We start from the raw sequence: 115343 nt of genomic DNA on the forward strand, positions 1-115343 counted from the left end.
AACTCTCGGTCAGTATGTGCCAGATATCACTCAAAATGTCACGCAACAGGTGGGTATAGGCGCTGCTGGTCAACTGGCAGGTTTACAACTGCTAATTCCCCGAATTTTAGGCTCTGTAGCCGGACACATGGCTTATAGTGGCTACCTTGGTTACTTTATTGGGTTAGCTGTCCTCAAACCTAGTAGGAGTTGGCAAATTCTTTCTATTGGTTATCTGAGTGCCTCTGCGCTCCACGCTCTGTGGAATGCGACAGGATCAATCAATGCCTTGCTGTTAGTAGTTGTTGGGGTGTTATCTTACGCCTTTTTGATGGCGGCAATTCTCAAAGCACGAGCGCTGTCACCAACGCGATCGCAAAATTTTGCTACCCGATTTCTAGGCCCAAAATAGCAGTAGGGGGAAATGAGGGGGTTAACAATTCAAAATTCAAAATTCAAAATGAGGCTCTCTACAAGACGCTAAAAGCGAACGAAGACTCGCTCTAAGCGTTCGCGCAGCGTCTCTAAGAGTTGCCGTTGGCGGAGCCTCTCGTCGAGAAGGCTTTACGCTGCGCTAACAAAATTAAAGACATTTCAGACGAGGATTAAAATCCCGACTGAAATGGGTGCTACATCTAGATTACAGGTTCTTAAACCCTTTAATTTATCATAAAGAATAACTACTAACCAATGCCCAATGCCCAATACTTCAATATTTACCTCTTGGGATAGATGGCCTAGTTTAAAAATTAGCCTAGAGTTAATTTATTATCGGGTAAGTGTAAATACAAAAATCAAAACCATTAGAATCTATTATAAAAATTCTAATTTTTGGCTTTTTTTTAGCACTTTTGCATAAGTAAACCAACATCTTTTCAAAAGATGCCTCTAAATAGAGAGAATGCAAAGTGCGGGTTACGCGAACACAACCCATAATGAAAAGTTTTCCCTACTCCCTAATCCCCATTCCTCATTCATACCTCAGACTGAGAGTTGTTGAGTTGTGTGAAAGCATAAGAAGCGATCGCTAAACTAACCTTTGCTTTATCTACTTCTGATAAAGCTGTCCACTCGCTATTTTGAAGATTACTGAGTGCCGATGCCGCATTTTGCGATTCGCTACTTCGCATAGCATAAGCAAAAGGACGAGCCAAAACTAAAAGATCCTCTGTTTCCCAAGCTGGTAGTACTGTCTGAACGCACTCAACTAGTTGCTCACTGATTAATTGACGAGCCGCAAATATTTCAGCAGCTTTGGTGGCGATGGTGTTGAGCAATGTTTGGGGAACACAGGCAGCAAAATTAGTAAGTAATATTTGTTGAAGATTAAGCACTACTACCTGTTGCCGGGTGTCATTATACTCTGGCGTCGTAATACCAGCCCAAAGTGTGTCTAGATGTCCATAAAAATCTTGCGATCGCCTTGTTAGTTCAACACCCTGCAAATCATCCATCCCGAACTGTTGTTCTAGTTCTTGAAAATAAGCTTCTGATTCATCATCACCTGGATTCCAAGGATAGGTAGCATCTTCTGGTTCCAACAACGCTTCTAATAACTCTAAGTCTATTTGAGATGGCAAAGAAGAGTAAGTGTCTGAACCGTTAATTTTGTTAGCCATATTTTCTTACCTGATGATTATTTGGTGGTATTGACAACTACAAATTTTAAGAGGAGATTTCCGCAAAAAAAGTTGAATTTTTCTCCAAAAAAACAGATTTTAAAAGCTGATGCTTAATATACAAATCCATTTGTGCAATAGCTCCGCTAGGAGTCTTCAATCACAAACTCCCAGGTTTCACCTCTAGCACTTCCAAACTTTACCTGCATTCCCGATTTCAATGGGACTTCCTCTCGGAGGATTTGTTGCCAACCATTAGGCCCTAAAAACCAGGTTGTCCCGTAGGTAGAAAAATCTTGCAAGTAGTAAGTTCGCACCAACGTAGCATCCGTAAGAGTATTGCGGCAAAAGATTTCGGCGTGGCGTTTGGATACAGATGGTTCGGGGATGACGATATCATTGTCTTTCGTGCGGCCGATGCGGGTAACTCCATAACGCAGTAACCAGGTTTTACCTTTGGGAGTGAGCGATCGCAAACAAGCAATTGGAAGTGAGGAACCAACATCAGGAATGGCTGTATCTGGAAGTTCGGTAATACCTTCATCCAGATTCTTAATGAGTTCGCCATTAAAATCTGGATGCAGGTAGAGAACAGGCAAAGTCCAAGCAGGTTGATTAAATTTATACAATGTTAACAACTCTTGTCTAGCCTGTGCTACGGCTTCATCAATTGGCTTGTGCGATCGCAAAGCTTCGGTAAAAGCTTGAATAAAACTGTGGCTTTCGTGGTCAGCGATTTTATCGCGCATCCCCAAAACCGCAGGCACACCATGACGAATCAGGACTTCTGCTAAACTACTGGCAGGGATAGCTTGATGGTTGATTGCGGCTGGCTGTGCGCCCCAACAGGCGTTAAAAACCGCTAGTTTTACACCTGTACGCGTTAATACTTGCGCCAATTCTATGCCATTTAGAGGCATCTCTGCTCGCAAAAACAGTAACCCTCCATCTGGGTCTGGCAAACCATGTCCAGCGTAAAAGAAAACATTGTATGCTTTGGTTTCTAATTCATCAATCAACTGCTGTGGAGTTGGTTGAATGAGTTGATTGACTACACAAGGCGCGTATCTTTGGGAATTACCAGGGGTATCTGCAAGAATTTGCTGTAATATGGCGGCTTCTTGTTCTAGTTGCAGTTTTTCATCATGACCTAAAACTAGCAAAATACTTAAAGCCTGGTCAGTTTTCAAATAGGGTAAAGCATCAACTTCAGTGCTGGTACGACTAAATAGCAAATCTTGCGAGAGAGACATCGCCGATTGACCAGGCTCACGCTGCATAATTTCCCAAGGGAAAGCGATAAGATCCGGGTCGCGAATTTCTAGTCGAAAGCGCAAACGTGTATGCTGACCCATAGCCATACCGCGACTGCGTTCTAGGCTCCCAAGAATTTGTCCGTCAAATACCCAGCGCCATAAATTCATTCCCAAGTATTGCATCAGACGACTGCTATAGGGGCCAGTAGTCTGACCTGAAGGGGTTGAAATCAAATCTATGGGGAATGGGTTGCTCTTTTGAGATGTTGAGTTAGGGGAAATATCAAGGCGACCATGACCAGCAAACATCTGCTGCCATTCTTGCCAGACTTGGGTCAGTTCAACAGGCCATACACAGTCACGTAAAACGTAGCCACTGGGATAGGGAGCCTTGACCACCCAAATGGCGAAGTTGTCAGTGCCAGTGTTTAGGAGACGGGCGATCGCCAAATTCAGGGATGGCATGGATTCATTAAACCAAAAGCTAAAAACAATTGTTATAAGGCAGAGGGCAGGAGGGGTAAATCAGTTATAGGATTCGACCTTTCCTGATTTGGAGCTACTTAACTCTCGTAGCCTGTGGAAAGCTGACGCAACAGTGGGGGTCTTAGACCCTTTCCTCTAGTAAGAACTGCCCTTGGCCTCTTGACTTTCTTGATAATTTCAAATAAAAATCCTCCAAGGTGAAAATTTCTACTTTTTTACCTTGTAAATTTTTTACTTTGGTTGTTACCTGTTATTATTCCAGGTTTTTACAAGTTTATCGAGTATTTGACTAAGTTGGACTTGTGTCAGCTGGTTCGGTAACTGGCGGTTGGGTGACAGTTGTACATGGACTTGGTGCATCTGATTGTAAAACAGAGACGCCAAAACGGTTGAGTTGGGATAAGTCTAGCAATATTGTTGCTGGCAAAGGTTTGGAATTTGGTGGAACTGAGGTAGTTACGGCTGGGGTATTAGTATTAGCTGGAGTTTGTGTACTTTTATTGGCACAGACTCGCATAGACACCGAAAAATTCCCAGAAGCCGGTTTGGGATTTGATTTTTTCTCAATAACTTCTAAAAAAGTCCCGCGAGGAAGTGATTGGTTGCTCCCCAAGGAGATATCATTGTTGGTTTTAATTACCCAACCAAGAGAAAGATTAGCCAGCGATCGCGGTACGGGTGTTGCTGCAATGGTAGGGTTGGCAGTTGGGGTGGGATTGGCTAAAGTTGGAAATGTCCAAGATTGCGATCGCAGTTGCTTCACGAACAATCCTAAAGCACCTGCGGCTACTACAAATAGTAATGGAACAATCCACTGTAGCGGTATGCGCGTCTTGACTGGCTCCTTTTCAGTAATTACCTGAGTTTTGTGGTTTGGGCTACCTAAAACTGTCGGAGCTGTCGCCCTGGATGCCAAATCAACGGTTTTGGCAGAATAACTCTCTGAAATCACTGCCTTGATGGTGATTTCTGGTTCCCAATATTGGACTTGATAATGAACTAAAGCGACGGTGACATTATCGTGTCCATTTTTAGTATTAGCAAGTTCGACTAATCTATTGGCAACAGTTGCTATATCTGCTTCCCCAAGTAGAATCGGCAAGATTTCAGTTTCCCAATACTCCTCCACCCGATCGAAATCACTCAAACCATCGGATGTGAGCAGAAAAACAGCATCTTCGTCGAGCATAAACCGTCCCGATGTGGGATGCAATGAAGTGCTGGGCCCCATCCCCAAAGCCTGGACGAGAGAGCCAGCAGCACTTTGTTGTACAGCCTCGCGGTAAATGGCATAACCTAGCCGCACTTCGCGGGAGGCAACATCATCATCAAGGGTAACTTGATAACAGCCGTGGCGTGTAATCCAGTAGGCACGACTATCGCCCACGTGGGTAATGTACATTTCATGAGCAACAGGCAATGCCATGACTAAAGTCGTGCCCATGCGTTGACGCCCTTGGCGATTTTCACCGTCATTGCGCTGACTAATTTTGTCATTGGCCATTGCCACTGCCTTATCTAAGTCATTTAGCAGCAGTGAAGGGTCTATGTGGTCGTAGGGAACTTTTGTTAGTTGCTGTACCTGCTGCTGGATTGTTTCAATGGCTAAATTTGAGGCGACATTGCCGCCTTCGTGTCCACCGATGCCATCACAGACAATTGCTAAGGCTGTTGGCTGGGGTGGTTTGCTTACTAGAGTTCCACTGGGGGGGCTACAGGCATCTTCGTTACGCTGGCGACTGGGCCCGGTGTCGGTTTTGGTGATAATTTGGATTGTGGGTGTTTGCGATCGCCCTAACCCAGCCAGTCCTTGATCTAAAACTCCGATTAATTGATCGGTGGAATTAATCTGTCCCTGAATTAAAGCAAGGCTAACGCGATCAACAAATTCAGTTATGGCTGGTTTGGCATCACCGATCAACTGCTGCCAAAATTTACCTAATTGGGGTAATTCTGGTGTGGCGCCATCAAAACGCAATTCCAACAAACGTACTAACGATCCCTCTACCCGTAATACATAAGAGTCAAGTAAGCTAGAGGCGACACCTTCACTTGCAAGAGGTTGCCACAGATGTGCTATTTGCCATAACCAATTGAGTTGGCGCATCGATGTTGCATCACGCCAAACACTGGTTAACTCACTGCCTAAACTCACTTTTTGGATAGTGTCGTCTACTAATAGTGGCGGTTTTTCTAAGAGTAATATCTCTCGCTCGGAAGAGCCGTCAGAAATAAACAGCACTCCATACACCTGCGGCACATGTAAGCGGTAGGGAATGAGCCTCAGGTAAGCTTTTAGGGGCTGAAGATTATCTAACTCAGGCGTTAGGGCTAATAAACCAGGCTTCGTATCTAAAAGAACAAATTTATCAAGGATTAAATAGCGATCGGCTAATATTTCTCCAGGGCTACCCACGTTTGGGCCATCTACCACAGCCCAGAGATAATTTTTGGTTAGGGGCGTGGAACATCGCTGGCAAAACTTGTGAGTCAGGGGGTTGGCAGCCTGACAATTTTCGTTTGGACAGTAGAGCGTTGCCGCGTCATTTTCCATAGTTTTCGCACCGATCAGCGATTGGCAATTTCTTTAATAGCATTAGTAGGGACAATCTAGACCGCTCATCTTTCTTAAACTTGACATACCCAGACTTTAGATGATGATTTTAGCTGGCGGATATCAGCAGGTGCTAATACAAAACTTATCCAAAAAATACGCTCCTAAGTCAACCCTACAGCCTAATCATAGCTTCTATTGCCCTGTGACTCTCCATCGCCAAAGCAACTAACCCAACCCTGTCACCAAAGCATAACCCAAGCATAACTGCACGATTTGCTTTTGCTAAATTATCCATCATCAAGAGGCGGATAATGTTGGTATTTATTTAGTTTATAAGTAGGATAGCAAGAATTAACTTTAATTAAGAATTAAGAATAGCAAATATTAATTTTGGCAAAAGTACCGGATAAATGCAGTGGCTCTAAAAATCTCTTCAGATTGCTGTTAGCGGATAGCTAGGGTTGAGCCAGTGCTGAGTTAAGAAGTAGACTTGTAATCATTCCTCTCTCTACCTAAGGGAACTCCAAGAAATAAAAAACTCCACGCAACTTGCGGGATGGAGTTTTAGGGTATGCGGAATGGGGGGAGCAGGGGAGCAGGGGAGCAGGGGAGCAGGGGAGCAGTAGTAAGTCTTTCCCCTCTGCCCCTCCGCCCCCCGCACCCTGCCCCTCTGCCTCTTTTCAATGCCCAATGCCCAACCTTATTGTTTGTCGTCAATGGCAACTTGAGGGACTCCCATGCTGTAATTGGTAACACGGGCAGAAAGATTGTAGCTGACTTCGCCGAGTTGTAGGAGCGATCGCAGATAATGCTCTAAATCTGACCCCACACGGCGTAAGTTATAATCTGTCAGGTCTTCGCCACTAGATGCTTCTACTAATTCATCAAATTTCCGATAAATTTTTTGCAGCGCATCTTCATTCCAATTAAATTCGTTATCTGGGTCAACATCTAACGTTAAGACTTGTTGACTAGGAACTAGATCGCCATCCCGGTCAATTTCACCTGCGAAAATGCGGATATGCCGGGTTGTGGACTTGAGCAGCATCGGGTTATTCATAAAAAGGTGTAAGATTTGCGTGGATTACACTGAAATTATTGTAAACGCTATCTCTGAGCTTAGATGCTCTCAATTTACAAGCTTTGAATGCAGTTTTCAAAGGGTATATTGAATGGGCATAGGTAAAAATATCACCTTTACTGATTAGTTTGTTACTTCTGTTATGAGTTAAAGACATAATTAGCTGCTAGTACTGACAGTAGTCGAATTATTTTTATGTAAAAATTAATGGAGAGAGTATTTTAATTTAGTGTATTAATCTGACTTCCTGCTAAATTTTTTGTACTCAATCAAGCTCAAAAGACCGTAGGATAAGGCACTCAGCAGCAATAATTTGATCTGTGTACATTTTTTTTGGAGAACAAAAGTTTTGACATTAATAATTATGCTCATCAATTTATCCTGAATTTTATATTGCAAAAAACGTACATCAAGTAATTACACTGAATAGCGCTACATCGACTGCTGGCTTTAAGAAAATCTAAAAACTTAAGCAGTTTTACTTACGTATAAACACCAAAATTAGAGTAACAAGTCAAACTGTTGTTGACGTTAACATAAAGTTGATGTAAAAACCTTTAAAAAGGTTGAGCAACTTCTTACAGAAACTTTATTGTGTAGAATCTTAAAAACTGAATAATAGTTATGGCTTACCATAAGCTACATCAGGTACAGAAACGTCAAAATCTAGACACTGAAAATCTAGCTTGAAAATACACCGTAGGAGAGTGAAATGGAATACAAAGGTGATTGATGAAGAAAAATTCTTAATTCAAGCACTTTGGATTCAAAAGAGATATAAAGAATTTTTGCTAGACATCTACCTCCTTGCCCTCATGACAACCAAGTAAAGGAATCTCAATAGCTATGAACTCCAAAGCATTACCACGCCAGATAAATAATCTCGAAGTAGGTGTTTATGAGTGCGAAATCCATCTTAAATTCCGGTTGATTGAGGAAAAGAGTTTATTGAGCGATCGCGAGCAGCTTTTACAGGTGCTACTTGATGCTTTAACCGAAGGATCTGATGACTTTCTAGAGACGCTGCAAGCGTCTGTTAAAGCGCAGGAAGTATCTGAGTTTAAAGCCTCTCCTCAAATGCGACGACAGCTAATGCGCTTGCGTAATGTTGCTGAAAATCCTCAGTCATAAAGGTGTAATTTAATTAATGAAAAACGTGAATTGGGTATCAAATCAAATGTTGATCCCCTACCCCCGTCGCCATAAAAACTAAGCAGCAAGTAGAATTCATAAAAATATTGTGATTTCTGCTTTGTGAAGGTCTTATTTAGCAGCACAAAGTCCCAGAAACAGTTTCCGCTATTAAAAACTTTGTAGCAAAGGGTACTGGTAGAATCTAAGAGCAAATTCAGCCGGGTGCATTTTACCAAGTTTTTATCAAAACATTGCTGGAAGAACAAAACCCTGTGTCATTACAGATGGGGAATTGGACAATAGGCGCGAATCATAATGAAAACCTAAAAGACCAAAGTAAAAATAAATAACCTTTCTTTTAGCTTTTTGCTGAAGCTAAGTGCCTGATTTGCTGAAATACTTATGTTTTATCTATTGCTGGTAATAGGTAATGGTTTGGCAGCCAGTTACCTATTGCCCAGAAGTGGGCATTGAATGAAAAAAGGCAAGGGCGCAGGGAGCAAGGGAGAAGAGTTTTCCCCTCCGCACCCCGCCCCTCTGCCTCTTTTCAATCCCCAATCCCTATTTAGCAAGTCCGTGTTCTAGAGCAAAACGAACTAACTCTGTACGGCTATTGGTGCCGGTTTTACTAAACAAACGGCTGACGTATTTTTCTACATTACGGACGCTGGTTTCTAAGCGGCGGGCGATTTCTTTGTTCATCAACCCTTCAGCAACCAAATTTAAAACACTTTGCTCTCTCGGTGTCAAATCTATTTTAAAAGGGGCTGGCGACTGGGAAATAGCATTTCTTTGAGTTAACAATGCCTTAATTTGGGCAATCTGATTAGCTAGTTCAGCAAGATCCGGGGTTTCAGAGTCATCTCCGGTACTTGCAGCCTTAGCGGCGCGGCGGGCTAGCAAATTTTCGACTATGGCAACTAACTCGTCTGGATCGAAGGGTTTGGGTAGATAGGCATCAACACCAGCATGATAGCCTTGGATGCGATCGCCTGTCATACCTTTAGCAGTTAAAAATACTACCGGGAGTGTTTGGAAGCGGGGGTCTTCTCGCAGTTGCTTTAAGAACTGATAGCCATCCACTTGAGGCATCATCACATCGGAAATCACTAAGTCGGGTGTATTCAGCTGCATCCATTCCCAACCTTCAAGGGCGTTACTGGCGACTTGAACGTTGAAACCGCTCTCTTGCAAATAGTCTTTCACGGCTTCCCGTATGCCTGGTTCATCATCCACCAGTAACAATTGTGCTGACATTTAAGATTTCCTTGAGTTTTCCTTTTTCCAATTTAGCGAAAGTTGACAATCATTGATCAGGAGTTAGGAGTTAGAAGTTAGAAGTTAGGAGTAATTATTCTTCCCCTGCTCCCTCATCCCCTATGTCTCCAGTTATTGATCATCAAGATGGGAGAAGCTATGACTGCTATTATCCTGAACCTAGAACCATTAATCAATCTCACTTCTGAGCAGTTTTATCAGCTATGTCAAGTCAACCCTGATGCTAAACTAGAACGCACCACATCAGGAGAATTAGTAGTTATGGCGCCCACTGGTGGAGAAACTGGTAGTCGAAATCGCAGATTAACTCAACGCTTGGGAACTTGGACAGATGAAGACAGGATGGGAGAAGCTTTTGACTCTTCAACGATGTTTCAACTTCCCAACGGAGCTTTACGTTCACCTGATGCAGCTTGGATTCCTTTAGCGCGATGGGAAGCACTGGCTGCTGAAGAAAGAAGGACTTTTCCTCCCATTTGTCCAGACTTCGTAGTAGAACTGCGGTTTGATTCCGATACCCTCAAGTCTCTTCAAGACAAAATGCAAGAGTATATAAAGAATGGTGCGCGGTTAGGGTGGCTAATTGACCCTAACGGTAAGCAAGTGGAAATTTATCGCCAGGGAAAAGACAAGGAAGTGCTACTATCACCAAATCAGTTATCGGGAGAAGATGTACTACCAGGTTTTACCTTGAATTTACAAGGAATTCTCTAATAACTTCATTTTGGAATCAACTTCCACTGCGCCTAGCATTCTTAACGAAGCTTTTTGTGCCTCAGTTAACCCTCTGACTCCGGCTATGTTCATTCCTTCATAAGGCCGTGGGGCTTGAAGCGTTTTATAGCATTCGCCAGTTCTGACATTCCACAGTTTAATTGTTTCGTCGTGACTCGCACTTGCAAGTATTTCACCATCGGGGCTAAACTTCACTGACCACACCCGATTGCTATGTCCTGTTAAGATTTTGAGACATTCTCCAGTATTTACATCCCATATCCGCACTGTTTGGTCATCACTAGCTGTAGCAAGCTGCGAACCATCGGGGCTAAATACTACAAAATAAACACCACTGGTATGCCCTTCTAAGGTTCTGATACATACATCAGATGGTAAGCGATCGCTATTATCTATCCTTAAATCCCACAATTTTGTAGTGTGATCATCGCTGGCGGTAGCTGCAATTTTACCATCAGGACTAAAAGCGATCGACCATACACCATTGCGATGCCCTTTAAGAGTGATTAAGCATACACCTGTATTTATATCCCAGATTTTCGCCGTATAATCTCCGCTGGCGCTTGCCAAAGTTTGACCATTAGGACTAAAAACAGTACACCAAACCCAATCAGTATGACCTTGTAATGTTTTTAAACACTCACCCGTTTGCACATTCCACAACTTTAAAGTTCGATCAGCGCTACCAGTCAATAAAGTTTTGCCATCAGGACTAAAATTTACCGACCAAACCCAATTACTATGTCCGTGCAAAGTCAAGAGACATTCACCTGTGCTTGAGTCCCATAACTTCACTACGGTACTGCCACTTGCTAAAGTCTTACCATTGGGACTAAAAGCAACCGATACAACTAAACTGGTATGTCCTGATAAAGTTTTAAGACATATACCTGTCTGAATATCCCACAATCGCACCTGACAGTCACCGCTACCGCTGACCAGGGTTTTGCCGTTGGGGCTAAAAGCAATTAATCTAAAGGCATTAGTGTATCCTTTGAAAGTTCTGATACATTCCCCAGTCGCAGTATTCCATAGCTTAACAGTGTGGTCTTGACTGCTGCTAACAATTATTTTCCCATCAGGATTAAAAGCAATTGCCCAAACTTGGCTAGTGTGTCCTTGCAAAATTTTCTTACAGATACCCGCAGCCACATCCCACAACTTGATGGTTTTGTCATGACTAGCAGTGGCCAGGGTTTTCCCATCAGGGTTAAAGGCGATTGATTGTACAAAAGAAACGTGTCCCTGTATGAAAGTATTGAGTAGTTCGCCCGTTCTCACACTCCATAACTGGATAATATAGTCATCGCCCACACTTGCAATAGTTGTTCCATCAGGACTAAAAGCAACAGCCTGTATAAAATTGCTTTGTCCTGGGAAAGTTTTGAGTAACTCACCTGTAGGTACACTCCATAACCTGATAATGCTGTCATTCGCGCTACTAACTAGCATTTGACCATCAGGACTAAAGGCGATGGAGTGAGGTTGAGTGCTGTGTCCTGTAAAAGTTCTTAATAGTTTACCTTGACGAACATCCCATAAATTAATTGTGTGTTGATCGCCGATGCTAGCAAGTGTTTGGCTATCTGGACTATTCGCGCAGCGTTGGGGAGCGAATGCTACATCAAATACCCAACTCGTATGTCCTTGAAAGGTTTCTAAGCAAATCCCTGTGTTAGCATCCCATACTTTTACACTTTGATCGTCGCTACCAGTCGCTAGTATTTGACCATTGAGACTAAAAGCTAGTGAAATAATCCAAGAGGAATGTGCTTTCCATCTCAAAAGTGGTTTTCCGTCAGCTACTTGCCATAATTGCACCTCACCCGCTACGCCACCAACCGCTAAAATTTTTCCATCGGGACTAAATGCTACTGCCAAAATACTGTCAAAGGTTTCGGTAAAAACCGACTTTGATAAATCAGCATTTTGGAAGTTAATATGATTTAAATTCATATTTTTCAGATATGCCTGCCAAACAGTGATGTTTGAAAAATCGGCATTTTTTAAATTTGCTGAGATATGGCAGAGTATATTTAAAATGTTTCCTCCCGCATATCCAGTTTGAATTGGAGGACGATTTTGTAAGTTCGTAATAACTTGATAAAGATATTTTTCTAGTCTATTTTTATTTTCAAAGTGTGCAAATAGTTTATCAATTAATGGTTTTAATAACAAACATACTTGTGAGTCCCTAATATAATCTTTAGTAGTCGCTTTAATTAGGGCATAAGAGTTAAGAGTCGCAATGCTATTTGTAGTAATTTCATTCAATACAGCAGTAACTATTTTTTCTGTTGTGTATTCCATAACAACAGGTTGTTGAGTAAAAGCTACGCTATGATTAGCAATATGATGACTTGTTTCAATTAATGACCTTCCTTTTAAAGACTCCAGTGATTCAATGAGTTCTCGTGTCGATATATGTGGTATAATATCCTTTTGCAATTCAGCTAAAGAAACGGCTTCTCGATTAATTGCTAACCAGCACATCACCTGCCGTTCTAAAGGAGATAAACGTTGACACTGTTGGTCTAAAAGTTCCCAGACATCTCCAAAAACAGAGGTGTCACAGTCTAAGAATTGGAACACGTTTCCAGCAAATAATTCTTGGGTTGTATTTGCAACTATCTTTAGAGCTAATGGATTACCGCTATAAACTTCTGTTAATAACTGCTCATGTTCTGGCGAAGCAGAAAAACCTTTGTCTATAAAAATTTCGTGTATCTCTAATTCGCTTAACCCTGTAACTTGTAAAGAACGAATTGGTAAATTTTCTCCTTCATTCAATGCTAACCATTTCAGTTTTTCACGGCTAGTTAGTAACAAGCAACTTTGATGAAATGCTTGAGCAATATACCGAAATAGCTGTCCGTAACTTTCATACCCTTCTCGATAGTTGCCGGCATTTACACCACTAGCGAGAATTGTTTCAACGTTATCTAAGATCAACAAACACCGTGATGAACTTAAATATTTCATTAGCAACGCTAGTTGGGCTTCGTCGGTGTCGGGTAAATTTACTTCTTGCTGATTAGATAAAAATTTAATTAGGTCTAACAAGATATTTTGTATCGGCGGTGCATTACGTAGAGAACGCCAAAAAACATATTCAAAGGCATCTTGGTTATTTTCTGCAACCTTAACTGCAAGGGTGGTTTTACCAATACCACCCATCCCTAGTAAAGTTATCAGACGAGTGCGATCGCCAACAATCCATTGGCTCAAGGTTTCTAATTCAGTGGTACGTCCATAAAAACGGGAAACGTCGATCGCTTCTCCCCAATCGGTGCAATCGCTCAAGGGTTGGAGGTTTAATTTTGGGGAAATGTTTACACCATTCTGCTGCTGTATAGCTCCCTTCAGGACTCTATGCAGATTATTCTTGGTAACTTTTTCATTTAAAGCTTGAGAGAGCGATCGCCATAGTTGCGAGCCAACATCTTTGATGTGACCGTAGTCATATTTGACTTCTCGCGCTATTTCTAGGTAAGTTTTCCCTTCCCAGGCGTAGCGAAATACAATCTCTTGCGTTCTCGTTAAGCGTCCTCGTTTCAATAATTGCTCAACAAGTGCGATCGCTTCTTCAACCGTCATTTATTTCCGTAGTAATACAGCTTAACTACAATATTCCCACGATCAACTTGATTTTTTCGCAAAAGTTTACGTAAATCTACCAAAAAGACCCAACTTTTTCCCGACTTTTTCTTGACCGTTCTATACTGTAGAAGATACCAATTTGCTAACGCATCATAAATTAAGCCCAATTGCGTACTACAACAATTTTGAACTGACGTTCTTGGGGCAAAATATAATCAAGTGAACCATAGTGTTGCAAAGCCCACTCCCGCAAGTCTTGAACAGCACGAGTAAATATCTCATCAGGAATCGTCCAAGCTGCACTTTGGATTTTGTTTTCTTGGTTTTCTAGCAATTTGCCCACAGTATCTTCAACTCGCCATTGGGCAGCAATTTCGGTGGATAAAGTAGCACCTTGTACTTGCAACTCTGTCAACACCTCTTCTTCCGTCGCACCGTAATGCGGTAAAGGATGACCGTAGCCATCTAATATAGCTTTCCAACGCTCAGTAAATTCCCATCTCTGCGAATTGACATCTTCATCAGCCTTAACAGAGGCAGCCTGACCGTGAGTGTAGAGCAAAATACCACCAGGTTTGAGAACGCGGCGGATTTCTGCTAAAGCTTGCTTCCAAGCAGCAATCAGGTGAAACACATGAACTGTTAAAGCTACATCAAAAGAATTATCATCAAATGGTAAAGCCGTAGCATCTCCTTTGATTGCTGTTAATCGGTGAGATACACCCTCTAATTTTTGGTGCAGTTCAGCCAACATATTTTCGGAAACATCTACACCAGTGTATGAATAACCTCTTTTAGCAATTGGAACAGCAATTCTGCCAGTACCGATGCCCGTTTCATAGAATTTAGTCTCTGCTGTTGGTGAAACTAAATTGAGAATAAAGTCGGTAGCTTGCTCAGAAATCCCTGGTGGAAATCCCCTAGTTGCATCATAAATATCAGACACTCGGTCAAAAGAAATTGTATTAGTCATATCGAGCCTTAATGTGTGGAAAAATTATTCGTATTAGTACAACTAAGCAAGAGAAGCTACGCAATGATAATTATTAAAAAATCAAGGGTTTTTCCTAACTAAATTTCTGAAGAACTGGCTTGATTAAGAAGGTTAATTGCATCTTTATCAAGGTTAAGATTGACAGCTTTAATGATATCGTTGAGTTGCTCAATTTTTGTTGCACTAACAATAGGAGCGGTAATGGTCGGATTAGCAATCAACCACGCTAAAGAAACTTGGGTGGGAGTGGAATTATAAGTCTTTGCCACTCGATCAATTGCCTCTAGAATTCGTAACCCGCGAGGATTTAAATATCTTTTTACGGAATTACCACGGAGACTAATAGACAAATCTTTTTCTGAGCGATATTTACCGGAGAGAAAGCCACTGCACAGAGAGGAATAGTTAATCACACCAATTTCCTGTTCTTGGGAAATTTTTTGTAAATCTTGTTCATAATCATCTCGGTCATACAAGTTATAACGAGGCTGAAGACTTTCGTAGCGAGGATAGCTATGCTGACGGCTGATTTCTAACGCTTGTAAGAAACGTTCTGCACTATAATTTGAAGCACCAATTGCACGTACTTTTCCTTGAAGAATCAATTCTCCGTAGGTTTCAAGAGTTTCTTCAAGTGGAGTGGTTTCATCGTCAATATGTGATTGATATAGATCGATATAATCAGTTTGTAACCTTTGTAATGAGTCTTCAACAGCTTGTTGGATGTGTTTACGAGAAAGTCCTTTGCCTTTAACACCCATATCGTTGCCAACCTTAGTAGCAATCACCACTCGATCGCGATTACCACGCTGCTTGAGCCATTTTCCTAAAATTGCCTCAGACTCTCCACCTTGATTTCCTGGAACCCACTTGGAATAGACATCGGCTGTGTCAATAAAATTACCTCCAGCCGCTATAAAGTGATCTAAAATATCAAATGAAGTATTTTCATCAATTGTCCAACCAAACACGTTGCCACCAAAAGATAGCGGTGATACTTCTAATCCTGAACGTCCAAGTTTACGTCTTTGTGTAATGACCATAAGTTTTTTCTCAAGAAAGTTTTAGAAATTACTTGTGCCAACTGTGGCTAATTCAAATGAAAAATACAGTCCGCTATTAAAACTACGATAAGTCTATCGACAAATAGTAGTTAAGGAGATAAATAGCAGGGTATCATGGAAAATAATCCAAAATCAAGTCTTCTTAGGAATAAGAATTAAATAACATACAATTTATGTCCCTGGTTTACCTCACCCTCAATCCCTCTCCTTTATAAGGAGAGGGAAGCTAAAGACAGGACGAAGTTTTGCATCTTAATTTAATCGACGTTCCTTATCTCTCCAATACTACTTTCGCTTTTTACAAGCAGGGTATTTTGGTTATGTCAGAAAAATTAGCTGGAATCCCAACGCGTGATTCCCGCCACCATGCGAGGTGATGACGGGAGGAACAAAGAATTATTCTGAAAAAAATTAATGAGGATTAGCTTAACCTACATCATCATGAGCAAAGCGGTTAAAGAGGAAGTCTAAGGCATAGTTACGCAGTTGGTAATATTGTGGATCTTCCATGATGCGGCTGCGATCGCGCGGACGAGAAAAAGGAATTTCCATGACTTCGCCTATTTTCGCGTGGGGGCCATTGGTCATCATTACCAATTTGTCTGCTAAAAATAGTGCCTCGTCGATGTCGTGGGTAATCATCAGCACTGTACAACGGTTATCGCCCCAAATTTTCAGCAATTCTTCTTGTAACTCTTCTTTGGTAATGGCATCCAGCGCCCCAAAAGGTTCATCTAAAATTAAAACTTTGGGACGAATTGCCAAAGCACGGGCGATAGAAACCCGTTGTCTCATCCCGCCGGACATTTGCATCGGTTTCTTTTCCATCGCATCAGCCAGTCCCACCATTGCCAAATGATCGCGCACGATCGCTCTTTTTTCAGCTTGTGGTTTGTTGGGATAAACGGCGTTGACAGCTAAGTAAATATTTTCAAAAGCAGTTCGCCAAGGTAGCAAGGCATAGTTTTGGAAGACAACCATCCTGTCTGGGCCTGGTTGGGTAATGGGTTCTCCTTCGAGTAACACTTGCCCGGAGGTGGGGAAGTTAAAACCGGATACCATATTTAACAGCGTCGATTTGCCACAGCCAGAGTGGCCGATGATGCAAATAAACTCGCCCTGTTCGACGTTGAGATTAACGCCGTCGAGTACGGTGAAGGGGCCTTTCTTTGTAGGATAGACTTTGGTAACGTCTTTAATTTCTAGGAAAGGTCTGCGGCCGGTGGTTGCAGTGGTTAATGGTTTTCCTAGTGTGGTTGTAGAGTTGCGGTTTTGCATGGTATTTGGTATTTGGGGATTAAAAAGCTTAATGTAGGCGATGTGCAACTGAATATTCTGACCTTTCTTCTTCTAAGGGCTACTGTGTATACACAAGTCTGAAATAGCTGATTAACCAAGGTTTTACCCCACCCTAACCCTCCCCTTGGAAAGGGGAGGGAACTAGATTTCTTTTTCCCCCTTTCCAAGAGGGGATTAAGGGAGGTAATTCGATTTGTGTGTAGAAGGGAGACGTTAACGGAGATAAAAGCTGGATTCATCCAGTTCAAATACTCGTTAACGGAGATAAAAGGTGGATTCATCTAGTTCAAACACTCGTTAACGGAGATAAAAGGTGGATTCATCCGGTTCAAACACTCGTTGACGGAGATAAAAGGTGGATTCATCCAGTTCAAACACTCGTTAACGGAGATAAAAGGTGGATTCATCCAGTTCAAACACTCGTTGACGGAGATAAAAGGTGGATTCATCCAGTTCAAACACTCGTTAACGGAGATAAAAGGTGGATTCATCCAGTTCAAACACTCGTTGACGGAGATAAAAGGTGGATTCATCCAGTTCAAACACTCGTTAACGGAGATAAAAGGTTCGCGCGTAATGTCCTACTCCTTCCACTCCCTCTTTCTCTCACGATTTTTTTATGATGCGAGTTTTCTTCTTGGTGCATCAAGAACAACTTCCGCGACTGAAAAATCACGTTTAATTTTCAAGCTGTTGAGATAGGCGATCGGATCGTCGGCGTTAAAGGGAGTACCATCGAAGAGTTTGATCGGTTGGCGAATATAGCTAATATCTAAACCTAATTCTCGTGCGGCGGTGCTGAAAACTCGCACTCGACACACCCGTTCTACAACTTCTACCCAATTTCTGGGGAAGGGAGTATCACCCCAACGCGCCAATTGACTCATAATCCAAATTTGTTCGGTGCGACTAGGGCGGTTAATGGCAGACTCAGAATAAAACTGGTGATGGGCATAGTCTTGCAACGGATGGTCTAAGTCACAAGTGAGACTATCTGGATCTTCAAGTTGAATGTATTCTAAATCAGTGCTGACGTAATCTCGCCCTGCTAAAATTTGCCGAATCTCTTGGGTATTTTCGGGATTTGCACAATACTGGCAAGCTTCTAGCAAAGCTTTGGTCAAAGCAATATGCGTATTGGGATAATTTTCTGCCCAATCTTCCCGCACACCAAGAACTTTACCGGGGTGTCCCAGCCAAACTTCTAAATCGGTAGCGATGGTAAAGCCGACATTTTCCACAGCAGCGCGGTAGTTCCAAGGTTCACCGACGCAGTAACCGTCAATACTTCCGGCTTTTAAGTCGGCTACCATTTGCGCTGGGGGAATGGTCTTCATATCCACATCAGTATCGGGGTCAATTCCTCCAGCTGCTAACCAGTAACGCAGTAATAAGTTGTGCATAGATGCGGGATGCACTACTCCCATTGTGTGCGGTTGTTCGCGGGTGAGAATCAAGTAATTTCTGAAGTCTGATAAGGTTTGCACACCTTGGTCGTAAAAGCGTTTTGCTAAGGTTATGGCGTTACCGTTGCGAGTCATGGTGAGGGCGGTGACAACGGGCAGAGGTTGGTTATTATGTCCTCCCAAAATTAGCCACATCGGCATCCCTGAAGGCATTTGAGCCGCATCCAAATAGCCGCCAGTCATGCCATCGACGATACCCCGCCAGTTGCTTTCCCGCACGAGGTTAACTTCATCTAAACCATGCTTGACAAAAAAGCCTTTTTCTTTGGCAACTGCTAAGGGGGCGCAAGCTGTCAGAGGTAAAAAGCCAATTTCTAGGTTAACTTTTTCCAACCCATGACGGGCAACGTCGGCAGTTTTTCGCGCCCGAATTTTCTTGATCCGTTTCTGCTGATTGAGGAAGTAAATCATCTCACTCCGCAAGCTGTAGTAGCTGGGATGTTCTACAACTTCCATGCGCTTGCGGGGTCTGGGAATATCCACTTCTAGAATGTCACCGATTTTAGATTCGGGGCCGTTGGTTAGCATCACGATTCTGTCAGATAACAGCACCGCTTCATCGACATCATGTGTCACCATCACGGCGGTAACTTGATTTTCTTCGCAGATTTGCATGAGTTGTTCTTGCAAATTGCCGCGTGTGAGTGCATCCAATGCACCAAAGGGTTCATCTAGCAAGAGTAATTTGGGACGAATTGCTAAGGCGCGGGCGATCGCAACTCGCTGCTTTTGTCCACCTGATAACATTCCCGGTTGTTTGTCAGCATGGGGACGCAAACCTACCATATTTATATGTTTTTCGATAATGGCGTTGCGTTCATCTGCGGGTAAACCTTTCATTACCGAGTCTACGGCGAGGGCAATATTTTCTCTGACTGTCCGCCAAGGTAATAGCGAATAATTTTGGAACACCACCATCCTGTCTGGGCCGGGTTTGGTGATTTTTTGTCCTTCGAGAGTGACAATACCTTCAGTTGGCAAATCTAAACCCGCAATCATATTTAATAGAGTGGATTTACCGCAACCGGAGTGACCAATCAAAGAAATGAATTCTCCTTTCTTAATTTGGAGGTTGATTCCTTTGAGGGCAATATATTTGCCACCACCAGTTAATTCAAAAACTTTTTCAATTTGATCGACAGCTACAAACATACTTATTTATCCTTTGTCATTTGTCCTTTGTCCTTGGTATCTAGTCATTAGGTCGTGTTTTCAAACTTCTCTTTAAGCACCCTAGTCTTTAAAGATCCCCCCAACCCCCCTTAAAAGAGGGGCTTTTAGAGTTTCTTTCCCCCCCTTTTTAAGGGGGGTTAGGGGGGATCTTCGAGTTTTAAAACAGTCCCTAGTCCTTAGTTTTTTATAAATGACTAATGACTAATAATTAATGACTACTTTTGCTCTGCTGGTAAAATTTTGTTTTGTAGCCAACTCATCGCTTTATCTAGCACCAAGCCGACAATGCCGATGTAAATTAGAGCTAAAATTACTTCGCTGACGTTGTTATTTTGATAAGCGTCCCAGATAAAAAAGCCAATGCCGACAATACCAGACATGACGATTTCGGCGGCGATAATCGCTAACCATGCTAAACCGATCGCAATTCTTAAGCCGGTAAAGATGTAGGGTAATGCCGCCGGAATCAAAATATTGGTGAAATATTCTTTGCGGCTAAGTTGCAGAACTTTGGCGACGTTGTTGTAATCTTGGGGAATTTGGGTAACGCCGACAGCAGTGTTAATTAAGATGGGCCAAATTGCAGTGATGAAAATTACGAATAAGGCGGCTGGTTCGTTTTGTCGTAAGGCTGCTAAAGAAATTGGAACCCAGGCTAGAGGTGGTACAGTCCGCAGTAGTTGAAAGATGGGGTCTAATGCTTTGGACATGGTTTTATTCACCCCAATTAAAATGCCCAAACCAATACCAACGATCGCAGCTAGGGTATAACTGATAGCAACTCGTTGCAAACTAGCAAGAATCTGCCAGAATAAACCTTTATCAATGCCACCTCGGTCATAAAATGGCCAGAAAATCAGCACCCAAGTGTCTTGAATAACTTGTATCGGCCCTGGTAATGTGGCTCCCGGAGTCCAAGCGAAGAGTTGCCAGATAATGAGGAAGATGGCGATCGCGATCGTTGGTGGTATGAGGTCAGGAAATTGCTTTTGCAGGCTGGCTATAAAGCTATTACTAAATCTAGGACTTGCAGGGCGTTTTTGGGCGAGTGTCATAATGCTGTATTCTCCTGAAATTTTATTTGTTATTTGTCCGTTGTCATTTGTCAGTCAATACGGTTCGGTTAGTATATTTGGCTCTCGGAGATCCCCCCCAACCCCCCTTTTTTAAGGGGGGCTTTTCCTCCTATTTACCCCCTTTTTAAGGGGGTCGCCGTAGGCGGGGGGATCTTATGCAAACCGTATTGCTTTGTCAGTTACCAATGACTAAATACTGACCTTCTTAATTTTCAAACTCTTCAAATATTGTTCTGGCTTTTTGGGGTCAAATTTTATGCCATCAAAAAATTCTTCTACACCACGGGATGTATTTGTAGGAATATCAGCAACGGCAATCCCAGCTTCTTTGGCAGCTTCTTTCCAAATATCTTCGCGGTTGACTTTGTTGATAAGTTCCTTAGCTTTAGCAGCATTATTGTCTACGTAATCTTTTGGTAAGAATCCCCAACGAACGTTTTCAGTGATGAACCATAGATCGTGACTCTTATATGGATAAGAAACATTACCTTTTTCATCTTTCCAGTAGTAAGCAGCCATTGATTTATCATTAATTTTGCGACCATCACCCATGTCATATTTACCTTGGTATGGATCGGCTAGAATTTCCGGTGAAGAAAGATTGAAATAATTTCGTCCAGCCAGAATTCCAGCCGCTTCTTTGCGGTTGTCAAAATTATCTAGCCACTGTTGGGCTTCCATAATTCCTTTTAAAATTGCTTTGGTAGCCTTGGGATTTTTATCAACCCAATCGCCTCTTATAGCGAGATATTCTTCAGGATGATTTTTCCAAATTTCTGCGGTTAATGCTGCTACGTAGCCGATTTTGTCTTGCACTAGGCGATAAGGCCAGGGGTCGCCTGTACTAAAGGCATCCATTGTTCCAGTTTTCATGTTGGCTACAGTTTGCGCCGCCGGTACTGTGAGCAACTTGACATCTGCATCCGGGTCTAAGCCGCCTGCTGCTAACCAGTAGCGAATCCACAAATCTTGGTTGACGTGGGGAAAAGTGAATGCAGCTGTGAAGGGTGTTGAAGATTTTAATTCCTTAAATAAAGACTTAGCGCTAGCGAGTTGTAAACTAATACCTTTGCCTTGGTGCTTGTTTGCGATCGCAATTCCATTTCCATGTGTAATTAACTGACATAATACATACATGGGAATTTTTTGATTGCCCTTGGTAATTAAACCTTCTGTAATTAAATGTGGCATTGGCATTTGCCATTGACCGCCATCTATACCGCCACCCGCAGAACCAATTTCTACATTGTCTCTGGCTGCACCCCAAGAAGCTTGTTTGGAAAGGTCAACATTCTTCATCCCATACTTGGCAAAAAAGCCTTTTTCTTTAGCAATAATTAAAGGAGCCGCTTCTACAATAGGGATATATCCCAGCTTGACTGTAGTAGTTTCTGGTGTTTGTTCGGGACTAATATTAACAACAGATTTAGCAGTTGGTTGTATTTGAGTGCTTCCCCCAGTGAGATTTTCAGGAGGATTACCCAAACAGCCTTTGAGGAATATAGTACCCGCAGATGCTCCGGCTGTGAAGATAAATTTGCGACGGGAAATTTGATTAAAAAATTCTGTCATAATATCTCCTGAAAAGGTAAATGTTATTTTTTATAGCTATGATAATTTAGGCAAGAAACACAATGTTTTTTGCATTATTAATGATTAATCAAGCTATATTTGACCAAGCGATCGCAGCCATTTCATCAATGAAATAGCTATCTGTATAACAATACGGTTCGATTAGTGATATTTTGCCCAGGAGATCCCCCCAACCCCCCCTTTTTAAGGGGGGCTTATAAACCTCTTTTACCCCCTTAAAAAGGGGGTCGCCGTAGGCGGGGGGATCTTAACCGAACCGTATTGACCTCTATAAGAACTCGGTTAAATTCTTGACTCTGCTTTTTTAATCTGATGCAGAGGTGTCATTCACCTTGTTGAAATCAGTTTACAGCCTTTGAAGCCGAAATTATTAACTTTGATTCGGGATTATTAAACAAATATTAGATTGAATGTATAAGTAAAAATTTATCTATTTTCCTTAACTATAGGAATAATTTTTAATATATCAACTCCTATTTATAGAGACTATTATGTTTACTTTATGATTAACTATTTTCACTTCTTTTGTAACTTAATTTTAGTAGTTATTTGTCATCTATAAGTTTTTATTTATCACAACCATTATGTTATCCCGATAATTTAGGAGCGCGCTGCGATGAGAGTGAGATGGTAAGGCTGGGAAAGTTGAAGACCTAAGCAAATACTCCAAATAGGTGTATTTATTATCCAGCGATCGCAACTATCTGCCAATTGAATTAATGATTGCAACACATCTTTGGCTCAAGACGCGATGACTCGCGTCTCTACAACGCAAATAATTGGGAGTAGTTCAGGTAGTGTATTCGGCGTTAATCTTCACGTAGTCATAACTCAAATCACAACCCCAAGCTTTACCCACACCATAACCATTGCCAACATTAACGGAGATTAACACCGTATCTTGTTGGAGATAAGCACTTGTCGCTGCTTTTTTCAAATAAGCACTCGCTGCTGCGCGATCAAAAGTTAAGGGTTGCCCATTTTCTAACATTAAGAAATCCCCTAGCTTAATTTGCAGGTTTTCTTGCTCAAAGGGCACACCTGCACGTCCGGCGGCGGCGGCGATACGTCCCCAATTGGGATCGCGTCCAAAGATTGCAGATTTAACTAAGGATGAACCAGCGATGGTTTTGGCAATTTGACGCGCTGAGAGTTCATCATGAGCGCCAGTTACTTCTACTTCAATGAGACAAGTTGCACCTTCACCATCACGAGCGATCGCTTTGGCTAAATGCTGACAAACTGCTGTTAACATCGCCTCTAATTTCTCTGCTTCTGCGCCCCATTCTATAATTGCTGGGGTACGAGATTGACCATTTGCCAAGGCAATTAAGCTGTCGTTGGTGCTGGTATCACCATCCACGGTAATGGAATTAAAGCTTCTATCAGCTGCCCTTGCTAACATTTGTTGCCAAAGAGCTGGCGAAACCACAGCATCACAAGTAACAAATGCCAGCATGGTTGCCATATTGGGGTGAATCATACCGGAACCCTTGGCAATACCGCCAATTCGTACCGGGCGATCGCTTATAGTTGTCTCTAGGGCAATGGATTTTGTTACCAAATCTGTAGTGATAATTGCCCCAGCAGCGGCATCTGAGCCTGTTTCTGATAGTGCTGCTACTACCTTGGGAATCCCACTTCGCAAGGCATCCATCTTAATTCTTTGACCAATCACCCCAGTGGAAGCCAATAACACAGATTCAGATGAGATATTCAAGGCTTGGGCTATTGCCAGCGCAGACTCTAAAGCATCAAACCAGCCTTGATTACCTGTAGCAGCATTTGCTTGTCCAGCATTACAGAGAATGGCACGAGCGCTCTGTTTAGCTTGCAAGCGTTGGCGACAATAGTCTACACAGGCTGCTTTGACTTGGCTAGTGGTGAATACACCTGCTGCGATCGCTTCCACCTCTGAAAATATCAAAGCTAAATCTGGCAACCCTGAAGGTTTCAATCCTGCGGTAATTCCCGCCGCCTGATATCCTCTTGGTGCTGTGATGCCACCTGTTATTTCTTGCCAATCTGCCATTATTCTTCAGGGTAATTGAAAGTTTGAGAGATTTAAAAACCCTCCACACAAATGAAGGGCTATCGCATCAGTTCACTGGAATTATTTTACACAATTCCTGGAATAGTAAGTTAACTACTTTGCTCATCAAAACTCCTGGGTATGAAACCCCGTGCTTTTAGCTGTTCAGTGACGTTTGCTTTGAGTGAGTCACGGTAGTTAATCAATTCCTTGGTCAGTTCATTCTCTGGTAGCCTTCCAGTTTTCACGCCAGTTACCCCTTTCCGAAGTGAGCAAGTAGTAAGCGCCTGCCTGCGATCGTCAGTCCTCATTCTGTGCGGGTAATCGTTGCTTTTTTATTAGATGATTAAAGTTATACCGCTTACTTCTCAAAAGCTTCTCCCATCTTATCCTTAGTCATTTATCCAATTGATGACCGAAAACGTAAACGATACAAGCCCCTGAATTTATTTATGGAGGAGCAAAAAAATGTATTTCTAGACGCACAGCGCAAGAAATACTACGTCCTTGTTTCAAGCCCCTAAATTTATTCATGGGGATTGTAATTTTTAATTTTTAATTCCCCAAAGGGGTTGACCATGCCATTTTGATTGTCGAGGTGTTCAATAAAACTACCCGAACAATACCTGAGCAAGTGATTGAAAATTGTCAAAAGCGATTGAGTAAATATTATAATGATTGACCCCTACGACTTTGAAAATGATGACTTTGATCTTGAGGATGAGGATTTATTGAATATAAAACCCATCAGCCAAATGACTGAAAGGGAAAAGCTACAGAGGTTTAAGTGGTTCTTCGACAGCAGCAGCCGTGCTATGTTGCAAGACTGTCTATTTCGCATTATCAATTACGAAGATGGTACGGGTACATTAGAAATTCTTTGCCCTAATGAAGTTGTAAGGCAACGCCTTTCCAAGAAAAAGCGGAAAATTACCAACAACATTAACACCTGCTGGAGTCATATTAGATGGTTTTCGCTATGTGTCCAGCAAGATAGTGAGTTGGATTGTCAGAAGTTTACCCGTAATGGTGATTTGGTTTAGGGGATTGGGAACTGGGGACTGGGGAAGAAGCAAGGGAGAAGAATTTTCCCCTCCGCACCCTGCCCCTCTGCCTCTTTTCAATGCCCCATGCCCACTACGGCAGCCCTATCTCTTCATAATCTTTTTTTGGCGAAGGTATTGCGTAGGCGAGGCAGTTTTAATTCATACTTCTTAATCTACCATCTACGTATACTTATTTTTACAGTAGCGGGATAACTCCTGTGAACGGTTACTGCAAGACAACCATCAAAACACCGAGCGAAAAAGTAGGAAAAGTAGGAAAAGTAGGAAAAGTGGGGAAAACAGATAATTGATGTCAGTGTTTACTATCAAGCAAGTATAATGTAACTTAGTTGATTAGAGTTCCAAGGAATTTTAAGAAAAATAAAATAAGAGTGTATCAAAAATGGCTACATTGAATTACAGTTTCAGTAGTTAAATAGAAAAAGTTATTGCTTTTGGTACTGATTTATAGTAAATACCTGAAAGAACAATGTATAAAACTAAACGTAAGCGAGGAGTTATACTAACTTCCACAGGAATTAAACGGTTGCAATCAGCAATTCTTTCTGTAGAAATAATAGAAAATAAAGGCGAACACTTGAGTTTAGAAGAAATAAGCTCACGCATTCATGTTTCTACTAGAACTTTGAGTAAATTATGGTCTTTAAGTGAAAGTGTAGATCAAAAAACTATAAAACTCTGCTTTAGCACTTTTAATCTAGAATTACACAGCGAAGACTACACCATAGCCAACAAAGTAAATGAGACTGAAACATCTAAATTATTGTCTATTGCAAATATAAAAGAAGATTTATCTCAACGTTCCAAATTAACCTCATTTGTTGAAGAACATCAGACACGAACTGAACAGATAGAAAATCTTTGTTCATACCCGGATGGCCCCATACCTCTAGCTTCTCCTTTTTATATTGAACGTCCTCCATTAGAGAGAAAGGTTTATCGAGAGGTAACTACTAGTGGCTGCGTAATTCGGATTAAGTCCCCCAAACAGATGGGTAAAAGTTCTCTTGTGTTGCGGCTTTGTGCTTTTGCACAGAAACAAGGATATCAGACTGTAAATCTGAATTGCTACCAATTTCATAATGAGTCTCTAACTGATTTAAATAAATTGTTGCGTCATCTTTGCTGGAAAATTGCAACTCAATTAGGTATTGACCCCAACCTCAAAGAAAAATGGAATGAAGAAATTGGCTACAACTTGAGTAGCGGCTTCTATTTAGAAAACTATTTGCTCGATCAATGTCAAAGCCCAGTGGTTTTAGTGTTGAATGAAGTTGACCATTTTTTTGAATATCCTCACATTTGTCAAGAGTTTTTTGCTTTGTTGCGATCGTGGTGTGAGGAAGTACGACATAATCCCAAGTGGCAAAAGCTGAGGTTAGTAATGGTTTACTCAAGCGAAGAGTACATCTCTATGGATATTAACCTCTCTCCTTTTAATATTGGTCTACCTATTCGTCTGAACGATTTTACTCAACCACAAGTAGAAGATTTAGCTAGACGGTATAGTTTAGATTCGTTTAAAGCTAAAGATTTTGCCCAACTAATGTTACTAGTAAGAGGACATCCAGCACTAATTCAGATTAGTTTGTACTATCTTAAGTATCACGAAATGACTCTGCAAGAAATAATAGAGGAAGCGATCGCCAATGGTGGCATCTACCGCGATCTTTTATGGCGACAGTTGATCAAACTGCAAGAAAATCCTAGACTGGCAAAGACTTATGCTGAAATTTTGGCAGCAAAACAAAGTATTCCTCTTAATCCTATTGAGACTTATAAGCTTGAAAGTTTGGGATTAATTCGCTTTGAGGGCGATCGCATCTTACCGCGTTGCGAACTCTACCGTGCCTATTTTGCAAAACAGCTATCGACAATTGTGTAAGACACTCACTCAATATTTTTGTGTGACTCGAAGAAGATTTTGGACAGGATGTCCAACTTTACCTTCCAAAAATGTCCAAAAAACGGCAAAAAGGAAACCTAAGAGAAAACCTGATATCGAATAGACATCTCCAGAAATTAAAGATGCGTTACCCAGAATCCTTGTAAAGACGTAGCAGTGCTACGTCTCTACATTCTTTTTCGGAGATGTCTAATGCACCCAAGCACGATCGCCCGATCAATTCCACCGCATCATAGGGAAGAATGCGATCGCGTTCTCGAAAAGTGCTTACAGTTCCCGCAGTTGGCGGTGACTGGAGTCGAGAACTGGAATGTAGAATCTATAGCTTTGATAGCGTTGATTGCAATTTCCTTAGAAAAATCCTCGCGGTGGTAGTGGTGTGCCGTTGATTTCGTAGTCGCCAATGGCACGAGCCTTAAAATGGCTGGGATTATGGGATGCTAGAGTCCGAGCGTTGCGCCAATGACGATCTAAATTAGAGCTTTTTTTAGTTGTGGAAGCCCCGCCAACTTCAAATAGTAAGGTGGCTGAACGTAGTGCCAAGTCATCAACAATTAATTTCGCTTTGGATGCACCCAGTGAAGCTGCTAGGGCTGCGGCTAATTGAGCCTCCTCACCTTGAGTTTTGGCAACAGCGAGGCGATCAAGACCATCGGCAGCAGCCAGTACAATTGCTTCAGCAGCAAAAGCATTAGCGGAGATTTGCCCGATTGTTTGCTGCAAGAGTGGGTCATCTGCTGCTTGCTCGGCTACAGCATGATAGAAGGTTCTGGGGCGTTTGTGAATTAGCGCTGTCGCATCGCGCAACACGCTGCGAATAATCCCCGCGTTCACCGCCGTCAGGAACAATTGCGGGACGATGTTGTAGGGTAAATTGTCTTTGTCTGTATCCTTTTCTAAAAGGACTTCATCTGCTTCCACACGGACGTTTGTAAACTTAGTTGTTCCCGTGCCAGTCAACCGTTGCCCAAAGCCGTCCCAGTCGTCCACAAGCTCAACCCCTTCGCGGTTGCTGGGAATAATCCCCGTTGCTGGGATGTCTTCTGGTGTGAGCAGACGCACATAAAGAAAGTCTGCGTAAAGGCTACCAGTGCTGTAATATTTCGTTCCGTTGAGACGGTAGCCGTTACCATCGGGTGTTAATTTGGTATTTACGACTCCGCCACCACCAGCTTTTTTCAGTTCTAGTTCATTGGCAGCACTACCGAAGATTGCGCCATCAGCGGCGGCTTTGAGCCAGCGCCGATTTCTTGCGGTGCGTTCGGAACGCAAAATTCGCTCTGTGACGGAGAAATGATTCCGCACAATATGAGCAACATTCGCGTCAGCATCCCCCAAGCGAATAGCAACCTCGAACAATTCCCGTGCGGTTCTACCAGCGCCACCTTCAGCAACAGGGATTCGCAATGCACCCAACCGGGAACGCCGGATTAATTCCACCACATCATAGGGCAGAATGCGATCGCGATCGCGCTCACTTGCCCCAACAGCGATAAAATCCAAAAGCTGCTGGAATTCTGGCGAATTGGCTGTGACAGGAGCCGAAAACTTAATTTGGGGTTCTAGAACTTTCTCTACAATTTGGGTCATGGTTTTTCTCTCTCGAATATCTGACGTTGAAAAAGAGGCAAGGGGGCAGGGAGCAGGGGGCAGGGAGCGAGCACGGGAGAAGTTTCAGATGGGGATTCGACCCCACCTGTTGCGTTAGCTTCCCGCAGGTACGAGAACCACTTAACTGTTCCGCTCCGCTCCACCGCAGGAGTCAGGGGTCATTTCCCCCCGCTCCCTGCCCCCTTCCCCCTGCCTCTTCGTTGAAATGTCCCTAGAAAAATCCTCGTGTCGGTAGTGGTGTACCGTTGATTTCGTAGTCGCCAATGGCACGGGCTTTGAAGTGACCAGGATTATGGGATGCTAGAGTCCGGGCGTTACGCCAATGACGATCTAAATTAGAGCTTTTTTTAGTTGTGGAAGCTCCGCCAACTTCAAAGAGCAAGGTAGCTGAACGTAGTGCCAAGTCATCAACAATCAATTTCGCCTTAGCTGCACTCAGAGAAGTTGCCAAAGCTACTGCTAATTCAGCTTCTTCACCTTGAGCTTTGGCAACAGTAAGGCGATCGAGTCCATCAGCAGCAGCCAGCACAATCGTTTCTGCTGCAAAGGCGTTGGCGGAGATTTGACCGATAGTTTGCTGCAATAGCGGGTCATCTGCTGCTTGCTCGGCTACGGCATGGTAAAAGGTTCTAGGGCGTTTATGAATGAGGTTTTTTGCATCACGCAGCACGCTACGAATAATCCCTGCATTCACCGCAGTCAAGACTAATTGTGGAACAATGTTGTAGGGCAGTTTATCTGCATCTGGGTCTGTATCAAGAATTACCTCATCTGCGGCAACGCGCACATTAGTGAACGTAGTTGTTCCCGTGCCAGTCAACCGTTGCCCAAAGCCGTCCCAGTCGTCTACAAGGTCAATCCCCTCGCGTTTTGTTGGTATAATTACTGTGGCAACAGTATCATCAGGTGTTAGTACCCGCACGAAAATTAAGTCTGCGAAAATACTACCAGTGCTGTAATACTTGGTTCCATTCAGACGATAGCCATCACCATCAGGTGTTAATTTTGTATTTGCCACTGCGCCGCTACCAGATCGCTTCACTTCTAGTTCAGTTAAGGCGAGTCCAATAATCGCGCCATCAGCAACGGCTTTGAGCCAGCGACGATTTCTGTCACTGGGTTGAGCGCGTAAAAGCCGCTCTGTAACAGAGAAATGATTCCGCACAATATGAGCAACATTAGGATCAGCATCTCCCAGGCGAATCACGACCTCAAACAGTTCCCGTGCAGAACTACCAGCGCCACCATCAGCAACAGGGATTCGCACTGCACCTAACCTGGAACGCCGGATTAAGTCGATGACATCAAAAGGCAGAATGCGATCGCGATCGCGCTCACTTGCTCCCAGAGCGATAAAATCGAAAAGGCTTTGCAATTCTGCCGATTTGGGTGTTACAGGAGTCGAGAACTGAAACGTGGAATCTATAACTTTTTCTTCAATTTGAGTCATTGTTTTTGTTTATTAGGAATTGGGCATTGGGGACTGTGTAAAATCTAAAATTCATTGGCTTACACTCAACAATTTCGGCAGTTTCTCGACGGGAGTATCGATTAAGTAAGCCAGAACTTCTCTGCGCCAGCCGTCGTAAACAGCGTTAATACCATCCACTCCGGTAATACCCTTAGCTTTATGAGCAGTATCCCAATGGTCTATAAGATAGTTGGTGCGTCGTTGCTGAATCTCCTCATCTCGCTCTAGCAATTGGGCTGCAAGTTCAGAACGCTCATTTGGTGATGCTTTGTCGTAGAGTTGCTTCCACCAGTCAATCACTGCTAACCGATGCGCTGCTTCATCGGGTAGTATTTTGTCTACAAAATAGGTAGCAGTTTTGGGGTCACTGATTCGACCTACCCGACTTTGCAGAAGGAATGGCCCCACAACATGGAGTTCATAATGCACTTGAAAGGCAGCGAATCCTAACCAATCGCGCACAGCAGAGTCGCCCATAAACTCCCAATGTTCTTGTACCTGTTGCTGGATCTGATCGATGGGGTCATAGCCTAACAACTCCTGTACTCGGAGGCGGCTATTAAGGGAGTGTGCGCCATCATCCCCTAATTGGCGACTTAAAGATAGTTGCCAGTGAGGATCGTGAATTAATTGTGCGATCGCCTTGGCAATCACCTGTACAATAAACAGATCGTGAGCGGCTCCTGCAATGCGAAAACGGGCAAAATTCTCTTTCTCTTCTTGTGTTTGGGGCGGACGAGTTTCTACCTTTTCCAAGTTGAGTAAATAAGGCGCGTGTTGAGCTGCTAGCTTGTTCAGAATTTCAGTTTCATATTCTTCAGTCCACACGGGTTTGCTTAAACTTGCAACCATTGGTTTTCTCCTGATTTAATCATTGAAAAGTTTCAAAGCTTGAGTTTTTCACGCCTAAATAGGCTTTGTGGGCGATTTAATCCGAAGCGATCTCTCAAGGTCTTTCCTGTATACTCATGCCGAAAAATTCCCCGCTTTCTGAGAATTGGGACTACATGATCAACAAAAATCTCCAAGCCTGAAGGTAAAACATCTGGCATTAAATTAAAGCCATCAACAGCCCCAGCCAGAAACCACTCTTCAATTGAGTCAGCTATTTGCTCAGGTGTCCCAGCGATAAAACGATGTCCTTTGCTGAATCGTTTAGCTAACTCGCCGACAGTGAGCTGTTCACGACGAGCCAGACCAATTATGGCGTTGCTAAACCCTCCCACGCCGTCAGCTGGCTGATATGTACCATCAAGTATGAAGTCAGGGAATGGTTTATCTGGGTTTAAGTCATAGACTACAGATCCCAGATGACCGGCTAAGGCGCCTAACCTTTCTTCTGTTCCTGTCAACTCAAGATGCTCTCTGTGTCGCTTTTTAGTTTCTTCTTCTGTGCTACCAATCACAGTTGACAGTCCAGGTAATACCTTAATTGCGTCAGCAGGTCGCCCATGTTTAACCGTGCGTCTTCTGAGATCGGTTGTAAACTCAATTGCATCAGGGAAGGATAGGAGTGATGCAAAGACCCCATCTGCATAACGAGCAGCTAATTCTAAGCCTCCAGGCGAGCCGCCAGCCTGAAATAAGATGGGCTGTCCTTGGGGAGAACGTGGGAGATTAAGCGGGCCATCAACATGAAAGTGCTGTCCATGATGGTTAATCGCATAAATCCGTTCTGAATCAGCAAAGCGTCCGCTAAGTTGGTCGCCGATGAGGGCATCATCGTCCCAACTGTCCCATAATTTCCGCACGACTTCGACAAATTCTCCGGCTCTTTCATAACGTAATGACTTGGGTAAATGGGGCGCGTCACTATAGTTTTTAGCTGCGTTAGCGTTGCGAGTGGTGACTACATTCCAGCCCACCCGCCCATTGCTCAGGTGATCCAGAGAACCAAAGCGACGGGCAATATTATACGGTTCTTCAAATGACGTAGATGCTGTACCAATCAACCCAATGTGTTCTGTAACTGACGCTAAAGCAGCAAGTAAAACGGTAGGATCAAAACCGATTGCTGGGCCTGACTCAGGTGATGTAAATAAAGATGGGCTGTCTGCTAGAAAAATAGCGTCCAGGGTTCCCCGTTCTGCGACTTCAGCAATGTGCTGCCATTGATTAAAATCATAGTAGCCAAAGGGTGATGCTTGGGGACTCCGCCAAGCACCAGGATGATTACCAGCAGGCAGAGCATTAAGACCAAAATGTAATGTACGATTACTCATAATTTATTAAAATGCAGGTGCAATCGTCCCTTGGTAGGTGTTAGCAATAAAATCTTTTACTTTGGGATGAACAACTAATTGATCGAGTTTTTTAATGTTGGGATCATTTTCTTTTGACCGCAAAGTTGTCAACCCTGCTGTATATTTTCTTTCTAGATTGGTTGGGTCTATAAAGATAGGGTCTAGCTTAATTCGAGCATTTGCCAATGTAGTTGCATATAGCGAAACAACATCTAAATCATCCAGCGCTCTAGCTAGAGAACCTCCATCTGCTCCCTGAATTTTCAAGTTTTTCGGATTCTCGGTGATATCTTTAATGGTGAACAAATCACCGGAATTATCCCTAAGCTTGATCAAGCCTGCAACTCTGAGTAATCTTAAGCCACGATCTTGATTGATGGGGTCATTGGCAATCCCAACCAACGCACCCTGAGGAAGTTCATCGGCTGATTTGATTTTCAATCGTTTTGAATAGAGTGCAAATATATAGGAAAAAATGCGCGGATGCATAACTAAATCTAAATTGAGTCTCTTGGCGATGTTTTCCATAAACGCTTGATGCTGACCAAGATAAGCGTCAATTTCTCCACTTTTAAGCGCATTGTTAGCAATGATACCATCGCTAAACTTGATCAGATCAACCTTTAAGTTTTGACTCGGTGCTAACTCTTTTTGCACATATTTCAGAATGTCTTCGGGGACGAGCTGGGTAATTCCTACTTTGACGGTACTGAGTTGTTGAGATGAATTTTGATTTTGTGTACAACTAGCAATAAGAGTGGATGCGATCGCACTTCCTGTTCCTAAAATAAAATAACGACGGTTTATCTTTGTTGAGCGAATCATATTAATTCAAAATTCACAATTAATAAAGCTAGATTTAACTTAGGTTTTTAGGGGATTTTTTAGTTGTAAGTACCTTAAAATACGGGGAATAATGAGCCTTTGTAGGTAGTATTAATAAAATCTTTGACCTTGGGATTTATGAGCAATTGATTGAGTTTTTGGATGTTAGGATCGTTTTCTTTTCCTCGTAACGTCACTAACCCTACGGCTAGGCGTTGATCGTTTGTGTGTTCGCGGACAATGGGTTGTAAATCTAACTTTGCTTGAATGGGTATAGATGAAGACATCACAGCTAAATCAATATCGTCCAAGGCTCTAACAAGCGCAGGACTTTCTAACTCCTGAATTTTCAGGCTTTTAGGATTGTCACTGATATCTTTAACTGTCAGCAATTCCCCTGATTTTTCTTTCAATTTAATTAAGCCATTAGTTTGTAGCAATTTCAGTGTGCGATCGCGATTGCTGACATCATTGGGAATAGCGATGGTTGCTCCTGCAGGAATTTCACTCAGGGATTTCTGTTTCAAACGTTTGGAGTAAAATCCATAAAGAGTAATGTAGCTGCGATTCAGCATCACTAAATCTAAGTTGAGTCTCTTGGATGAGTCCTCCATAAATAGTTGATGCTGAAAATAGTTAGCATCAATTTCCCCACTTTTTAATGCGGTGTTAACCTGTACCCAATCGCTAAGTTGGACAATCTGAATCTCTAAACCCTGACTAGAGGCCAAGTCTTTTTGAATAAACTTTAAAATATCTTCAGCAATTACAGACCAGACTCCAACTTTAACTTTGCCAGTTTTTTGTAGGACTGATACATTCTGAATAGTTGGTGTGCCGGTCGATTGATTTTGACTAGAGGTACAACTAGCAAAGAGAACGGAGGCGATTGCACTTCCTGTTCCCAAAATAAAATATCGACGGTTTATTCTTGTTGAAAGAATCATATTAATTCACAATTCACAACTAAAGACACTTTCAGACAAGCCTTAAATCCCCGTCTGAAATTGCTCACCTAACGCATCATCGCTAATCATTAATTTGCAAAGGTATGAGCAAAATGTATAGTTTATTGACAAAGAGCTTGTATCTTATCTGTATTTCAATTACTATTATTGCATTAATCTACTGTAAGTCAATCGGCAATAAGTATTTTACAATTGTACTGCAATTGGCATAGTCACGGTACAGAAGACATCATTTATAGATGTCTTCTGGACTTTACTATCGGATTCCCATCTGATTTTTGAAATCTACTTAGTAGAGTTTGTATAACCAAACTTACAACTAAGCTCTAAGTGTAGATGATTTTTTCCAGAATCAAAGAGGATTCCCATACCAGAAATTAGGTGTTGAACTTAATCTCAACAGATAACCTTTGTATATAAGTCTTGATTCCAAATTCTCAACAACCAAAAGACCATCACCTATGAGCTTAAACAGCCAAGTTATCGATAAACCGATCTCTCAAGATTTGCCATACGTAGAGGCCAACCTCAATTACCTAGTCCCGATGGTGGAAAAACCTGTCAACTATACTTATGAACCACCATCAGGTACACCTCGCTCCAATACTGCCTTTCAAACACACAAACTGCGAATCTACAATGCTCGTTCCATCTCAAAAGATATCTTGCTAGATCAAGAAGGATTTGCATTTACCGAGCATAATACCAATGTTCGCAACTTTTATGACGAAGACGAAGTACGTCAAGTTTACTATCCAGAAGCAGAGCAATTATTAAAAGAGGTAACAGGTGGAACTAAGGTAGTGATATTCGATCACACTTTGCGTAATGCCGATTTAAGCAACCCTGGTGAAAATAAAATTAGGGAACCTGGCAAGCGCGTACACAATGACTTTACTGCTAAATCTGGCTATACAAGGGCGCGCTGGGAGTTAGAAAAAAGAGGCATAGATAATGATGAGATTGAGGCACTGTTAAAACAACGATTTGCCATCATCAATGTATGGCGGGGAATAGCTGACACAATTCAAGAGTCACCGTTAGCGCTGACTGATGCACGTACTATTGCACCACCAGAACTTGTAGCAGGTGATTTAGTATATCGCGATCGCATTGGTGAAACTTACGCAGTCACACACAATCCAGAACATAAATGGTACTACTTCCCTCAAATGCGGCGGAATGAAGCCATATTTATTAAATGTTTTGACTCCGCAGAAGATGGGCCTGCACGTTTTTCTGCCCACTCAGCCTTTGACGATCCTACTAGTTCAGTAGATGCGCCCGCCAGACAAAGTATTGAGTTGCGAACATTGGTCTTTTATCCTGCATAGATGAGTTAGGGAGCATCCCGTTTGGATCGCCCTGCGAAGACAGCGCACGCTACGCAAACTAGAAATCTGGGGCTATACAAACTAAACCCGCGCAGGCGATCTACGTTTGTGTAGCCGCGATTTCCAATCGCCGATGTTTCTATATTTTTTCACCTTCATAAGCAAGAGCTTGATCGCCTGCTTGGGCAAATCTCTGAGCGAGTTCAATTAACTGTTGTCGCTCTTGATCGTTAGCAATCCCAGCCGGAGGAGGCATGAGTTTTTCTTTGATTTGGCGCACCGTTTCATGTCGTAAGCTGAGAGCCTGATTCGGATAATTCAGTATTAGTATAGGATTCTGCTTGGCAGGGTTGTCTGGACTGTGACAAACAACACAAGCATTTTCCCTCAGCTTGACTTCTAATGCCCGATAAGCAGCATCAACTTTAGTCACGTATGGGTTGGATGGAGAAAATAAACGTGTATATAGTGTCACATAAGGCTGCTTCTTGCCATTAGCGTCATTCCAACCCCATTTCCCATCCCAGGCATGATTTACCTTTGGACGCTTTGGATCAACTACCGCTGAACGTAGCGAACCAATCAGCTTCTTTTGTTCTAGAAAGAAAAGTAATTCCGTAGTTTGCTGATAAGAATCCCATTTTTTTGATGAGTGCCAGAACGGATAAGGAAAATCTCCAATATCAAGCTGATTCCGAAACTGAGTGGAAAGGTGGATGACAATCAGATTATTTATCTGTTCAACCTTGGGTTCACCTTTAAACATAAAGGTAGAGAGGTAAATACGTCGCCATACCAAGGGATCAAATTCGGTTTTTTGATTAGCTTTGAGATTATAGTTACCAACTTTATTTTGAGCGCCCCATAAAAAGGGTACGTTCATCGTTTCGCGCAAGATTGTTAGCTTTGCGAGTTTGTCAGCGCAGGAGTTGAAGGCAGCTAAATTTTTAGCATCAGAGACAACGGGACAAGCCGCAATAATTTCTTTGCCGACTTTCTTTGCTAGTTCTATGTCTGGCGATGTTTCTTGTGCTGATACTGTATTCTTGGTGTTGAATGCTGGGGTTGTAGAGATAAAGAGAGCGATCGCTACTACTATGCTCAGTAACACAAACTGCATAGGCGCAGCTTGCCGTAAGTATCGCGAGTAAAATTTCCGAAAATTGGGCATTGGGGAATTCTCAACTTAATAAGATATCCAATCTTGTGGGGTGGGCGACACGATAGCCCAGTAAGCAAAGGCGCTCATGTTGCCCACCCCACAATAAATAGTTGTTTGGATATTTTTTATTTGGAAGTTTCTAAACAGTGAAAGCGTTAAATCGTGACTTTTGTACCATCAAATTTGGTAAACGTGAAACCTTCAAATTTTTCGCGGAAAGTTAGTTTCTCGTCTTTCAGAATACCAATGGCGATCGCTTCGCCAAGGGCTAACGACGCTGCTGCATCTGTGCGCCAGTGAATTCCTGCACTATCACGACCTAAGCCAATATTCGCCGCTAGTTTGTTCAATTCGCCGCCCACAGTCAATGGTGGCCCTTGATATGGAATCAACTTGGTGGGATCTTTGGGATCGGGCACTACCGGATTGGGAATCACATAATTCTCATCAAATAGGGCCTTCAAGATTGTGACGCTAGCACCGGCTGATACCGAAGCGCCGCCTGGATAAGAAGAATGCAACGGTGCCCCTTCGGGGAAGGCTTGTGGTAGCAGGTAGGATTTATTTTTGCTGAAGAAGCGATCGAGTGCTTCTGACTTGAAAACTTCAGAGTTAATCGGATGGTTGGTTTTATTCACCTTGTTGTTGTGAACCAACCCACCATAAGCCTCGGCTCGTAGACGACGATGTACATAATACTTTTGCCAATAAGCCGCTCTAATTGCATGAGGACTAACCCAACCGATCAGAGATTGTGAATACCCTGGGCCAAATGTTCCAGAACCACTAGATTGTGTCTTCGACTTGTTGTAAGGATTGCCAGCATTGTAAGGTGAACCAACACCGCCAGCTAGGGGATTATCACTGACTGGCTTGGCGAGTAGAATCAAAGCTGCATTTGTATAGACTGGTGGTGGGGTATGGGCAATCTCTGACTGGTCGCGCCCGTTGATAAAGTAGCGACGGGTTGAGTCAAACTTAATCGTTCGACCAGAATCGCCACCATTTTGTACTAGCAACCACTCGTCATAGTTAGTTTGGAAACTGTTTTCGGGAACAGCTAAAGGAACACGGTTAAGTTGAGCATAACTATGGGTTCCTGCGGGTATTGGACGCAGTAAAAATTGGGAGACATAAGGGCCCACATCTACCCCTGGTAGGGTGTGATAAATCGTTTTACCAGAGGCATCAACGTAGATCGCAGTGCCTCGAAACAGCAGTTCGGGTGTAACCCGTCCGTTTTGTTTAGGCCCTTTAAATGCTGATAACCGATTCAGATCCTTAACTGCCGCCAGAATCAGCGGGTTAGTTGTATCATTACGGAATTCGCTAAAAGGTACATCCTGTAAGAGTTGTTGCCAAGCAATTTCCAGGAATTCAGCCCCCTGTTCTGCACTATCCAGGGTGGGTGGTACTGGAATCGCCAATTGACAAGTATTCACTCCACTCAAGCTAATTGCTAATGGGGTGAGCGGTTGTACCAGCTTCCGTTTGCCACCCAGAATTATTTTTTCATACTCGTTGGGATCGCCAGATTTCAGCGCATTAATCAAAGATTGATAAGCCTTCAGATCGACTTCGCCCAGTTGATTATGGGGCAATCCTCGTGTATCTGTGGCAATTTTGTTGGCGTACTTCGCCTCATCTCCGTTGGTGGGATGGGGAGGAATGGGAATTTCCCGATTAACTTTGGCTGCTGTTGTACGTACTTGAAAGGCTTTCTCGCGCAAGTCGCTATAGTTTGGCTTGACAGCAGGTTCCTGAGCCTGGACAATATTTTCTCCTTTCTTCGAGGAAAAGGATGAGCTAAAAACCCCGGCGACAACACTAGCTGCACTAAATAAGCCAGCGCGACCGAGAAATGAGCGTCTGCTAGCACGACCAAGAAATAATCTTCTACTACCTGCGTTAGTTTGAAATTGCTTAGTTTTTCTTATTTCACTATCAGCCTGAGCATTTTCTTTAGAATCTTGATGAGAATTGGGATCTGCTTGCATCTAAGTTGTTCTCCACTGGCAAAAAATAATTCAAAAATCCAGGCATGAGTAAATACATGAGCGGCTAAAAGCTAGAATGACTTTGAGCCACACACGGAATACCCACCTCTATAAAAAGATGGCAATCTCACTGAATTTGTAATGAAATCTGGGATTGTTCTACTAGCAAGTAACTTGCATTGGAGATTGTTTTCCCGACAATTATGTAAGTATTTAATGCTAATACTCAAGCTCTTATCGCATGGTTATTACACTTCCGTAGTCTGAATCAGTCCGATAGCTTGTTGCCAAGATTCAAGAGTCGCTATATGAGCTGCACTTTCTTCCAGTCAGACTGCAAATATCTGTAAGTCTATCGGTTTACCGTATTTTGATGTTAAATCAGACTTTCTCACAAACGGCGATCAAAATCAAGAGGTTTTTACAATAAACTTGCCAAGAGCCTGAAAGTCCTAGAGGAGTTACGGCAGAACAAGATGAGGAGTGGGGGAAGAAGTTTTCATTCGTTCGTTCTGGCCGAACCTTCCGTGGGGTCTAACTTGCAAATACCTTGTTTTTTGCTGCTCGCTGTGTGATACTTTCGTTTAAATTAACAAATAACATAAATCTTTTAAACAAGGTAAAAAATAATCATGATACTCAAGAGATTTAGAACGTGAATTTTATTAATTGGATTAATACTAATTTGATAAAGCTTTGTATAAGGAAGAGAAGTTTAACTGAACTGTATTGGCTTTTAGAGTATGAAATTGGTGAGTCGAACAACAGCAAATTCTAATAAATTTGAGAAGTTATATGCCGATCTCAAAGCTAGTAGTACTTTCAGGCGCGGAGTAATTTTTTGTAGCTTATTGATTTTTTGGCAATTGTATGTATGGATTGCCCAAGTTCCCGCCTTACTGATTCCTGGCCCGATAGCAGTTTTAGAAGCACTGTGGCACGACTTATTGAGTCAAAAACTGCTGCAAGCAACACTCAGTACTTTGTCTGTGTTATGTATCGGTATGGTTTTGGGTGTGATTGTGGGTACGGCTTTAGCAGCTTTCGCCAAAGTTTCTCGTTTTGGTCAAGATTTGCTAATTGTGATGAGTTCGATGCTGAATCCCTTACCTGCGATCGCTATTTTACCCCTAGTGATGATTTGGTTTGGGTTCACTTCTGTTTCTATTATCATAGTTACTGCCCATGCGACAACTTGGCCAATTGCCCTGAATACAGAAATGGGACTTAGTACTATCAACCCAACGGTTCTTATGGTGGGGAAAAACCTTGGTCTAGATGGTTTTAAACTGATTCGAGAAATTATGCTCCCTGCTGCATTACCTCACATCTTAACAGGCTTAAGAACTGCTTGGGCTTTTGGTTGGCGTACCGTAATTGCCGCTGAATTAATATTTGGTTCAGGAGGTGCTACCAGCGGTTTGGGATGGCAGATTAATAATAGTCGCTACTTCCTACAAACCGATCGCGTATTTGCCGGATTAGTGGTAATTGCAATTTTGGGTTTAGCTGTCAATTATCTTTTTCAATTAATTGAAATCAACACAGTGCAAAAATGGGGTATGAAACGTAATTAAACAGTTGATAGAATTAGGCGATTGTCTCTACAAAACATCTAATCACAACGAACTTAGTACAACTTTGCATAAGTTCATAACTTTTTTAAACGCAGAGGTACGCAGAGTTTTGCCAAAGTTAATTCGCTATGAATTAATGAAATGCTGTACTTAGTACACGTCACCTAAAAGAGGTTCGGAAATATCGAGGGTTGATGTTGGTTTTCACTATGTACTCCTACGGGGATCTTGCTACCACCCAACCTACGAATGATTCAATTCCATACTCTTTTTTGGGTGGGCTGTACTTAGCCTTTATTTGACTGTGGAAGTAACCCCAACTGAGCGTAAATTGGATCTACTATTTTTCCTATTTTTGGGAGTTGTCTACTAAAGAAATATGCTCCTAAAATACAACAGATACCACCAAACATTAAAGCGTTGCTAACACCAAAGTAACCTGCCAATGCTCCAAAAAATAAATTACCAAAAGGCAGTATTCCTAAAAAACCAGTTGTAAAGATACTAGTTACTCTACCTCTTTTATCTTCTTCAAGCAGAATTGATTGCATAAAGTTACTAATTGAAGCCAAGGTGAGACTATTATTCATACCGATGATAAACATGAATATTAGACAAGTATTTAAATTAGTTGAGCGGGAAAAAATTATCAAACCTAAACCTAAAATGGCTGTAGAACTTGCGATGATTGTTCCTAATCCCATGATATTTTTTCTGGAAATGAGATAAACACCTGAAATTATAGAACCAAGTGCCGAAGCTGTCATCAGATAACCCATAGTTTCTGCGTTACCTTTCAAAACCTCTTGAGCAAAAATTGGTACTAAATTGACGTAGGTCATCCCCATAAAGCAGACAATAATTTGCAATATTAATAAGTATTTAATTGGCAAGAATTTGTATGCATAAACAAACCCTTCTTTGAGGTTGTTCCAAATTTGGGACTTGTGATTAGATGCATTATGTATAACTGGGTTTACTTTGACAGTTAAGATTGCAGATACAAAGGGTAGATAACTAATACTATCTACGAGAAAACAGGAAGCTGCACCAGACCTAGCAATCACTAAACCCCCAATCATCGGACTAACAAACTTTGCTGTGTTAATCAAGAATGAATGGGAAGCCAATGCACTATAAGTATCTGATTTTTTATCCAAAAGTCTGGGAATAATTACCTGACGTGCTGGTAAATCAAAAGCTTTTACCGTTCCCTGAAGCGTACCAATGAGAATAATCCATACAACGTTAATGTTACCACTAAGAGTTAGAAACGTTAGGGTAGAAGATAGCAAAATAGATACTAGTTGAGTAGTTAATAAGACATATCGTAAGTTCCAACGGTCTAACAAAACTCCTACTAAAGGAGTAATAACTAAGCCCATCGCTTGATTTGTAAACCCAGCTACACCAACTAATACAGCCGAATTAGTTAGTTGATAAACTAGCCATACTAAAGCAATTTGAGTCATCCAAGACCCAAAAAAAGATAAACTTTCGCCAATAACAAAACAAGAAAAGTTTACCGACTTAAGCGCAGGTGGAAGTTCAAAAGAAACAAACTTGAGCTTTTCTTTTTGGAAGTTTTCTCTATTACTTGGTATCATGATTCTTTCCCTGATTAAAAGTTCTTGCAGCCCTATTTTGTCAGAAGAGACTTCAGTTGAAAATCTGAGTTAGTAGTTTGTATTCAGCGATAAATCGCTCAATTTCAAGGGTTAAAGCCGCTTACTAAGTACACGTCACCGTAAAATTGGTTCGGAAAAATTGACGGTTGATGTTGGGTTTCACTGCGTACCCCTGCGGGTATCTTGCTACCACCCAACTTACGAATGATTAAATTCCATACTCTTTTTGTGGCGGGCTGTACTTAGCTAGAAACTTTTGTAATCCCTCAAAATTAATCAGACAGACTACCATAGCCTAAAAGTTTTCATCTTACTTCGCTGTATTTACGTAGCATCGTTTTGCGTTCACTCTGTTCATGCTTTTTCCTTTATTTCGATAAGATAATTTGCACAGACAAGGACACTAATAGAGACATTGCAAGGCAACGTCTCTATTAATTTTTATGATGAAGTTTTAGCAAACCTGCATATTACCAGCCCTAAATGAGTATTAGCAAGACTTAATGTTCGCAAAACAGAAAGTTTGTATACTTACTATTAGAATAAAAAAATGCCGATAGTACGACTAGAGTATGTATCATATCATGTCTGGTCGAATATGTAAGTATGTTGTAACAGCATGGCGGGAATAAACATACTATTTCAAATGGCGCAAGAGCTTGGAATACGATTCTTTTGACTTTTGACTTCCGCCTTGCGGTACTAGCCATTGCAGAGTTAGGTACTTCCAAGAAATAAATTACCCAATCTTGTAGGGTGGGCAACATGAGCGCCCAGCTTATGCAATTTAAATGTGGAACAGCTTAAAATCTCTTGTTTTTCTCAGCCCTCTCCGTGTCTCTGCGGTTTAAAAGTAATTTATTTAACTACAGAGAACAGAGAGAGAAGAGTTTTTCAGATGACGTGAAAATTCATAAGGCAGAAGGAACTCACGTTTAAAAACGTGAGATTGAAGCAAAGTTTTCATTCTTTCCTCCTGCCGACGCTCGCGGACTCGCTAATGCTGCGCTATCTTGCCCTCTGCCTTCTCTTGTAAGAATTTTGTATGGGTGAAATTATAGCCAAGCGCGATCATATTGAACAGGCCAGAGTTTATCGTGTCCTAGCTGTTTGGCTGCCAGATGTGGCCAGTAAGGATTGCGGAGGAGTTCACGTCCTAACAGCACTATATCAGCTACTTCTGTACGAATAATTTCGTCAGCTTGTTCAGGGGATGTAATTAAGCCCACGGCTCCTGTATGAATATTAGCTTCGCGGCGGATGCGTTCGGCAAACTCAGTCTGATAACCAGGTTTAATTGGTATATGAACGCCTGGTATAGTACCGCCTGAGGAAGTATCGATGAGATCGACTCCTAGAGATTTGAGTTTGTCGCTTAAAGCGATACTTTGCTCAATGTCCCAGCCATTGTCTACCCAATCGGTGGCGGAGATGCGTACCCAGAGTGGATGTGTTTGGGGCCAAACTTCTCGGACTGCTTGAACTACTTCTCTGAGGAGACGAGTCCGGTTTTCAAAGCTACCACCATAATCATCTTGACGCTGGTTAGAAAGGGGTGAGAGAAATTGGTGCAGTAGATAACCGTGGGCGGCATGGATTTCCACTAGTTTGAAACCAGCTTGTAGAGAACGTTTAGCGGCTTGGGCGAAGGCATCAATAACTTCTTGAATTCCCTCAAGGCTGAGGGCTTCTGGAACTGGGCTATCTTGGCTAAAAGCGATCGCACTACTCGAAATTAAGGGCCGCCAACCTTCCTGAGATTCATCTAGTGCTTTTCCTCCCTTACTCGGTTTGGCAGTGCTGGCCTTTCTACCTGCGTGAGCAAGTTGAATACCCGCAACAGCGCCAAAGTTATGAATTAATGCCACAGTCTTAGCTAAACTTTCTATATGGGAATCTGACCAAATTCCCAAATCTTGCGGGCTAATGCGTCCGCGCGGCTCCACAGCTGCCGCTTCTGTGATCACTATCCCAGCACCGCCAACTGCGCGAGAGGCTAGATGAATAAAGTGCCAATCGTTAGCATATCCATTTGTACTGGAATATTGACACATCGGTGAAACGGCGATGCGGTTGCGAAAGGTAACTTCACGAATTTTGAATGGTTCAAACAGATGTGCCATTGATATTGATTCCTTCTCTTGCTAGGTAAAAGGGATTGGGGACTGGGGATTGGGGATTAGGGATTGGGCGCTGGGATTTTACTCGTAAGAATTATGTAAGGGACTTTGACTCGAATGGCACTAATGGCTTGACCAGAGGCAGAGCCTCTGAGAGTACATTCCCAGTCTTCAGACTGGGAACAAGGTGACACAAGCCTTTCGGCTTTTCTTAGTCCCATTCGATTTTGACCCCTCCCAAGTTTTGAAATAATTTCCCAGTACCCAATCCCTAGTCCCCAATCCCCAGTCTCCACAACCAGTTAAATTGCTGTAGATTTTCTCTTACGTACACTGAAATGAGCGATAAACGCCACAGTCAACAAAAATAATCCCAAGGCGCAAACGCCGTTCCATTGCCACAATCCCCAGACATAAGTGCCAAGAAAAGAGCCGAGTGCGCCGCCAGTGTAGTTTGTCACCATGTATACCGTATTCAAACGGCTCTCAGCATTTGGAACTAAGTTGTAGACGCGGATTTGATTTGAAACATAACCAGTGTGCATTCCCAAGTCCAGAATAAGCACCCCTAATATAAGACCGAGCAAATGAGTTCCACCAGCTATCCAAAGGATGACAAAAGCTGATAGAGATAGCACAACAGCTACGCCAATTAACATTCTGGGGCCCCGCTTGTCTGCTACTCGTCCAACAATTGGGGTGGTAAAAACGCCAATTAAGCCAACTAAGCCAAATAAACCTGCAACTCGACTGTCGTAATTATACGCGGGAGATTCTAGTAGAAAAACTAGAGTTACCCACGCAGCATTAAAGGCTGCAAATACTAGTGCAACATTCAGTGCCGCTTCACGTAATACAGGCTGCTCACGAACTAGTTGCACAAGACTCTGCATTAGTTGCTGGTATGACAGAGTAGATGAAGGCTTACTCACAGGTATCCGCCCTTGGATCACAAAAGCTAAGATAAGCATTACACCTGCTGAGATGCCATATACGGCTCGCCAACCCAGATATTCCCCAATTATCCCACTGACTGAACGGGCAAGAAGAACGCTGAGGATCATACCACTAAGTAGGGTTCCAATAACTTTACCCCGCTCTGAAGGGTGTGTTAGTTGGGCGACTAGTGGAATAACTAGATGTGCTACTATGCTACAGAAACCAAGTACGAAACTTGATACAGAAAGCCAAGCGATATTAGGTGCTGTAGCTTCCACGACTAAGATACCAGCCAGCAAACCTAGCATAGTGACAATTAACCAGCGGCGTTCCATGCGATCGCCCAAAGGAACTAATAGCAGCAGTCCGACTGCATAGCCAGTTTGGGTAAGAGTGGGAATAAATCCTACTTGTTGGACAGAGATATTTAAGCTACGTCCCATATCAGCTAATAGCGGCTGATTGTAATAGACATTGGCCACTGCTAAACCACAAGTGATCGCTAAAGCTAAAACAGTACTCCGCTGCGTCAGCGAATTACTATCAGTGGTTAGAGCAGTATGCTCTTTAGAACTCATTATGATGCACCAAAATATTGAATAGTAGCTTAAATACTTGTTGAATCACTAGATTCATCATCAAGATTTAGATGATTAGGCTTTTTCTCAGGCTTTAGGGTCTGTAATTCCCAAATGTCGCGTTTTCCTAGTTCTTGATCCGCTAATAACTGTAGATGATCTGGTAATTTCGTTGATTGCCAAATTGACCAAATTTCTCCACAAAGTAATTCTTTTTCAATTTGTCCAAAAAACATGATTTTACTCTCCAGTAATGCTCAAGTTTAAGTTTCGTAATTCCTAATTTCGGAAAGATGAAGTAAAAAATTTGTCATTTTTCATCGAACAGAATTCAGAATGAATAATCGGCGTTTTTGCACTCACACCAAATTGCGAATTTGGTTAGCTTACTTCCCGCAGGGTATCCCCGACTGGTAGCGAGTCGGCGTACCCTTACAGAGAAGCAAGCTACGCGTAACATATCCGGCTCCGCTCCTGACTTCTGAATTCTTCTTCATTCTTTCACCATCTTTAAAATACAGGTACTATTCGCCCCTGATACTGCTTGTTAATAAAATCTCTAACTTGTGGATCGTTAAGTAACTTATTTAGCTTCTGAATTTTTGGCTCATTTTCTCGACCCTGTAATGTAACTAATGCCAAAGCATATTTTTTATTTTTAGCTGTCTCCTGTCCCATAGATTGCGGTGTTATTCCTGCTAGAGCAACGGTTTGAGCCGAAGAAACAATGAAGTCTACATCATTAATAGCTCGAACTACCTGAACTCCTTCTACTTCCTTGATTCGTAATTTTTTCGGATTCTCAGCTATGTCTCTTTGAGTTACAAATTCTTTGGTATTTTCCTTAAGTTTTATTAAGCCGTTGCTTGCCAGTAACCTCAATCCTCGGTCATTATTAATCACATCATTGGCAATTGTGACAGTAGCATTTTGAGGAACCTCATTCACAGATTTAAGGTTTTTTGAGAAAAGACCGAGTGTGCTTAAAGAAACTAGATTTAATGGAACTAAATTGATTTTGAGTTCCTTGACTGCATTATTCATGAAAGGTCGATGTTGGAAAAAATTGGCATCAATTACTTTGTCTCTTAAAGCCGTATTTGGTTGTATCCAGTCATTAAAAGTAACAACTTTTACTTCTAATCCTTCTTGAGGTGCTAGCTTAGTATTTACAAACTTCAAAATATCTTCAGATATAATTCCCGTCACCCCAACTTGAATGACTTCTTTTTGTGCGGTTGCTTGGGCTGTATTTGAAGTTACTTGAGCTTGTTGTTGGCTACAGCTAGCAAAGAGTATGGAAGCAGTAAATGAGCTTAAAGCTGTGATAAAAAATCGGCGGTTAATTTTTGGATGTTGTATGTTCATGAGCAATATTCTTGGTGATTCAAGATCGGATGTGAACTAACCGCTTTCTCTACAAGATGCAGAAGACGCAGAGAGAAGATTGAAAAGTTTACGAATCCTGGCAAAATGGCGATTTATCGTTTTCTTGTTCGCTGCGCCAGTAAATCGCCTAAAAACTGTACGATTTGCACTAGGGCAATCAGAACCACAATGGTGGAAATCATCACACCAACATCAAATCGTTGGTAGCCGTATTGAATTGCCAAATTACCTAAGCCGCCACCACCAACGGCCCCAGCCATTGCGGAAGAGTTCAGTAGACTCACAACGAGAATTGTCATACCCAACAGCAGCGATGGGAAAGCCTCTGGAATCAATACTTTAAGAACGATTTGCCAATGATTACACCCCATTGCTTGGGCGGCTTCTATTAGTCCTTTATCAACTTCCAGAACGCTGGTTTCAGCGATGCGTCCGAAAAATGGGATGGCGGCGAGGGTTAGGGGAACTAGCGCGGCTGTACTACCGATGGAAGTACCGACGATCAATCGCGTTACTGGTGTCAAGACGACTAGCAAAATAATAAAGGGAAACGATCGCCCGGTATTGACGATCGTACCCAACACTTTATGTACTTGTGGAAAATTTAGCAGGTTCCCTGGGGCTGTCATCACCAAGATTAAGCCCAAAGGCAAACCTAAAAGTATCGCTACTACCGCTGATATACTCACCATGTAAAAGGTTTCACCAGTAGCCAGCCATAAACTTTGCAGCAATTCTTGCCCTTGCATCAATAAACCTCCACTTCAAACTCTGATTTGGGTAAATATTTCAAGGCTTGGGTTACTTTTGATCCTTCTAGTTGGATGTGAAATTGACTAACGCGGCGATTGCATACTACGATAAATCAATAGAGTTAGCGTTGTATTGACTATAAGATTTGCATAGATGAAGATAAAAAACAAGGGTAGGGGCTTATGGATGTAGGCCTCTAGGAACTTCTAATTGAAGGGGGCAGGGAGCAGGGGGCAGGGGGTATAAACCGTCAGAGTCGCAATCCTGCCTGTTTTAGTAGTGGGAGAACGCGCTTGCCGAAGAAATCGAGATCGGGTTCAAAATCGTAGAAGGCGAGTTGGAAGCCATCAACGCCAGCTTCTTTTAGTTGCAAAAGTTGCTCGGTAATCTGCTCAGGGGAGCCGATCAGTTGGATGTTACCGCCGATCGCACTACCGACACCATGCCGCAGATTGCCCTTTTGATGCCCCTTCCAGGCATGTGCATCGCTGGTGAAGCGAGAACGTCCAGCGATCGATTCGCGATCGGCGTGGTCGATGATCGCTTGAGCATATTCTTCCGCCTCTCGTTCAGTTTCGCGGACGACAATCAGCGGATTTAGGAGAGTGCGTACTTGTCGGCCATTGTCGATCGCCGACTGTTTGACACGGGCAGTGTGAGCGGGTAGCGAGGATAGGGCGCTTTCGATGTCGCCACCACCTGGGCTAGTGATGAACACGATATCAGAGTGGCGACCTGCAAAATTGATACCTGCATCAGAGCCAGTGGCGTTGACCAAAATCGGCCGACCATAAAGCGATCGCGGGCTAATATAAGCATCCTTAAACTGCCAAGAAGCCTGACTCTGATAAGAAAAGTTTTCGGTTTCAGACCAGAGTCTTTCGAGAATGGAGACAAATTCATCAGCGAGTTCGTAGCGGCGATCGTGTTCGATCTGGCTCCAGCCGAATAGTTCGTGTTCATAAGCCCGGTGTCCGGTGACGACATTGATACCCCATCGACCTTTGGAAATGTGGTCAAGGGTTGCGCCAAATTTGGCAAGATGGATCGGATGCCACGGCCCGTAGAGGATGTGAATTGTCGAGATTAGCAAGATGCGTGAGGTAATACTGGCAAGGGATGCAGTGGTGATGAAGGCATCTAAACCCGCTTCCGTCCGTGTCGGGCCTTGTCCACCTTTAGGCTGCCAGGTAGAATAGCCAAAAACGAGGTCAAAACCGAGTTCCTCAGCCTTTTGGGTCAGCTTGGCATTATAGTCAAATGACCAGTCGGTAGTGCGCGGTAAGGCTGACGAACTCCAACCACCATGATGAATAGGTAAGAATAATCCGAGCAAAACGGGCTGTCGTAAAGCTTGCGACAACGGGCTATCAGGATAATCTGCTGGACTAGCCGCCGTGGCACGTGTTTTAAGTAAAGTAGTATCAATTGCATTCATAGTTTGATTGGGGATTGGGGATTTGGGACTGGGAGGGGAATAATAACTCCTAACTCCTAACTCAGCACTCTAATGGACTTCTACTTCAAACTCTGATTCGTGTAGATATTTCAAGGCTTGCGTGATCTTTGCTCCCTCTAGTTCGATGTGAAATTGACCAACGCGGCGATCGCCTACAGTTTCGACGCTACCGCTGAGGATATTGATATCAACATCAAAACGACGTGCTAAAGTGGCGAAGATTGGTTGTTTAGCTTGTTCTCCGGCAAAGGCGATCGTTGCTAGCACTGCGCCAGGACGTGCTAAATGTCCATTGCGACGCGGGAAAACTTCTTGGGCGAGAAGTGATTCTGGCTTGGCAATTAAATCACTGACTCGCCCCTGTTCTACAACCTTGCCAGCATTGAGTACGGCTACACTGTCGCAGATTTGCTTAACTACACCCATTTCATGGGTAATCAGCAAAATTGTTAGCCCCATACGCTTGTTGAGATCGCGCAATAGTTCCAAAATCGATCGCGTCGTTTGAGGATCAAGTGCTGAAGTCGCTTCATCAGAAAGCAATACTTTTGGTTCACCAGCTAGCGCCCTAGCAATACCAACCCTTTGCTTTTGACCGCCCGAAAGTTTTGCTGGATAAGCATTAGCTTTACCTGCCAAACCAACTAGTGAGATTAATTCTTCAACTTTTGCCCGTTGCTTCAGTTTGCTGTAACCAATCACTTCCAAAGGAAAAGCAATATTTTCCGCCACAGTTCTGCAACTGAGTAAGTTGAAGTGCTGAAAAATCATTCCAATTCGCTGACGACTTTGGCGCAACTTGATACCGGAGAGTTTGGTAATTTCCTGTCCATCGACTGTGACGTAACCCGATGTAGGCTTTTCTAATTGATTAACACAACGAATTAAGGTGCTTTTACCTGCACCACTCTGTCCTAAAACCCCAAAAATCTCACCTGGTTTTACCTCAAAGCTGACGCCATCCAGTGCTACTATCTCTTGATTTCCTTGGTAATAAACTTTGCGTACATCAGTAAATGTAATCATTTTAATAATTACTCCAAAAAAAGGATATTATGTCTTGTTTGATAAAGTAAATAAACTTGAATTGATTTTTTTTGCTAAGGCATAGGAATCACTGCGCCTTGATACTTTTCTTTAATAAAATCCTTGACTTTTTGATCCCGGAGCAATTTGTAAAGTTTCTGAATTCTGGGGTCATTTTCTTGCCCCTGCAAAGTAGTAAGAGTAACTGCATAGAGTGGGTTTTTAGCTGATTCCAATGCCAAAGCATCTTTATCTGTTCGCATTCCTCCTGCTAGAACTGTTGCACCTGTCATCACGCCTAAATCAACATCAGGAAGATAGGGTAACAACTGACCAGATATAACTTCTTTGATTTGCAAATTTTTGGGATTCTCGACAATATCTTTAATACTTACTAAAACCCCAGGATTATTTTTCAGCTTGATTAACTTAGCTTCTTCTAGTACCTTCAACGCGCGATGAGCATTGTTGATATCGCCAGGAATAATCACTAACCCATTTTTAGGAACCTCAGCTAAAGATTTATGCCGTTTGGAATAAATGCCAACTGGATTCAAATGAATTGGAGGGTTTAAGGCTACCATTTGGATATTGTGTTGCTTGCCAAAGTCCTCCATAAAAGGAACGTGTTGAAAGTAATTAGCATCTATTTGTTTATCCCTCAGTGCGAAGTTGTCTTGCACGCTATCACTAAAGGTAACAATTTCGATGTTTAGTCCTGCTGCCGGTGCTAAATTCTTTTTGACAAACTCTAAAATCTCTCCGGCTGGGACAGGTGAAACTCCAACTTTTATTTTCTCTTCTTGTGTAGTTGCAACTGTATTAGCAGTTGTTTTTGCTGATGTATTGACTGCGGTATTAGAGGCAGAATTGGGTGAACTACAGCTAGCAAATAATGTTGATGCTGTAAATGATATAGCTGTTATTACAAATAAGCGGCGGTTAATTTTGATTAAAGGATTTTTCATGCGATCGCCTTTGGATAGTGTTACAGGAGTTCAAAAGATTAACTTGCCTTTTGAACTCCAAAATTTCATTTAAAAACTCACATCATTAGGGAATTGCTAGCACAGCACCTTTGTATTTCTCTTTAATAAAATCCTTAACTTTTTGATCACGGAGTAATTTATAGACTTTTTGAATTCTGGGGTCGTTTTGTTTTCCTTGTAACGTAGTCAGAGTAACTGCATAAATTGGGTTTCGAGCAGATTCTAACGCTAAGGCATCTTTATCAGTTCGCATCCCTGCTTGGACAACCCAGTTGCCTGTTATTGCTGCTAAATCCACATCAGGTAGTGAGGGAATTGCCTGGGCTCCTGGTATTTCTTTGATTGTGAGTTTTTTGGGATTTTCAACAATATCTTTGACACTTGCTACTCCTTTAAGATTGTCTTTTAGCTTGATTAATTTAGCGCTTTCTAGGACTCTCAAAGCTCGGTTAGCGTTGCTAGCATCATCAGGAATAGTGACAAGTCCATTTTGCGGAACTTCAGCTAAAGATTTATGGCGCTTGGAATAAACTCCGACTGGATTTAAGTGAATTGGAGGATTAAAAGCAACCATTTTGATATTGTTATGCTTGCCATAGTCTTCCATAAAGGGGACGTGCTGAAAATAATTAGCATCGATTTGTCCATCCCTAAGCGCTGAGTTATTTTGGACAAAATCATTGAAAGTAACAATCTCAATATCTAGTCCTGCCTCTGGTGCTAAATTCTTTTTGACAAATTCTAAAATTTCTCCTGCGGGTACTGGTGTAACTCCAATTTTGACTTTCTCTTTCGTTGCCGTAGTGACAGTATTAGCTGCTGGTGTTGCTGCCGGGTTTGGTGCGGGATTAGAAGCAGAATTGGGTGAGCTACAGCTAGTAAAGACTGTGGATGCTGCAAATGATGTAACCGCGATTAAAAAGAAGCGGCGGTTAATTTTGATCAAAGGAATTTTCATGCGATCGCCTCTTTTTTTTGTCAATTAATAAAGAAGAATTCAGGAGTCAGTAGTCATAATTCAGAATGAGATTCTGGAAACCTCAGAGTTAGGGAGTCCGCGAGAATATTGATTCTGACTCCTGAATTCATTTTTGCTTTACCATTTTTGGTCAGAAGACCAGTTGAAATTTTTATCTTTGACATCAATTTTCTTGGGAATAACTTTTAATTCGTAGAATGTATCTGCCATATTTTGTAAGCCCGTCAGAACTTCATTGTCTACAGGTAGAACCTGTCTAGTTCCACCACGTCCCTCGACGATTTCCATTGTCTGTAAATCAACTTTATAGAGCTTTGAAAGCAGTTTGGCAGAATCTTTGTTGTTATTTTTAGCCCAAACACCAGCCTTCTCTAACTCTTGCAAAACAACCTTGAGAATGTCTGGATGATCGCGTACAAAATCTGGAGAGGCAAAGTAGAAACCTGGGCTTTCTACAATAGCTTTGTCACCAAATACTGTAGTGTTGTCTGCTAATAGACGAGTCCGAAGTTTGCGCTCAGTTTCAGCAGTGTAAGGGTCCCAAATTACCCAGGCATCAAAATCGCCACGTTGAAAAGCGGGTAAAGCTTCTGCTGGTGTCAGAAAAACAGGTTGAATGTCACTGTATTTCAAACCCACTTTCTCTAAAGCGCGGACAATCATATATTGCGAACTCGCTCCTTTAGCAAAAGCAACTTTTTTGCCTTTGAGATCGGCAAGAGTTTTGATCGGTGAATTTTCTAGCACTAGGATGGCTGAACTTCTGGGGCTACTTGTACTCGCAGCCACCCGCACAAATTGTTTATCAGCCGCTTGAGCAAATACACTTCCGGTACCACCACCACCACCAAAAACGATCGCGCCTACTCCCATCCCTTCAAGTAAAGGCGCAGTAGAGGAAAATTCATTCCAGCTAACAGAAATCCCTTGAGGTTGTAAGCGTTTTTCTAGCGCACCTTGGGCTTTGATAATATTTAGTAGAGACATCCCTTTTTGATGCCCCATTTTCAGCACTGTTAGCTGATTCTTCTGTGGTTCCTGTTTCTGTGGACTGGCAGAATTAGCCGCATTATTTGGGGTACAGGATGCGATCGCAAAACTCAAGCCCAAACCAATTACAAATAGTAGCACCAACGATCGCATTCCAGGTTGCTGAACAAGCTTTAACAACCTCCTCTGATTTATCCAAACTAAAAACTGATTCATCAATCGAGTGAACATAATTAATCCTTTGTTGCTTGCTTTATTCAGGTAAACAGGTTATACCAATTTGAAAAATAATTGCGACAGATGAATTCACACCAATGTAATTCCCAATCGAAAATCTAAAATCCCAAATCAAAAATGGTAGTAGATTTACCACTTATGGTCAGGAATCCAGTTGAAATTTTTATCTTTGACATCAATTTTTTTGGGAATAACTTTTAGCTTATAGAACGCATCCGCCATACGTTGTAACCCTGAGAGTGATTCGTCATTCACAGGTACTACTTGTCTAGTTCCACCACGTTTCTCAACAGTTTGCATTGTTGCCAAATCAATCTTGTACACCTTAGAAAGCAGTTTGGCAGAATCATTAGTGTTCTTGTTAGACCACTGAGCCGCCTTTTCTACCTCTTGCAAAATAATTTTTAAAAGGTCAGGATGGTCGCGTACAAAGTCTTGAGAAGCGTAATAAAAACCTGGACTTTCGATTGCGGCTTTGTCACCAAAGATAGTGCCATTGTCTGCAATTGAACGAGTGCGAATTTTTTGCTCGGCTTGAGCGGTATATGGGTCCCAAATTAACCACGCATCGATATCACCACGTTCAAATGCAGGTAAAGCTTCTGCTGGTGTGAGAAAAATAGGTTTAATGTCGTTATATGTTAAACCTACTTTTTCTAAAGCCCGTACTATGATGTAATGCTGACCGGAGCCTTTAGCAAAAGCAACTTTTTTACCTTTGAGATCGGCAACGGTTTTGATAGGTGAATTTTCCTTGACTAAAATTGGTGAACCCTTTGTACCACTACTGAGTGATGCAGCTACGCGCACAAATGGTTTATCACCTGCTTGAGCAAAAACGCTTCCTGTACCACCACCAGCACCAAAGACTATTGCACCTGCACCCATCCCATCAAGTAGGGGTGCTGTAGAAGAAAATTCATTCCAGGTGACAGAAATACCCTGAGGTTTTAAACGTTGCTCTAGGGTTCCTTGTGCTTTGAGAATATTTAGTAGTGCTACCCCTTTTTGATGCCCCATTTTCAGCACTGTTAGCTGACTTTTTTGGGGTTCTTGTTTCGGTGCCGTTACAGAGTTAGCGGCATTATTCGGGGTGCAAGATGCGATCGCAATGCTCAAGCCCAAACCAATTACAAATAGTAGAGCAAAAGCTTGTATGCCAGGTTGTTTCGTAAACTTCAATAAGCTTCTCTGATTTATCCAAGCTAAAAACTGATTCACAAGTCGATTTAACATCCTTCCTCCTTGGCGTTACATAAAAATTTGATTGGCATCCAAACAAGGGAATAATTTGTTATAAATAATTAAGAAGCACGAGCCTCAAATTAGAGAAAATCACTATGTTGAAAACCTATCTATGAATATTTTTTCTGAAATAATAAATTTAAACTTCAGGAAAAGTTTGAATGCAATTATTTAGCTGAGTGATAATACAATTAATCTGCCTAACGGCGTAGTGTTCGTGATAACTAAATTTGATAATATAAAAAATATTTTTATAAAGAATATTAAGTTTTAAATCTTCTTTTCCTTATTGGTTAACAGCAAAATTCATAACTATTATCGGAATAGTTATGCTCCTAAAAAATAATAATTAAAAGAGTATATAGCGTTTCCCGATCTCGTGAGTAAACCCGTAGGGGCACGGCAGTGCCCATTGGTGTCAACTTAACGCGAAATCGAGCGTCCGCCGGGAATTGAATTCCCGGCTCATAGCTAAAGTCATCTTCAAATGACTAAATATCGCCAAAAATCTCCAGTCTACTTCAGTAGACTTAAGCTATTAGCCAGGGAATTTATTCCCTGGCGGGCGACTCCCCTTCCAGCAACAAAAGTTTTGCGCTTCCCTCTTAACGATTCCTTCTATTTGCTTATTGACTAATAGAAGTGAGTTGAGGATTAGGAATATCAAGTAGGTAAGAAATTACCTCTTTACGCCAAGCATCGTATACTGGCTCGATGCCTTTAGTATTAGCACCATTGAAATTTTCAGCATCTTGCCAGCGCTGTTTAATATAAGGAGCGCGGCGTTGCTGAATTTCTTCATCGAGTTCTAGTAACTGTGCGGCGATTTCCGATTTTTCAGTCGGCGAGGCTTGCTCAAACTTTTTGCGCCACCAATTAGCGATCGTAATCCGATGAACCGCTTCATCATCATTGAAATGCTCTTTACTCTTCTGAGCTAATTCCTCGTCTCCAATTGTCGATGTCAGTTTATTGAACCAAACTTGGGGCAAGATGTAATGCTCATAGTGCAGTTCCCAGGCAACAAAACCTAGCCAATTGCGATAGGGTACATCTCCTAAAAACTCCCAATGGCGTTCAGCTTCCTTGCGGATATCGTCAATGGGATCGCGTCCGGTGAGGGCAATAATTCGTTCCCGAAAGGCGATCGCATGGGCCCCATCATCACCAATTTGTCTGCTTAAAATTAAATGCAAATCAGGGTCAGGAATCAACAAAATTGCCTTACTAGCAGCTTGCACAATAGACAAGTCGTGTCCACCTGTTGCAGCCCAGTACTGATAAAAACCTGCTTTTTCTTCTTCTGTTTCTGGGGGACGGCTAGCGTGTTCACGAGTCAGGGGAACGTGAGGCGCGTGCTTGCTAATCAATTTTTCTAGAGTTTCTTGTTCAAACTCTACATTCCAAGTCCGAGTTAGAGTTGCAGTCATAAAGTTTCTTTTTGGAAATTGGGCATGGGGCATTGGGAATTGAAAAGAGGCAGAGGGGCGGGGTGCGGAGGGGAAAACTCTTCTCCCTGCTCCCTGCTCCCTTGCTTCTTTCCCAGTCCCTAATCGTTAACACTCACAAGTTTGGGCAGTTTGGAGATGGGAATATCCAAGAAGTAAGAGAGTACTTCCCGGCGCCAGGCATCATAAATGACTGGCAAATCATCAACTTCAATACCAATAGCGCGGTTAGCTAGCTGCCAATGATCTTTAAGATAGGTACTGCGGCGGCGTTGACCTTCTTCATCTGCTTCTAGGACTTGTGCGACTAAATCCTCTTTCTCAGATGGCGAGGCTTTATCAAATTTACGCTGCCACCAATCCACAACTCCTAGACGGTGAACTGCTTCATCTGGCAAGATTCTCTCAGCAGCAAACTTTGCTGATTCTGGGTCATTGATTTTGCTAATCCGGCTGTTGAGCAAGAGCAGAGATACGATATGGAGTTCGTAGTGTAATTCAAAAGATAAGAAACCTTGCCAGTTACGAATGGGTAAATCTCCTTGATAATCCCAATGCTTTTGTACCTGCTTTTGGATATCATTTATAGGGTCATATCCAGATATAGCTTGCGCTCTGAGACGAGTATTTTGGGCGTGTGCGCCGTCATCTCCAAGTTGTCGGCTTAAAAACAGCTGTAATTCTGGGTCGGGAATTTGGTCTATTACTTTGGCACAAACTTGGACAATGAATAAATCATGGGCTGCACCAGCAACACGATATTGGTAGAAATTCTCTTTTTCTTCTGGTGTTACTGGTGGTCTGGGATCTTGCTGACGGGTTTTGGGAAGATGAGGAGCGTGCTTGTCAATCAGTTTGTTGAAAATTTCAACTTCTAATTCAGTTGTCCAAGCTGGACGTGTGAGGATTGCTGTCATATTTTTTTGGGGAATGGGAATTGGGGATTGGGGAAGGTGGGGCCCCCTCTGGGGATAAAGAGTAATGGGGATTGGGCATTGAAAAGAGGCACAGGGGCCGGGTGCGTGGGGCAGAGGGGAAAACTCTTCTCCCTTTCTCCCTGCTCCCTGCTCCCTTGCTTCTCTCCCAGTCCCTTGTTTAATCGTTAATACTCACGAGTTTTGGTAGTTTAGAAACAGGAATATCGAAGAAGTAAGATAATACCTCTTGTCGCCAAGTGTCGTAAATTACATCTCCTCCTTCGACTTCTACGCCGAGGGCACGACGGGTAATCTGTCCATGCTCCTTGAGGTAGGGATTGCGGCGACGTTGAACTTCTTCGTCTGCTTCTATCACCTGTGCGGCTAAATCAGCTTTTTCAGTTGGTGAGGCTTTGTCAAATTTACGGTGCCACCACTGCGCGACTCCTGCACGGTGGTATGTTTCGTCGGGAATGATTCTCTCTGTAGCAAAGCTTGATGAGACTGGATCGTACAGCCGTGACAGCCGCCGATTTAATACGCCAGGGGCAACAATATGATGTTCATAATGTAGTTCCCAGGCTAACCAACCTAACCAATCACGTATGGGCAAATCTCCCAAATAGTCCCAATGCTTTTGTACTTGTTTTTGAATATCGTCTATGGGGTCGTGGCCAAATAATACTTCTATACGCCGACGGGTATTTTCAGCGTGTGCGCCATCATCTCCAAGTTGCCGACTTAAAAATAGTTGCAATTCCGGGTCGGGAATTTTATCGATGATGTTGGCGACAACTTGCACAATAAATAGATCGTGAGCTGCTCCACCAACGCGGAAGGGGTAGAAATTATCTATTTCTTCTTTTGTAGCGATCGCTCTTTGTTCATGCAACCGCTTTTTCGGAATATGCGGAGCGTGCTTATCAATTAGTCTATCAATAGTTTCAGTTTCAAACTCAATTGTCCAAGCTGGACGTGTGAGAATTGCAGTCATGGTTTTTTCCTGTGTGTGAGTTTTAAATGAGACAAGCTATGCCCAATGCCTTAATTCGACTGGGAATTAGACGAGTTGCTCCAAGGAAGAATTCTGCCTTGGGGGTCGCTAGGCAAATTGTTACGACCCATAAATATTTTGGCTGACTGTTCTCTGACACCTGCTGGAGTGCCTCCGGGATTCCAACCAAGGGTTTCTCGGTATCCGCCTAACAATCCTGCTTTTATGAGAGTTTCTTCATCAACTTGCACAGACTCATCTGCCTGTGGAGCAACGAACAATGCGTCTACTGGACAATACAGTTCGCACATAAAGCAGGTTTGGCAGTCGCTTTTACGAGCAATTCTTGGTGGCCCGTCTGGCACTTTGTCAAAGACGTTGGTGGGACAAGCCGAAACGCAGATATTGCATTTAATACATCGAGATTCACTAACTAGTTCAATCACAGTGCTACTAACTCCCTCTCTTTAGCAGTAGTTTCTAGTTTTTGAGGCTTTACCCACACTCGATCTAAACCACCACTTAGTAATCGGTGGTATTGATTTGGATCTTGTTCAGGATAGTCTAAGTGTTTGTGCATACCGCGACTTTCTTTGCGTTCTAGGGCGCTAGAGTACATCCACCTGGCTGTTGCTACCATTGCAGTGGCTTCTCTAGCTTGAACAGCTTGATCTTCTGACACTCCTTGACTATTGCGAATTTCTTTCCAGAGGTGATTTAGGCGACCAAGAGATTCTGTTAATCCTTGCTCTGTACGGAATAGATTGCGATCGTAGGGGAATACTTCTGCTTGGACTGCTCGAATCACTTCTGAGGGAGCAAAGCTGCTACTGCTGGCGTTATTGGCAGACACTCCAGCTTCTCCAAGTCCGCGGACGGTGCGTTGATTGGCTTGAGTTCCCAGCTGGCGGGCGTAGTTGGCTGCTGCTTCACCTGCCCAATATCCTGAAGAGGTTGCCCAGGCGGCGTTATGACTACCACCACCGGTAAAGCCACCACAAATCAATTCTCGTGTTGCGGCATCACCAGCAGCATAGAGTCCGGGTACAGTGCTAGCACAGGTATAATCGGTAATCCGAATGCCGCCTGTACCGCGTACTGTTCCCTCTAGACGCAGAGTCACGGGGAAATGTTGGGTGAAGGGGTCGATACCCATACGGTCAAAGGGTAATAAGAAGTTGTGTTGGACAGTCCGCAACATCGCCTGAATTTCGGGAGTTGCTTTGTCTAGGCAAGCGTAAACAGGTTGGTTAAGCAGGGTACGGGCAATGATCGATCGCCCTTTTTGAGAACCTGCCCCTTCAATCTCTGTACCATCTTGGTAATAAAAGGTTGCCCAACGGTAGTAAGCGCCTTTGGTAACGGAAGAAAAAGCTGGCGATAGGGCGTAAGCATTGGAGAATTCCATTCCTGACATTTCTGCACCTGCTTCAGCTGCCATTAAGTAACCATCGCCTGTGAGAACGTTACAACCTAAAGCTTTACTGAGGAAGGCACAACCACCAGTAGCAATTACTACGGCTCCAGCTTTGACTGTCCAGCGATCGCCCGTTTGGCGACAAATACCTTTAGCACCTGCTACGACACCTTCTGTGTCTACCAGCAATTCTAAAGCTGGACTGTGGTCAAGTATTTTCACTCCTGCTCTAGTAATCTTTTTCCGCATCAAGCGCATATAATCATGAGCTTGTTGTAGCGATCGCCGATGGGGACGCCCTTCATCATCTACGGGAAAAGGATAGCCCCAATCTGACAGTTTATTCAGGTTTGTATAAGTCTGATCTAATACACGTTCCATCCAAGGACGCTCTGAGAGGAAACCTCCTAAAGCTTCCCGGCTCGCCATTGCTGCTTCCCGTTGTTGTGGGTCAGGTGGAACATACCAAACACCAGTCCCAGAAGGTGCTGTTGCTCCACTCGTACCGCAGTAGCCTTTATCTACGAGTACCACTCTTACCCCTTGAGCAGCAGCATTCCAAGCCGCCCAAGTTGCTGCTGGGCCACCGCCTATGACTAGAACATCAGTCTCTAAATTCAGTTGCGAAGTTGAACTATTGTCTGACTCAGATTGATATATACTCACGATTACACCTCCTAACTTACTGAATTGGGAATGGGGCATTGGGCATTGGGCATTGGTTATTGATTCTTCTTCCTCATCTCCCCAGTCCCCAGTCCCCAATCCCCAGTCCCTATCCTGCCACCAGTTCTAGCGATCGCACTCGTGGCATTACCTCCTCAGAAAAACGCCTCATCTCAGTCGCGAACGGCTGAAATTGCAGCATAAAGGTGCCGATTCCCACCCTGGTAAAGTCGGCAATGCGACCAGCAACGGTGTCATAGCTACCAACTAAGCCGGCAGCTGTGCCACCGTTACTTCCCACGCCAGGGTACTTGGCCAAATTCTTGAACATAACCACTTCGGAATCGACTCCTTTGAGAAGTTCTGAGCGATCGTCTTGTGCTACTACCATTGCTCGCAAGTTGTGATATTCTTCTTGGGCTTCTTCATCTGTGGGTCGAGCGATCGCAAATGCGGACATTGCAAAGCCCAGTGGTTTAGAGCGATCGCGCGGCTGTTTTGCAACTTGAGCAATGGTTTCTCGGATCACTTCTATAGGACGACCATTGAGAAAAAATACATCTGCCTCTTTTGCCGCTAATGCCTGCGCTGGTTCTGACTCACCTCCCACATACACGCGTGGATGAGGATCAGCTACGGGAGGAGGATTAAAGCTGAGATCGCTGATCTGAAAATAATCTCCTTGAAAGTTAACTCTTTCTCCACTCCACAGCGCCTTGACTACTCTGATCCACTCATTGGAATAGCGGTAACGCTCATCGTGGGGAAGAAAAGATATGCCTGATTTTTCCATTTCTGGCTTAAACCAAGCACTTACTAAATTGATTGCAAAACGCCCACCACTTATCGCATCAATACCTAATGCCATCTTCGCTAAGATTGCTGGATGAAAAAGTAAGGGCTTCACAGCGGCAATAATTTCGATAGAATTTGTGGCTTCGGCAAGAGCTGCTGCTGCTGTCCAAGTTTCCAGCTGATCTAGTTGTTGATTTCTGGGATTAATGATGTGTTCTGCGATCAAAGTTGTAGTAAACCCGCACCGTTCAGCCAACTGGATAAGATCCTTAGCTCGTGAATAACTGGCATCACGAGGTTCAAGAGGATGGTTCATTACGCCGCAGTTGCCGTAAACGGGAATCCAAATCCCGTAGCGTGGCTCAGACATAGCTTTCAAGAACCCTTGTAATGGACGCTAAAAGTTTACTTGGCACTAAATTTTGAGTTTATCGGATAACCCACCTAATTTACTGTGAATCTACGGTAAACCGACTAATATGCCGTAGTATACAGTTATGAGATTTGCATAGATTGTGGTAAAAAACAAGAGGTTATTAAAATTTATTGACATTACTCCTGAAGAGAGTTTAGTTTGTGGCGAAAACTTCTCAAAAAAATAAAGGACAAGAATTATACTTGTCCCCAATGCTTAAAATAACAGATTTTGCGTCGAATAGGTCAGACAAAAGGGACTAAGTATTGGGTATTAGGAAAACTCTTTCCCAATCCCCAGTCCCGAATCAAATTAATTCTCTGTACCCATAGGCCCATAAAATTGAAAGCGTCCAATGCCGAGAGATTGGCCAGCAGTTTTCTCACCAGAGGGAAAAGCCTTAACGTCAAATAAATAGACGCCATCATTAAAAGGATTTTCGTAAGTTTGCAGACCAATAGTAACCGTCTTACCTGGTGCTATAGGAGTATCAAAGGTTACTGTGATAGTCTGCTGTTTGTCGTTACCTTTTACGGTTGTGAGTGCCAACTTTGAACCTTCTTGATTGCGTGTGCCTTCAAAAGCAAAAGTATCTTTTTGATTGAATTCAATATCTTCAGCCCCTTGAATCTGGTTAAAAGTAACCTGCTGCAAGGGTTCCCCGGCTGTCGCTGGCACTTCCAGAGTGAAATAGTACGTCGTATTGGGAATACTTGTATCGCGGTATGGAGTACTGGCACTAACTAAACGCGGTGGTTCGGCAAAGGCAATCGTGCCATTGCTTAAGGTAACTGCATCGACTACCGAATGAGGTAGTAAATATAGTCCAGTGCTGACAACAAATAGAGTACTAAAAAAACGATTTACGTACTTCATAATTTATATTTTTACCTCAATGTTTTTTATCTAAGACTCAATAATTTCAGCCTTGCTTAAAATACCCATAATCAAGCCTGAGTAAAGCAATTATTACAGTCTCTAAAGTTAGTAAGTTAATTAAGCTTACCAACTATTTGTTATGCGGTTTTGCTGTAATTCTAACACGTGATTTCAAGTTGTCCAGGAATAAAAATGGATATTGAAATTTAAATTAAATTAGTAATTTTGAGCTAATTATTATTAGTAAATCCCTCAAAAGTCGATGATTTTATCGGACTTTTGTTGTAATCAAACACTCATAGATCGATACGTTTACCGTATTTTAACTAACTTAATACACTCATACATCGATATAGTTACCGTAGGATAAATAGCAAATTATTTTAAAAATTGATAATTTTATACAGTAGTAAATTTATCAATTGAATTACATATCAATATTTTTACTGAACTTATAATTAGTGAATTATGTTAAATGGGAAAGTGAATTACTACAGTAGTCTATCAATAAATAATTGATGGATAAATAAATTCCTTCCTTGTAAAGACGGCGTATCACGTCTTTATCTTTATAATGATTTATCGGATCTTTAGGCTCTACAATTTCCATCAAAAAACCTTAACTCATGTCTTGCACCTAGCCCTAGCGATTAGAAATTGCGGCTATACAAACAAAGTCCGCCTACGCGGACTAATGCAAAATCAAGGTTTTCAACCCGCGCAGGCGGTTTTTGCCTGTGTAGCCGCGACTTCCAGTGTAAGAGTGCAAGATATCAGTTAACTGAACCGTATTAATAGCGATTCTCGTTTACGTGAGGTACACCCGTAGGGGACTGCTCATTGGTGTCAACTTAACGTGAAAGTTAGCCTAGAACTAGCTCTTAGATTGCCTCGTTCCCAGTCTCCGACTGGGAATGCTCGTCGTTGAGGCTCCGCCTCCCTTACTGGCGGCAGAGCCACCAAAAGCAGCATTTCCAGCCGGAGGCTGGAAACGAGGTTTTATATCATGTCCGGCTAAACACTTGTCATTGCGTACTCCTTCGGAGAACCCGAAGGGTACGAAGCGTTAGCGTAGTGAAGCAATCCCAAAACCTTTGCGATTGCTTCGCTTTACTTCGTTGCGCTCGCAATGACATATCGTAAGTGATTTAGCGGACATGATATTAAAGGAGTTTCAGCTTAAGTTGACACTAATGGGCATACTGTGCCCCTACACCTTGCGATATATGTACCCTTGTGGCAAGGCTTTGCCTATGTTTGTGTAGCGACTAATTATATTGGTTAAATATTTTTGGAAAATCGGGATGTTCTCGATATTTCAGCCATTACCATTGTGAAAAAGGGTGTTTTACTAAATTGCTGTTGAAATATCTGGAATCATCAGAAACTTCTTGTCCAATCCAGGTTGGTAGTTCAATTTGTTGATTTTCATCACTGAGTTCAACTTCTGCTATGATCAATCCTTTATTAACACCATCAAACTCATCTATTTCCCAAATTAAACCACCCGACTCTATTTTATACCTGATTTTTTCGATAAAGGGACGTTCGCATAATGTCTCAAGTATTTCTTGAGCATCTTCAACAGGAATAGGATACTCAAACTCTAATCTTGAATATTTAATATTAGGGCCTTTAATGGTCAAATAACTTTTTTCTCCAATTATACGTATACGTACAGTCGCTTTATCTTGTGTGGCAATGTATCCTTGACGATATACACTACCTTCAGCTAATCCTCTCCAGCTATCTCCTCTCACTAAATATTTCCGCTCTATTTCTTTTGCCATTTTATTTACCAGATTATTTACTGAAAATTGGGCGCAGCCACTTGTCTTATGTAGACGTTTGGTTCAAGATTGTCTAATTGCCTTTAAAAAGCTGAAATAGTTAAATTAAGAACAGCCTTCGACATATTCGACTTCTGGCAATTTACCCGCTCGGAACTGAGTGACAAGCTTACCATCAGTTTCAAAGACTACACGGTAGTTTTGATCGGCGCGATCTTTGGGGATGAAAGTTAGGTAATGCCCGTTTTGGACGTATTTATGAGGTGTGACTTTAATTTGTCCTGGGTAAAGCGACTTGATTCGCGCTTCAGTGTCGCCAATTTTTGCACCTTTGAGGGTTGTAATCTGAGTATTTTGGCGCACATCTACTCTAGAAATATGACCTTTTGTCACCATGAACAAAAGATTTTTCGGTTCATTTTGTGGCTTAACATAATAGCAATTGTTATTTGGTGAATCACCTACTAGTTTAATACCAGCAGCTTTTGTTGCTTGGGGGACAGTCATGCCGATTTGTACTGCGCCGATGCCGTTGATAAACAGCTTTGATTGGCTTGTTAGTTTCGCCTGTGCTATAACTATGCTGATAGTTTGAGAAGAAATTGTTAGTATTACGGTGGCAAAAGTCAAGAATTTAATTTTGTTGTTCATAATTGGATATTTTCCTCGGTTAAATCGATAATTTCATCAAAGCAGAAGCTACGGACTAAATTTGCCAATTTTTCTGCCAAAACAGAATGAGCTTGTGGAATTTGCTCAATTAGTTGAAAAATTCTTTCAGCATCGACTTCAATAGCTGCTTGATTAAGTTCTGTTACCCATTGGGTAGGCATAAGGGTAATTGCAGAGCGAAGATGCACGATAGAAAATTGAATATTCTCTAGGTTGTTGTTTGTTAGATTTTCACTGTTCTCTTCTGCATATATATAACGCACCTGCAAATATTCAGCGATTTTTTCAAAAATCACTTGCTCACGAAATGGCTTACGAACCAAGTCGTTGCAACCTGCGGCTAAGATACTTGCCTGTTGTTCTTCAAAAGCACTGGCAGTTAGGGCAATAATTACGGTGCGGAGATTTGTAGTTGTATTTTTTTCCCTGGCTCTAATTTCTTTGGTTGCATCGTAGCCATTCATTACAGGCATCCGCATATCCATCCAAATTAAGTGAGGTTGCCAAGTATGCCAAATTGCGATCGCTTCTTGTCCATTATTCGCAGCCTGAATTTCAAAACCAATGCTACCAAGAAGTTGCACTATGAGATCGCGGTTTTCTTTACGGTCATCAACTACGAGAATACGGTAAGATGGCTGGTTTGCTGCCAGCTTGAGTACGCGTCCCTTATTTAATTTTGGTATAGCTTTTAAAGCTGCGGCTAAATTCACTTGGATATCAAAACTAAAAGTAGATCCTTGCCCAATCTGACTCGTCAAGTGAATATCGCCTCCCAGTAATCGCACAAATTGACGGCTAATAGTCAGTCCGAGTCCAGTTCCTTCCTTAGTTTGGATACCACTTGTTGTCTGAACAAAAGGCTGAAACAGGTTATTCATTTCTTCTAGTGCTATTCCCCGTCCAGTGTCTCGGATTTCAAAGTGTAGGGATGGGGAAGAGGCAGAGGGGCAGGGTGCGGGGGGCAGAGGAGAGGAATTTTCCCCCTGCTCCCTGCTCCCTAAGCTTACCCACAACGTTACTCCCCCAGTCTGAGTAAACTTGACGGCATTACCCAAAAGGTTTATGAGAACTTGACGGAGTTTACCTTCATCTGTTTGGATGTAGCGGGGGAGGTTAGGAGCCATTTCAAATTTAAGAAACAATTGCTTTGCCTGTGCCCGCACTTTGAACATTTCTTGTAGTGTTTGCAACAGCAGATATAGGTCAAAGTCTTCGGGGTTGAAAATGATTTGTCCAGCTTCAATTTTGGACATTTCCAAGACATCGTTAATTAAGTTGAGTAAGTGTTCTCCACTGCGGTTAATGGTAGTTAATGATTCACGCTGATTTGAGTTAAGGCTAGTGTCTCGCTCCATTAATTGGGAAAAACCCAGAATTGCATTCAAAGGGGTACGCAGTTCGTGACTCATGTTAGCGAGGAAAGCACTTTTGGCTCGGTTGGCAGTTTCCGCGGCTTCTTTGGCAATTCTCAGCGCTTCTTCTGCCTGGTGTCTAGCTCGACCGATCGCAATTATTTCACCTACCAGTTTCAATAGATTAATATCTTCTTGGTTCCAGGTTTTTGAGTAGTGAATCATCGCTGCACCAACAAATCCAACTACTTTGCCAGCATGAACCATTGGCACAGCGAGTATAGACTGAAACGACATACTTTCAAAAAGTATTCGCTCAGGTAAATGCAGGGGTAAATCTTCCACACAAGAGATTTGTCGATGCCTACCACGGAGAATCGGCTCGTAGAAATAGGGGAAAACATCTACAGGCGAACCTCTGGCAATATCAATTAATGGTGCAACATCTTCGCCACACCATTCATGGATCAGGTTGAATTCACGTTGATCATGGGAGCATTCAAAGATGCAACTGTGTTCAGCATCAATAAATTGAGCGATCGCTTGCAGTGTAAAATTAATTGCTGTTGCTAAATCTTGGTCAATAAATTGCCGAGAAATGCTGCTGATTAAACTTTCGGCTTGAGTACGACGTTGCAGGGCTGCTTCTGCTTGTTTGCGATCGTTAATATCACGAGCTACACCGACAATCTGAAAATTACCTTGGGCATCTTGTGTGCGAACTGCGTTACTAGTTAGCCAAACCCATCCTCGACTACGATGTTTAGCACGGTATTCAGTCCCCGAAATTCCCTCACCTGTTGCCAGAATACTTTGGGCGACTTCTTGACATTTTGGCACATCATCGGGATGAGTAAATAATGCCAAGGAATTACCCTCTATTTCGCTGGGGGCATATCCGGTGGTATTCAAGATATTAGGAGAAATATAGTTGAATACCCCGTCAGGAGTGAGAACAAATAGCACATCGTTGACCTTTTCCACGATGGTGCGAAACTTTAACTCGCTTTGCTGTAAGGCGGCTTCCGCTTGTTTCCGTTCCAATTCGGCACCGGCACGGGCGGCAAAAATTTTCACAATCAGTTCCCGTCCCGGATCGGGCTTCATGGGTTTGATATCAATCACTGCTAGATGTCCAATGATTTCGCCGGATGAACTGGTGAGGGGAACGCCAAAAAAACTTTCGGCATTCATCTTCACTAAATCGGCATCTTCTGGGAAAGTAATTTGTACTGCTTGAGGGTAGTGACACATTTTACCTTGCAAGGTGTATTCGCAAGGAGTACCCTGCAACTCATACTCCAAGTTATCGTTAATAGCCCCTGAAGACCAAAATGCCAAAGTGCGGACTCTCGTTTTTAACTCATCATCAAACTCAGTCACTAGAGCATATTGAACTTGTAATACTTCAGCAAGGTAACGAACGCAGGAATTGAAAAATTCATTGCCTGTTTTCGCTGCTGTACCCTCAACAATTAAGCGTAAAGCTTGCTCTTGCTGTTTGCGTTCTGTGGCATCAGTGCCGACTGAAAGTATTTCGATCAAGTTTCCTTGGGCATCTAAAATGGGTTTATTAGCCCAGACTATCCAGACGCGATCGCCATTTTTACATAAATTTTCGTTTTCGTTAAATAGATAGTTTTCTGGGTGCTGACAAATATCAACCATTAATGTCTGCAAATCGCGCCCAGAAGTTTCGGTTTCTGGAACAATTGTGCCAATAACATTACGTCCGATAATTTCATCTAAATCAAAACTAAAAAGCCTTTGACCGTAGTCATTTAAAAATATGATGTCACCATTGCCATCCCAACGCAAAATTATACAGTTTGCTGTTTGCACCAAATCGCGGTACTGGGCTTCGCTTTGGCGTAACGCTTCCTCGGTGCGTTTACGAGCCGTAATATCCCGCACTATTGCCAAAATGTGTCGCTTGCCATTGTAGATGCAAGTTGTTCCTTTGACTTCCACATTTATTAAAGTGCCATCTTTGCAGATATCAACTGCTTGCCCATAAAATTGCTCACCAGCTCGTGTTTTTTCGACAAACTCCAGGAAGACGGAATGTGAGTCTGGATGAATATAAACAGATGGATGTAAACTCAGAAATTCTTCATAAGAGTAACCGTGCATTTGACAAGCCGCCGGATTAACTTCGGTGACTTTTTCAGTCTCTATTTCAGTAATAAATAGTCCATCATTAATTGCTTCAAAAATACTGCGGTATTGTAATTCGCTTTGTCGCAGTGCTACTTCTGCCCTTTGGCGCTGGGTGATGTCGCGGAAACTCCACACTCTACCAATTATCTGTTCGCCGATGCGCTGAGGACAAGAGTAGCGCTCAAATACTCTGCCATCTTCTAGTTCTAACCAGTCGTAACTAACTAATTCTGGCTGTGAGTATAATTCTCGGACTCGTTGCAAAAAAACATCAGGATCTTTTAGCTGGTTTGCCAGATATCCTAGTCGCTGAGGATGATCTGGTTCTGTCAAAAGTTCTGGTGGAATTGACCACATTTCTAAGAACTTTTGGTTATAACTAGTGATATTACTTGAGCTATCGACTACTAAGATACCGTCTTGAATCGATTCAAAGATCGCGCTTAATAAAGATAGAGAATTTTCTAAAGCTACTTGGGTTTGTTTGCGTTCGCTAAGATCCCGTCCTAAAACTACCAAAGCTTTGCGTTTACCATCTTGGTGAAATAGGGGAGCTTTAATCATATCTAAACTGCTCATTGTCCCATCAGGGCGAGAGATAGCCTCTTCTACCCGATGCACACATCCCAATTGCCAAGCTTGTTCATCTGTTTGATTGCAGTTGAGCAAAGCATCATGATAAAAATTGCTAAATTCTGCTAATTCTGAGTCTGTTTTACCTTGATAATCAACGCCTTGTAGCTCTAAAAATTCGAGGTTAGCCTGGTTTGACAGCAGCCATTTTCCCTCGCCGTCTTTTAAACAGATAATATCGGGTGTAGCGTTAATTAATGTCTGCAACCGCTCCTCAATCTCTTGCAAAGACTCTTGAGTTTGTTGAGTCAGCGTGATATCTCGAATTACTAGTATTGCACAGCGATCGCCAGTCAATTCAGTACAGCTACCGGAAATTTGTAGCGTTATTTGCTCATCTTGCTGCAACTGATAATTTGTTGTTTCATACTCTCCATTGAGAACCTGTATATCAGGATAACAGGGTAAAGCAACTGGTTGTCCTACTTGTGTGAGAGGTAGTAAGTCAGTTAACTTTACACCACAAACATTGCTGTGAGGTTGGTTTACCAGAGACTCAAAGCTAGAATTACACCATTGAATGAGTCGGTCTTCTCCTACCCAGACTACAGCATCAGCGATCGCACCCAGCGTTACTTCCATTTTGTTCACAATGGCTTGCAATTGCTTTACTTGCTCTAGCTGTTGTGTACTCATCAACGACTCCTCTTAAATAATTCGTAATTATTATGAGCTAAATACTTTACAAATTAACAATTACGTGCTAATAACAGCACTAATAAATCTGTATAGTGATTCTATCCTTAGTTGATCGCTGGAATGTTCGACTACAGCAAAACTACATACTCTCTTCAAAATTTTACAAAAATGCGTAGGTGTAGCTAGTAGTCTGTCAATAAATTAGGACTTATGCAAAACCACACGGTATAGGGGCAATTCATAAATTGCCCCTACCAGAAAATCACTCTTTTCGGCTATTGTTTGCCTAAGTCCTGTAAATAATTGGATAAATTACCTGTAGAGACGGCGATTTATCGCGTCTCTCTAACAGTCATAATTAATGGGACAGACCACTAGCGGTAGAGACAAGCGATCGCGACAACAATATTACTGATAGAATATCCAAAATGCGAGAACTTTACCCAGCGATCGAGCCTTACTTAGAAGGTAGCTTACAGGTTTCCGACCTTCATACCATTCATTTTGAAGAGTCAGGAAACCCCCAAGGTCAACCCATCGTTTTGCTGCATGGGGGCCCTGGTGGTGGATGTCCAGCTTTTTATCGGCAATATTTCCACCCAGAAAAATGGCGGTTAGTGATGTTTGACCAGCGCGGTTGTGGTCAAAGTACACCCCATGCTGAATTACGAGAAAACACCACTTGGGATTTAGTCAGTGATATTGAAAAACTGCGCCAACATTTAGGTATAGAAAAGTGGGCGGTTTTTGGTGGTAGTTGGGGTAGCACTTTATCATTAGCCTACAGTCAAACCCATCCTTCTCGCTGCACGGCATTAATTCTGCGTGGAATCTTCATGCTGAGGCAAAAAGAGTTGCGCTGGTTTTACCAAGAGGGTACTAGCTATATTTTTCCTGATGCTTGGGAAGAATATCTCAAACCAATTCCCATAGACGAACGTGACGATCTGATCGCAGGATATTACAAACGCTTAACCAGTCCAGATTTAGAAATTCAATTAACAGCAGCGCGTGCTTGGTCAATTTGGGAAGGCAGTACCAGTAGACTATTCTTAGACCCAGAACTGATGCAAAAGTTTGGCGAAAGTGAATTTGCTTCAGCTTTCGCACGGATTGAATGCCATTATTTTATGAATAAGGGATTTTTAGAAACAGAAGATCAATTACTCTTAAATGTAGACCGTATCCGCCATATTCCGGCTGTAATTGTTCAGGGACGCTATGATATAGTCTGCCCAATGATCTCAGCTTGGGAATTACATAGCGCTTGGCCAGAAGCCGAATTTATAGTGGTTCCTGATGCCGGACATTCGATGAGTGAACCAGGAATTCGTAGTGCTTTGATTGAAGCAACAGATAATATTTAATTCAGTTTAACATAAAAACGAAGTTGGACTCAAAAGTTGATAAAACTACCTTATGCAAGACTATAAACAAGAAATAAATGCCAGAGGTTCTATAGATTTAGAACAGCGAAAAAATTGGTATTCTCCCGTTGCTGATATTTATTACAACGCCAGACCACAATATCCAAAGCAACTGATCGAGCGGTCTGTTGTTTTAGCCCAACTTGACTCAGATGCATCGATTCTTGAAGTCGGTTGTGGTCCAGGAAATGCCACGGTAGCTTTTGCTCAATTTGGTTTTTCAATGACGTGTATTGAGCCAAACCAGGATTTTTATCACTTGGCACAACGCAACTGTGCAACCTATTCAAACGTTGCAATCCATAACACCTCATTTGAGGAGTGGGAACTGGAAGCAAAACAGTTCAATGCCGTTCTATCTGCTAATGCCTTTCACTGGATACCGTCAGAAATTCGGTATGCCAAGGCAGCGACGGCATTACACGAGAACGAGTTTCTCATCCTGCTATGGAATCTGAGACCTGAACTGAAATACGAAGTTTACCAAGCCATCTTTGAAGTATATCAAGCCTATGCTCCCTCACTTGTCCGGTATGAAGGTGCAGAAACTCAAGCGGAAATTTTGAGAGGGTTTGAAGAAGACATTCTAGACTCTGGTTACTTTAAGGAGTTGGTGACTGAGCAAATTGCGTGTGAGGTGACATACAGCATCGATGACTACCTTAAGCTATTAAGTACCATGAGCAGACTGGAGCCAAAGGCGAAGGAGTTGCTATTTGCAGGATTGCGGGAAAACCTGAGGAACTTTGGAGACAGTGTAAATCTCTCGTTTCTTTCTGCTGTTCACGTTGCCCGAAAAGATGGATAAGCTGTTGAATTCGTTATGTAATGATGCAGCAGAACAAGTGATTGGAGCGGACGTATATAACCCTTGTGAAATTGGAAACTTATACTGTATATAAGCATCAGTGTAAGTAGTTCACTACAAAAAAAGATATGCGAATTCTAATTGTCCAAAGCAGTATGTTGTTACTCCTAACTGCGTTGACAACTGGCTGTGTCGGTTCTTCCTCTGTTACAAAACAGCCGCAAGCCTTGCCAGCAAGCACCGAACAACCAACAAAAGAAGCTGTGTTGTCTTCAACACCTACACAGACTGCAAAACCTATAGAGCATTCCACCCCTGAAGCCACTATTGCCACAAATCCGACGCGCTGTGAAACTAGTCAATTGTCAGTGCGCCGAGTCTCCGAAGATGCTGGCGTTGGGAATGTTGCACTCACCTACGCCTTCACCAATAACGGCTCATCTCCTTGCACCCTCAACGGTTATCCAGGATTGGCACTACTGGATGTAAAAGATCAACCCTTACAGGGAATTAAAGTTATTCGCTCGAAGGGTACTTACTTTTCGAGTAAGCAACCTCGACAACAAGTAACTCTAGCTCCTGGAAAACAAGCCTCATTTCAGATAGCATATAACCATGTTAGTTCCCCACAGGAACGCTGCCCAATATCTAGTAAAATCGAAATCACGCCTCCGAATACCTCCCAAAACCTTACCCTTGCAGAAGAAATCAAGCCTTGTACAGGCAAAGTTAGAGTGACTCCAGTACGTTCTGTTGCCACTCAACCCTAATAAATTTCTGTAATTTACTCAAATACCCAGAAAAAGCATAAATTTAATCAAAGCCTCTGATAAGTTCACTATTGTACTAATCACAAAGGTTAAAAAATTCTATGGAAGGAATTGATGTTGCCGATCAAGACGGCAGAGTAGATTGGACAGCAGTAAAAAACTCTGGTAAAACTTTTGCCTTTGTCAAAGCTACAGAAGGAGCTAGCATAAAAGACTCTGCTTTTGCTCATCACTGGCAGACCACGAAAGCTGCTGGTATTATTCGGGGTGCTTATCATTTCTTTCATCCCCATACATCTGACCCAGTTCAGCAAGCGAAGGAATTCTTAAAAACATTGGGCAAATTAGAATCAGGAGACTTACCACCAGTTCTGGATGTAGAGATAACTGATAAAGTAAGTAGCCAAGCAGTAATTAGTGCAGCAAAGCTGTGGTTAGCAGAGGTAGAAAAAGCCCTTTTACAACAAACAAAAAAACCAATCAAACCAATTATTTATACCTTCCCTAGTTTCTGGTCAGAAATAGGTAATCCATCAGATTTTGCTAGTTATCCGTTATGGATTGCCCACTACGGAGTCAAAAACCCAAGTATTCCTAGTGCTTGGCAGGGGCAATACTTAATTCATCAATATGAAGGTGATATATCTGGTGTAACTGGTGTTAGTGGTCGAGCCGATTTGAATAGATTTAATGGATTGCAGCTAGGAGATTCTGGGCTAAGAGTAAAACAATTACAACAGCAATTAAAAGATATTGGATTATATACTGATGCCATTGATGGCCATTTTTCTGAGTCAGTTAAAAATGCAGTTGTTAGTTTTCAAACATCTAAGAAATTACAGGCTGATGGAATTGTTGGTATAAAAACTTGGGTAAGTTTATTATGGATTTAAAACTGATTTACACTCAATAAATAGACGCATATTCACTATCAAATGAGTGCATCCTACTGGCGTGTCAAGGCTAAAATGTTGCTCCTGGCGGCAGAGCCTTTAGGATGGCATTCCTAGCTGTAGGGTGTGTTATGCCGTAGGCTAACGCACCTGAGATTGTTGACTATATTGGGAGCGGGTTTTAGCCTTTGTCTTAGTAGTTCATTTGTCCATGTTGAAAGGGCTGTGCCATAGCCCCATAATTCTCAATGAAAAAGCTTTTTTTGTTAGCTTGAATGTACAAATCAGGTATCTTAATTAAAATAATTTCAACTACTAATTCTTCAATTGAGTTGAAGATAGCTCATCAACAACATCAAACCATATAGGAGATTTATCGTCAGGGGAACCGTTGTAGTTGGCAGTCATTTCTTCTCCTACTTCGATATCTCGGTAGGCAATATACTCTACTTCTCGTTCAGCAAATTTTTTCACATAATAAGTATTGGGATAGTAAGAATGATTAATCAGGGACACTAAACCAAAGGCGAAGGCTGCTGCTTTATCTTCCCAATCGTAGTAATAGTTACCCAAAATTGTTTGATCGAGCAATTTAACCTCTTCTGAGGGTATAACAAGTACTGGCGCTCTTTCAATGAGTTCTCCTTTTAAAAAGCGCTTCTGTGCGAAGACACCTCGACCTTTGATGTTTGTATTAGCAACAATTAACATTCCAACTAATCTCCTAAGATTATTTAGTTTATTACTTTGCCATAATCTAAAAGAATCATTTCAACTGTCCCTTTTAGATCATGGCGATCAACTCATATACAAATATATAGTGTTATCCCTGCTCTACTGGATCTATATATGTGTACTTCTTACCTGCCCAATTTTGCACTGTAGCTGTGCCTTTCTCATAAGCAAGTAGAGTCTCGGCTTGAATGGGGACTTTGCCACCACCACCAGGAGCATCAATTACATAGGTTGGTACAGCGTACCCAGTAGTATGACCGCGCAATTGAGAAATTAAATCCAGTCCGGTTTGAACACTTGTTCGCAGATGTGCAGTGCCAACAACTGGGTCGCATTGGTAAAGATAATAGGGACGCACACGCAGCTTGAGAAGACCGTGAAATAGATTTTTGAGGGCTTTTTCAGAATCATTCACACCTTTTAACAGCACGGTTTGACTGCCTAGAGGAATGCCACCATCAGCGAGGCGATCGCAAGCTTGTGCCACTTCTGGGGTAAGTTCCCGCACATGACAAAAATGCAAAGACAGCCACACACGATGTTTCCGAAGCAAGGCAACCAGTTCTGGTGTAATTCGCTGCGGCAAAAAACTCGGCACACGAGAACCAATTCTGATAAATTCAATGTGCTTAATAGCACGCAGTCGCCCAAGCAAATTGTCTAAAGGTTCATCAGACATCAACAAAGGATCGCCACCAGAAATTAGCACATCACGGATTTCGGTGTGTTCTTCTAAGTAAGTGGCGATCGCATCCAAGCGCCGCGTTACTGGGTACATCTCACCTTGGCTCACCAAACGAGAGCGGGTGCAGTAACGACAATAAGCAGCGCATGTATCTAAGGCAAGGAGCAACACGCGATCGGGGTAACGGTGTACAAGTCCTGGTACTGGGGTGTCGTTGTCTTCACCGCATGGATCTACCATGTCTGCTGTACTGACGATTAGTTCTTCTTGCCGTGGTATCACTTGTAACCGTAGTGGGCACAGGGGATCTTCTGGATCGAGTAGTGATGCAAAGTATGGTGTTACGGCGACAGCAAACTTTTCTGGTGCGATTAAAAGTCCCTGTTCTTCGGTAGCACTCAGCTTTAGTAACCGCTGAAAGTGTTCCAGCTTAGTCAACCGATGCCGCATTTGCCAACGCCAATCGTTCCAGCGTTCCTGGTTGTAAGTCTCTCCCAAAATCTGACAAATTTCTGCACACCGAACATCGCTCACTAGAGGATCTAGAGTAGTCTTTTTGATCATGATTAGAACTAAAGCTGAGAATAATAAACCAATCACAGCCTAGTTTGTTTAGCTACATTAGTCGATAGAAGAGAAAAATATTGACAAATGTTACCCTTATCTAAATCAATAGAGAAAAAGCCCTTAAGGAGAATTCACACTGAATTTATAGGGATGAATAACCATGATTGAGTTCATAAAGTTTACTCGCAGTTAATACCGTTTCACTTTAATAATGATACAAATACATTGGTAGAGGTACAGCAATTGGTATAAGTCCCAAAGTTACAGGCTTTGTGTAACTAAGAAATAAGAATTAAATAACATACAATTTATGTCCCTGGTTTACCTCACCCTCAGTCCCTCTCCTTATAAAGGAGAGGGAAGCTAGCAAAAAAGTTGTAGGTTGGGGAGCCACTGCGTTCATTGGTGTCAACTTAACGTGAAAGCAAGTCTAGAACTAGCTTTTAGATTGCCTCGTTCCCAGTCTCCGACTGGGAATGCTTGTCTTTGAGGCTCCGCCTCTCTTTACTGGCGGCAGAGACACCAGGAGCAGCATTTCTAGCGTCCGGCTGGAAACGAGGTTTTAAAGGAGTTTCAGCTTAAGTTGACACCAATGCACTGCGTTGCGCGGGCTCCCCGCTTTGTAGCAAGTAGCGTTGGAGGCTTTGCCAAAGCCAACATACTGATATAGGTTGGGTGGAGCGGAGCGCAACCCAACCTACGTCTCTACTACCAGTGCCATCCACCGAGGTTCTACGGAATCAACTGATCTGCGCGTAGTTGCTCGAACAGGTCAAAAAATGACTCGTCCGTTTTCTGGTATATGGAGAAGCCGAGTTTGCGGCTCTTCGACATGTCAGTCATGACTTCAATCGGACGCCCAAGATCGAGATCGGTGTGCCATGCAGACGATAGACGGCTCAGATCCGGCTCGGCGAGGTCATGCTGCTTTGCGATCTCGCGCCAGACAGCACCTTCATTCGCCATTTCGACTTCGAGCGGGTGGATTGTGCCGTCGAAGCCGATGGGATCGATGCCGAACCAGTCAGCAAGCCGCCCCCACAACCATATCCAGCGAAAGATGTCGCCATTGACGACGTTAAACGCCTCGTTGTGGGCCGCTTCGGTCTTCGCCGCCCAGACTAGGTGCTTCGCCAGCACCCGTGCGTCGGTTATGTCGGAGATGCCCTTCCACTGCGCTTCCGAACCTGGCCAGCGGAACGGGCGCCCGGTTTCCTTGCAGATCGCAGCATACACGGCCAGCGTCGTGCCGAGGTTCATCAAATTGCCGACCGCCTTTCCAATGACAGTGTGAGGGCGATGAATGCTCCAGGTGAAACCGTCACGGGCGGCGGCGGCATAGACCTCATCTTCCTGAGCATAATAGAAATTTTCGATGTCGAGCCGGGGCTGCTCCTCGCGCAATGGAGTTTCTGGCAGCGATCCGCCTCTAGCGTATGCATCGAATGGCCCGAGATAGTGCTTGAGGCCGGTGACGAGGGCGACGTGCTGCACTGAGTCCTTCGGTGACAGAACATCCAGCAGATTGCGAACCATCGTGCCGTTGACCCTGACATTCTCAGCCTCAGTCGCATTACGCATCCACGTCGTGATGAAGATGTGCGTTGGAGCAATGTCTGACAGCGCAGTTTTCAGGCTAGCTAGATCGAGCAGATCGGCAGTAACAGGGCGTAACCCTGCCACCCCTTTTTTAAGATTTCGGGCCAACCCATAGGTCGTCCATCCATTCGCGATCAGTTCTCTCGCAAGATTACTGCCGATGATGCCGCTCGCGCCCACAACTAAGGCTGTCCCATCCATGTCGTGTCTCCAGTAGGGAAATTTTCTATAGCAATCCTAAGCCCCAAATTTCTAGGCTTAGTATAAATAACATATAAAAAAGACAGGCAAAATGCCTGTCCCATAAGTAATGATTTAGCAAAGAATTTAGAAATTCATCTCAGCAGCTTGGACTTTTTCAACCTGCTTCTTCTTCAGCACAAGCATAACTTGGGCTAACATTACAAGAGCGATGAACGCAATCATCCATTTGACTCTAGAGGCGTCTTGTAATACGATTTCTGCATCTTGTTGACCGAATCCACCGACATTCGGGTTGCTGGTCAAAGCATCACCAGTCTTAACTGTTTGCCCTTCGGAAACAAGCAATTCTGGCCCTAAAGGAATCGTATCAACGACAACATCACCAGATTCAGGTTGAATGTTGACTAGATATTTGACGTTACCATCTTCATCTTCCTCTTTGGCAATCTTGGTAATTGTGCCAGTAGCGGAAGCGTTGTAAACAGTGTTATTGCTCTTTTCGCCAGTGGGATAAACTTGTCCGCGTCCTCGGTTAGCACCCAGGTGAACTGAATATTTACCAAAGTGGATGTTTTTATCGGTTGCGGGGTTGGGAGAAAGAACAGGGAAGACGATTTCCTGATACTGTTCACCTGGTAAGGGGCCGACGATGACGACGTTTTCTTTGTCTTCACTGTAGGATTGGTAAGGAGTGTCGCCAACTTCTTCTTTAAGTTCTTCAGAAAGACGATCTTCGGGAGCAATCTTAAAGCCTTCAGGTAGCATCAGTACAGCACCGACGTTCAAGCCAACCTTAGAACCATCGGCACCAACCTGCTGGGCGCTAAGATCGTAGGGAATTTTCACCACAGCTTTGAATACAGTGTCAGGTAGCACCGATTGGGGAACTTCCACTTCTGCCGGCTTGGCTGCTAGGTGACAGTTGGCACAAACAATCCGCCCGGTTGGTTCGCGGGGGGTTTCGGGATAGGTTTGCTGTGCCCAAAAGGGATAGGCGGCAGCTGACTGGGGAAGGGCTAGATCGCTGGTGAAGTAAAATGTCACAGTAGCGATCGCTATGAGCAATGTTTTTACAATCGCTCTAGCGCTGCGAGTTAACCTCGCTGTCAGGAAAACATTTCTCATCTCTAATAAGGGCAACGATTGAATTAGTCATTAGTCATTGGTTATTAGTCATTGGTCATTAGTCATTAAGCCTTAAACAAAGGACAAATGACTAAGGACTAAGGACAAAATGATTAAGCCCACCAAGCTGCGTCGCCGGTGCGGAAGTCGGTTTCAGTCCAAGGGGTCAAAACGATTTTGTCGTCTTTTACATTGGTATGGGCTAAAGGTAAAGACAGGGGTGCTGGGCCCCGAACAACCTTACCAGTTTCGTCATACTGGGAACCATGACAAGGACACTTAAACTTGTTCTCTGCAACATTCCAGGGGACTACACAACCTAAGTGGGTGCAGATGGCGTTAATGCCATAATCTTTGATCGCTTCTTTGCTGTCTACCACAATATAAGTAGGATCTCCCTTTAGCCCTTGGACTAGGTTGCGATCGCCTGTATTCCGGTTTTCTAGAAATTTAGTGACACTAACATCGTTACCTAGCTCGTCTTTTGCCGTTACACCGCCACCGGCACCACCAGTAGCGGGAGGAATAAAGTACTTGACAACGGGATACAATGCACCCAGAGCCACTCCGGTGACAGTCCCAAAAGTGAGCAGATTCATGAACTGACGACGCCCCATATCGGGCACGTCTGCTGATTCAGAAAATTGAGCCATAATCTACGCGCTCTTTGTGTATTTTGTTAAGCATTTTGACAAAAGTACTAGTACTTGAGCAACTCTTGTCTAAGTCGAAATGCTAGCGCTCACAACGATGCCATAATTCTTTGTTCCAAGATATAAAAAGCATCTTTTCTGTTAGCATTACATTTCTTTATATCCTTATCATACTGGAGTCACGGAACTTAACATTATAACTAAATGTAAAATCTGATTGAGAAAAGCTATGACAGGACAGGAATTACGTCAGATATTGCTTGATAAGTGGGGATATTCTTACGATGTCCAGTTTCGGCGGGCACAGGGAAAGATATTTTTGCAAGTAATGTGGAAATATTTGGAGCAAGCTTCTTTTCCCTTGAGTGAGGTGGAGTACCAAGAACATCTCGATAGCATTGCCAATTATCTTCATGCCTTGGGTGGATCAACACAGGTACAAACATTTATTGCCCAAACCCGCGATCGCCCCCGGCTCGGCAAAGCTGTTAGCATTCCTCTAGATTTAGGCGAACGTTCTTCGGAATGGATATTGTGATCGAGTTTTCTTACTTTTTCCTCTCTGGTAATAGCTAATTAAACTGATTTCAGGCAATTCTCCTTGTCTGAATTTTTAAATTAATATTCACAACTTTTTGATTTACAAAACCGCTCATCTTAGCTATGCACTCACCAAATCTGATCTCACTCTCCTCGCTCACCCCTTCACTACTGACTTCTTTAGAAACGTGCAGTGATGAATCGGTGTATGCTCCCGGCTATATTCAGCCGCATGGACTGTTGCTGATACTGCAAGAGCCACACCTGAGAATCTTGCAGATTAGTGAAAACGTGGAACAGTTTTTTGGGATTTCGGCAGAAGCATTACTGGGTCAACCATTACAACGGTTGTTTTCTGGCGATCAAGTGCAGCAACTTGCTGGGTATCTAGCTCAAGATAACTTGGAGCTTTGCAATCCGTTTGGGCTAAAAACGCGGCGGAGGGTTGCTCAGACTGATTGGCAACTGAAAAATCAAACATTTAGAGGTGTGATGTATCGGATGGTAGATGGGTTGATTCTGGAACTAGAACCTCAGCAATCCAGCAACAGCAGCCATTCAACCCAGTTCTATCACCGCTTGCAAGGGGCGATCGCGAAGCGCTGCTGCGTTGTGGTCTCTGAAAGAGAAGCCTCTTTGCAAGGAGAAGCGCAGATTGCAAATCTAACCCAAACTCAAGGAAGCGATAAATAAATGTAAAAAAAGCATTAATTTAGAATCGTTCTAATTGCTCATTTCAGGATAGTAAACTATGAATTATCCATTTCCCGGAATGAATCCTTATTTAGAAAATCCTGTGTTTTGGTCAGAAGTACATCATCGATTGATAAGAGCGATCGCAGATACTATTGAGCAAAATATTCCCCCACAGTATCGAGTTGCAATTGAACAACGTACTTATTTAAGTGATGACTTCGACTCTGTATTAGTTGGTATACCCGATGTTTCGGTTTTTTCTCAACGAAAATTACCACAGCAATACTCATCAACCACTACCCACAAAGAAACATCAGAAGGTATCACAGTGATGATACCTTTACCTGAACATATTACGGAAAATTACTTAGAAGTTCGAGAAGTTTCTACGGTTTTTTTGAATTGTTACTATTCCCCATTCCTCTATGGCTAATTTACTTAAATCTCCTTCGGAAACGAATATCCTCGTCGTAGACGATACCCCTGATAATCTACGGTTGTTAGCCAAAATACTAGAGTTACAGGGTTATACCATTCGTAAATCCATCAACGGGAGAATGGCATTACAAGCCGCCGAACGACATCCGCCGGATCTGATTCTGCTTGACATTAATATGCCCGAAATGAATGGCTATGAGGTTTGTCAACAGTTGAAAGCATCAAAAACAACAGATCAAATTCCGATTATTTTTATTAGTGCCCTTGACCAAATCAATGATAAATTGCAAGCTTTTGAATTGGGCGGACAAGACTATATCACCAAGCCATTTCAAGAACTTGAAGTGCTAATGCGAGTCAGAAACCAGTTACTTATCAAACAGCAACATCAAGAACTTATTGAGCAAAATCAACGCCTAAAGCATGAAATTCAGGAACGCCTGAAGGCTGAAGCAGAGGTAAGGCAGCTATCTTTAACTGATGAATTGACAGGACTATATAATCGACGTGGTTTCTTTTGGCTGGCAAATCAGCAATTCAAAATTTCTAAACATAGACAAACCTTCTCCTGTCTTTTTTTTGTTGATTTAGATGGTTTAAAGCATATTAATGACTCTCTAGGGCATGAAACCGGAGATAGAATGCTTATTAACATAGCCCAATTACTAAAACAAAGCTTCCGTGAGTCGGATATTGTTGCCCGTATAGGAGGAGATGAGTTTGTCATATTTGTTTCTGTCTGCTCTACCCATAATACAGATGAATTTTCTCCGCGATTGCAAGCAAATATTGATCGCTTTAATCAAGAGCATAATTACTCATATCAACTATCTATAAGTATTGGTGCCACCCAATGTGCTTTAAATGAAAACGTTTCATTAGAACAATTGATAGAAGAGGCTGACAAGGTAATGTATGAGCATAAACGTGCTAAACGTCTCGTAACTTAACAAAACATAAATATTGGCATCAGTTGCCAGAATTGAATTCTGAATTCTGTATAACTGGTGAGTCAAGGCTTTGATTAAAACTTTTTACCTATTCTCTATTACTTATAGGACTTACGCAAAATATCTTTCTTTGTGCCCTCTGTGCCTCTGCGGTAGCCTGCGGCAAGCCACTTCGTGTCTACGTTATTTTGTAACTCGTGCGTAAGTCCTAACTTATTCCAAATGTTATTTCCCCGTGAGCTTTACTAACCCCACACCGCCGAAATAAAGCGCTAAAACTGCTCCCGCTAAAAGACTTTGAGTTAGGGGGTCAGTAGAAGGTGTCAGGACGGCTCCTAAAACCACTGCTCCCATAATCACGTAACGCCAACCAGAAACCATCTGTTGAGAGGAGACAATATTCAAATTACCGAGCAACAGTTGGATGATGGGAATTTGAAATGCTAAACCAGTGCTGAATAACAGTAGCAGCACAAATTCAAAATATTTATCAATTGACCAAAGTTGTTCAACTACATCTGCTCCGTAGCTGATGAAAAATTTCAATGCGGCGGGGATAAGAAGTAAATAGGCAAATACCAAACCCGCTGCAAACAGCACACTCGAACCCAAAACCACAGGCCCCAGTAAACGGCGTTCGCGGCGAGTCAGTCCTGGAACTACAAACTGGATAATTTGGTAAAGAATGAAAGGACTAGAAATTATGAAGCCAGTGTAAGCTGCCACTTTGAGGGAGACAAAGAAATATTCTCCGGGTGCAAGTTGGAGAAATTTTACTCCTTGTGCTGGAACTTCAAGTAGTTGAACAATGGGCTTAACGGCAAAGAAACAGCCGATAATACCCACAGCTACGGCAATCAGCGAATAGAAAATCCGCTGCCGCAACTCTTCTAGGTGGTCGAAAAGGGACATTTCGATTTCACCTGGCAACTCATCAAGAGGATCGGTGTCTGAGTTGCCATATTCTTCAGGATCGATGTTGGGAACGTTTATAGTATCTACGTCTTGTGAAGGCGTCACGTCGCTTCGCTCCGAATTCAAAATTCAAAATACCCTACGAGAACGCCAAAGGCGTACAAAATTCAAAATTAACAATCCCATAAATAAATTTAGGGGCTTGTATCATGAGTGTTTGTTGGTCATCCAGCATTTCGGTGACTCAGCATTCTTCATTATTTTATCTGGGGAATGCAGTTACCATAGATATGTTTTTGGGTGCTGTGGGTTTTTTGTCCTGTTTTTTGGGTTTGCATCTGCATAAGTTAGTAGGAAGCCATCTTGTAGGCAATGCCTAACCTGAAAAAGGGTGGAACCGATAATTAAGAAATCACGTCTCTGCAACCAGTAGCGCTGAGTAAATTCACACAACTTCAAAACTTCAACATTTAACACTCAGTTTTAAAAATCCGGTTCATCAAGGTGGCATCTATACATAGCGTAATCGGAAATTTTTAGCTGAGGTTGGGTATGAATCGGACAATTTGCATTGCCCTCATGGCATTGCCTATTTATTTATACAATGTTGAGCTAGGCAATACTTGTAGTAGTGACGTGACTATTGTTAAAAACCAGTTTTCCACAATAGCTGCTCTAATTGCTTACAGTACAAATGCTCAATCACGCATATTACCGTGGCAAATATCGGCTAGAGATGACCAAACCGAAGATTGCCTTCGGCTTGGTATTTGCAAAGATTGATACTAATTCGTAATTACGGCAGCCCCATCATCAAAGAAAATTAATGGTTTTAGAATATCAACGTACAGTAGTGGTTACAGGAGCCTCAACAGGAATTGGTCAGGCTACTGCTTTGCTTTTAGACCAGTTGGGCTTCTCTGTTTTTGCTGGCGTGCGTCAAGATATTGATGCTCAAACACTTAAACAGAAAGGATCGCCAAGGCTGATTCCGATTTTTTTAGATGTTACTGACGCTGAATCGATCGCAGTTGCCGTTGATAAGGTCACAAATGCTGTCGGTGGTGGGGGGATTTTGGGTTTAGTGAATAATGCCGGAATTGCTGTGCCTGGCCCCTTAGAATTATTAACGATCGCAGAATTTCAACAACAAATGCTGGTGAATGTCACCGGACAATTAGCAGTCACACAAGCGTTTCTTGGTCTATTACGCCAGAGTCGGGGGCGAATTGTCAATATGGGTTCCATTGCTGGTAGAAGTCCGACGCCGTTCTTGGGAGCTTACAATGCGTCAAAATTTGCCTTCGTTGCACTCAATGATGTGCTGCGGATGGAGTTAAGACCTTGGGGAATCTCCGTTTCTATTATCGAACCTGGTGCGATCGCTACCCCAATTTGGGAAAAGTCTCTCAGTCAATCGGAAACAGCACAGGATGATTTACCACAATCGGCACAAAATCTCTACGGACAAGCAATGAATATTGTCCGCAAAAAAATGCAGATTCTTGCATCTGGGGGAATTTCTGCGGATATTGTCGCTCAAACCGTTATTCAGGCGCTCACTGCAAATAAACCTAAGACGCGCTATCTTGTTGGACAAGATGCCAAAATTGGAGCGTTACTAAAGCATATTTTGCCCGATCGCCTACATGACAGGATAATTTTATACTCAATGGGACTGTAAGTAGGTGGGCGTAAATATTTGTCGTTGAGATAAGGCAGGAGGCCTCCCGCCCTCTGCCTCTCCTGATAAAAGCGGGCTAAAGTCCATTACCAATCAAAATAAAAGATGCCCAATAATATGGGTGACTAAAGTTACTAGCTGCTACAGGTGCGTTTTGACCTAGAGACTTCCAGTTTCCCTTAATCAATGAGACTTGAGCTTTTCTTAAAGCTTCAACTTTAGTCAAATTCTCAGTAGATAGGATACCATAAAAAGCACTCATGAGTGCTTGTGTACCACCATCATCCACAGACCACAAAGAGGCGATCGCAGCTCTTGCGCCAGTTTGTTGCATCTGATAGCCAAAGCCCAAAATTTCCTCACCGTTACCTAACTTGCCTCCCAAGCCGGTTTCACAGGCGCTCAACACTACCAAATCTACATGGGGGAGTGACCAAGTGGCGACATTTCTAAAATTAACGCGATCGCCATTTCCGAATAAAATAAACGAATCTTCTGGTTTACCCACCACAAAAGCGGCATGAGTCGCTAAATGGACAATTGTATAATCATCCATTTGGGGTACAGCAACGCTGGGGGTAAAGGCATCGTCTAAAAGCTTCTTAGTTTCAGGAACCGCAGCTGCTACACTTTCCACCTCCTGCGTTGCAAAGGGTAAGCCAGCGTAAGCAACTTGCCGATTACCAACTTTGATTTGATAATTACCTTTAGTAAAAGCACCTGCTAAAACTCGCAAAGTAGATTGTTTTGGGGTATTTAAGTTAGTCAGACTGGCAGATGTAATGTGATTCACATTAAAGCGTTGCACTAGCCATTGCTTGCCATCATATAAAGCAGTTAAAGGAATGTAGCGTAACTGGTCATCGGGAGCGTAAATTAGAGTTTGTGTACCTGATGACTCCAGGTCTTTTTCTATCGGTTTAATTAGCCAGTCATACAATTGGTGTGCAGGTGCTTTGATATTTTGACTGGGATCGATTAAAGCTTGGCGGAAAACAGCAATTGTTTGATGGAGGTTTTCGCGCTTTACAGCAACGGTACGATGAATTGGTGGAGATTCAGCAGTTACCAATACCAATTCCAAGCTATCTTTTAAAATCAGTGGGTAGAGTAGTGCCGATTTTTGCGGCAATCGTGCCAAATTATCCCGAAGTTCGTTGAGATTCTCCAAATCCAAATTTTGCCGCCTAGCTGTACGGCTAATTTGCTCTACCTGTGCTTTCACTGAAGGACTATTGATAAATTCGTTAAATTCATCTAGAATTTGCTGTTGATTTAAGACTAATTGCTCGATGCGTTGTTTTTGTTCAAGCGATCGCTGTTCGGGCTTAATTTTCCGTAGTTTTGTCAGTTCTTTACCCAACACAACAGCATTATCCACGCTTTGATCCAACTTTTGTTTAATTGGTTTTTCTGTTGCCGCTATATTAATACCTTTGACAGTACGTTGATTACCTGACACATTTTGGAGATATTCTTCTAGTTCTTCAACCTTGAGTAAATCCATTGTCCTTTGTGCTTCAGCAACACGTTCTTGTTTGAGTAATCGTTCACCCAAAATACGATATGTCTGGCTAACAGTTATGCTGTAAGCATCTGGCTGCGGCACACTCAGCGCTGATGGATTCAACCGAGCTTTCTCACGATTAATTAAGCAGTGCTTATAGAAAAAAACTGCTAACTCTGGTTGGTTTTGAGTATCGAATAAGTAACCTATATTACTGTAGGTTTTACCAAGTCGAACCAGATCCCCAAGTTCTTTGTTAATTAATAGAGCTTGCTGATAAGATTGAAGTGCTTCGGGATACTTTTTTTGACTTTGGTAGATTCTACCGATGTTGTTGAATGTTACCGCTTCCCAAGAACGCTCTCCAAGTTCTCTGCTGATGGCTAATGCTTTTTGTAATTTATGCAACCCTTGTGTCAATTGACCTTGGCGAGATTCTTTGATAGCTTCTTCATTGAGCCTTGCAACTTCTGATAGTTGATTATTCTTGGGTAAAGCTTGAGCTTTTTCTCCAGATTTGTACCTAAACCTTGCATTTGTGCTTACCTGATTATTGTCTGGGTATGCCATCCCAAAACCTAGTAAACTAAGTAGAGTCAAAGCAAAAACATTAACATACTTAAGATTAGGCTGCATAATCAAATACTCCCTATTCCAGGAAGGTAAATATTAAATCAAGAAGTCCGGCAACGCAATTAATTTTTATTGATTTGGAAAATTTATAGGTGCTGAGAAATTTGAAGATGTCAGAAGAAAAACCTAGCCAACCAAAATTACCACCAACCAGCGCCCTTGACAATCCATCAAGTCATGAATTTGGGAATTGGTTTGAATATCCTGTGAGAGTACAACCCCACCACACTGACTATGCAGGCATTGTCTGGCACGGTTCCTATATAGCTTGGATGGAAGAAGCACGCATTGAATGTTTGCGATCTATCGGGGTTGAATTTGCTGATTTAGTCACTATCGGCTGCGATTTACCAGTTGTAGAACTGTCGGTGCGCTATCATCACTCAATTCAATTAGGTCTAACAGTGGTGGTAAAAACGCGTATGGCTGAGGTGACTGGCGTCCGAATAATTTGGGATTATGCCATTGTCTCAACTGATGGACAACAATTGTACGTCACCGCCAAGGTGACTTTAGTCGCTTTAGATCGCGAAAGAGGCAAGATTATGCGTCAGTTGCCAGCAAGTGTTAAGGATGCATTAGCCAAGATTTCGGCATTAAATAACAATTTTTAATTTTCTATTTGCCACTTTGTATCTGGGAGATAGTTTGAGCAAACTGCGTTACGTGCTGCCAGATATCTTGCGGGGTAATGCCAAAACTGATATTTAATAAAATTAGGATTGCGGCAATAGTTAATGCACTCTTTAGGGTTGCTTTTAGCAACTTCCATAATATTATGAAGACAATCCAAGCTATAATCAAGGTAGCAATCATAATATATAAATTCCTTAATAGTAGGCGTTATCGGAAAACCCGTTTATTCAGAAAAGATAAACTTTTATCTGAGTAACAATTATTAGTGCTAAAGCTATTAGACCTAATTTTGAATAGATACTAAAGCTCAGATTTTTTATGTAACTGTGCCAATGCCATATTACCTGAAAATGAGACGAAAATGCAGAGCAGAGGCAAGTTATTTGGCAATTTGGCAGAGTTACTGAAAAGACTTTTCTAAAGCTTTTGTATCACTAATCACAAGATACAATAGTTATATTAGGACTCCGATTTAATTTTTGAAAACATACTGAGACCGAAAAGCCTGTTTTATCAGGGTTTCATTTGACATTTTGTTCAGAAATCAGACAGGAGTCTTAATAGTTGCCAAAAAATCTATTTGGCGACTAGTAATTTAATGATTACTGCATCAACTCGAAGGAGTCAAAAAACTTTCTGACATCACTGACTTGAGTCATCTGGAGAGAATATTTTCTATTCTGCTGCTGGTGCGATCGCATTTTTGATTTGGGAGAAGTGCGATAGCGAAGCGCTGACTTGTCAGTTCGCATTTTTGTTGAAGTTGGGTAAGTGCGATGTCTGACGACAAGCCTTTCGGCTACGCATTTTTGATATTGGGGAAGTGTAATATTTGACCGTTAGCCTTCAGCATTAGGCTGAAGGCTAAACAAGAATTGGTCAAAAGCCAGAAAATCTGCCTTTTGGGTATCTGAATTAAAGGTTTTTATCGCAGAGAAATTATCTGCGAGTGAGTCTCTAACTTTTCAGTCGCTATTAAAACTTCTTGTCTTGCCCATTTATCTGCTGCCAAAATGTCATCTAAAGAGGGATTTGTACGGTTATCATTTTGATGGCGATCGCACACCCTTTCGATACACCGGGGAATATCTAAAAAGCGAATTTTTTCATCTAAAAATAAAGCCACAGCTTGCTCATTGGCGGCATTCAACACAGCTGGCATGGAACCACCAGCTTTACCCACAGCATAAGCCAACCGCATACAAGGATACTTCTGGTGATCTGGTTCCCGGAAGGTTAAATTTCCAGCTTTGACTAAATCTAGTCGTTCCCAGTTGGTGTAAATGCGATCGGGCCAAGATAAAGCATAGAGTAAGGGTAAGCGCATATCCGGCCAACCCAGTTGGGCTAAAACTGAAGTATCTTGCAATTCAATCAGCGAGTGAATAATACTCTGGGGATGAATGACAATTTCGATATTGTCATAATCCAACCCAAACAGAAAGTGAGCCTCAATTACTTCCAGCCCTTTATTCATCAAAGTAGCAGAGTCTACTGTGATTTTCCGCCCCATCGACCAATTCGGATGCTTGAGGGCATCAGCTACGGTTACATCTGCTAACTTTTCTACATCCCAGTCTCGGAAAGCCCCACCCGATGCAGTCAGCAAAATTTTCCGCACACCTCCCTTTGGCACACCTTGGAGGCATTGAAAGATTGCGGAATGTTCGGAATCGGCTGGGAGTAATTTGACACCATGTTTTTCAACTAGGGGTAGAACCACAGGTGCGCCGGCAATCAGGGTTTCTTTGTTCGCTAAGGCAATATCTTTACCAGCTTCAATCGCAGCGATGGTAGGTAGCAAACCAGCACAACCAACGATCCCCGTAACAACAGTTTGGGCATCGCCGTAACGAGCAACTTCTATCACTCCGGCGTCACCCGCCAGTAGAATCGGTTGGGGATCGAGGTCAATGATTGCTTCTTTGAGGGCTGGTAATTGGTCTTCTGAGGAAATTGCTGCTATTTTCGGTCGAAATTGCCGAATTTGAGCAGCCAACATTTCCACATTACGCCCAGCTGCCAATCCCACAATCTGAAATTGATCTGGGTACTGAGTGACAATATCTAAAGTCTGAGTACCAATAGAACCAGTGGAACCAACAAGAGTAATCGCTTTCACAATTGCTTAAGGATTTACAGACAACTCCCACTATAAATTGCTGGGGACTCTTTAATCACAGCAATCACCATAATCGATACATTGCAGAGGATGAGGGGAAGAAGGAAAGTGCCCGCGTGTCTCTATGCCCTCTTTTACTCGTCCCTGCGCCAGCCCCAATTTGTTAATTTCAAAGTTTTACAACAGATAAATCTCAAAAGATATAACTAGACAAAAGATGTATTTATAAATACTATCTTTTTAAAGATAAACTCCGAGATAATTGGCAAAAGTAACCAAATAGGAAATAATTTCAATTAACTGCTAATTTGTCCAGTTTGTTAATTATGTTGGTGCAGGATTTAATATGCAAGATGTTACTCATAAATTGCTGCGTTACAGCTATATGTAAAAGGATGCAGAAAGGAGTTTGTTAAAGCACTCAAGTTTATGGTCAAAGTTCAGATAGTTATAAAAAAAGTTTTATGGAACAATGATTTCCTGTTTCCAGCCACAATATGGTTTGCCAGTCGAATATTTATTTGGACTGCTATGTTGCTGATTGCGCCAAAACTACCGTTACCAGCAGAAGACTTTTTGCCCCATTTTGGTTGGGGGATTTTTGATGCTTGGGATAGTGTGCATTATCGAGCGATCGCAACTTCGGGATATGAATTTGCCAATGACGGCAAACAGCATAATCTGGCCTTCTTTCCCTTATTTCCCTTAAGCATCTGGGTTTTGATGAAGCTGGGCTTAACGTTTGAACTAGCAGGTATGTTAGTCAACAACTTGGCATTTTTTGCAGCGCTTTACTGTTTATACTTTTGGGCCAAGGAGCATTATGGCATCAATGCAGCCCATTGGGTGACAGCTGTGGTTTCTTTATATCCGTCTTCTATGTTTACAGGAGTGATTTACACAGAGGGGCTGTATTTGTTTTTGAGTACGGCAACTTTACGCGCCTTTGATCGAAAACAGTATGGCTGGACTGCCCTTTGGGGTGCGATGGCCACAGCAACACGTCCTACAGGTATAGCACTAATTCCAGCATTGGCGATCGCAGCCTGGAAAGAACGCCGACCACCTATTGCCTACATAGCTGGTTTGACTACCGCTATTGGCATACTTTTATTCAGTTTGTATTGTGCGATTTATTTTGGTAACCCTTTAGCTTTTATCGAAGCACAAAAAGGATGGCGACCAACTCTGGGCTTTGATTGGCAGGGTTGGTTAAATATGTTCATGCAAATTGTAGTCGGCAGAGAAAATTGGCAGAATGGTTGGGTTCAGAACCCCTCTGGCGGGATTCAAGACCCTTGGTATCTCTTCTTGTTTGGCTTGAGTGTTGCCAATAGCTATCTTTTATGGCGTTTCCGTCAACGTTTTAGTTCTGTAAAATTATTCTATGGCTTTTATGCTTTAGCCTTACTTTTGTTGATTCTAGCAAGCGAACAGTGGATTAATAGCTTGCTCAACTTGTTCATGGTCTTGGGTGGTGCCTATATATTGTGGCACTTACACACGCAACTGACGCCAGTTACAGTGATTTATGGCTTTTGTGGTATTGGTTTGCTGTTAGCTTCTGGAGGCACCATCTCCTTGAGCCGTCTCGCTTATGGTATTGTGCCTTTGAATATAGCCATTGGTGTGCTGTTATCTCGCCATCCTCGTCAGGGATATTTAATATTGGGGGCTTTTATAACACTACTAGCCAAAATAGCTGTAGGATTTGCCCAAGAGCGTTGGGTTGGTTAGAGGGTTGATCCATATAGTTGAGTTGCATTGAAATTTTCTAATGACTTTATTTAATCAAACGAAGATCGCGATCGCTTCATTATTTCTAGGTGTAGGTGTCATATCTTTTGGCTCTATTTTTATGAAATTGAGCGAAATGGAACTCAGCCCCAGTGCCACTGTATTTAATCGCTTTTGGCTTGCTAGTGTGGTCTTCTTACTCTGGCATGGATACAAGGCAATACGGCAGCGATTTTCCAGAGAAAAATCTGTAGAACAGCAGCCCTACACCAGTCAGGATATATTGCTATTGGTAGGTGCTGGTATTCTTTGGGCTGCCACTTTAGTTTTGTTGGCTTGGTCACTTACTCAAACTAGTGTGGCAATTTCTAGTGTGTTGCATAATCTTGCCCCCATATTTACTAGTTTAGGGGTGTGGCTGTTATTTCATAAGCGTTTTGAGCGCCAATTCTTGATTGGGATGGTCGTTGCGCTTGGGGGAGCGATCGCGATTGAATTTGAGGAACTGCAAATAGCCACAGATGAACTTCAAGGAGGCTTGGCTGCGATCGTTTCGGCAATTTTCTTGAGTGCCTACCTGCTAATCGTAGAAAAATTACGCACCAAATTTTCTCCGGTCACAATCCAGTTGTGGATCTGTGCGATCGCAGCTTTAGCTATTTTCCCCATACTTTTATTCACTCAAGATCGACTTTTCCCTTCTACAGTCAACGGATGGCTTTGGGTCATTTCCCTAGCTGTAATCTGCCAAGTTTTAGGTCATGGGCTTTTGACCTATAGCCTTGCCAAATTTTCCTCTGTGGTTGTCTCCTTGGTGCATCTTTTAGAGCCAGTATTTAGCGGCATTTTCGCTCTGGTAATATTTTCGGAAACATTAACTTTATCAAATTGGGTAGGGTTCGCCGTAGTTTTAATCGGTTTATACTTAGCCGTATCTAGCCAAGCTGCTGTTAATTTGCCGTTTCAGGAATCAGTCACAAATATAGTTAACACTTTCGTTAAAAGTATGACGAGCAAACTGTCATTACTAAAGCAACAATTCTCCGAAACACCAGCTTTATTAGGAACTGTCTCATTATTATTTGCCCTAATTCCTATATCTTTAGCACCATCTCTAACCAAATTGTGTCAACAAGAAATTGGTGCAAATGCTGTAGTATTTCATCGCAGTTGGATTGCTACAGTTGTCTTTGGTCTGTGGAATGGACTTGAGGCTTTCCGCTACCAACAGTCTATTGAAGGAGGCAGGAGGGAAGAGGCAGGGGGACTCGGGGCCCCCTCTGGGGATAGGGGGAAGAGGGGGCAGGGGGCAGGGGGCAATATTACTCCTGCCTTTATTGATAACCAATCTATAGAACAGAAGCCTTTTACTTTTACGAAACAAGAAGTGTGGCTATTGTTGGCAATGGGAACCTCTGCTGGAACCTACCTTCTCTTGTGGGCTTGGGCGCTGAGTCAAACGAGTGTTGCCAATGTGGCTTTACTGTCTAATTTGAACTCCTTATTTGTTGCTTTAGCTGGATATCTGTTATTCGGTCGGCGTTTTGATCGCAGATTCGTGATTGGTCTGGTCATCGCCTTGGGGGGAGCGATCGCATTTGAACTCAATAAGGTACAATTTGCAACTGACCAAATATTGGGTGATACCTTAGCATTGCTCACTGCGGTTTTCATGGCCACGTGTATGCTGCTGATAGAACGACTCAGAACCCGATTTAGCACTGCAACTATCATGCTGTGGCGCTGTGGAGTGACAACAATGTTTCTACTACCCGTCCTCCCATTCCTCGAAAATAGACTATTTCCCTATTCCTGGACAGGTTGGTTTTTCATCATTTTCCAAGCTCTCTTCTGTCAAGTCTTGGGTCAGGGACTTTTAGCTTATAGCCTCAGCAGAATCTCTTCAGGAGTTGTCGCCGTCACGCTTCTTCTAGAACCAGTTCTAGCTTCCATTTTTGCTTGGTTTATTTTTTCCGAAAAAGTAGGCTTGTTTGACTGGGCAACTTTTGCCGTAGTTTTAGCGGGTATCTATCTAGCTCAATCTAGTCAATCTACTGTTCAAGTAACAAACGAAAGCTTGTAGCATCATGACAGTTAGCTACAAGAATTAGCAATCAAGCTTTTTGTAATGGCTGTTAATTTTTTATGCCTTTCTATTACAAAATAGTGTTACTAGAATATCAATCAAGGTTAATTTATCTATCTGTAAAGATGAAGATCAGAAAAAAAATTTTAGCTAATGGGTTATTTTTTGTCATAGCAATGTGGCTCTCTAGTAGACTTTTAATAGTTACCACTATGTTACTAATTGCCCCATTGTTCCCAACTCCATCAAATGGTGCTTCTGCCACCTTTAGCTGGGATGTTTTTTATGCTTGGGATAGCGTTTGGTATGAGAAAATTATGACTTCTGGTTATGATTTTTCTAGTAACTTTAATGAAATGCATACAGTTGCATTTTTCCCTTTATTCCCATTGTTAAGCCGTATCCTTATGTTCGTGGGCTTTACTCCCAAAGTGGCAGGTATATTAGTTAACAACTCAGCTTTTTTTGCTGCTTTACTCATACTTTTTTATTGGGTACAGGAGCTTTACGGAACAAGCACAGCACGATGGGCGACAGCTACTTTAGTATGGTGTCCCTATTCCCTTTATGGAACTGTAATTTACACTGAAGGTCTATTTTTATTGTGTACTACATCTGCCTTACGAGCTTTTGATAAAAAGCAATATATTTGGGCAGGGTTCTGGGGAGCATTATCTACAGCAACGCGACTACCTGGAGTTGCGCTCATCCCTGCTTTTCTATTTGTTTCTTGGAAAGAACGTAGAGGTATAAAAGCCTATATTGCCAGCTTAAGTGTTGGTTTGGGTATATCTCTGTACAGTCTTTATTGTCAAATTCAATTTGGCGACGCTTTGGCTTTCATTCATGTACAAAAAGCGTGGCGTGGTGATGCAACAGGGTTTGCTTGGCAAGGTTGGTGGAAGATGCTGATGCAAATTACGGTAGGTTTAACTAATTGGGAATCGGGCTATATCAAAGACCCTTTGCATCCGTTATTATTTTTAATAATTATTGTTAGTGGTTATTTATTATGCCGCTTTCGTTTACATCTAGGGATGATTAAATTCCGCTATGGATTATATTTTTTATGGCTATTATTGTGGATATTGACAGGAGATGAAATAGTTAAAATTGTCCTAGTTTTTGGGGGAATCTATTTACTATGGTTCTCACGAGCTAAAATTCCCCTTGTTACTGTTGCCTATGGGTTTTCTTCGTTCGCTTTAATTTTAAACACTGGGATTACACCCTCGGCTGAACGCTACGCTTACGGGATTATATCGCTGTCAATGGCATTCGGGTTATTACTTGCTCGTTATCCTCGTTGGGGATACCCAATTATGTACTTTTTTGCAATACTAATGTTCATATTTTCTATTCGATTTGCCCGCGATCTTTGGGTAGCTTAAGTTGATTAATCTGATTGTTAGTTTACCCATAAATTAGATCCCCGCCTTCTTTGAGAAGTCGGGGATATGTGGCTTTTGGTATAATTAATTTTTGGTAATTAGCGTAAATCCATTAGCTGCTCCTATAATTTGACTACCAGTTAAATTGATTTGCTGTAAAGCCGCATTGTCTAATAGCAAATGAGATTTATTAGATAACATTTTTTGTAAAAGTGGCACAGTCGCAGCAGTGACTTTACAATCGCTGTAAAAGTCTAAGCTAGGACGCCCATAAGCAAAAGAAGTATAAATTTGTGTTCCTGGTGAAACATTTGCCCGAATTAATTCTGCTACTGGTTTAACTGGAAAAGCTTCCTTTAATTCCCAAATCCAAGATTGCGAACTCATTAATAGTGCTAAAACTAAATACATGCCTGTAAATAACACTGGAATAAAGTTGCGATCGCGCTTTTTAACTAGCCATGCTGTGATACCCATACTTATTGTCAAAATAATGCTCATGACTATCAAAATAGGCTGTTTTTTCAGATAAAAGTAAACACAACCTCCTAAACCGGCAACAGCAATAATAGTCAGAAATATAGTCCAAGTTCTTACCCGAAAATTACCGTGTTGCCAAATTTCGCTAAGTCTAGCACCAATTGCTAAAGCTAAAAATGGATATACAGGCATGACATACCAAGGCAGTTTAGTTCTCATCAAAGAAATAGTTCCTAAGTAAATAATTGTACCTAATAGAACTAGAGAACCCCAGGTATGATGACGTTCTTTCCAAGCTAGATAAAGCCCTCCAGGTAAAAATAATAGCCAGGGAAAACCATATTTAAGTAATTCTAATAAATAGTACCAAACAGGCCCGCTATTACCTTCAACGGTTTGTACAAGGCGGTCAAAGGCTTGTGCTTGAAAATGCACTTCTAAGAAAGTATTTCCATAATGTTGCCACTGAGCAATGTACCAAGCGATCGCAGGGGCATTTCCTAACAAAATTCCTACCCAGAGATAGGGATTTTTTAACAAAGCTAATTGTCGATCGGCAAGCAAAAATAAACAGGCGATCGCCCCCAACAGCAAAACTATCATTCCCTTAGTCAATATAATTAACCCCAGACAAAATCCCACCCCTAGAGCATATTTTCGGTTCTGACGTGCCTTTAAAAGACAAAACAGCAAAAGCAAGAAAAAAGAAATAGTCATCCCATCTAACATTGCTAGTCGCCCATGACGCACCACAGGTAACATCGTCAAGTAAACTAAAGCAGCAAATAGAGCCGGTAAACTTTGCTTAAAGGCTAAACGCCCCACCAAGTAAAGCAAAGGCACTCCCAAGGCAGTTAAAACTGCACCAGGTAAGCGTGTGGTGAATTCTTGTACTCCTCCTAAGTGGTAGCAGCAAGCAATTAACCATTGCATCAAAGGCGGTTTTAATAAAAATGGTTCACCCTGAATAGTTGGATAAAGCCAGTTACCAGTGCGATAAATTTCTCTAGCGACTAGAGCGTAAGTACCTTCATCCCAATCTCGTAAAGGGGAGTTTCCTAAAAATATCAGCCAGAGAACTAGAGATATTACCAGTAAGCTAAATAACCATTCTTTTTCTTGGAATACGATCGTTCTTTTTGTGAATAGCTTTACAATATTTGTGCTATACATTTAGGTCTGATAATCGTAGTGAATAATATTGCTAATTATGCATCTAAAATACTCACAGTGAAAACTTTTTTGGTGGTATGAGGAAAAAATTCAATCAGCTTGGTTATCTTAGTTGGATAATTGGCGTGAGTGCCTTAATTTTGTTTGGATGCAGCAGCTTACGACATGAGTTATTTCAATCAACCGCTTTTGACTTAGGAATTTTTGACCAAGCGGTTTATTTAATTAGTCAAGGGGAACCGCCTATTAGTTCTTTCATGGGTTTTCATATTCTCGGCGATCATGCTGCTTGGATATTCTATCCCCTGGCTTTACTGTATAAAATTTACCCTAGTGTTTACTGGCTATTTGCTGTGCAGTCAATTGCCTTGGCATTAGGCGCTTTGCCAATTTGGTATCTAGCGCGTCAAGCTGGACTGAAGGAAAACCAAGCAATAGCGATCGTATTTGTATATCTCTTGCAGCCATTGATGTTTAATGCCAATTTATTTGATTTTCACCCGGAAGTGATAGCTGTACCACTACTATTGACAGCGGTTTTAGCGGCACGTTTAGGTCAGTTGGGATGGTTTTGTTTAAGTATTTTTGTGGTCTTGGGATGTAAGGAAATATTGTCTCTCACTGTTGCTGGAATGGGAGTTTGGTTACTGTTGTTTGAAAAACGGCGTTTATATGGTGCGATCGCTCTTGGTGCTGGTGTCGCCTGGTTTTTGATTGCTACTCAGGTAATTATTCCTTTTTTCAACAGTGCAGAAGCAACAGCGTTGGTACGTTACAACTATTTAGGTAATTCAGTTTTAGGCATTGCTAAAAATCTCGTTTTTCAGCCAGGACTAATTTTGGGAAAGGTTTTTGTATTGGATAACCTAGAATATTTAGTTCTGGTGCTAGCACCTGTGATTTGGTGGCTTTCCCTACCAGGAATAAAACCTTTGGTAGGAGCTATTCCTTGTTTGGCGCTCAACATCCTAGCTGATTACCCACCTCAAAAAAACCTGATTCTTCAGTACTCTCTTCCAGCGCTACCATTTCTGTTGTTGGCTGTAATTTCTAGTCTTGCCGCAGGTAGGGGATTGCTACAAAATAAACGAGCAATCATTCTGTGGTCATTAGTGGTATTTTTAAGTCTGGCAAAATTTACCTTTTTTGGAGGTAAATACTTAAAATCTATAGATAATTGGCAAGCTACAAAACAAGCGATGGCTCAGATTCAAACTCAAGGAAGTGTTTACACCACAGCACAAATTTCCCCGCATTTAAGCCACCGAAAATTGATTACATTTACAAATAACGATTCCCCACCTGCTGATTTAAATACTTATAATTATGTATTACTGAATGTCCGTCATCCCAGTTGGTCAAATACTCAGGAGTTTACTGCTAGCTTGGTAAATAAACTGAAAAATAATCAAGAATTCCAGTTGAAATATCAGCGTGATGAGGTGTATTTATTCGTCAAAGTCGCTTGAGCAAAAGTTTTTGGATAAATTTATTTTTATCGAAACAGAATTCAGTTGGGTATTCTATACAAGTGGCAAATAGCGCAGTGTAAAGCCTTCTCTTTCAGAGACGCTAACGGTACAACTCCGCTTAGAGCGAGTCTGTGATACTGAGTATTCGGGCGTCGCATCTTGATTCTGACTCCTGTTAGCGCAGCGAGGCGTAGCCCATTCTGATTCCTGAATTCTGACTCCTGAATTCTTCATTTTCCCAGTTCAGGCAGGAAACGAGATGCGATACTCCCGTTGAAAAAGATATCCCATCTTGACGAAAGGTAATTCTTTAGTGCGTTGTTATACGCAATACTAAGATATTCTTGCTCTCTTCGCCAAGATTGTCATGGTTCCATTCGATGAACAGCTACGCCGCTTAGTTACAGAAGCCTGTGGACACAAACCTGGAAGCCCTCAGCGTCAGAAGTTGCTCACGCAAATTATTCGCTTGACAGCAAGTAGACTCTGGAGAGAAACTACTCCCTACTATCAAGATGCACTACAACAAACTTGGTTGTATTTCTGTCGCAATGTTTGTGAAGGTTTGACAGGTCAGATCTACGATCCCAATTATGGCAGTGTCATCACTTGGCTGAATGCCTACCTAAGAAGGAGACTACAAGACTTTTACCTTAACCAGAATCGGGAACAAGCCACAACAGTTCCTCAGAGAACTCGTCAGTCTACATCAGGTGGAATAAGTGAAGCCATTGATCCTATAGATAACCTCGCGGCTAGTCCCCAAGCACCTCCAATTCTGGAAGATTTGGAGATGTGGGCGCAGACAGATTCTAATGGAGAACTGCGCGGTATTTACATTAAAGGGCGTCCAGATGTGAATTGTCAGGTGTTAATTCTCAAACGCTTACCCCCGGAAGTTAGTTGGAGAGAATTATCTGAAGAATTTAGGCTGTCAATTCCCACATTAAGCAGTTTTTATCAACGCCAATGTCTACCGCGTTTACGTAAATTCGCAGAACTGGAAGGATTATTATGATGAGTGATGAGTGTTATTAGCAGTAGCGGGGTGTTGAGTGCTGTTAGTGGATAGCTAAGGTTTAGCCCGTGCTGAGTAAGAAGTAGTACTGTTGAATCTTTCCATTTTCAGCCGAGAAACTCACTCTTTGGTGATAAATAAGATTGTGGAAGCTTAGGGATAGGTGAGAGAGAGGAATGGTACTATTACTGTGGTAGCCGAAGCACCTATAGTTCATCCTGTACGCTCCTGGTTATCGTCTACCTCTTGTCGTGGTTATGGCTAAAACAACTAGGATTTTTGGCGCTAATTCTGTAAAAGCTAAAAGACAAAAGGGGCTGGGGCGTCGCGTATTTTCCCTATGTTGCAGGATTTTTTACCCATTCAGAGTCGGCCAATCACTCATTTTGGAAACCAAAAAAACTGTACTGGCTCACTTTTTATCTTTGCCTTTTTACTTCCTGATCGCTTTACTATGCATTATCGGTTCACCGGTGCTAGCAAAAGTTCCTAGTTCAATCAATTCATCATCGCAACCGTCAATTAACAGGCTGACATCGTTAGCTGTCACCACCGATCCCGCTTCATTATTACAACAGGGCAAAGTTTTATACAGTGCTGGCAACTTTGCTAAAGCTGTAGAAGTATTGCAAGAAGCTGTCCAAGCATATAAACAGCAAGGGGATAATCTCAAACTAGCAGCGACACTGAGTAATCTTTCCTTAGCTTATCAGCAACTCGGTGCATGGAGTCAAGCGCAGCAGGCAATTACAGAGAGCTTAGACTTGCTGAAAGGACAGGATAAAAACCAAAATTTGCAAATATTTGCCCAATCATTAGATATTCAAGGCCGTCTACAACTGGCAATGGGACAGTCTGAGGCAGCTTTAGCAACTTGGCAGCAGACGGAAGAAATTTACAAGCAAGCAGATAATCAAAGTGGTGTGGTGCGATCGCTAATCAATCAAGCACAGGCGTGGCGTACCCAAGGATTTTACCCCCGCGCTGTCAAAACACTCGATCGAGTTAGTCAGACATTAAAATCTCAACCAGATTCTATAGAAAAAACAGTGAGTTTGCGATCGCTTGGTGATGCCCTTTTGGTATTGGGTGATTTGAAAAAGTCACGCCAAGCACTAGAAGAAAGTTTAAGAATTGCTCAAAATCTGCAATCTGGCGCTGATATTGGGGCTAGTCTGTTCAGCTTAGGGAATAATGCCCGTAAACAACAGGAAAAACAACAAGCGATCGCCTATTATCAACAAACAGTCGCAGCATCTCCCTCACCCCTGACAAAAATTCAAGCGCAACTAAATCACCTGGCACTACTAATTGAAGATCAACAATGGGCAAAGGTTCAAAGTCTCTTGCCATTGATTAAGTCGCAACTCGACCAACTCCCCCTCAGCCGTGCAAGTATTTACGCTCGTGTTAACTTTTCACAAAGTTTAGCAAAAGTCAAGAGTGGTGTATTGCAAGCATCCAGAAATAATTATTACTCAGGACTCAGCACCAAAGACTCAGCAAAGTTACTCGCCAGTGCCATCCAGCAATCCCGCAGTTTAGGGGACAAGCGGGCGGAGGCTTATGCTTTGAAGAGTTTAGGCAGCTTGTACGAAGAAACTAGGCAGTGGTCAGAGGCACAAGACCTGACACGGCAAGGATTAGCTTTGGCGCAGAGTAGCAATGCGCCAGAAATCACCTATAGCTTGGAGTGGCAGTTAGGTAGATTGCTGTGGGCAACCAAAGATATTAATGGTGCGATCGCCGCTTATGATGCAGCTGTAGACACTCTCCAGTCTCTCCGCAGAGATTTAGTAGTGAATAAAGATTTCGTAAACCAGGATATACAATTCAACTTCCGGGACAGTGTAGAACCCGTCTACCGCGAGTCAGTAGAATTACTGCTACAATCCCAACAGGGAAAATCAAATGAAAAAATATTAGATAAAGCACGCGATCGCATTGAAGCACTCCAACTAGCAGAATTAGACGACTTCTTCCAAGAAGCTTGTCTGCAAGGACAAAAAGTAGCCCTAGATAAACTGGTAGACCAAAATAATTCCAAGGCTGCCATCCTTTATCCAATTATTCTTCATGACGAACTCCAGGTAATTGTCAAAATTCCCAAACAATCTCTGCAAAGCCACAGCACCAAGATTTCCCAAGCAGAAGTAGAGAAACTCTTACTAGAACTGCGAAGAAATCTTGTCAATCCCACTGCTACTAAGATCGTCCAAACCCAATCGCAAGAAGTTTATAACTGGCTGCTAAAACCCATTGAGTCACAACTGCAAAAAAGTGGCGTCGATACCCTAGTATTCGTCCTAGATGGCCCATTACGTAACCTCCCAATGGCAGCACTTTACGATGGTCAACAATACTTAGTAGAGAAATATGCGATCGCTCTGAGCGTAGGTTTGCAACTCCTCGATCCGAAACCGCTAGTAAAACAGCAACTTAGAGCGCTAACAGCAGGACTGACTCAGCCACCGCCAGGATTTACTAAATTTGCACCATTGCTGGCGATTAAATCTGAGTTTGATGGCATTAGTAAAGCCGGAGTTGCGACAACCAGCCTCATGGATGGAAATTTTAAGAAAAAGAATTTAGAAAGTGAAATTAGTGCTGCTTCATTCAACATAGTGCATTTGGCAACCCACGGTCAGTTTAGTTCTCGCCTTGAAGACACTTTTATTTTAGATTTCGATGGTCAGATCAACGTCAAAGATTTTGATACTCTCTTCCGCAGTCAGGGTAAAACCATAGTAGAACTATTAGTTTTGAGCGCTTGCCAGACAGCAGCAGGAGACAGTCGTGCAGCACTCGGTCTAGCAGGAGCAGCTGTACGAGCCGGGGCACGCAGTACCATAGCTTCCCTATGGCAAATTGATGATGAATCAACAGCGATGTTTGTGAGTGCCTTCTATCGAGAACTCAAGAGCGGCAAAATCACCAAAGCCGAAGCAGTCCACCGTGCCCAGCTACAACTGTTGAAACATCCCAACTATCATGCACCAAGCTTTTGGTCTGCCTATGTGTTGATTGGGAATTGGTTTTGATTTGGGGACTGGGGATTTGAGAAGAAAGATTATTACTTCGACCTCAGAACTTGGAACTTCAGCTTCAGAAAATAAAGCGTCAAGCCTAGAACTTCCCAATCCCTAGTCCCCAATCCCCAGTCCCAAATATTCAATTTTGTGGCATAAATTTAGTGAATGCAGCTGATATGTAACATAGCAGCATTGATCACTCAAGATTGACTTATGAATAACTCCACCTATCAGCTAGACGATTTCGCTTTGACATTGCCGATTCCCCAAAGAGCTCGCATAACTGCCCAGCAATTTGCTAACCAGCAACCAAACCCTGAAAAAGCAGAGCAAGTCCGGTTGAATACTCTGGCTGTATGGGTGGTAAATGACTACTTGCAGATGATGGATATTCCGACTGATCTTCAAGCTAGTGACAGTTGGAACCCCATCATGCGCTTTTGCGGGAATGTAGCTGACTTAGATGTACCCTCAATTGGTCGTCTGGAGTGTCGCCCCGTCCATCTACATCAGCAAATATGTTCTATTCCTCCAGAAACTTGGGAAGAACGAGTAGGTTATTTAGTAGTTCAGTTTGATGAATCGCTCCAAGAAGCGAGGCTGCTTGGTTTTATCCCTAGTGTCGCAACTGAAACACTGCCTTTAGCGCAACTGCAACCATTGGAAGCGTTTATCGATCATTTATGGCAACTACGTCAATCTCCAGTTAATTCACTAGTGAATTTGAGTCAATGGTTTGCTGGTGTATTTGAGACTGGCTGGCAAACTATTGAATCCCTGTGGAACATGCCAGAACTGAGACCAACTTATGCCTTTCGCAGCATTGAAACTTTGGAACTAGAGACTCTTAATCGACCAGAATCAAATACTAAACGGGCAAAACTGATTGATTTGGGTATCCAAATTCTTAACCAACCAGTCATGTTAATTGTGGAAATTAGCTCCGAAAAAGATCAACAAACTAGTATTCATCTCCAATTGCACGCCACTGGCAATCAAATCTATTTGCCACTAGGAGTTCATCTCACTGTTCTAGATAGTTCGGGAGCAGTATTTCTAGATGCTCAATCTAGAAGATCGGACAATTACATTCAGTTGCAATTCCGTGGTGAACCCACAGAGCAATTTAGCGTTAGGGTAGCCTTGGATAATACTAGCATTACCGAACATTTCCGAATTTGAATTGTGTAGCTATCTTCCCTCTTTGTCAGTAATTTCTTAAGTGGTAATTGGTTAATTAAAAACTAAAAATTAAAAATTCAAGCTGGCTTTTGAGGATTTTCAGAAAAGTCTGTAGATGCTTGTGGAGCTTGTTATGAGACATTAGAACAGGGCGCGATCTTGCATAGGGAGGTAACGACGGTCATGGGTAAGTTAGTGGTAATGAAATTCGGAGAGGGTAGTTTTGAGCAGGGATTTGCTGTTACTCTCCAAATTGGTGAAGAACACGAGCGTGCTGCAACAGAAATTACAGGGAAGCTACCTTCATTTCCTGAAATGCCGCTCTATTATAGTCATTGGCAGTCTAGTTATCGGCAAATAGGCAATCGTTATCGCCTCCATGCTGACAAAATGCAGGTAACTAATGTATCGATGATTCAAGACTGCGAAAACACTTCTCATATTTTGCGGGCACGCTTTAATACCTGGCTGCGGGTGGAAGAATTTCGACCTTTGAGAGAAAAATGGTTAGAAAGATTGTCGTCTACGGACGAAATACGGGTAATTTTGCAAACAGAAAATAGCCAATTACAGCTATTACCCTGGCATCTGTGGGACTTGTTAGAACGCTACCCCAAGGCTGAAATTGCCCTTTCTTCACCATCTTACGATCGCATTCACAAGCCACGCACTCCCAATCAATCAGTCAACATTTTGGCAATTGTGGGCAACAGTAAGGGGATTGACACCCAAGCCGATCAAGCTTTACTGCAACAGTGTAGTAATGCAGAGGTCAGTTTTCTGGTAGAACCACCGCGTAAAGAATTGACTGACCATCTCTGGGGAAAAAACTGGGATATTCTCTTCTTTGCCGGACACAGTTCTAGTAATAAAAATGGAGAAAGCGGACGAATTTACCTGAATAAAACTGATAGTCTGACCATTGGCGAGTTAAAGTATGCTCTCAAGAAAGCCATTGAAAACGGCTTGCAATTAGCTATATTCAACTCTTGTGATGGATTGGGTTTAGCACGAGAATTGGCTGATTTGCAAATTCCTCAAATAATCGTCATGCGCGAACCTGTACCAGACCAGGTTGCCAAGGAGTTTTTAAAGTATTTTCTCCAAGGCTTTGCAGGTGGTGAGTCTTTATATCAAGCGGTACGCCAAGCACGAGAACGCTTGCAAGGACTTGAAGATCGATTTCCTTGTGCAACTTGGCTACCAGTGATTTGCCAAAATCCAGCCCAGATGCCACCTACTTGGGATCAATTAAGGTCTGTAAAAACTGAAGAAGATAAACCAAATTTACCTTTGCCTACCAAACGCAGATTTCGGACAATTTTGTTACCCAGTTTGGCAATTACAGTCTTGGTTTGTGTGGTGAGATGGCTGGGATTTTTAGAAAATCAAGAGATTCAAGCCTTTGACTTAATGATGCGATCGCGCCCTGCCGAAGGTATCGATTCCCGATTGTTGATAATCACAATTGACGATGACGATTTGGCAATTCAAAGACAAAATAACGAATATTTGATCGGAGCATCGATTTCCGAAAAATCTCTCAATAAACTCCTGGCAAAACTGAATCAATACCAACCCCGTGCGATCGGCTTAGATATCTACCGTGATTTTTCTGCCAAAGAACCAGATTTAATTACTCGTCTCCAACAAACTCAAAACTTGATTGGTGTATGCAAGGGGAGTGATAGTACAGGAAATATCAAAGGCATTAAGCCACCCCCAGAAATCCCCCCAGGAAATTTGGGATTCAGTGACTTTATTCACGATCGCGATGGCGTGATTCGTCGGCAACTTCTGTTTATGAATCAAGAGACAACGTCTTTGTGTTCTGCTCCTTATGCCTTCAGTTTACAACTAGCCTCCCTCTATCTGCGCCCTTTAGGAATTCCAACGAAGTTCACCCCAAAAGGGAATTTGCAGCTGGATAAAACTATTTTTCCGAATCTGAAGCCTCATACTGGCGGCTATCAAAATATTGATGCTAATGGTGGTCAAATCTTACTCAACTATCGTTCATCAAAAGAGATAGCCGAACAGGTGAAGCTAACGCAATTTTTATCTAGTCCAATTAACCCCAGCGCCATTAAAGACCGAATTGTTCTCATTGGTGTGGTGGCAAAGGGAGATTCTCCAGATACCTGGCCAACACCCTATGGCGTTCCTTTAGATGAGCAAATGCCAGGAGTATTAGTACAAGCTCACATGGTCAGCCAGATCCTCAGTGCAGTCCAGGATGGGCGGCCGTTATTGCGGGCTTGGTCATTTTGGGTTGAGGTGGCCTGGATTTGGGGCTGGTCTTTAGTAGGGGGAGTCTTAGCTTGGCGCAGGTTTTCGTTACCCTGGTTGGCGTTGGCAGTTGGTGTTACTTCTAGCGTTTTGTATGTAGTTTGCTTTGGTCTGTTAATTTCGGGTGCTTGGGTACCGTTTGTCCCGTCAGCTTTATCGCTGGTAGCGATGGGGGGATTGATGTCAATTTATAATTCAAAAACAGACCGGCAAGGGAGTGGGGGAGAATAAGTAATACCCAATTTAAAATCTAAAATCGTATAAGGCAAGGTTTTTATGAATTCAAATTCACAACCAATAAAACTGTTTTTAGTATTAGCATTTAGCTGTACAAATTTATTAGTTAACCTAACTTCAGTACTAGCGAAACCAACTCTTGATTCTTCACGTAGCGATGGCTCTCAGACTAAAACAACCCTGGCTCAAGTTGCCAGCTTTAATCAACCTCCAATTCCACCTGGCCCTGCTCCTGGCGGTCGGGTTCGTGGTGGAGCGAAACGCGGGGGGCCTGGATGTAAAATTACCAAACTTGACCTGACTGCTTTGGTACCTTTTACTCAGGAAGCTAACTCAGTAGTTAATGTCTGGGGACAAACAACAGTAGAACACCCAAGTTGGTTTTTCTATGTGCCCTATACCAAAGATTTGCCTTATACAGTTGAATTTGTAGTGCAAGAAGATCCTGACTCTAAGGACTCTAAGGAGATTTACCGAAAAGCGATCGCTCTACCAGATAAACCAGGAGTCATCCGCGTTTCTTTGCCTACGAATACTCCGGCTTTAGCTGTAGACAAACAATACCGCTGGTTTTTCACCATTAACTGTGACAAAGAGAAGAATTCGCCCCCGACTTACGTTGAAGGGGTAATAAAACGAGTGAACCTGAGTGCAGAAACAGTCAAAGAACTAGAAACCACAGAACCTCTAAAGCGCTATGCAATCTATGCCCAAAAAGGAATATGGTACGACGCACTGACGACGCTGGCTGAACTGCGTCAAAAAAATCCTCAAGATGCGGCACTGCAAGCAGAGTGGCGAAATTTACTAGGCAGCATCCGCTTAGATGATGTTGGAGCAGAATCCATTCTTCCAGTAACACCTTAAAATCGGAAAAAATTTTCAGTTAAAAATTATTTGTCAAAATGTTGATGTAGGGACGTTGCATTGCAACGTCCCTACAGAGGTGTTGTTTAGTTTGCAGCCGCACTCACTAAACCATTGTGCCTCAGCAAAGCGATCGTACTTGGTTCACGACCCCGGAAAGTTTTAAACACTTCCATTGGATGCTTGCTACCACCAAGGGCCAGCACCGTATCTCGATAACGTACACCTGTCGCTTTTACAGCTTCCTCATCTTCTAGCCCAGCTTCTTCAAAAGCGGCAAAAGCGTCAGCGCTCAGTACCTCAGCCCACTTATAACTGTAGTAGCCGGCTGCATAGCCACCCTCAAAAATATGCCCAAAAGCACATAACATTGAATCTTCTGGAAGTGGTGGTAAAATGGTAGTAGTTTTAGCTATGCGCTGACGCACATCTGCCGGAGTTTCATTGCTACCAGAACGATAACGGTAATGTAATTCTAAATCAATACTACTAAAGTGAATTTGCCGTAACGTAGCAGTACCAGTCATATAATTACGCGCCGCTAGCAGCTTTTGATAATAATGTTCCGGTAGAGCTTCTCCAGTTTCGTAATGTTTAGCCATGCCAAACAAAGTAGGTCGCTCATAACACCAGTTTTCCATAAACTGACTAGGTAGTTCCACTGCATCCCATTCCACATTATTGATGCCTGCGGCTCCAACATAATCAACCTTGGTGAGCATGTGCTGCAATCCATGACCAAACTCGTGGAACAAAGTTTCTACTTCATAAAAAGTCATCAAACTCGGCTTGCCATCTACTGGAGGAGTTTGGTTACATATCAAATAAGTCACAGGCAACCGAACGCTAGATGCACCATTTTCAGTGATTTTGGCACGATTGATGCACACATCCATCCAAGCACCACCACGCTTTTCTGCTGGACGGCTGTAGGGGTCTAGATAGAAGTAGGCTATGGGAGAACCATTTTCATCAGCTATTTGGAAATAACGGACATCCTCATGCCACACTGGAGCTTGACCATCGGCTGGGGTTACAGTCACGCCAAACAAGCGCTTGACAAGTCCAAACAAGCCATCTAGCACTTGAGGAAGGGGAAAGTAGGGACGCAATTCTTCAGCAGTAAAAGCAAATTTTGCTTCTCGTTGACGTTCTGCCCAAAAGCTGATATCCCAGTGTTTTAAATCTTGATATTCTTCTCCATAAGATGCAGCAAAAGCTTGGAGTTCTTTTAAATCTTTGACAGCAGCATCATAACTAGCCTGACGTAGTTCTTCTAATAGTGCTTCCACTGCTTCAACATTAGGAGCCATTTTACTGGCAAGGCTCAACTGGGCAAAACTCTTAAAGCCAAGTAAATCTGCGAGTTCTTGCCGTAACTCCAAAATACGCACAATTAACGGATTATTATCTAAATCGCCATTAGAAGCGCGGGTGATATGAGCTTTGTAGAGCTTTTCACGCAAATCTCGACGGGTGCTGTGCTGCATGAAAGGGCCGAAACTGGGGAAGTCTAAAGTAATGCGCCAGGGGCCATTTTCTGGTGTGGCCTTTTCTTCTCCAGCTGCACGAGCAACTTGGGCGGCTAAACTAACTAAACTTGGTGGTAAACCGTCAATTTCCGCTTTTGTAGTCAGGGTTAAGCTAAAGGCTTTTGTGGCATCAAGTACATGGTTAGAGAATTTGGTCGAAAGTTCTGCCAACTCCATCTGAATGGCGTTGAAACGCTCTCTTGCTTCTCCTTGTAAGCCAACACCAGAAAGCTCTGCGTCTCGAATGGCAGCTTCAACAATCCGCTGTTGGGCTAATTCTAAAGTTGCCCAACTATCACTGCTACGGAGTGCTTTAAAAGCATTGTAGATGGGTTGGCTTTGACCGAGCTTGTTGATAAATTGTACGACTAGTGGCTGTACGATTTCATGGGCTTCGCGCAGTTCCGGGCTATTTTTAACACCCATTAAATGATTTACCACCCCCCAACTCCAGGTAAGCCGTTCTGTCAGCTTTTCTAAGGGTTCTACTAAACCACTCCAAGTCGGCTGTACATTCGCTTCTAAGGTGGCAAGGTGCTGATCAAGTTCTGCCAACAACTGATTGAAGGCTGGTACTACTCGTTCTGGTTTAATCTCTGCAAAGGGAGGTAAACCATTGCCTTGGAGTAAGGGATTATGGGAAATAATGGTACTTGCACTCATGATTTTGTGTGAACTGCGAAGGAATAAAAATCAACAATGATTTTTATTTATATATCTTCTAATGTAACGATCGCTGTGCTATTTATTATTGCTATTCTGGTAAAAAAGCAAAAAAAGCGAGAATTACTCACACAAAGTATTCCAATACAACTATTTTGTGTTGATTATGAAGTATCTAGCATACATTTTTGGCGGATGCTTCGCACCATCGTAGAGTGCATTTACCTAACTTAACCTGACTAAAGGCGATGCTATGGCGGGCTACGCCTACGCAAAAAGATATCATAATGTACTATGTCAAACAGGTAGCTCATCCGCGAGCATGGGCGTTATCCTGAAGGCGTAGTTTCAGCCCAGCAATTAGACGCTTTCAAGGCGTGAGAGTAGTTCAATTAACTGAGTGCGATCGAGCGTCCTTGCCAAACAGAGAAGGGAAGTTCTATATTGTTCCACATTTATGATATTATTTGGCAACTCATCTTTTTACTCGTAAAATCGAAGACAAGATCAAGGTCAGTAGAAAAGAGTCCCTAAATTAATGAGTACGTTAATCAGTCAGGGTGGAAGAGCTATCACTAAATTTCACGTGGTAGACCGGATCAACGATATCGCTTGGCAAGCTCACCAAGGTAGCGTTGCTGCGATTATTCAGCTATTGAACGAAAAGCTAGCCAAGTCTGGTGTCAGAACTAGAGCCATGTTTTCTGATGGTGTCTTACAACTTCTGTGCGAGGCGGCTAGGGTAGAGCAACTTGAGCAATCTCCCCTCGTAGAACAAATTCACCAAATTCTTGAGTCCATCGCCCCGCGTCACATTCGTCGGGTTAGTATCAACAGTCGGATTGTTCGGGAACAACAATTACTGTGGTTAAAGGAAATAGATAGCGATCGCGAAAACCAATTACTTTGGTCACAGGAAATTACACTAATTCAACCTAATATTATAAAGCAATTAATTAAAGATTTCACAGAAGCTCAAGCTGAACTAGGAAAACCAAATTATCCTAAAACTCAAGTCTCTCGTCCTTTAGTACTCATTAACAAAGAAAAATACAAAAATAAACCTAACACAAAGATATTAGCTGCGGCTGGTTTATGCTCACTGTTGTTGCTCAGTTGGATTGTTTATGCCCATCTAGGTAATAAACTGAAAAACCTCATACAATTAGAAACTTCCAAATCTTTAACTACAGAAAATACTAATAAGACGAAAGTCCAAACACCATCTCTTGTTCCTAACAATAGCCTTTCAGAACAACCTGACGATCCATTTACAACATCTGTGCGAATTGCAAATCTTGCTTCTGCATCTGGGAAAACAGCTACAACCTCAACTCAGTGGTTAGAGATAGCTGCTAAGTGGCAACGGGCTTCTGATTTAATGAGTACTGTGCCACAAAACCACACCCGCTATCAAGAAGCTAAGATTCGTACTCAACTATATAAGAAATATAGTGAGGCGGCGCAGAAAGAAGCCCATAAGAGTAAATCTTAGTACAGTTTTGTATGAAATCGTAGCGTTTTAAAACGCACTAAGTAGCAAAATCAGTCCAAAATAGACACAAAGTTTTAATAAATTTAATTCGCTACGAATTAGTTACAGCAAATTGCAATCAAACGTGCCACAAATAAAAGCAATACTGGGCTTTGTTTTATGATTTATTTTTGTGGCGGGTTTGATCGAAAACTGCTGTAAATGCTGTACTTAGTTTTGTAACTCGACTTCCAACTAAGGGTATGGAAAAGTTTCTCTTAAATATAGCAACCGCCAAGACGGTTAGGACAAACAGTATAATCTACGAAAATTGAGGTGAACATTCTGAACAAGCTTCGTTTCCGTATAATAGATAGTTAGGGTTCACCGCCTGAATGCACAAACATAGAGAAGTTTTGCTTCGATTCGTACCCTAGACATAATGGAATAGATTATATGCCCCAGAATTCCTAGAGGTGTCAGTATGACTGTTATCACTCCTGATCGTCTCGTCGTAGAAGAAAGCCCTTCTCACACCGCGCACGAGCCAAATCGCACACTCTGGATCAGCGAAGCAGGAGGGCTTACCCAGTTTGGCGCGTTCATCGAAGTTCTGCAACCTGGCTCTCGTTCATCGATCAAGCATTGGCATAGTGCTGAGGATGAAATGGTCTATGTCCTCGAAGGCGAGATCACGCTCATTGAAGGAGACACAAAGACTGTACTACGTCCTGGCGACGCTGCAACTTTTCAAGCAGGAGTGGCGGTAGGTCACTTCCTTGAGAATCGCAGCGCCAAAGCAACGCGATGCCTAGTAGTCGGCAACCGAGCGGCAGTAGACACAATCACGTATCCTGACCTTGATCGGGTATGTCACCGCGATCGATCGCTGCCAGACGACATCTGGACTAACAGTCTGGGAGAACCTGCTCCGAGTCCCTACTAGTAGTACGCCAAGGCAACTTGGCGGGGTAAAGGGACTCATGTTTTTTATCCCTTACCCTTTTCCTTATTGTGAATAAAGTCGATTGAATCAATCGGATTCATTCTGTGGTAAATCTAAAATTTAAAATCTAAAAGGTGTATATCCCCTAACTCAGGAGTTCTCCTGTTTCTTGCAGAGAGTGCAAGCGGCGGTAAATACCTTCGTGACGCAAAAGTTCGTCGTGGCTACCTACTTCTACAATCTTTCCTTGCTCTAGAACGACAATTTTATCAGCTTCTCGCACTGTGCTTAAACGGTGGGCAATCACAATCGTGGTGCAAGTACCCTGAATCGATCGCATGGCTAGCTGAATTGAACGCTCAGACTCATAATCTAAACTAGAGGTGGCTTCGTCAAAAATCAGCACGTCTGGTTCCACCAGCAACGCTCTAGCAATTCCCAATCGTTGTCTTTGTCCTCCAGATAGTCTGACACCTCGTTCCCCCACAACGGTGTAATAACCTTGGGGTAGTTGCTGCACTATTTCATCGACTCTAGCAATCCTACAAGCTTCCTTGACTTGCTCGAAAGTGGCATTCGTTCTACCATAGGTGAGGTTATCCAAGATAGTACCGTTAAAAACGTCTACTTCTTGGTGAACGATCGCTAGCCTTCGTCTATACTTACCCACATTCAAAGTGCGAATATCTTGACCATCAATCAGAATTTGACCTTCTTGAGGTTCAAAATATCGCAATAGCAATTTCACTAAAGTAGACTTACCAGAACCGGAACGCCCCACTAATGCCACTGTTTGGTATGGTTCAATCAACAAGTTGATATCTTGCAAAACTTGACGGTTGGCATCATATCCAAAACTGAGGTGTGACAACTCGACTTTTCCAGTAAATTTATAAGGTGATTCTGTGTAGTTACTCTCTTCTAAAAGACTAGCTGAATCAGATGCAGTTGGCTCTTGGAGAAATTCGTGAAACCGTAGCATGGAAGAATAACGACGGGCAAAAACTTCTGCCAAGCTACTAATAGGTTCTAATTCGGCATAAGCCATGCTAGAAAGAGTTAAGGTCATGACAAAGTGACCGAGAGAAATTCTCCCATTTACTGTTGCTGCTAAAGTCAAACCCAGAATTGTAAACACACAAAACTGAATTACGGTTCTTTGCCAAGTACCCAATATCGTATAACCTTTGTGGATGCGATAATCAAGCACCGTTAGTTCGCGATCCAAACGTTGCTTTTGCCGTTTAAGTTCCCTACCTTCTGTAGCAAATGCTTTTACCGTTTTGATATTGGTGATTAATTCGGAAGTGCGGCTTTCGGTGTCCTCTCCATACTTATCCAGACGACTTTCGTACCTAATTAGCTGTTGTAAACTCCTCAAGCTGAAGCTGAGAATAATTACAAAGGAAATTAGATATAAAATTGCAATCCGCCACTCAATCAACAAGATAAACACAAAAATCCCCAGCACACGAGCCAGTTTAGGAATCAACTGTCCGGCAATTTCAGGGTAACTAAAAGTATGATTAGAAATACCTCTAGCTACTCTTCCGGCAATACGTCCAGGGTTATTTTCATCATAAAATTCTAGTGGCAAAGTCAGAACTTTAGCGATCGCTGTTTCGTTTTTTTCTCGGCGCGATCTGAAGGCTATATCCCAATGAAACCAATTGGTTAACCAGGGTTGTGTGGGCGCTCTCACTACGGTGACAACGAAAATTAAACCCAGTAATACACCTAAAGATAGAGTTTGATTAACTGGATAATTGGTGATTTCCGAAAAAGTTGCGATCGCACTTTGAAGTGGTTTATCCAATGGTTGAGCAGACAAAACGTTTAAAATCTGCCCGATTGCATAAGGGACAACCAAATCAATAATTTCGTAAACGCCGGATGCTGCAATACTAAAAACACTTAGTTTCCAGTCAGAGCGAAAGTAATTAACAATATCTTGAAATTTGGCCATGATGCACACCGTCCAAGAGCGCGATCGTAAACTTGGAATTTATATACTACAGATGTATTACAAAGTAGTCAAGAGCTAGATGACAAATCAACCTTTGGGAGTAGTTGGCAGTTCTTGAGGGAAAAATTCAAGGCGATAGCGGTAGAGAGCAACTGGTCGAGAACCCGCTTTAAAGTAATCTGGATCTTGGGGTGAAAGATAAACAGCAGTAACTTGATCTGCTTCAATCGCCGGATTAGATGTTGGAAGCTTATGATAAGCCGTAGTAGATTCTACAGAGTTTAAATAGGGGCGTGAACCGCCTTTAAATAGTTGTTGAAACACTTCTGTAGTGATAAATTTGCTATCAGGGGGATTTTCTGTGGCTCGTGCAGTCACAATGGAAACTAGTTGCCGACTGCTACGCAAGAACGTAATTTGACGATTAGGTGAATCTGGATCTACTTTGACTAATAACACTGCTTCATCCCCTAAATAAGCCCTTGCCAAATTCAAGCTATTAAACGCTCTATCTGCTACTAAAATTGGGGATTTGTAACCTATCTGAGGAAGTATTTTTAACCCAGAAATAGATGGTTGCTCTTTCACAAATCTTACTACAAAACTCACAGGCTGATTTAATTGTCGGCGATTACCTTCAAACCCTGGCGTTACGATTTCTGGTGCTAAAGGTGCAGCTAAATCTACCAAAGTACTTGTAACTTGCCAAGTACCAGCCATCCATTCCGGGTAAATCAAATCACCCGACGCCGGTTGTACCGAAGTTAATTTTTCCAATTGGGGAAAATTTGCTAACCGTTCAGACAACTCTCCTGCAACAGCTTCACCACCCCACAGAAGGAATAAAAGCAGCAAGCAAAAACTCCAAATTCCCTTAATTACAAGCATTAGTAGTTTTGTATTTAACGTTTATTATTTATAGATTAAAAATTAATTATTTCTGTGTTAAAAATTAAAATTTTATAGTAGATTAATCAACCCTACAATTCCAAATTTATCGTTACAGCATGACATTAGCACTAGGCATGATTGAAGTTTATGGCGTTCCGACAGCAGTGGAAGTGGGGGATGCAATGTGTAAAGCTGCCCGTGTAACCCTTGTTGGTTATGAAAATACTGATTTGGGACGAATTACCGTGTTAATTCGAGGGGCTATTGGCGAGGTGAATGTGGCAGTGACAGTAGGACTAAAGGCGGTGCTGCAAGTTAACGGTGGCGAAGTGCTTTCTGAGCATATTATTCCCCGTCCACACGAAAATTTAGAATATGTTTTACCAATTCATCGCAGCGTTAATAAGCTAATCGGCATTTAAGTTGCATAAAAGCAGGGCTGAAGCCCTTACTACGAGCGAATCATTCTGGAACAATGAATGACGATTAGCTTATCCAGCAGTTCAGTGCAGATATTCGATTTCCTCCACCCTTATCAGTTTAGCTGTATTAAATTTCTGCTGGTAAAGGTTGCCAAACTTCCCCATATTGCTCTTTCAAAGCCAGCCAAGCTTCCACCTGTCCGGGTTCATATTCCCCCGGTTTACCCCATTGTAAAAATAGGCTCAAAGCAGATTCTTGTTTCTCATCTAAAAAGCGAATTGCATAAGTAGTAAAATTACCTCTTTTTGCCTCACCCGTTTCAAATTTCACTTGAATAATTTTATCCATATTCAAGTGAAACTCAAAGCCTTCGGTGTGCATATTTGCATATTTACCTTTGGGCAATTCTGCATAAAATAGCTTTTCAATTTTGCCACGTGCTTCTAATACAGCAGCGCTGCTAGTAACAATTAAACGCAAAGTTCCCAAAGTCTCACAAGCTGCTAAAAATTCTTTCAAAGTAGTACTCATAAATTATTATCCTTTCTGAGTTTTTTACTAATGACTAATGACTACTTTTCATATTGTTCATAAGCAGCCACAATACGCTGAACTAAAGGATGGCGCACGACATCTTTTTGGGAAAATTCGCAAAAGGCAATGCCTTCAACGTGTTTTAAAATTTGTAAAGCCACTCCTAAACCCGATTGTTGGTGAAGTGGTAGATCAGTTTGTGTCATGTCGCCTGTAATCACCATCCGCGAACGGAAACCCAAACGAGTCAAAACCATTTTCATCTGAGCGGGTGTAGTATTTTGAGCTTCATCGACAATTATAAAGGCGTTATTGAGGGTACGTCCCCGCATATAAGCGAGTGGGGCGACTTCAATCACACCGCGTTCCATTAAACTGGGTACTTTTTCTGGATCGATGAATTCATAAATAGCATCGTAAAGTGGGCGAAGATAGGGATTAACTTTCTGCTGTAAATCTCCAGGCAAAAAACCGAGTTTTTCACCAGCTTCGACAGCAGGGCGAGTTAAAATTAGCTTTTCAACTTGGTTGGCAAGGAGTGCTTGCACCGCGACAACAACAGCGAGATAAGTCTTGCCAGTACCGGCAGGGCCAACGCCGAAAGTGAGATCGCGTTTACGGAGTGCGTCGATATATTGACGCTGGCGGAAGGTTTTGGCACGAACTTC

At 42.4% G+C, this 115343-nt stretch carries 95 protein-coding genes (2 of these 95 cut by a window edge); 34 read left to right on the forward strand and 61 right to left on the reverse strand.

The features are described 5' to 3' along the window. Nucleotides 1-391, forward strand: partial view of a PrsW family glutamic-type intramembrane protease gene (locus HWQ39_RS19260; protein ID WP_292848453.1) — the final stretch only. 992 nt of this gene lie to the left of the window's left edge; the window shows 391 of its 1383 coding nt (coding positions 993-1383); the start codon falls outside the window, past its left edge; it ends in the stop codon at nucleotides 389-391. A gap of 562 nt (nucleotides 392-953) precedes the next feature. Here the strand turns inward: HWQ39_RS19260 and HWQ39_RS19265 are convergent. The 4 genes from HWQ39_RS19265 to HWQ39_RS19280 all read right to left on the reverse strand — a co-directional run bounded on the left by HWQ39_RS19265 (nucleotide 954) and on the right by HWQ39_RS19280 (nucleotide 6957). Further along, nucleotides 954-1598, reverse strand: coding sequence for a hypothetical protein (locus HWQ39_RS19265; RefSeq protein ID WP_292848456.1), 645 nt, complete (start codon nucleotides 1596-1598; stop codon nucleotides 954-956). 146 nt (nucleotides 1599-1744) lie between these two features. Continuing rightward, complete coding sequence (locus HWQ39_RS19270) at nucleotides 1745-3319, reverse strand: CHAT domain-containing protein (RefSeq protein ID WP_292848459.1); 1575 nt, start codon at nucleotides 3317-3319, stop codon at nucleotides 1745-1747. Nucleotides 3320-3629: 310 nt separating this feature from the next. After that, complete coding sequence (locus HWQ39_RS19275; RefSeq protein ID WP_292848462.1) at nucleotides 3630-5894, reverse strand: protein phosphatase 2C domain-containing protein; 2265 nt, start codon at nucleotides 5892-5894, stop codon at nucleotides 3630-3632. A gap of 703 nt (nucleotides 5895-6597) precedes the next feature. Further along, on the reverse strand, nucleotides 6598-6957 hold the full coding sequence (locus tag HWQ39_RS19280) for an NAD(P)H-quinone oxidoreductase subunit M (protein WP_292848464.1): 360 nt from the start codon (nucleotides 6955-6957) through the stop codon (nucleotides 6598-6600). Between the two features lie 867 nt (nucleotides 6958-7824). Between HWQ39_RS19280 and HWQ39_RS19285 the strand changes: the two genes are divergently transcribed. Beyond that, nucleotides 7825-8109, forward strand: coding sequence for an Npun_R1517 family heterocyst differentiation transcriptional regulator (locus tag HWQ39_RS19285; protein WP_292848467.1), 285 nt, complete (start codon nucleotides 7825-7827; stop codon nucleotides 8107-8109). Nucleotides 8110-8673: 564 nt separating this feature from the next. Here the strand turns inward: HWQ39_RS19285 and HWQ39_RS19290 are convergent. Continuing rightward, on the reverse strand, nucleotides 8674-9369 hold the full coding sequence (locus HWQ39_RS19290) for a response regulator transcription factor (protein ID WP_292848470.1): 696 nt from the start codon (nucleotides 9367-9369) through the stop codon (nucleotides 8674-8676). Nucleotides 9370-9528: 159 nt separating this feature from the next. On the opposite strand from HWQ39_RS19290, the gene HWQ39_RS19295 reads away from it, so the two are divergent. Beyond that, the gene (locus HWQ39_RS19295) at nucleotides 9529-10104 is read left to right on the forward strand and encodes a Uma2 family endonuclease (RefSeq protein ID WP_292848473.1); all 576 of its coding nucleotides are present in this window, start codon (nucleotides 9529-9531) and stop codon (nucleotides 10102-10104) included. On the opposite strand, the gene HWQ39_RS19300 is transcribed toward HWQ39_RS19295, so the two are convergent. The 10 genes from HWQ39_RS19300 to HWQ39_RS19345 form a co-directional block, all read right to left on the reverse strand. Next, nucleotides 10087-13722 carry an NB-ARC domain-containing protein gene (locus tag HWQ39_RS19300; RefSeq protein WP_292848476.1) on the reverse strand — a complete coding sequence of 1212 codons (3636 nt, stop codon included), beginning with the start codon at nucleotides 13720-13722 and terminating at the stop codon, nucleotides 10087-10089. The two genes, HWQ39_RS19295 and HWQ39_RS19300, sit on opposite strands and share 18 nt — an antisense overlap. A gap of 160 nt (nucleotides 13723-13882) precedes the next feature. Further along, nucleotides 13883-14698, reverse strand: coding sequence for a class I SAM-dependent methyltransferase (locus HWQ39_RS19305; RefSeq protein ID WP_292848479.1), 816 nt, complete (start codon nucleotides 14696-14698; stop codon nucleotides 13883-13885). A 98-nt stretch (nucleotides 14699-14796) separates the two neighbouring features. Continuing rightward, nucleotides 14797-15762, reverse strand: coding sequence for an aldo/keto reductase (locus HWQ39_RS19310; protein ID WP_292848483.1), 966 nt, complete (start codon nucleotides 15760-15762; stop codon nucleotides 14797-14799). 447 nt (nucleotides 15763-16209) lie between these two features. Beyond that, nucleotides 16210-17061, reverse strand: a complete 852-nt coding sequence (locus HWQ39_RS19315; protein ID WP_292848486.1) for a nitrate ABC transporter ATP-binding protein — start codon at nucleotides 17059-17061, stop codon at nucleotides 16210-16212. A 302-nt stretch (nucleotides 17062-17363) separates the two neighbouring features. Further along, complete coding sequence (locus HWQ39_RS19320) at nucleotides 17364-17615, reverse strand: hypothetical protein (RefSeq protein WP_292848489.1); 252 nt, start codon at nucleotides 17613-17615, stop codon at nucleotides 17364-17366. A gap of 84 nt (nucleotides 17616-17699) precedes the next feature. Further along, nucleotides 17700-19706: a nitrate ABC transporter ATP-binding protein gene (locus HWQ39_RS19325; RefSeq protein ID WP_292848783.1), complete on the reverse strand. Its 2007-nt coding sequence runs from the start codon at nucleotides 19704-19706 to the stop codon at nucleotides 17700-17702. Nucleotides 19707-19936: 230 nt separating this feature from the next. Beyond that, nucleotides 19937-20776 (reverse strand): nitrate ABC transporter permease, encoded by an 840-nt coding sequence (gene ntrB, locus HWQ39_RS19330; protein ID WP_292848500.1) that lies wholly within the window; start codon nucleotides 20774-20776, stop codon nucleotides 19937-19939. Nucleotides 20777-20986: 210 nt separating this feature from the next. Then, nucleotides 20987-22369, reverse strand: a complete 1383-nt coding sequence (locus tag HWQ39_RS19335) for a CmpA/NrtA family ABC transporter substrate-binding protein (protein ID WP_292848502.1) — start codon at nucleotides 22367-22369, stop codon at nucleotides 20987-20989. Between the two features lie 811 nt (nucleotides 22370-23180). Beyond that, on the reverse strand, nucleotides 23181-24422 hold the full coding sequence (gene argJ, locus HWQ39_RS19340) for a bifunctional ornithine acetyltransferase/N-acetylglutamate synthase (protein ID WP_292848504.1): 1242 nt from the start codon (nucleotides 24420-24422) through the stop codon (nucleotides 23181-23183). A gap of 110 nt (nucleotides 24423-24532) precedes the next feature. Next, the gene (locus HWQ39_RS19345) at nucleotides 24533-24670 is read right to left on the reverse strand and encodes a hypothetical protein (protein WP_292848506.1); all 138 of its coding nucleotides are present in this window, start codon (nucleotides 24668-24670) and stop codon (nucleotides 24533-24535) included. Between the two features lie 426 nt (nucleotides 24671-25096). Between HWQ39_RS19345 and HWQ39_RS19350 the strand changes: the two genes are divergently transcribed. From HWQ39_RS19350 to HWQ39_RS19360, 3 genes are all read left to right on the forward strand, one after another. Continuing rightward, nucleotides 25097-25465 (forward strand): hypothetical protein, encoded by a 369-nt coding sequence (locus HWQ39_RS19350; RefSeq protein ID WP_292848508.1) that lies wholly within the window; start codon nucleotides 25097-25099, stop codon nucleotides 25463-25465. Nucleotides 25466-25958: 493 nt separating this feature from the next. Further along, the gene (locus HWQ39_RS19355) at nucleotides 25959-27374 is read left to right on the forward strand and encodes an AAA-like domain-containing protein (protein WP_292848510.1); all 1416 of its coding nucleotides are present in this window, start codon (nucleotides 25959-25961) and stop codon (nucleotides 27372-27374) included. Between the two features lie 213 nt (nucleotides 27375-27587). Further along, nucleotides 27588-27770 (forward strand): hypothetical protein, encoded by a 183-nt coding sequence (locus HWQ39_RS19360; protein WP_292848512.1) that lies wholly within the window; start codon nucleotides 27588-27590, stop codon nucleotides 27768-27770. Here HWQ39_RS19360 and HWQ39_RS19365 read toward each other — a convergent pair. From HWQ39_RS19365 to HWQ39_RS19390, 6 genes are all read right to left on the reverse strand, one after another. After that, the gene (locus HWQ39_RS19365) at nucleotides 27747-28985 is read right to left on the reverse strand and encodes an acyl-CoA dehydrogenase family protein (RefSeq protein WP_292848514.1); all 1239 of its coding nucleotides are present in this window, start codon (nucleotides 28983-28985) and stop codon (nucleotides 27747-27749) included. The genes HWQ39_RS19360 and HWQ39_RS19365 overlap by 24 nt on opposite strands. A gap of 232 nt (nucleotides 28986-29217) precedes the next feature. Beyond that, nucleotides 29218-30456 carry an acyl-CoA dehydrogenase family protein gene (locus HWQ39_RS19370; RefSeq protein WP_292848516.1) on the reverse strand — a complete coding sequence of 413 codons (1239 nt, stop codon included), beginning with the start codon at nucleotides 30454-30456 and terminating at the stop codon, nucleotides 29218-29220. A gap of 51 nt (nucleotides 30457-30507) precedes the next feature. Further along, entirely contained in the window at nucleotides 30508-31329 is an 822-nt protein-coding gene (locus tag HWQ39_RS19375) for a hypothetical protein (RefSeq protein WP_292848518.1), read from the reverse strand. A gap of 32 nt (nucleotides 31330-31361) precedes the next feature. Next, nucleotides 31362-32699 carry an LLM class flavin-dependent oxidoreductase gene (locus HWQ39_RS19380; RefSeq protein WP_292848520.1) on the reverse strand — a complete coding sequence of 446 codons (1338 nt, stop codon included), beginning with the start codon at nucleotides 32697-32699 and terminating at the stop codon, nucleotides 31362-31364. A gap of 6 nt (nucleotides 32700-32705) precedes the next feature. Next, the gene (locus HWQ39_RS19385; protein ID WP_292848522.1) at nucleotides 32706-33545 is read right to left on the reverse strand and encodes a MetQ/NlpA family ABC transporter substrate-binding protein; all 840 of its coding nucleotides are present in this window, start codon (nucleotides 33543-33545) and stop codon (nucleotides 32706-32708) included. A gap of 74 nt (nucleotides 33546-33619) precedes the next feature. Beyond that, entirely contained in the window at nucleotides 33620-34492 is an 873-nt protein-coding gene (locus HWQ39_RS19390; RefSeq protein WP_292848523.1) for a MetQ/NlpA family ABC transporter substrate-binding protein, read from the reverse strand. A gap of 482 nt (nucleotides 34493-34974) precedes the next feature. On the opposite strand from HWQ39_RS19390, the gene HWQ39_RS19395 reads away from it, so the two are divergent. Next, nucleotides 34975-35847, forward strand: coding sequence for a CmcJ/NvfI family oxidoreductase (locus tag HWQ39_RS19395; RefSeq protein ID WP_292848526.1), 873 nt, complete (start codon nucleotides 34975-34977; stop codon nucleotides 35845-35847). A 139-nt stretch (nucleotides 35848-35986) separates the two neighbouring features. Here the strand turns inward: HWQ39_RS19395 and HWQ39_RS19400 are convergent, their stop codons facing one another. Both HWQ39_RS19400 and HWQ39_RS19405 read right to left on the reverse strand, forming a co-directional pair. Continuing rightward, nucleotides 35987-37018, reverse strand: coding sequence for a hypothetical protein (locus HWQ39_RS19400; protein ID WP_292848529.1), 1032 nt, complete (start codon nucleotides 37016-37018; stop codon nucleotides 35987-35989). A 146-nt stretch (nucleotides 37019-37164) separates the two neighbouring features. Beyond that, entirely contained in the window at nucleotides 37165-39006 is a 1842-nt protein-coding gene (locus HWQ39_RS19405) for a vanadium-dependent haloperoxidase (RefSeq protein ID WP_292848532.1), read from the reverse strand. Between the two features lie 752 nt (nucleotides 39007-39758). Between HWQ39_RS19405 and HWQ39_RS19410 the strand changes: the two genes are divergently transcribed. Next, nucleotides 39759-40583 carry an ABC transporter permease gene (locus tag HWQ39_RS19410; RefSeq protein ID WP_292848535.1) on the forward strand — a complete coding sequence of 275 codons (825 nt, stop codon included), beginning with the start codon at nucleotides 39759-39761 and terminating at the stop codon, nucleotides 40581-40583. A 287-nt stretch (nucleotides 40584-40870) separates the two neighbouring features. On the opposite strand, the gene HWQ39_RS19415 is transcribed toward HWQ39_RS19410, so the two are convergent. From HWQ39_RS19415 to HWQ39_RS19455, 9 genes are all read right to left on the reverse strand, one after another. Continuing rightward, on the reverse strand, nucleotides 40871-42190 hold the full coding sequence (locus tag HWQ39_RS19415; protein WP_292848538.1) for an MFS transporter: 1320 nt from the start codon (nucleotides 42188-42190) through the stop codon (nucleotides 40871-40873). A gap of 1076 nt (nucleotides 42191-43266) precedes the next feature. Next, nucleotides 43267-44334, reverse strand: coding sequence for an NADPH dehydrogenase NamA (gene namA / locus HWQ39_RS19420; protein WP_292848540.1), 1068 nt, complete (start codon nucleotides 44332-44334; stop codon nucleotides 43267-43269). A gap of 299 nt (nucleotides 44335-44633) precedes the next feature. Then, complete coding sequence (locus HWQ39_RS19425; protein WP_292848543.1) at nucleotides 44634-45848, reverse strand: MFS transporter; 1215 nt, start codon at nucleotides 45846-45848, stop codon at nucleotides 44634-44636. A 29-nt stretch (nucleotides 45849-45877) separates the two neighbouring features. Beyond that, nucleotides 45878-46084 carry a hypothetical protein gene (locus tag HWQ39_RS19430; protein WP_292848546.1) on the reverse strand — a complete coding sequence of 69 codons (207 nt, stop codon included), beginning with the start codon at nucleotides 46082-46084 and terminating at the stop codon, nucleotides 45878-45880. Nucleotides 46085-46358: 274 nt separating this feature from the next. After that, the gene (locus tag HWQ39_RS19435) at nucleotides 46359-47216 is read right to left on the reverse strand and encodes a MetQ/NlpA family ABC transporter substrate-binding protein (RefSeq protein ID WP_292848549.1); all 858 of its coding nucleotides are present in this window, start codon (nucleotides 47214-47216) and stop codon (nucleotides 46359-46361) included. A 113-nt stretch (nucleotides 47217-47329) separates the two neighbouring features. Beyond that, nucleotides 47330-47986, reverse strand: coding sequence for a methionine ABC transporter permease (locus HWQ39_RS19440; protein WP_292848552.1), 657 nt, complete (start codon nucleotides 47984-47986; stop codon nucleotides 47330-47332). 254 nt (nucleotides 47987-48240) lie between these two features. Next, on the reverse strand, nucleotides 48241-49428 hold the full coding sequence (locus tag HWQ39_RS19445; protein ID WP_292848555.1) for an LLM class flavin-dependent oxidoreductase: 1188 nt from the start codon (nucleotides 49426-49428) through the stop codon (nucleotides 48241-48243). Between the two features lie 69 nt (nucleotides 49429-49497). Further along, nucleotides 49498-50475 (reverse strand): ATP-binding cassette domain-containing protein, encoded by a 978-nt coding sequence (locus HWQ39_RS19450; protein ID WP_292848558.1) that lies wholly within the window; start codon nucleotides 50473-50475, stop codon nucleotides 49498-49500. A 74-nt stretch (nucleotides 50476-50549) separates the two neighbouring features. Next, complete coding sequence (locus HWQ39_RS19455) at nucleotides 50550-51269, reverse strand: MetQ/NlpA family ABC transporter substrate-binding protein (protein WP_292848786.1); 720 nt, start codon at nucleotides 51267-51269, stop codon at nucleotides 50550-50552. Between HWQ39_RS19455 and HWQ39_RS19460 the strand changes: the two genes are divergently transcribed. Further along, the gene (locus HWQ39_RS19460; RefSeq protein ID WP_292848792.1) at nucleotides 51184-51516 is read left to right on the forward strand and encodes a hypothetical protein; all 333 of its coding nucleotides are present in this window, start codon (nucleotides 51184-51186) and stop codon (nucleotides 51514-51516) included. The two genes, HWQ39_RS19455 and HWQ39_RS19460, sit on opposite strands and share 86 nt — an antisense overlap. A 12-nt stretch (nucleotides 51517-51528) precedes the next feature. Here the strand turns inward: HWQ39_RS19460 and HWQ39_RS19465 are convergent, their stop codons facing one another. From HWQ39_RS19465 to HWQ39_RS19525, 13 genes are all read right to left on the reverse strand, one after another. Continuing rightward, nucleotides 51529-52422: a MetQ/NlpA family ABC transporter substrate-binding protein gene (locus tag HWQ39_RS19465; RefSeq protein WP_292848561.1), complete on the reverse strand. Its 894-nt coding sequence runs from the start codon at nucleotides 52420-52422 to the stop codon at nucleotides 51529-51531. Nucleotides 52423-52560: 138 nt separating this feature from the next. Then, nucleotides 52561-53664 (reverse strand): aliphatic sulfonate ABC transporter substrate-binding protein, encoded by a 1104-nt coding sequence (locus tag HWQ39_RS19470; RefSeq protein WP_292848564.1) that lies wholly within the window; start codon nucleotides 53662-53664, stop codon nucleotides 52561-52563. Nucleotides 53665-53799: 135 nt separating this feature from the next. Further along, the gene (locus HWQ39_RS19475) at nucleotides 53800-54906 is read right to left on the reverse strand and encodes an aliphatic sulfonate ABC transporter substrate-binding protein (RefSeq protein WP_292848567.1); all 1107 of its coding nucleotides are present in this window, start codon (nucleotides 54904-54906) and stop codon (nucleotides 53800-53802) included. A gap of 635 nt (nucleotides 54907-55541) precedes the next feature. Continuing rightward, nucleotides 55542-56345, reverse strand: coding sequence for a hypothetical protein (locus tag HWQ39_RS19480; protein ID WP_292848569.1), 804 nt, complete (start codon nucleotides 56343-56345; stop codon nucleotides 55542-55544). 119 nt (nucleotides 56346-56464) lie between these two features. Then, complete coding sequence (locus HWQ39_RS19485) at nucleotides 56465-57280, reverse strand: hypothetical protein (RefSeq protein WP_292848572.1); 816 nt, start codon at nucleotides 57278-57280, stop codon at nucleotides 56465-56467. A 178-nt stretch (nucleotides 57281-57458) separates the two neighbouring features. After that, the gene (locus HWQ39_RS19490) at nucleotides 57459-58274 is read right to left on the reverse strand and encodes a hypothetical protein (protein WP_292848574.1); all 816 of its coding nucleotides are present in this window, start codon (nucleotides 58272-58274) and stop codon (nucleotides 57459-57461) included. Nucleotides 58275-58324: 50 nt separating this feature from the next. Beyond that, complete coding sequence (locus tag HWQ39_RS19495; RefSeq protein WP_292848577.1) at nucleotides 58325-58720, reverse strand: ferredoxin family protein; 396 nt, start codon at nucleotides 58718-58720, stop codon at nucleotides 58325-58327. Further along, on the reverse strand, nucleotides 58717-60357 hold the full coding sequence (locus HWQ39_RS19500; RefSeq protein WP_292848580.1) for an FAD-binding protein: 1641 nt from the start codon (nucleotides 60355-60357) through the stop codon (nucleotides 58717-58719). The genes HWQ39_RS19495 and HWQ39_RS19500 overlap by 4 nt, the downstream gene beginning before the upstream one ends. Nucleotides 60358-60466: 109 nt before the next feature. Continuing rightward, entirely contained in the window at nucleotides 60467-61522 is a 1056-nt protein-coding gene (locus HWQ39_RS19505) for an LLM class flavin-dependent oxidoreductase (protein WP_292848583.1), read from the reverse strand. A gap of 357 nt (nucleotides 61523-61879) precedes the next feature. Beyond that, entirely contained in the window at nucleotides 61880-62443 is a 564-nt protein-coding gene (locus tag HWQ39_RS19510; RefSeq protein WP_292848586.1) for a DUF2808 domain-containing protein, read from the reverse strand. A 1328-nt stretch (nucleotides 62444-63771) separates the two neighbouring features. Further along, nucleotides 63772-64236: a CYTH domain-containing protein gene (locus tag HWQ39_RS19515; RefSeq protein ID WP_292848589.1), complete on the reverse strand. Its 465-nt coding sequence runs from the start codon at nucleotides 64234-64236 to the stop codon at nucleotides 63772-63774. 105 nt (nucleotides 64237-64341) lie between these two features. Beyond that, nucleotides 64342-64887: a hypothetical protein gene (locus HWQ39_RS19520; RefSeq protein ID WP_292848592.1), complete on the reverse strand. Its 546-nt coding sequence runs from the start codon at nucleotides 64885-64887 to the stop codon at nucleotides 64342-64344. Continuing rightward, a complete protein-coding gene (locus tag HWQ39_RS19525) occupies nucleotides 64884-69692 on the reverse strand; it encodes a PAS domain S-box protein (protein WP_292848595.1) in 4809 nt (1602 codons plus the stop codon). Before HWQ39_RS19525 ends, HWQ39_RS19520 begins: the two co-directional genes overlap by 4 nt. A 431-nt stretch (nucleotides 69693-70123) precedes the next feature. On the opposite strand from HWQ39_RS19525, the gene pip reads away from it, so the two are divergent. The 4 genes from pip (at nucleotide 70124) to HWQ39_RS19545 (ending at nucleotide 73593) form a co-directional block, all read left to right on the forward strand. After that, entirely contained in the window at nucleotides 70124-71062 is a 939-nt protein-coding gene (gene pip, locus HWQ39_RS19530; RefSeq protein ID WP_292848598.1) for a prolyl aminopeptidase, read from the forward strand. A 52-nt stretch (nucleotides 71063-71114) separates the two neighbouring features. Then, nucleotides 71115-71930 (forward strand): class I SAM-dependent methyltransferase, encoded by an 816-nt coding sequence (locus HWQ39_RS19535; protein WP_292848601.1) that lies wholly within the window; start codon nucleotides 71115-71117, stop codon nucleotides 71928-71930. Between the two features lie 128 nt (nucleotides 71931-72058). Continuing rightward, the gene (locus tag HWQ39_RS19540; protein ID WP_292848604.1) at nucleotides 72059-72700 is read left to right on the forward strand and encodes a DUF4232 domain-containing protein; all 642 of its coding nucleotides are present in this window, start codon (nucleotides 72059-72061) and stop codon (nucleotides 72698-72700) included. A gap of 101 nt (nucleotides 72701-72801) precedes the next feature. After that, on the forward strand, nucleotides 72802-73593 hold the full coding sequence (locus HWQ39_RS19545) for a GH25 family lysozyme (RefSeq protein WP_292848607.1): 792 nt from the start codon (nucleotides 72802-72804) through the stop codon (nucleotides 73591-73593). Nucleotides 73594-73908: 315 nt separating this feature from the next. Here HWQ39_RS19545 and HWQ39_RS19550 read toward each other — a convergent pair whose 3' ends face one another. The 5 genes from HWQ39_RS19550 to petC form a co-directional block, all read right to left on the reverse strand. Beyond that, the gene (locus HWQ39_RS19550; RefSeq protein ID WP_292848610.1) at nucleotides 73909-74304 is read right to left on the reverse strand and encodes an SET domain-containing protein; all 396 of its coding nucleotides are present in this window, start codon (nucleotides 74302-74304) and stop codon (nucleotides 73909-73911) included. Between the two features lie 112 nt (nucleotides 74305-74416). Next, nucleotides 74417-75577, reverse strand: a complete 1161-nt coding sequence (locus tag HWQ39_RS19555) for a KamA family radical SAM protein (RefSeq protein ID WP_292848613.1) — start codon at nucleotides 75575-75577, stop codon at nucleotides 74417-74419. Nucleotides 75578-76312: 735 nt separating this feature from the next. Next, nucleotides 76313-77380, reverse strand: a complete 1068-nt coding sequence (locus tag HWQ39_RS19560) for an SDR family oxidoreductase (protein WP_292848616.1) — start codon at nucleotides 77378-77380, stop codon at nucleotides 76313-76315. Between the two features lie 126 nt (nucleotides 77381-77506). Then, entirely contained in the window at nucleotides 77507-78508 is a 1002-nt protein-coding gene (gene petA, locus HWQ39_RS19565; RefSeq protein ID WP_292848619.1) for a cytochrome f, read from the reverse strand. 113 nt (nucleotides 78509-78621) lie between these two features. Further along, nucleotides 78622-79161: a cytochrome b6-f complex iron-sulfur subunit gene (gene petC / locus HWQ39_RS19570; protein WP_292848622.1), complete on the reverse strand. Its 540-nt coding sequence runs from the start codon at nucleotides 79159-79161 to the stop codon at nucleotides 78622-78624. 229 nt (nucleotides 79162-79390) lie between these two features. Here petC and HWQ39_RS19575 point away from each other — a divergent pair, with 229 nt between their 5' ends. From HWQ39_RS19575 to HWQ39_RS19590, 4 genes are all read left to right on the forward strand, one after another. After that, the gene (locus HWQ39_RS19575; RefSeq protein ID WP_292848625.1) at nucleotides 79391-79699 is read left to right on the forward strand and encodes a DUF3067 family protein; all 309 of its coding nucleotides are present in this window, start codon (nucleotides 79391-79393) and stop codon (nucleotides 79697-79699) included. Nucleotides 79700-79824: 125 nt separating this feature from the next. Continuing rightward, nucleotides 79825-80394: a hypothetical protein gene (locus HWQ39_RS19580; RefSeq protein WP_292848628.1), complete on the forward strand. Its 570-nt coding sequence runs from the start codon at nucleotides 79825-79827 to the stop codon at nucleotides 80392-80394. 58 nt (nucleotides 80395-80452) lie between these two features. Then, the gene (locus HWQ39_RS19585) at nucleotides 80453-80830 is read left to right on the forward strand and encodes a DUF4058 family protein (RefSeq protein WP_292848631.1); all 378 of its coding nucleotides are present in this window, start codon (nucleotides 80453-80455) and stop codon (nucleotides 80828-80830) included. Continuing rightward, entirely contained in the window at nucleotides 80823-81785 is a 963-nt protein-coding gene (locus HWQ39_RS19590) for a diguanylate cyclase (protein ID WP_292848634.1), read from the forward strand. Before HWQ39_RS19585 ends, HWQ39_RS19590 begins: the two co-directional genes overlap by 8 nt. A 225-nt stretch (nucleotides 81786-82010) precedes the next feature. Here the strand turns inward: HWQ39_RS19590 and tatC are convergent, their stop codons facing one another. Beyond that, nucleotides 82011-82805 carry a twin-arginine translocase subunit TatC gene (gene tatC, locus HWQ39_RS19595; protein ID WP_292848637.1) on the reverse strand — a complete coding sequence of 265 codons (795 nt, stop codon included), beginning with the start codon at nucleotides 82803-82805 and terminating at the stop codon, nucleotides 82011-82013. Between the two features lie 104 nt (nucleotides 82806-82909). Here tatC and HWQ39_RS19600 point away from each other — a divergent pair, with 104 nt between their 5' ends. From HWQ39_RS19600 to HWQ39_RS19610, 3 genes are all read left to right on the forward strand, one after another. Next, a complete protein-coding gene (locus HWQ39_RS19600) occupies nucleotides 82910-83080 on the forward strand; it encodes a hypothetical protein (protein ID WP_292848640.1) in 171 nt (56 codons plus the stop codon). Between the two features lie 172 nt (nucleotides 83081-83252). Next, complete coding sequence (locus tag HWQ39_RS19605; protein WP_292848643.1) at nucleotides 83253-83483, forward strand: hypothetical protein; 231 nt, start codon at nucleotides 83253-83255, stop codon at nucleotides 83481-83483. Between the two features lie 43 nt (nucleotides 83484-83526). Further along, complete coding sequence (locus tag HWQ39_RS19610) at nucleotides 83527-84384, forward strand: SDR family oxidoreductase (RefSeq protein WP_292848646.1); 858 nt, start codon at nucleotides 83527-83529, stop codon at nucleotides 84382-84384. Between the two features lie 76 nt (nucleotides 84385-84460). On the opposite strand, the gene HWQ39_RS19615 is transcribed toward HWQ39_RS19610, so the two are convergent. Next, nucleotides 84461-86527, reverse strand: a complete 2067-nt coding sequence (locus HWQ39_RS19615) for a CHAT domain-containing protein (protein WP_292848649.1) — start codon at nucleotides 86525-86527, stop codon at nucleotides 84461-84463. A 107-nt stretch (nucleotides 86528-86634) separates the two neighbouring features. On the opposite strand from HWQ39_RS19615, the gene HWQ39_RS19620 reads away from it, so the two are divergent. Then, entirely contained in the window at nucleotides 86635-87138 is a 504-nt protein-coding gene (locus HWQ39_RS19620; protein ID WP_292848652.1) for a thioesterase family protein, read from the forward strand. 4 nt (nucleotides 87139-87142) lie between these two features. Here HWQ39_RS19620 and HWQ39_RS19625 read toward each other — a convergent pair whose 3' ends face one another. From HWQ39_RS19625 to dxr, 3 genes are all read right to left on the reverse strand, one after another. Then, on the reverse strand, nucleotides 87143-87340 hold the full coding sequence (locus HWQ39_RS19625; protein ID WP_292848655.1) for a hypothetical protein: 198 nt from the start codon (nucleotides 87338-87340) through the stop codon (nucleotides 87143-87145). A gap of 422 nt (nucleotides 87341-87762) precedes the next feature. Then, nucleotides 87763-87912, reverse strand: coding sequence for a hypothetical protein (locus tag HWQ39_RS19630; RefSeq protein ID WP_292848658.1), 150 nt, complete (start codon nucleotides 87910-87912; stop codon nucleotides 87763-87765). 173 nt (nucleotides 87913-88085) lie between these two features. Beyond that, nucleotides 88086-89282, reverse strand: coding sequence for a 1-deoxy-D-xylulose-5-phosphate reductoisomerase (gene dxr, locus HWQ39_RS19635; RefSeq protein ID WP_292848661.1), 1197 nt, complete (start codon nucleotides 89280-89282; stop codon nucleotides 88086-88088). Nucleotides 89283-89711: 429 nt separating this feature from the next. Between dxr and HWQ39_RS19640 the strand changes: the two genes are divergently transcribed. The 3 genes from HWQ39_RS19640 to HWQ39_RS19650 all read left to right on the forward strand — a co-directional run bounded on the left by HWQ39_RS19640 (nucleotide 89712) and on the right by HWQ39_RS19650 (nucleotide 94496). Next, nucleotides 89712-91019, forward strand: coding sequence for a mannosyltransferase family protein (locus HWQ39_RS19640; RefSeq protein WP_292848665.1), 1308 nt, complete (start codon nucleotides 89712-89714; stop codon nucleotides 91017-91019). Between the two features lie 40 nt (nucleotides 91020-91059). Then, on the forward strand, nucleotides 91060-93102 hold the full coding sequence (locus HWQ39_RS19645; RefSeq protein ID WP_292848668.1) for an EamA family transporter: 2043 nt from the start codon (nucleotides 91060-91062) through the stop codon (nucleotides 93100-93102). Nucleotides 93103-93230: 128 nt separating this feature from the next. Beyond that, nucleotides 93231-94496 carry a mannosyltransferase family protein gene (locus HWQ39_RS19650; protein WP_292848671.1) on the forward strand — a complete coding sequence of 422 codons (1266 nt, stop codon included), beginning with the start codon at nucleotides 93231-93233 and terminating at the stop codon, nucleotides 94494-94496. A gap of 84 nt (nucleotides 94497-94580) precedes the next feature. On the opposite strand, the gene HWQ39_RS19655 is transcribed toward HWQ39_RS19650, so the two are convergent. Continuing rightward, entirely contained in the window at nucleotides 94581-96149 is a 1569-nt protein-coding gene (locus tag HWQ39_RS19655) for a glycosyltransferase family 39 protein (RefSeq protein ID WP_292848674.1), read from the reverse strand. 77 nt (nucleotides 96150-96226) lie between these two features. Between HWQ39_RS19655 and HWQ39_RS19660 the strand changes: the two genes are divergently transcribed. From HWQ39_RS19660 to HWQ39_RS19685, 6 genes are all read left to right on the forward strand, one after another. Then, nucleotides 96227-97618: a DUF2079 domain-containing protein gene (locus HWQ39_RS19660; RefSeq protein ID WP_292848677.1), complete on the forward strand. Its 1392-nt coding sequence runs from the start codon at nucleotides 96227-96229 to the stop codon at nucleotides 97616-97618. 370 nt (nucleotides 97619-97988) lie between these two features. Further along, complete coding sequence (locus HWQ39_RS19665; RefSeq protein WP_292848680.1) at nucleotides 97989-98639, forward strand: sigma-70 family RNA polymerase sigma factor; 651 nt, start codon at nucleotides 97989-97991, stop codon at nucleotides 98637-98639. A 257-nt stretch (nucleotides 98640-98896) separates the two neighbouring features. Continuing rightward, nucleotides 98897-101680, forward strand: a complete 2784-nt coding sequence (locus HWQ39_RS19670; RefSeq protein ID WP_292848683.1) for a CHAT domain-containing protein — start codon at nucleotides 98897-98899, stop codon at nucleotides 101678-101680. Nucleotides 101681-101884: 204 nt separating this feature from the next. Further along, nucleotides 101885-102853, forward strand: coding sequence for a DUF1822 family protein (locus HWQ39_RS19675; protein WP_292848685.1), 969 nt, complete (start codon nucleotides 101885-101887; stop codon nucleotides 102851-102853). 183 nt (nucleotides 102854-103036) lie between these two features. After that, nucleotides 103037-105373 (forward strand): CHASE2 domain-containing protein, encoded by a 2337-nt coding sequence (locus tag HWQ39_RS19680; RefSeq protein WP_292848688.1) that lies wholly within the window; start codon nucleotides 103037-103039, stop codon nucleotides 105371-105373. Between the two features lie 45 nt (nucleotides 105374-105418). Further along, the gene (locus HWQ39_RS19685; protein ID WP_292848691.1) at nucleotides 105419-106246 is read left to right on the forward strand and encodes a DUF928 domain-containing protein; all 828 of its coding nucleotides are present in this window, start codon (nucleotides 105419-105421) and stop codon (nucleotides 106244-106246) included. 86 nt (nucleotides 106247-106332) lie between these two features. Here HWQ39_RS19685 and HWQ39_RS19690 read toward each other — a convergent pair whose 3' ends face one another. Continuing rightward, nucleotides 106333-108441 carry a M3 family metallopeptidase gene (locus HWQ39_RS19690; protein ID WP_292848694.1) on the reverse strand — a complete coding sequence of 703 codons (2109 nt, stop codon included), beginning with the start codon at nucleotides 108439-108441 and terminating at the stop codon, nucleotides 106333-106335. A gap of 36 nt (nucleotides 108442-108477) precedes the next feature. Between HWQ39_RS19690 and HWQ39_RS19695 the strand changes: the two genes are divergently transcribed. From HWQ39_RS19695 to HWQ39_RS19705, 3 genes are all read left to right on the forward strand, one after another. Continuing rightward, the gene (locus HWQ39_RS19695; protein WP_292848697.1) at nucleotides 108478-108675 is read left to right on the forward strand and encodes a hypothetical protein; all 198 of its coding nucleotides are present in this window, start codon (nucleotides 108478-108480) and stop codon (nucleotides 108673-108675) included. Between the two features lie 304 nt (nucleotides 108676-108979). Then, nucleotides 108980-109936 carry a hypothetical protein gene (locus HWQ39_RS19700; protein ID WP_292848700.1) on the forward strand — a complete coding sequence of 319 codons (957 nt, stop codon included), beginning with the start codon at nucleotides 108980-108982 and terminating at the stop codon, nucleotides 109934-109936. Nucleotides 109937-110399: 463 nt separating this feature from the next. After that, complete coding sequence (locus HWQ39_RS19705) at nucleotides 110400-110861, forward strand: cupin domain-containing protein (RefSeq protein WP_292848703.1); 462 nt, start codon at nucleotides 110400-110402, stop codon at nucleotides 110859-110861. Nucleotides 110862-111006: 145 nt separating this feature from the next. On the opposite strand, the gene HWQ39_RS19710 is transcribed toward HWQ39_RS19705, so the two are convergent. After that, nucleotides 111007-112827 carry an ABC transporter ATP-binding protein gene (locus HWQ39_RS19710; protein WP_292848705.1) on the reverse strand — a complete coding sequence of 607 codons (1821 nt, stop codon included), beginning with the start codon at nucleotides 112825-112827 and terminating at the stop codon, nucleotides 111007-111009. Between the two features lie 87 nt (nucleotides 112828-112914). Then, a complete protein-coding gene (locus tag HWQ39_RS19715) occupies nucleotides 112915-113715 on the reverse strand; it encodes a DUF6816 family protein (RefSeq protein WP_292848708.1) in 801 nt (266 codons plus the stop codon). Between the two features lie 119 nt (nucleotides 113716-113834). On the opposite strand from HWQ39_RS19715, the gene HWQ39_RS19720 reads away from it, so the two are divergent. Next, complete coding sequence (locus tag HWQ39_RS19720; protein ID WP_292848711.1) at nucleotides 113835-114140, forward strand: carbon dioxide-concentrating mechanism protein CcmK; 306 nt, start codon at nucleotides 113835-113837, stop codon at nucleotides 114138-114140. Nucleotides 114141-114267: 127 nt separating this feature from the next. Here the strand turns inward: HWQ39_RS19720 and HWQ39_RS19725 are convergent, their stop codons facing one another. Together HWQ39_RS19725 and HWQ39_RS19730 are read right to left on the reverse strand one after the other, a co-directional pair. Beyond that, on the reverse strand, nucleotides 114268-114672 hold the full coding sequence (locus tag HWQ39_RS19725) for a ChuX/HutX family heme-like substrate-binding protein (RefSeq protein WP_292848714.1): 405 nt from the start codon (nucleotides 114670-114672) through the stop codon (nucleotides 114268-114270). 41 nt (nucleotides 114673-114713) lie between these two features. Further along, a protein-coding gene (locus tag HWQ39_RS19730) for a PhoH family protein (RefSeq protein WP_292848789.1) crosses the window boundary here: on the reverse strand, nucleotides 114714-115343 show its 3' portion. The gene runs 324 nt beyond the window's last position; only the last 630 of its 954 coding nucleotides appear in the window; the start codon falls outside the window, past its right edge — the gene reads right to left on this strand; the stop codon is at nucleotides 114714-114716.

Source organism: Nostoc sp. NMS8 (assembly GCF_017115045.1).
In the GTDB taxonomy this organism is placed as follows: Bacteria; Cyanobacteriota; Cyanobacteriia; order Cyanobacteriales; family Nostocaceae; genus Nostoc.

Excerpts from the sequence above, each read along its gene's own strand:
- HWQ39_RS19265 (WP_292848456.1), bottom strand. The coding sequence starts at position 1,598 with ATGGCTAACAAAATTAACGGTTCAGACACTTACTCTTCTTTGCCATCT.
- HWQ39_RS19270 (WP_292848459.1), bottom strand. The coding sequence starts at position 3,319 with ATGCCATCCCTGAATTTGGCGATCGCCCGTCTCCTAAACACTGGCACT.
- HWQ39_RS19275 (WP_292848462.1), bottom strand. The coding sequence starts at position 5,894 with ATGGAAAATGACGCGGCAACGCTCTACTGTCCAAACGAAAATTGTCAG.
- HWQ39_RS19280 (WP_292848464.1), bottom strand. The coding sequence starts at position 6,957 with ATGAATAACCCGATGCTGCTCAAGTCCACAACCCGGCATATCCGCATT.
- HWQ39_RS19285 (WP_292848467.1), top strand. The coding sequence starts at position 7,825 with ATGAACTCCAAAGCATTACCACGCCAGATAAATAATCTCGAAGTAGGT.
- HWQ39_RS19290 (WP_292848470.1), bottom strand. The coding sequence starts at position 9,369 with ATGTCAGCACAATTGTTACTGGTGGATGATGAACCAGGCATACGGGAA.
- HWQ39_RS19295 (WP_292848473.1), top strand. The coding sequence starts at position 9,529 with ATGACTGCTATTATCCTGAACCTAGAACCATTAATCAATCTCACTTCT.
- HWQ39_RS19300 (WP_292848476.1), bottom strand. The coding sequence starts at position 13,722 with ATGACGGTTGAAGAAGCGATCGCACTTGTTGAGCAATTATTGAAACGA.
- HWQ39_RS19305 (WP_292848479.1), bottom strand. The coding sequence starts at position 14,698 with ATGACTAATACAATTTCTTTTGACCGAGTGTCTGATATTTATGATGCA.
- HWQ39_RS19310 (WP_292848483.1), bottom strand. The coding sequence starts at position 15,762 with ATGGTCATTACACAAAGACGTAAACTTGGACGTTCAGGATTAGAAGTA.
- HWQ39_RS19315 (WP_292848486.1), bottom strand. The coding sequence starts at position 17,061 with ATGCAAAACCGCAACTCTACAACCACACTAGGAAAACCATTAACCACT.
- HWQ39_RS19320 (WP_292848489.1), bottom strand. The coding sequence starts at position 17,615 with ATGAATCCACCTTTTATCTCCGTCAACGAGTGTTTGAACTGGATGAAT.
- ntrB (WP_292848500.1), bottom strand. The coding sequence starts at position 20,776 with ATGACACTCGCCCAAAAACGCCCTGCAAGTCCTAGATTTAGTAATAGC.
- HWQ39_RS19335 (WP_292848502.1), bottom strand. The coding sequence starts at position 22,369 with ATGACAGAATTTTTTAATCAAATTTCCCGTCGCAAATTTATCTTCACA.
- argJ (WP_292848504.1), bottom strand. The coding sequence starts at position 24,422 with ATGGCAGATTGGCAAGAAATAACAGGTGGCATCACAGCACCAAGAGGA.
- HWQ39_RS19350 (WP_292848508.1), top strand. The coding sequence starts at position 25,097 with ATGATTGACCCCTACGACTTTGAAAATGATGACTTTGATCTTGAGGAT.
- HWQ39_RS19355 (WP_292848510.1), top strand. The coding sequence starts at position 25,959 with ATGTATAAAACTAAACGTAAGCGAGGAGTTATACTAACTTCCACAGGA.
- HWQ39_RS19360 (WP_292848512.1), top strand. The coding sequence starts at position 27,588 with ATGCACCCAAGCACGATCGCCCGATCAATTCCACCGCATCATAGGGAA.
- HWQ39_RS19365 (WP_292848514.1), bottom strand. The coding sequence starts at position 28,985 with ATGACCCAAATTGTAGAGAAAGTTCTAGAACCCCAAATTAAGTTTTCG.
- HWQ39_RS19370 (WP_292848516.1), bottom strand. The coding sequence starts at position 30,456 with ATGACTCAAATTGAAGAAAAAGTTATAGATTCCACGTTTCAGTTCTCG.
- HWQ39_RS19375 (WP_292848518.1), bottom strand. The coding sequence starts at position 31,329 with ATGGTTGCAAGTTTAAGCAAACCCGTGTGGACTGAAGAATATGAAACT.
- HWQ39_RS19380 (WP_292848520.1), bottom strand. The coding sequence starts at position 32,699 with ATGAGTAATCGTACATTACATTTTGGTCTTAATGCTCTGCCTGCTGGT.
- HWQ39_RS19385 (WP_292848522.1), bottom strand. The coding sequence starts at position 33,545 with ATGATTCGCTCAACAAAGATAAACCGTCGTTATTTTATTTTAGGAACA.
- HWQ39_RS19390 (WP_292848523.1), bottom strand. The coding sequence starts at position 34,492 with ATGATTCTTTCAACAAGAATAAACCGTCGATATTTTATTTTGGGAACA.
- HWQ39_RS19395 (WP_292848526.1), top strand. The coding sequence starts at position 34,975 with ATGAGCTTAAACAGCCAAGTTATCGATAAACCGATCTCTCAAGATTTG.
- HWQ39_RS19400 (WP_292848529.1), bottom strand. The coding sequence starts at position 37,018 with ATGCCCAATTTTCGGAAATTTTACTCGCGATACTTACGGCAAGCTGCG.
- HWQ39_RS19405 (WP_292848532.1), bottom strand. The coding sequence starts at position 39,006 with ATGCAAGCAGATCCCAATTCTCATCAAGATTCTAAAGAAAATGCTCAG.
- HWQ39_RS19415 (WP_292848538.1), bottom strand. The coding sequence starts at position 42,190 with ATGATACCAAGTAATAGAGAAAACTTCCAAAAAGAAAAGCTCAAGTTT.
- namA (WP_292848540.1), bottom strand. The coding sequence starts at position 44,334 with ATGGCACATCTGTTTGAACCATTCAAAATTCGTGAAGTTACCTTTCGC.
- HWQ39_RS19425 (WP_292848543.1), bottom strand. The coding sequence starts at position 45,848 with ATGAGTTCTAAAGAGCATACTGCTCTAACCACTGATAGTAATTCGCTG.
- HWQ39_RS19430 (WP_292848546.1), bottom strand. The coding sequence starts at position 46,084 with ATGTTTTTTGGACAAATTGAAAAAGAATTACTTTGTGGAGAAATTTGG.
- HWQ39_RS19435 (WP_292848549.1), bottom strand. The coding sequence starts at position 47,216 with ATGAACATACAACATCCAAAAATTAACCGCCGATTTTTTATCACAGCT.
- HWQ39_RS19440 (WP_292848552.1), bottom strand. The coding sequence starts at position 47,986 with ATGCAAGGGCAAGAATTGCTGCAAAGTTTATGGCTGGCTACTGGTGAA.
- HWQ39_RS19445 (WP_292848555.1), bottom strand. The coding sequence starts at position 49,428 with ATGAATGCAATTGATACTACTTTACTTAAAACACGTGCCACGGCGGCT.
- HWQ39_RS19450 (WP_292848558.1), bottom strand. The coding sequence starts at position 50,475 with ATGATTACATTTACTGATGTACGCAAAGTTTATTACCAAGGAAATCAA.
- HWQ39_RS19460 (WP_292848792.1), top strand. The coding sequence starts at position 51,184 with ATGTTTAGTCCTGCTGCCGGTGCTAAATTCTTTTTGACAAACTCTAAA.
- HWQ39_RS19465 (WP_292848561.1), bottom strand. The coding sequence starts at position 52,422 with ATGAAAATTCCTTTGATCAAAATTAACCGCCGCTTCTTTTTAATCGCG.
- HWQ39_RS19470 (WP_292848564.1), bottom strand. The coding sequence starts at position 53,664 with ATGTTCACTCGATTGATGAATCAGTTTTTAGTTTGGATAAATCAGAGG.
- HWQ39_RS19475 (WP_292848567.1), bottom strand. The coding sequence starts at position 54,906 with ATGTTAAATCGACTTGTGAATCAGTTTTTAGCTTGGATAAATCAGAGA.
- HWQ39_RS19480 (WP_292848569.1), bottom strand. The coding sequence starts at position 56,345 with ATGACTGCAACTCTAACTCGGACTTGGAATGTAGAGTTTGAACAAGAA.
- HWQ39_RS19485 (WP_292848572.1), bottom strand. The coding sequence starts at position 57,280 with ATGACAGCAATCCTCACACGTCCAGCTTGGACAACTGAATTAGAAGTT.
- HWQ39_RS19490 (WP_292848574.1), bottom strand. The coding sequence starts at position 58,274 with ATGACTGCAATTCTCACACGTCCAGCTTGGACAATTGAGTTTGAAACT.
- HWQ39_RS19505 (WP_292848583.1), bottom strand. The coding sequence starts at position 61,522 with ATGTCTGAGCCACGCTACGGGATTTGGATTCCCGTTTACGGCAACTGC.
- HWQ39_RS19510 (WP_292848586.1), bottom strand. The coding sequence starts at position 62,443 with ATGAAGTACGTAAATCGTTTTTTTAGTACTCTATTTGTTGTCAGCACT.
- HWQ39_RS19515 (WP_292848589.1), bottom strand. The coding sequence starts at position 64,236 with ATGGCAAAAGAAATAGAGCGGAAATATTTAGTGAGAGGAGATAGCTGG.
- HWQ39_RS19520 (WP_292848592.1), bottom strand. The coding sequence starts at position 64,887 with ATGAACAACAAAATTAAATTCTTGACTTTTGCCACCGTAATACTAACA.
- HWQ39_RS19525 (WP_292848595.1), bottom strand. The coding sequence starts at position 69,692 with ATGAGTACACAACAGCTAGAGCAAGTAAAGCAATTGCAAGCCATTGTG.
- pip (WP_292848598.1), top strand. The coding sequence starts at position 70,124 with ATGCGAGAACTTTACCCAGCGATCGAGCCTTACTTAGAAGGTAGCTTA.
- HWQ39_RS19535 (WP_292848601.1), top strand. The coding sequence starts at position 71,115 with ATGCAAGACTATAAACAAGAAATAAATGCCAGAGGTTCTATAGATTTA.
- HWQ39_RS19540 (WP_292848604.1), top strand. The coding sequence starts at position 72,059 with ATGCGAATTCTAATTGTCCAAAGCAGTATGTTGTTACTCCTAACTGCG.
- HWQ39_RS19545 (WP_292848607.1), top strand. The coding sequence starts at position 72,802 with ATGGAAGGAATTGATGTTGCCGATCAAGACGGCAGAGTAGATTGGACA.
- HWQ39_RS19550 (WP_292848610.1), bottom strand. The coding sequence starts at position 74,304 with ATGTTAATTGTTGCTAATACAAACATCAAAGGTCGAGGTGTCTTCGCA.
- HWQ39_RS19555 (WP_292848613.1), bottom strand. The coding sequence starts at position 75,577 with ATGATCAAAAAGACTACTCTAGATCCTCTAGTGAGCGATGTTCGGTGT.
- HWQ39_RS19560 (WP_292848616.1), bottom strand. The coding sequence starts at position 77,380 with ATGGATGGGACAGCCTTAGTTGTGGGCGCGAGCGGCATCATCGGCAGT.
- petA (WP_292848619.1), bottom strand. The coding sequence starts at position 78,508 with ATGAGAAATGTTTTCCTGACAGCGAGGTTAACTCGCAGCGCTAGAGCG.
- petC (WP_292848622.1), bottom strand. The coding sequence starts at position 79,161 with ATGGCTCAATTTTCTGAATCAGCAGACGTGCCCGATATGGGGCGTCGT.
- HWQ39_RS19575 (WP_292848625.1), top strand. The coding sequence starts at position 79,391 with ATGACAGGACAGGAATTACGTCAGATATTGCTTGATAAGTGGGGATAT.
- HWQ39_RS19580 (WP_292848628.1), top strand. The coding sequence starts at position 79,825 with ATGCACTCACCAAATCTGATCTCACTCTCCTCGCTCACCCCTTCACTA.
- HWQ39_RS19585 (WP_292848631.1), top strand. The coding sequence starts at position 80,453 with ATGAATTATCCATTTCCCGGAATGAATCCTTATTTAGAAAATCCTGTG.
- HWQ39_RS19590 (WP_292848634.1), top strand. The coding sequence starts at position 80,823 with ATGGCTAATTTACTTAAATCTCCTTCGGAAACGAATATCCTCGTCGTA.
- HWQ39_RS19600 (WP_292848640.1), top strand. The coding sequence starts at position 82,910 with ATGAGTGTTTGTTGGTCATCCAGCATTTCGGTGACTCAGCATTCTTCA.
- HWQ39_RS19605 (WP_292848643.1), top strand. The coding sequence starts at position 83,253 with ATGAATCGGACAATTTGCATTGCCCTCATGGCATTGCCTATTTATTTA.
- HWQ39_RS19610 (WP_292848646.1), top strand. The coding sequence starts at position 83,527 with ATGGTTTTAGAATATCAACGTACAGTAGTGGTTACAGGAGCCTCAACA.
- HWQ39_RS19615 (WP_292848649.1), bottom strand. The coding sequence starts at position 86,527 with ATGCAGCCTAATCTTAAGTATGTTAATGTTTTTGCTTTGACTCTACTT.
- HWQ39_RS19620 (WP_292848652.1), top strand. The coding sequence starts at position 86,635 with ATGTCAGAAGAAAAACCTAGCCAACCAAAATTACCACCAACCAGCGCC.
- HWQ39_RS19625 (WP_292848655.1), bottom strand. The coding sequence starts at position 87,340 with ATGATTGCTACCTTGATTATAGCTTGGATTGTCTTCATAATATTATGG.
- HWQ39_RS19630 (WP_292848658.1), bottom strand. The coding sequence starts at position 87,912 with ATGCGAACTGACAAGTCAGCGCTTCGCTATCGCACTTCTCCCAAATCA.
- HWQ39_RS19640 (WP_292848665.1), top strand. The coding sequence starts at position 89,712 with ATGGTCAAAGTTCAGATAGTTATAAAAAAAGTTTTATGGAACAATGAT.
- HWQ39_RS19645 (WP_292848668.1), top strand. The coding sequence starts at position 91,060 with ATGACTTTATTTAATCAAACGAAGATCGCGATCGCTTCATTATTTCTA.
- HWQ39_RS19650 (WP_292848671.1), top strand. The coding sequence starts at position 93,231 with ATGAAGATCAGAAAAAAAATTTTAGCTAATGGGTTATTTTTTGTCATA.
- HWQ39_RS19655 (WP_292848674.1), bottom strand. The coding sequence starts at position 96,149 with ATGTATAGCACAAATATTGTAAAGCTATTCACAAAAAGAACGATCGTA.
- HWQ39_RS19660 (WP_292848677.1), top strand. The coding sequence starts at position 96,227 with ATGAGGAAAAAATTCAATCAGCTTGGTTATCTTAGTTGGATAATTGGC.
- HWQ39_RS19665 (WP_292848680.1), top strand. The coding sequence starts at position 97,989 with ATGGTTCCATTCGATGAACAGCTACGCCGCTTAGTTACAGAAGCCTGT.
- HWQ39_RS19670 (WP_292848683.1), top strand. The coding sequence starts at position 98,897 with ATGGCTAAAACAACTAGGATTTTTGGCGCTAATTCTGTAAAAGCTAAA.
- HWQ39_RS19675 (WP_292848685.1), top strand. The coding sequence starts at position 101,885 with ATGAATAACTCCACCTATCAGCTAGACGATTTCGCTTTGACATTGCCG.
- HWQ39_RS19680 (WP_292848688.1), top strand. The coding sequence starts at position 103,037 with ATGGGTAAGTTAGTGGTAATGAAATTCGGAGAGGGTAGTTTTGAGCAG.
- HWQ39_RS19685 (WP_292848691.1), top strand. The coding sequence starts at position 105,419 with ATGAATTCAAATTCACAACCAATAAAACTGTTTTTAGTATTAGCATTT.
- HWQ39_RS19690 (WP_292848694.1), bottom strand. The coding sequence starts at position 108,441 with ATGAGTGCAAGTACCATTATTTCCCATAATCCCTTACTCCAAGGCAAT.
- HWQ39_RS19695 (WP_292848697.1), top strand. The coding sequence starts at position 108,478 with ATGATTTTTATTTATATATCTTCTAATGTAACGATCGCTGTGCTATTT.
- HWQ39_RS19700 (WP_292848700.1), top strand. The coding sequence starts at position 108,980 with ATGAGTACGTTAATCAGTCAGGGTGGAAGAGCTATCACTAAATTTCAC.
- HWQ39_RS19705 (WP_292848703.1), top strand. The coding sequence starts at position 110,400 with ATGACTGTTATCACTCCTGATCGTCTCGTCGTAGAAGAAAGCCCTTCT.
- HWQ39_RS19710 (WP_292848705.1), bottom strand. The coding sequence starts at position 112,827 with ATGGCCAAATTTCAAGATATTGTTAATTACTTTCGCTCTGACTGGAAA.
- HWQ39_RS19715 (WP_292848708.1), bottom strand. The coding sequence starts at position 113,715 with ATGCTTGTAATTAAGGGAATTTGGAGTTTTTGCTTGCTGCTTTTATTC.
- HWQ39_RS19720 (WP_292848711.1), top strand. The coding sequence starts at position 113,835 with ATGACATTAGCACTAGGCATGATTGAAGTTTATGGCGTTCCGACAGCA.
- HWQ39_RS19725 (WP_292848714.1), bottom strand. The coding sequence starts at position 114,672 with ATGAGTACTACTTTGAAAGAATTTTTAGCAGCTTGTGAGACTTTGGGA.